Genomic DNA, 114086 nt, shown 5'->3' on the forward strand with positions numbered 1-114086 from the left:
AGCAGGCGCAGGGTGCCGATGGCGTCGGCGTTGGCCGTGTACTCGGGGGTCTCGAAGGAGACGGCCACGTGGCTCTGGGCGGCGAGGTTGTAGATCTCGTCGGGCTGGACCTGCTGGACGATCCGGATCAGGTTGGTCGAGTCCGTCAGGTCGCCGTAGTGCAGGTGGAACCGGCGCTCGGTCTCGTGGGGGTCCTGGTACAGGTGGTCGATTCTCTGGGTGTTGAAGGACGAGGCGCGGCGCTTGATGCCGTGGACTTCGTAGCCCTTGGAAAGCAGAAGCCCGGCCAGGTACGAGCCATCTTGTCCGGTAATGCCAGTAATGAGTGCTCGCTTCATTCTTGGGTTTCTGTTCCTCTTCAAACCGTCATATTGACTGGATTAAGCGTACCGCTCCCATTATGGCATTTAACGTGATGAGCGGGGGTTACTTCCATCTTGAAGGGCAGGCCTCTTCCGAGGCCTGCCCTTCCGAAAGTATCGCCAGGCCTACTTGGACTGGGAAGTGCTGCCGCCGTTGCCGGTGCTGCTGTTCTCGCCCGAGGTACCAGTAGCGGGGCAACCTGCCAGGCTCACAACCACGAGCGAAAGAGCAGCGATCGCCAGAAGAACCTTCTTCATTTTGAAACAGTTTCCTTTCTGTAAAACACAGAGGCAAACAAGCCGCCTCCACTGTACCACGCCCCGAAAGGCCTGAAACCAAAGGGTATTAGCCTAACAGGCCCCTTCCATGCGCAGGATCACCTTCACTGTCTTTAACAAGATCAAAATATCCTGCCGTAGGGACCATCCCCTGATGTACTGGAGATCGAGAGCCAACATTGAGCGGAACGAGGAAAGCTCGCTCCGACCGCTGACCTGCCAGAGCCCCGTGGCCCCCGGCATGACCGAGAGGCGCTGCCACTGCTCGGGGGTGTAGCGGGCGACTTCTTCCGGCACAGGGGGGCGAGGGCCGACCAAGCTCATCTGACCGAGCAGGACATTCACGAACTGCGGAAACTCATCCAAGCTGGTACGGCGGATGAAACGGCCAACCCGCGTGACCCGGGGATCGTGCTTCATCTTGAAGATGGGGCCGTCCTTGACCTCGTTCAAGGCCATCAACTCGGCCTTGCGCGCCTCGGCGTCCCGCGCCATGGACCGGAACTTGTACATGTCGAACTCGCGACCGTTCAGACCCACCCGACGCTGGCGGAAGATCACAGGCCCCGACGAGTCCAGCTTGATGGCGATCGCGACCAGCAGCAGTACAGGGGCAAGCAGTACAAGCGCACAGAGGGCTCCGACCACGTCAATGGCCCGCTTGAAAAAGCGAGCGCGGCCCTGCAAAGACGCATGCAGGGGCGGCGCGAGCACAATGATCGGCGCGGGAGCGACGGACGGCAGATTTTGCAGCGTGTTGGTTGACACGTCGACGCCCCCTCAATCAATCAGCCCCGCGTGGCCGGTGCCTCGCAGTTCTTTCCCGCGTCCGGGGAGAAGGATTCATCCAAGCGCGCTTCCTCACGGACTCATCACGAAACCACGACGCTTCGCTCAGCCTAAAGTCATTGCAGCAAGCGCTTTCCAGGAATATTTCATTATATAATATCATTCAAAATAAATAATATCGGCAATTACCACTACCTCCCCCTAAGCAAGGGAGCGCATAGGATAGCGGTCCGGATGGGTATCGATCCTTTGCACCCACCGGCCAAGGATCCCTAACCGATGAACTCCCTGCTAAAGGAAGACATCCGCCACCCCACCTCGACCAAACTGCCGAGGCGGTTCTCAGGCACTCTTTATCGCAGGCTTCGCGCCGCGATCCTGATCCTCCTCGACATGGGGCTGCTCGCCGCCTCGGTCGCCATCGCCCATGCGGTGCGATCCACGCTCCTCGTCGCCTGGTTCGGACCGCCGAGCCTCGATCTCGCGCAGCGCCTCCGGCTCTTCCCCATCTTCTGGGTCATCCAGGCCCTGCTCTTTTCGCAGGTCGGGCTTTACGGAGCGGGTGATCGGCGGCGGAACCTCCGCGCCATCTTGAAGGGGGTCTCGCTGGCCGCACTGACCCTGTACGTGGGCAGCCGCATCTACCCGCCCCACGCCCACCCCAGCTTCCTCGTGCTGCTCTGGGCCTTCAGCTTCGTCCTGGTCGCCCTCGGCCGGATCGGCATCGATCACCTGCTGAACGCGCTGCGCATGGGTGGCTTCGCCCTGAGCCACAGCCTGGTCATCGGGAAAGACGCGCAAGCCGTCACGCTCTTCCAGCGCCTCAAGCGCCCCTCCTACCACCTGCTGGGACAGATCTACCCGGGCCACCTCCCCGCCCCCATGCACAACGGCTACATGGGAGGCCTCAACCACCTGGAGGCCCTCCTCGAGCGCCATCACGTACACGAGGTCCTCTTGGTCGAGGACATCCCCATCAAGGAGCGCGAGGCCGTCCTCGAAACCTGTATGAAGTTCGGCGTGCCCATGCGGGTCGCCCTCTCGGGCTTCACGACCACCGCCAACCCCATCGCCCTTCAGACGCACAACGGCCACGGAGTGCTCGAAGTGGTCCAGCCGCGCCTGCGCATCTCGCAGTTCGCGCTCAAGCGCTTCTTCGACGTCACGGCGACCACCCTCGGCCTCATCCTGCTCAGCCCGTTCCTGCTCCTCGTCGCCCTTGCGATCAAGCTCGACTCGCCCGGCCCCATCCTGTTCAAGCAGCAACGCGTGACCGTCAAGGGCCGGACCTTCTGGATGTACAAGTTCCGCAGCATGCGGGTGAACGCCGAAGCCGAGCTCGAGAAGATCATCCACCTCAACGAGCGCAAGGACACCCTCATGTTCAAGCTGGACCGCGATCCGCGGGTGACCCGCCTGGGCCGCCTCCTGCGCCGCACCAGCCTGGACGAACTACCCCAGCTCATCAACGTCTTGCGCGGCGAGATGAGCCTGGTCGGGCCGCGCCCGCCCCTGCCCCGCGAGGTCGAACAATACAGCCCCCACCATCGCCAAAGGCTTGAGGTCCTGCCGGGCCTCACCGGCATGTGGCAGGTCTCTGGCCGCAGCGACATCACCGACTTCGAAGAGGTGGTCCGCCTCGATCTCTCCTACATCCGGGAGTGGTCCCTCTGGCTCGACTTCAAGATCCTCTTCAAGACCATCCCCGCTGTCCTCCAATCCAAAGGGGCCCGCTAGCGCCAGGCCCCCAGGTGACGTCGGATGTAATCGGGCGTCAGGCGATACCATCCCGCTCCCGCCTCAGGCTCGGGCCAGAGAATGGTCGCTCCGCGCGGCGCCGTCGCCCGGTAATCCACCTCGAACCAGCCGGGGGCCTCAACCCGGAAGGGACGCGGATCGGGACGCCGCCCTGGCCCCAGGTAAGTGGAGAGACTCGCCCTCAACTGGTTGCCGAAATCACTGCGGTAGTAACCCAGCTCGACCGCCGAGCGCGGGAACAGGCGTCCGAAGACAAAGGACACCGCCCGGTCCCCGGCCGGATAGACTCCGCCGTCCCCTCGCACGTAGGTATCCGCCCATGGCAAGCGGTACTCCAGGCCCGCCACGGCCGACGGCGCCTGCGAGGTGACGAGCGTCGTGCGCAGGTTCCAGCGCCAGGCACCGGTGCCCAGCAAGCCCGCAAGCTCGCCTTGGGCCCCGTAACGCTCGGCGTCCCAGCGCCCAATGGACCACGCGGCAGCAAGCCCAGGGGCCAAGGGACGATGGCCGCCCAGCAGCATGAAGGTCGGGTAGGCGTCCCAGGTGGGATAGAACTGCACCTGCAAGCGCCCCAATGCGTGCCAGCCAGGAGCGATCTGGGTGCGGAAGGTGTTGTTGATGAACCCCTTCAGGTGATCGGAAAAGAAGTAACCAGGCGTGATGGCCAACTCCGGACGCCAGGTGGATGAGTTCTCCAGCGCAGCGGGCGGAGAGGGCGGCGCCCAATCGTAGGCGAGTTGCGAGCCGAAGCTCTCTTCGGAAGCTTGCCGGCTGATGAAGGCACGATAGCCGTCCACTGGAAAGGAAACCCCGAGGATCGGCAGCCGCTCTCTCAGGGGCACGAGCTGTACCGTTCCGCCAGTCGGAGCCACCTCGGCCGCCATCCGGGCGACCTGCGCAAGCCCGTCGTTGGCATCGAGCGATCGCCGATCCTCGAAGAACACGACGGTGCGATCGTCCTTGGTCTCGACAGCCACGTTCTCATAGCCATCGGCAACCAGGCGCGCAGCCAGATCCGGCAGAGCCGGAGCGATCGATGCGGTAGCAGCAACAAGCAGAATAGGCAACATCCCTGCATCATACCCCTTCGCCTCCCTGCGGCTCAAGACAAGCGCGACATCTGGTCTTTCAGGTTGATTTTGCCATAAAAACGAAATATATTATCCATATTAAACAAGAAACGAAGGAGGCTCAAATGCGCACATACTGGCTGCATTATCTCCTCAACCTCGTCGTGCCCCTCGCCCTGATCTTCTTCGCCTGGGGCTGCGGTGGTGTTGCCCTCCAGGTCGATGCCCCTCGCAAGACCCCGCCCCCGGCCAAGACCCGGAAGCCTCTCCCGACGCCGATCCCCACCGCGAAACCGGTGAAGGCCGGTGCCCCGCGAGGGAGCCGCCTGATGCTCGATCCCTATAGCCACACGGCGCTGGTTTGAACCGACCTATCCCCCTCTAACCTGCTCCCTTTGTAAAATTTCACACCCGTGCGCGGCGCCACAGCCCTAGGCGCGATAAAATGGTATATTCGCGCCGCCGAAATCCTGCCAAGGGGCGGGATTGAAGCGATCCCGAGGCCGGCATGCGCATCAAAGAAATCGAGATCGACAACTTCAAGAGCTTCGGCAAGCCCACCAAGATCCCGTTCTTGGCGGGCTTCACGGCCATCAGCGGCCCCAACGGCTCAGGCAAGAGCAACATCATCGACTCGGTCCTGTTCTGCCTGGGTCTCTCCAACTCGCGCACCATGCGCGCCGAGAAGCTCACCGACCTCATCAACATCAACAACAGCCGCCGCGAGGCCAAGGTCACCATCCGCTTCGGCGGCGAGACCGAAGCCGAGGTGATCGAGGTCGCCCGCCGCCTGCGCGAGAGCGACAACGGCTACCAGAGCACCTACTACCTCAACGGCAAGGCCTGCACCCTCACCGAGCTGCACGACACGCTCGCCATGCACAACGTCAGCCCCAACGGCTACAACGTCGTCATGCAGGGGGACGTCACCCGCATCGTGACCATGACCCCCACCGAGCGCCGCAAGATCATCGACGAGATCGCGGGCGTGGCCGAGTTCGATAACCGCGTCAACCTCGCCACCAAGGAGCTCGACAAGGTCAACGAGCAAGAGGACAAGAGCGCCCTCATCCTGGGCGAGATCGCCGAGCGCCTGGTCCAGCTCCAGAGCGAGCGCGACCACGCCCTCAAGTACCAGACCATCCGCGCCGAGCGCGATCGCCTCGAAGCCCTCACCAAGCTCTCGATCGCCTGGGACATGCGCCAGAAGATCGCGGGCCTGCTCGACGTGGTCTCCGCCGCCGACGAGCGCCAGGGCACCATCCAGGCCACCATCGACGAGGCCAAGGCCGTGGTCGCCGCCCGCCAGGCCGAATACGCCGAGCTCTCCTCCCAGATCCAGCAGAAGGGCGAAGACGAGCTGCTCAGCCTGCAGGCCCAGCTCGAAGAGACCAAGGGCCAGATCGAGCGCGAGCGCAGCGGCCGCGAGTACCTCCACCAGCAGAAGTTCGAGCAGGAGCGCCTCAACCTCCGCGACCTCGAAAATGTCGAGCGCCACCGCGCCAAGCTCGAGGATCTCGCCCACCGGCAGACCGAAGCCAACGAGCGCAAGCAGCGCCACCAGGAGGACCTGAGCGGCGCCCAGAAGACCTGGCAAGAGGCCCACGAAGAGCTCTCCGCCCTCTACGCGACCAACGAGGACACCGCCAAGAAGGGCACCGAGCTGCGCCGCGAGCTCAACGAGGTCAAGGACAAGTACAACGAGCTGTGGCGCGAGAAGGTCCGCATCGAGGACACCAGCCACCGCTCGGGCGATAAGCTTGAAGCCTGGAAGACCGAGCTCGAGACCCACCGCGAGGCGATCAAGGGCCTCGAAAAGGAAGCCGGCGAGCTTACTGCCGAGGTCGCCGACTACCAAGAGAGCATCCAGGACTACGAGAAGGAGCGCGCCCACATCGCGAGCCGCTACGCCCAGGCCCAGGCCTCGGTCGAGCAGCTGAGCCATGCCACCGACAAGGCCCGTGATGCCTACTTCCGCGCCGATGCCACCTTCAAGGCGGCGGGCGAGGGCTCCTTCGGCCGGGCCGTCGAGGCGGTCCTCTCGGCCGGCCTGCGCGGCGTGCACGGCACCCTGGCGCAGCTGGGCGAGGTGGATCCCCAGTACACCCAGGCCCTCGAGATCGCGGCCGGCGCCAAGCTGCGCAACGTCGTGGTGGACGACGACAGCGTCGCCTCCCGAGGGATCGAGATCCTCAAGAGCAACCGGGCGGGCCGCGCCACCTTCCTGCCCCTCAACAAGCTCAATCCGCCCCGGCGCCTGGTGCCCACCGGCGAGCCCGGCTTCATCGGGTACGCGGTCAACCTGGTCAAGTTCGACGCCAAGTACGCCGCCGCCTTCCACTTCGCCTTCGGCGAGACCCTGGTGGTCCGCGACATGGCGAGCGCTCGTCCACACATCGGACGCTTCCGCATGGTCACCCTCGAAGGCGACCTGCTGGAGCGCTCGGGCGCCATGACCGGCGGCTCGGACGGCAAGGGCTCGGGCCTGCGCTTCACCGCGAGCCTCGCCAAGGACCTCGAAGAGGCCAAGCGCGCCTTCGATGCGGCCGTCTCCAAGCTCGCCCACCAGAAGGCCGTCATGGAGGCCATCGCCCAGGACGCCGAGAAGGCCAAAGAGCAGCAGCGCCACTGGCAGGACCAGATCCGCGGCAAGCAGTTCGAGCTCCAGGACCGCACCCGCCGGCTCCAGACCCTGCGCGACCAGATCCTCGCCCTCGAAAGCCAGATCACCATCGAGGAATCCGAGTCCGAGGGCATCGAGGAGCGCCTCGAAAAGCTCCAGGAACAGTTGTTCGTCATCGAGGACCGGCAGAACCAGCTGGAGCTCGAGATCTCGGACATCGACGAGCTGCTCGACAACGAGCGGGTCGCCGAGCTCTCGAGCCTGGTCAACAGCCACGACTTCAACGTCAAGCGGCTGGAAGGCCTGATCAACAACTGCGAGCACGAACTCAAGGGCATCCAGCTCGAGGTCACGAGCAGCACCGAGGCGATCCAGCAAGTCCAGGCCGAGGTGGACCGCCGCAAGGAAGAGTTCGTCACCATCGACCAGAAGATCGCGAACAGCGAGGAGACCCTCAAGGCCTGCCAGGACAAGCTCAGCGCCCTGGAGCGCCAGCGCGACGCCCTGCGCGATCGCATCGGCAGCCTCCAGCTCGAGCGCGAGCGCAAGGCCGAAGAGGTCCGCGTCGCCGAGCGCAAGGTCAGCGATCGCGAGCGCGAGCTGGAGCGCCTTCTCGAAGGGGTGGCGGCCACCCGCGAGCAGATCGCGACCCTCCAGCCCCAGCTCCAGGCCATGGAGGACGACCTCTGGCTCAACGGCATCGAGCCGCCCAAGGAGCCGCCCGCCGAGCAGTCCACCGAAGAGCTCAAGCGCCAGATCGTCCGCCTCGAAGGCCGCATGCGCGACATGGAGCCCGTCAACATGCTCGCCATCGAGTCCTTCGACCGCGAGGCCGCGCGCCAGGCCGACCTCCAGGAGAAGGTCGCCAAGCTCCGCGAGGAGCGCCTGACCATCCTCACCCGCATCGAAGAGATCGCCGCCCAGAAGAAGGCCAGCTTCATGAAGGCCTACGACCAGATGGCGACCAACTTCTCCGAGATCTTCGCCGAGCTCGCCGCGGGCACGGGCCACCTGCACCTCGAAAACCCGGAGGACCCCTTCGACGGGGGCCTCATCATCCGCGCGCAGCCCAAGGACAAGAAGATGCAGCGCCTGGAGGCCATGAGCGGCGGCGAGAAGTCGCTGACGGCCCTCGCCTTCCTCTTCTCGTTCCAGCGCTACATGCCCGCCCCCTTCTACGCCTTCGACGAGGTGGACGCGGCCCTGGACGGGGTCAACGCCGAGCGCCTCGCCATCATGATCCAGAAGCAGACGACGCACGCCCAGTGCATCGTCATCTCGCACCGGCGCCCCATGCTGGAGCGCTCGGACCAGACCATCGGCATCTCGGCGCGTACCGACGGCGCCACGCGCGTCCTGGGGGTCAAATGGAGCTAGAGGATACGAATCAGCCCGAGGTCACTCCCTTTGACATCGTCACGTCGAACAACAAGGGGATCGAGATCCTGGTCGATCTCGCCAAGTCCGGCCAGATCGACCCCTGGCACATCGACGTGGTCGACGTGACCGACAAGTACCTCAAGACCCTCGACGTGACCAAGGAGACGGACCTGCGCCTCTCGGGCCGGGCCCTCTTCTACGCGGCGGTCCTCCTGCGCCTCAAGAGCGAAGCCCTAGAGGAGGAAGAGGAGGTCGAGGACCTCTTCGGCGACGATACGGTGGACTACGAGGACGACGGCGACCAGCTGGTCGTCCGGGCTCCGATCAACATCCTGGACCGGGCGATCGCCCGCCGCAACAGCGCCAAGCAGCCCCGCAAGCGCGCCACCACCCTGGTCGAGCTGATCGCCGAGCTGCAGCGCCTGGAAGCCCTGGAGCGCGAGGGCGCCCTCCAGAACGACAACGCCATGCGGCGCAGCCGGGCGACCCCCGAGGAGCACCGCCAGAACGTCATCAACATGACCCACGAAGAGGACGTGGAGGGCGACATCGAGCACCTCACGACCCTCCTGAGCGAGTGGCTCGCCGACAGCGGCATCCTCACCCTCGCGGGCGTGCTCGATCAATGCCCCGATCCGCGTGGTGCCTTCTTGGCGCTGCTCTTCCTCGATTCGCGTGGTAAGATCACGCTCCACCAAGACGATTTCTATCAGGAAGTCACGATCCATCCGGAGGAGACAGTCTCCCATGGCCAAGACCGCGCGGCGTAAAGGCTACGCCGAGCTCACCGCTCAAGACCTCAAGCCCCACGTCGAAGCCGCCCTCTTCGCGACCAACAAGCCCCTCTCGCTGGACGAGCTGGTGGAGCTGACGGGCGAGGGCAAGCGCAAGCTGCAGAACGCGGTGAACTTCCTGATCGCCGACTACGAGAGCCGCGAGGACTCCGCCCTCGAGATCGACCAGTCCGAAGCCGGCTGGATGCTCGCGGTCAAGGCGCGCTACTCCAAGGTGGTCGAGCAGATCGTGCCCATGGAGCTCAGCCAGGGCGCGCTCAGGACCCTGTCCCTGGTCGCCGCCAAGCAGCCGATCCTCCAGACGGACCTGATCCAGCTGCGAGGCTCCAGTGCCTACGACCACCTCAAGGAGCTGCTGGAGCAGGGCCTGATCGAGAAGATCCCCCAGGGCCGCTCCTTCAACCTCAAGACCACCCCACGCTTCGCCGAGTACTTCAAGCTCGACAAGGAGCTCGTGGCCAATCACCTGACCAACCTGAAGCCCGAAGACCTCGGACTCGAAAGCTAAACAGGCGCCGGTCGGCGACGACACGGCGCCAAAGGCGGAATCAGCGGTCACATCACATCGACAGATTATGCGGCCCAGCGCAGCAACCACAGCGGCATCGGCGCCACCTCGGCATCGGGCGCAAGCTCCTTCAGGCGCTGGTAGAACGGCTCGACCGGCGCCATGGTCAGAGTCTCGCTCCCGAGTACCGTCAGCTCCTCGATGAAGCCCGGGCCGAATGTCTGGCAGATCAGCATGGTCGGTTGCTTGGCAAGGGTCACCCCGAAGCTTCCATAGGCACGGCAGACCACCGGCCTCACCTCGTACACCCCGCACCTGCCCTCCCCGTCGAGGAAGGCACAGCGTACCGGTAGCCCCTCGTGCGGAGCACCCTGCTCGCCGAAATCCGAATCGGCCCAGAAGGCGGCCAATGCCTCCAGCTGGGCGCGATGAGGCTCGTACGCGACGCGGACCTGCTCCTGGACAGCGACCCGGGCCTCGGGGGTCAGGGTCGCATCCAGGTGGCGCGCGATCGCCTGCCACTCCGGCGCCGACACCCGAAAAAGGATCTCCTCGCAGCAATGGCTGCAGCCCGCCTTGCAGGGCAGGGTCGGGTACGCCTGGGAGAAGGCGAAGGAGAGGTAGTCTAGAACCGTGTAAAGGTCGTCCCACTGGCCGCTCTCGCCCACGTTGTTGACCTGGGCGAGCAGTTGCCGGCTCTGGCGGATGACGGTTGTCAGGTTCGCGGCGTCCATCCCGTCAGTCTGGCAGCCATGGGGCGAGGCGTCAACGCGGGCCGCCATGCCCTTTACGACAATTTACGTCAGCCTTTACGGCGTCTTGACGATAGCATGCCTAACCACGCGATCCTTCGCCCGATCCCATGGAGGCCTGCCCATGTCCCGTCGCAAAGTGCTCAGCCTGATCCTCGTCACCTTGACCCTCAGCGGTCTGACCGTCGGTTGCGGTCGCGTGCCGACCTCCAGCGACGACGACACGAGCAACAAACCCAGGCCCATGCGGCCCCGCGTCGCGGATACCGCTCGCTAGAGCGTTGCATCGCCCCTGCTCCGTCCTATAATCGGAGCATGAACGCGCAGACGATCGAGAAGGGATTCAATCCTTATCGGTGGCTCGCCACGACGCTAGCTAGCACGTTCCACTACGACCTGGATCCCACACGCCGCCTCGTCACCCCAGGACCCGACGACCCTCACACCACCGAGCACCTCGTCCTCACGCCTGGCGACTGCCGAATCCCTGGCATGGTCTTCCGCCCCAAGGCGGCGAGCGGCCAGGCAGTCTTGTTCGGCCATGGGACGGGGGCGGATCTGCTGCTTCCCAACTATCGCCTGATCGAGACCCTGCTCTCGCGTGGCATCACCGTCATGACCTTCGAGCTGGACGGCCACGGCGACAACCCCAGGCCGCTCGGCTACCCCTCGTGTCTCGGCTGCGTCCCCTGCGTCCTCGCCCACCTTCGAAAGCTCGATGGGGTCGATCCCGACCGGATCGGCTACCTGGGCATGAGCCTGGGCAGCGTCATGGGGCTGAACGCGGCGGTCGAAGCCCCCTGGCTCAAGGCCATGGTCCTCATGGCCACCCCGCTGCGGGTCGACTTCTCCGAGCGATCGCGCCTCCAGGAGGCCCTGGGCCTGCTGCATCCGACCGTCATGCCGACGCTCACCGAGGCCTCGGTCGATCACCTGCTCGGCGTCCTGATGAACCCGGTGCGCTTCAGCGAGGAAGAGACGTATTCCCTGCTGGATCGAGAGTGCTACGAATCGGTAGGCAAGCTGATCGAGGCACTCGACCCGCTCGGCAAGGCCGCGCAGCTCACCCCCATCCCGACGCGCCTGATCCACGGCGAGTGGGACAACGTGGTGCCCATGGAGACCGCGTACCAGTTGCTCAACGCCCTGCCCGGGCCGGCGGACCTGGTCACCATCCCGCGCAAGAACCACCTGACCCTGCTCTTCCACCAGCCGACCGCAACCGCCGCCTGCGAGTGGTTCGAAGAGCACCTCTAAAGGGGTAGGCTCAAACCGCCTGGGCGATCGCCTCGATCAAGCCCGGCAGGCCCGGCTCCTGGGCTTCGCAGCCGACGTCGTACCCGCTCTCGCGGATCGCCTTCGCCGTCGAGGGCCCGATCGCCGCGAGCCGCACCTTCGAGGGCACCTGCTCGGGCGCGATCGCCGCGAGCAACTCGACCCAGGTCGAAGGGCTGGTCAGGGCGATCCAATCGGGCGCGTCCTTGGCGAGGAGCTCGCGCAGGGCCTCGATCGAGGCCCCATCCATCCCAGCGAGCGTCCGGTACACGACCGGATCCTCCACCTGGGCCCCAGCCTCGCGCAACAGGACCGTGAGCGTCTCCCGGGCGCGATCGCCCCGCGGGAAGAGCACTCGCTTGCCGTGCAGGTCCTCCTCGGCGCGCATGGCCGCCGCGAGGCCCACGGCGGTCGCCACCTTCGCCACCAGGTGCGCCGGATGGCCCTCGGCCGCCATGGCCTCGGCCGTGCGATCGCCCACCGCCGCCAGGCGCAGCGACGCGGGCAAGGCCTCCTTGCCGCGTTCGCGCAAGCGCCCGAAGAAAGCCTGCGCCGTGTTCACGCTGGTGAAGGTCGCCCAGTCGTAGGTCTCAAGCCGTTCGAGCGCCGCATCGAGCGCGCTCCAGTCCTCGGGCGGGGCGATCGCGATGGTCGGCATCACCCGCACCTCGGCCCCCAGGGCCTCGAGGCCCACGACGAGCTCGTCCGCCTGCTCTCGGGGCCGGGTCACCAGGACCCGGCGACCAGCAAGGGGTTTCACTTAGAGCGAGCGCATGGCGAGCAACTCGCGCCCGCCAAGCTCCATCAGCTCCCGGCCCAGGGCTTCGCCCAGCGCCTCGGCCTTGGCCATGGGGCCTTCCATGGTGCGGCGGATGAGGCGCGAGCCGTCCGGAGCCGCCACCACGCCCTCCAGCTGTAGATGATCCCCAAAGAGACGGCCATGGGCCCCGATGGGAGCCTGGCAGCCACCCTGCATGGTGCGGAGCAGAGCGCGCTCGGCCACCACCGCCGCGCGGGTGGACGCATCGTCCAGGCGAGCGACCAGTGCGGCGAGCTCGGCGTCATCCGCGCGCAGCTCGACGGCTACCGCCCCCTGCGAGACCGCCGGCAAGCAGACACCCATGGGGATACGGGCGGTGATGCGCTCCTCCCAGCCGAGGCGGATCAAGCCCGCCGCCGCCAGCACGATCGCATCCAAGTCCTGGTGCTCCAGCTTGGCGAGTCGGGTGTCCAGGTTGCCCCGCAGGTCCTCGAAGCGCCAGGTGGGATTGTGGTGCTTGAGCTGGGACACGCGCCGGATGCTGCCCGTGCCGATGCGGGCGCCATCGGGCAGGTCGTGGATCGAGCCGTGTTTCAAGGACACGATCACGTCGTGGGCATCCTCGCGGGGCATGAAGGCCCCGAGCATGAGGTGGTCGGGCACCGAGCTCGGCATGTCCTTGCCCGAGTGGACGGCGATGTCGACCTTGCCCTCGGAAAGAGCCGCTTCCAGCTCCGCCACGAAGACCCCCTGCAAGCCCACGGCCGCGAGCGGCACGTCCTGGCGGCGATCGCCCTCGGTGCGGATGATCTCGATATCGCACGAGACCTCCGGAGCCACCTCGCAGAGGCGACGGATGACCCAGTTCGCTTGCCAGAGCGCGAGCGCGCTCCCCCGGGTCCCTACCTTGATTCGACGACCTTGCATGACGATTCCTCGCTGGAAAAGGGGTGCTACATCCAGTCTAGCAAGGGCAACCGGGGCTGTAAAACGCCCCGCTCGCTCCGTTTCGCCCCACAGGCCGGGGGTATGGATCGCCCAGGAGGACATGAATGCCAGCGATGCGCACCGCGAAGGTCGAGCCGATCCCCTGTGGAGGGCGCTCCAGCGCTTCACTCCCGAGAAAGGCCGACAAGGCCAAGATCCTGTTGAGGATGGACCCCACCGCCTGGGGCCGCGCCACCCGGCTCGACTTGGAGCAGCAGGGCTACGCCGTCACCAGCGTGCGCACCCTGGACGCCGAGGCGATCGCCCGCCATGCCCCCGATGCGATCCTCTACTTCCGACACGCCGAAGAGAGCCCCGAGGCGCTGATGCACCTGCCCGAAGGGCTGAGCGTGATCGTGGCGAACGTAGGGGGTGCCATGCCGGCCCCCATCGGGGCCCTCGCCGAGACGCGGGGCTACCGAATGCTACAGAGCAACTGCGGTCCCTGTCTGCACCAGGTCATGCGGGTGCTGCCGAGCTAATCCCCGAGCACTTTCAGCACACCGCGCGCGCGGGCATGACGGGGACGGGCGCTGATCATCTGGATCGCCCAGGAAACGCAGTACTCCACATCCGCTCGCAAGGAGGCCGTGGTGGCCTCGAGATAGCCCCCCAGGGCCCCCGACTCGTCCACGACGTAGCGCGGGGGCAAATTGTTGAGGGCGAAGGCCATCATGTCGATGCGGCAGCGATCGCAAGCACAGGCACTCGGTGACCGAAGAAGCAGCTCGCTCAGGACGGCTTCGACCTGGTCTTCCATGAGGTTGCGTAACATCACGGTATGAACTCCCTAGCGATAGGTTCCTCGGGAGATCATACCAGAGATCGTCGCCTGCGGCTCCTGTTAGGAATGCGGGACTCCGGCTCCCTGGAGCAACTCGCCCGCCCGGGCCACGTCCGCGCGGATCTGGGCAACCAGCGCGTCGATCGACTTGAAAGCCTGCTCGGGGCGCAGCCGATGGGTCAGCTCCAGGGTCATGGTCCGATCGTAGAGGTCGCCCGCGTAGTCGAGCAGGTGCGCCTCGATGCGCAGCTGGGGCGGATCGAAGGTGGGGCGCATCCCCAGGTTGACCACGCAGGGGTTCGAGTGGCCGTCCCAGCGGGCATGCCCCGCGTAGACGCCGTAGGCGGGCAGAAGCTTCTGCGGATCGGCCGCCACGTTGGCGGTCGGGAAGCCCAGGAGGCGCCCGCGCTGATCCCCCTTCACCACGAGGCCCGAGAGGGTGTAGGCGCGGCCCAAGAGCCGGTTCGCCTCCTCCACGTGGCCAGTGGCGAGCAGCTTGCGGATCCGCGAGCTGGAGACGGGGGCGCCGTCGTCGGTGCAGGGCGGCACGACCGTCACGGCGAAGCCGTGGTCGGGGCCGAGGGCCTGCAGGGTATCGACATTGCCCGACTGCTGATGCCCGAAGGCGAAGTTGTAGCCGACCACCACGTGGCGCGCCGCGAGCTGCTCGGCCAGGATGCGGCGGATGAACTCGCGGGCGTCGATCGCCGAGAAGGCCGGGGTGAAGTGGGCGCCGATCACGAGGTCCACGCCGAGCTCGGCCAGGAGGGCCTGCTTCTCTTCCCAGGTCGTGAGCAGCGGCACCGGGTAATCGGGGCGCAGCACCGCGCGGGGGTGGCCGACGAAGGTGAAGACGACGCAGGGCAGGCCCTCGCGCGCGGCGATCGCCTTGGCTTGGGCGATGACGGCCCGGTGCCCCTGATGGATCCCATCGAACATCCCGATCGCGACGACCGAGGGGGTGGCGGGGCGTCCGAGCGCGAGCTCGGGGTAGTGAAGGAAGATGGTTTCCACGGAATATCCCTTGGATTGGGTCATGAACGGCTCCCCATTATACTCCGATTCACCAAAGCAGCGCTTTCTAGGCCTCCGAGGAGGCGCTATCCAGCGCCCCTTCCCAGACCGGCAGGGGAACGCGCTCGCCGGTCCAGCGCTCGAAAGCCTCCGCCGCCTGGGCCATGAGCATGACCAGGCCGTTGCGCGCCGTGAGGCCCCGGGCATGGGCCTCCGCCAGTAGACGCGTCGTCGCGGGGCGATAGATCAGATCGACCACCGCCGCGTGCGCGGGCAGGAGCGCGACCTGCTCGGCGCTCAGGGGGCTGCGATCGCCCTCGGGGTGCATGCCCACGGGGGTGGTGTTGACCAAGAGCGAAGCCTCGCGCAGAGGCTCGGCGACAGCCTCCCAGGCGCACTCGCGGTAGCGGGTCTTTGGAAAGGCCTTCCCGAAGCTCTCCACCAGCTCGCCTGCAGCTCCTGCTCGGCGGACCACAAAGCAGACCTCAGCCGCGCCCTGCGCGCCGAGGACGTCCGCGACCGCGCGGGCCGAGCCCCCCGCCCCCAGCACCAGCACCTGCCGGTCCTCGACGGGGATCCCTTCGATCAGGGCCGCGAAGCCCGCCGTGTCGGTGTTGTCGCCCACGAGGCGATCCCCCTCCCAGAAGAGGGTGTTGACCGCCCCCACCCGCGAAGCGCGCGGGGTGAGGCCGTCGAGGAAGGGAATCACCGCCTCCTTGTGGGGGATGGTGACGTTGAGCCCCCGGATCCGCCATGCCCGCATGGCCTTCACGGCATCGGCCACGTGCTCGCTCGTCGTCGGCAGGGGCAGGTAGACCCCATCGAGCCCCGCATGGGCGAGGGCCGCCCGGTGCAGGCGCGGCGAGAGGGTGTGGCCCAGAGGGTGGCCGATCAGACCCAGCAGGAAGGGATGGGGATCAGGCATGGAGGGCGATGAAGTAGAGGAACATGCCGCAGGCACAGGCCGAGATCGTCACGTAGGGCAGACGCTTCTCGGGCTTGATGAGCGGCGCGTCGAAGAGCATGCGGTAGAGGGCGGGGCCTGCGAGCAGCATCGTCGTCAAGCCGATGAGGGCCGTCTCGGCGAGGCCGAGCTCGGGCCGGACCAGACCGATCAGGGCGCGCACCACGAGCGAGACCAGCATGATCGACGCCAGGTAAGCGTTGGCGCGGGCCTTCTCGCTCAAGAACAGGTTCATAAGGTGGGCTGCTCCTTCCTTCGGACGGGGGGACACGGGCTATGTACCCGTCCCATTCGCCCGGGAAGCCAAATAAATCTAAACGTCCGGACCCTCGGCTTTAGATGCTCTTAGGGCTGGGCCTTCACCACCGCCGCCGAGTCTCGGAACACGCCGCCCACCTCGCGGACCTTGGCGATCGCGCCCGACGCCGCCTCGCCCACGTCCTTGGCCGTCTCGACCGGATGCAGCACCGCGCGCTCCAGGAGCTCGGCCGCGCCGTAGACCTTGTTCGAGACGTAGAGCATGCCCTCGCCGAGGGCGTTGCCCGCGGCCCGAGCCGTCTGGACCGGGTGCAGGACGGTGTTGACCGCGGCCGAGCCCACCTTCTTCAGGGTGGGGCCCATCGAGTGGCCGAAATCGTAGGCCGCAAGGCCCAGCTGGAGGAAGGAAGCACCGATGTAGGCCGTGCGCAGGGCGGCGGTACCGGGGATGAGCCAGGTGGCGAGCTTGAGGCCGTCGAGGCCCACGTTCAGGATCGCCCGGGCCTTGTCCCAGCCGGTCGCGTTCGCATCCGAGAAGACGTGCTTGAGCTTGACCCCGTCAGCGATCAACATCCCCACGTCCGCCACCGGCGAGAGCACGCGCATGAAGCGGGTGAACCACGAGCCCGCCTTGGCGAGGGCGCCCACGCCCTGCAAGCGGCCCATGACCCCGCCGAAGAGACGGCTGTTTGCGGCGAGCTCGCCCAGGCTCGTCAGCGAGAGGCGCACGCCCTCCACGCCCTGGATGGTGCCGGCGGTCGCGCGCGACAGGTCCGCGATCGCATCGATCTTCTGGTCCCGGGTGGCGTTGTCGTCCGCCAGGGTGTCCCGGAGGCGGTCGTAGGTGGTGCCGACGCTCTTGACCATCGTGGGGACGGCGACGACGCCGAGCACGAGGCCCGCGCTGGTACCGGCCACCTGGGCGGCCTTCAGCACGCCGGGGCTCAGCACCTCGTCGACCTTGCCCAGGAAGCGCATCATGCCCGAATCGCGCATCTCGGCGGTCATGCGCTGGTAGGTCGGGTTCGAGAGGTAGTGAGCATCCGCCGCCTTGATGGCGTTGATGGCGCCCTGCTGGTGGCGGACGTAGGTCGAGGCGCTCTGGGTGGCGCGGGCGGTGGCAGCGAGCTTGAGGGCGCTGGTCGCGTTGGGATCGGCGAGCACCCGCTGCAACTCGGCGAGATCGCGGGCGGCGGCGGCCTGCGAGCGCGAGAGGTCGGCGAAGGCGCCCGCGGTGTCGGTCACCGTCGTGATGCCGACGAAAGCCTTACCCGTAGCGGCCTGGTTGCTGCGGCCCAGGACGACGTTCATCTCCTTGCCCAGCTTGTCGACGGTCTTGAGGGTGTTGCCCAGATCCCGTGAGGCGTCCGCCAAGGAAACGGGTCGGGTGGCCGCGTTCGAGACGGCGCTGTCGAGGTTGGAGACGGCCGACGAGCTGCGCACGAAGGTATCGCGAAGCATGTTGCTCGAGTTGAGAAGCGCCTCGCCCTGCGAACCCGCCAGCCAGTTGGCGGGCTGCGCGCCGCCGCCCGCCGCGACGCGGCGGGGCTGCTGGTTGATCGAGGAGAGCGAGACGGCCATGGGATCCTCCGCAAGAAGGGCGCCATGGCCGTTATCGGTCAAATTGCCGTTAATTCGGTAAGGATCAGCCTAATGCCATCCTAAATTTAGGTGAAAACCCAGAAGGCCGCTCGCGTTGCGGCCCTCGGACACCTCAATCGCGCAGGCAGTCGCTCACGAACTCCCAGCTCAGGGGATGGAGCTCGTCGCAGGCGTCCAGCAGCTCGTCGTGGACCGAGCCGGGCTCGAAGTAGAGGCCGACGCTGACGCCGGCGTCCTTGACGTGGTTGATGGCGGGCACCAGGTCGCTGTCGCCCGCCACCAGGTACGCCTCCTGGATCTGCCCCAGGGAAGCAAGCCGCACCAGATCGACCGCGAGCATGATGTCCACGCGCTTCTGGACGAACTCGGTGCCCCGCTTGGCGAGGCGGCCCTGGCGCAGCTCCAGGCGAGGCAGGCGCGAGAGGAAGCGGATGAAGGATTGCTTGCCCTGGAACATGGCCCGCTCGCTATCGGTCGGCACCTGGGACTGGTAGGGCATGCAGTAGTAGTAGTAAGCCCTGAGCAGGGGCAGATCACCCTTGATGGCCTGGATGAAGCGCCCGTAGTCCAGCTTGGGACGCCCCAGGTTATCGAGCGCCTTGTTGAGATATCCCTCGTCGATGAAGACCGCCACGCGATCCATTACGGAACCTCCAATACGGTGAAATACCCGTCAACAGGGCAACAGAGGCCTCATGGTGAGCCTTCGTGCGGGGGATTGTCAATCGGCGCCCGCTGCGGTATACCAAGGGGCATGTCAAACCAGCTTCCCAAGCCGGTCCTTGCAATCGGCCTCGCCCTGGTCGTCCTGGCGGGCGCCTACGGCTTCACTCGCCTGCCCGAACCCGTGATCAAGACGGTGATGGGCCTCTTCTCGCCGCTCTCGCCCGAGGCGGACCCCGCGCTCGATGCGCCGCGGATCTCGGTCGAGGAGGCCCAAAAGCTCGAAGGGGCGCTGCTGGTGGACGTGCGAGGCGCGGGCCCCTACGAGCAGGAGCACATCGCCGGCGCGATCAGCGCCCCCAACCACGAGCTTGAAAAGTACCTCGACAAGCTGCCCAAGGATCGCGCGATCATCTGCTATTGCAGCTGCCCCAACGATCACCTGAGCCTGGTGGCGGCGGCCAAGCTGATCAAGCAGCACGGCTACCCCAAGGCCTACGCCCTGGCGGGTGGCCTGCCCCGGTGGAAGCAGCTGGGCTATCCGCTCATCGTGATCTCATCAAAATAACGTCCCCGCCCCAATGGGGCGGGGACTAGCGTCTGTTAGCCGCGCAGCTCCAAGAGCAGCTTCTCGCTCGCGGCGATCCCGATCTCCGCGAGCCGCTCGGCATAGCCGGTGTAGCCCTCGGGGGTCATGGCCTTGAGGCGCGCGCGGGTCGCCTCATCCATCTCGAGCCGATCGAGCAGTTCGTGCAGCACCGCCATGGTCACCGCCTCGCCACGGGTCGTCTCCTTGAGGGCCTCGTAGGGAGCCGGGTGACCCTGGGCGCGCAGGACGGTCTGGATGGCCTCGGCGAGTACCTCGGGGTGGTTCGAGAGCTCGTTCGCCACCTTCTCGGTATCCACCGCCAGGCGCTTGAGACCCTTGACGGTGCTCTGGTAGGCCAAGAGGGCGTACCCCCACGCCACGCCCATGTTCCGCAGCACCGTCGAATCGGAGAGGTCGCGCTGCAGGCGGCTCTTGGGCAGCTTCTCGGCCATGAAGACCAAGAGGGCATTGGCGAGGCCCAGGTTGCCCTCGCTGTTCTCGAAATCGATCGGGTTGACCTTGTGGGGCATGGTGCTCGAGCCGACCTCGGCGGCCACCGGCTTCTGGCGGAAGTAGCCGTCCGAGATGTAGCGCCACATGTCCTGGTCCAGGTCGAGCAGGATGTTGTGGATCCGGCGCAGCTGGTCGAAAAGCGCGGCGATCCGGTCGTGGGACTCGATCTGGGTGGTGATCAGGTTGGGCACCAGGTCCAGCTGCGAGACGAAGTGACCGGCGAAGGCGAGCCAGTCGAACTTCGGATAGGCCGCCACCAGCGCCCCGAAGGTCCCGGTGGCGCCGTTGAGCTTGCCGTACAGGCGGAAGTCCTTGAGAGCCGCGATCTCCCCTTCGAGGCGCGACAGGAAGACCGCGAGCTCCTTGCCCACGGTGGTGGGGCTCGCCGGCTGCCCGTGGGTGCGCGCGAGCATGGGGACGGACTTGGTTTTCTTCGCCAGGCCGATCAGGGCCGCGAGTACCTCGCCGAGCGCCGGGAGCATGACGTCCTGGAGGGCGTCGCGCAGCATGCAGGCATACGCCAGGTTGTTGGTGTCCTCCGAGGTCAGGCCGAAGTGGACCTTCTCGATCTCGTTCTCGAAGCCCGGGATCTCCCGGAGCCGGTCCTTGACGAAGTACTCGACCGCCTTGACGTCGTGGTTGATTTTGCGCTCGATGGCCTTGATGGCCTGGGCATCCGCCTCCGAGAAGCCGGCATAGATCCCGCGCAGGCGATCGAAGGCATCCACGGGGAAGACCCGCCCCACGTCCGTGCCGTAGATGGCACCCAGCAGCGCGATCAGGTACTCGACCTCGACCATGACCCGGTAGCGGTTGAGGGCGAACTCCGAGAAGTAATCCGAGAGGGCGCCGACCTTGGCGGCATAGCGCCCGTCAAGCGGCGAGAGAGCCTTTAGGGCATCCATCAAATTGGTTCCTTCTTTCCGCGGGCTGAGCGCGCGATCCGGCCCAGGCCATAGCCGACCAAGCCTACCATCTCTCCTAGCAGCCACAGGGCGGCCACCCCGCCGATCATCCGGCCGCGCTCCATCCCCGCCACCCAGGCGAAGTAGGTCCCCGCGATGAGGGCCACCGGCAGGGCCGAGAGGGCGATCGCCCGGAAACGTCCCGGCCGCTCGCTCAGCCCGATCACGAAGCCCCCGAGCATCCAGGGCACGCCGATCGCGCGGAAGCAGCCGTAAGCGTAGGCGACCAGCCACGCGACAAGCGGCTGGTGCGTCTTCTCGAGCGCCGCCGAGAAGTCCGAGATGCCGAAAGGGGCGCCCACGAGCAGTTGCACCAGCAAAGCGCGGGCAAAAAGCATAAGAGAAGCCATCGCCTGATAAAACTCCAATTCCAATCGATGATCGCAAGGGACAAGAGACCATGTCAAGGCGAGGACTCGCCTTGTTTCCCTGGATCGGACCCGATAGAATCAGGCGGAAAGGGAGAAGCCCGCATGGATCACCTGATATCCCCCCGCTCCGTCTCCTCGCCCGACGCCGCCCCCTCGGCTCTCGAACGCGAGGTCAAGCTGCGCCAGCGCGCCGAGATCCTGCTCAAGGTCGCCAAGGCCATGCGCTCGGATCTGGACCTGCCGACGGTCCTCCAGGACGCGGTGGACGTAACCTGGCAATTCTTGCAGCCCGACTTCGCGGGGCTCTTCCTGGTGGACGGGGCGCGGCACTTCACCCTCTCGGCGAGCGTCGAGCTCAAGCCCATCCATGCCGAGACCCGCTGGCCCATGGTCCAGGGCGAGAGCTTCCTAACGCGCACCCTCGTCCAAGGCAGCCCGGTCTCGCTGCTGCGCTTCGACCAGGAGGCCATGACCCCGCCCGAGGCCGCCTTCTTCCAGCCCGACGCCACCACTTACTGCTCGGCCATCCCGATCATGCACCAGGGCACCCCTAGCGGCGTGCTGGTGCTGCTCTGGCGCCACCCCCAGCACGAGCACCAGGAGGACGACCACGAGCTCCTGATCGGGATCGCGGAGCTCGTCGCGCTGGCCATCGAGAACCAGCGCCTCATCCAGCGCGAGGCCGCCATCTACTCCGAGAAGATCCTCGCCGAGCAGATCGCCAAGGAGCGCGAGGCCTTGATCCGGCAGATCGTCCATGATCTCCGGAACGCGACCCAGGCGATCAGCCTCGTCAACGAGGAGATCGCCCTGGCGGCCCCCGACAACCCCACCATCCTGCACGGGGTCTCGGCCATCGACCGCCAGATCACCTTCATCTCGAACTTCCTCAAGGAGAAGATCCACCGCATCAAGAGCCCCCAGGGCGAAGCCCGCGGCGGCCTGACGGCGATCGCCCCCATGCTCGATGCCCTGGGCGAACGCTTCACCCCTCGCTTTGCCGCCCGAAACCAGCGCTTCGAGTGGGTGCAGGCCGAAGAGGGGGTCCAGGTCCCCATGGCCGAAGCGCTGTTCGAGCAAACGCTCGCGAACCTCTTGGACAACGCCAACAAGTACGCCCCCGAGGGGGCGCACATCAAGCTATGGTGCGCCCTCTCGGACGGCTGGGCGACCCTCTACGTCTCGAACACCGGCCCGGGCATCCCCATCGAGCACCAGGCCCGCATCGAGGAGCCCGGCTTCCGCGGGCAGCACGACGCGGCGGGCGCAGGGATGGGGCTCGCCGAGGTGAAGCAGCTCGTCACCTCCCACAGCGGCCTCTTCGGGCTCACCAGCCGCCCGGGAGCGGGCAGCACCTTCTACGTCACCCTGCCCACCACCCAGTGGGGACGGGCCTAGCTCCCGCGATAGATCGCATACGAGAAAGGCGTCACCAGGATCGGCACGTGGTAATGCTCGTCGGTGCGATCGATCCCGAAGCGCACCGGCACCTCCTCCAAAAAGGGCACGCGCGACGCCGTGGCGGCCCCCGGCATGGCGCGGAAGTAGCGCCCGATGTCGAAGACCAGCTCATACCGACCGGGCTTCATTTCCTTCTCGGTGAGGACCTCGCGGATTCGCCCGGCCGCATCCGTCTCAAGGCGCTTGAGCAGCTTGCGTCCCCCGTCGAGGGAGTAGACCTCGACCCTCACCCCCGCTCCCGACTTGCCAACGGTCGTGTCCAGCACGTGGGTCGAGAGCCCCCCGGCCGCCAAAGCCGGCAAAGCGACCAGCATCGCCGACGCCGCCAGGCCCGACGCCGCAAACCATCCGCGCATCTCCCTCTCCTTTTCCGTGGGCGAAGCCGCCCCAAAAAGGCCAAGGGCCCCGCTTCCGGGGAAGCGGGGCCCTTGGCATGGCAATCGAGGAAAAACCCCTCTCGCCGTTCAGGACTTTCATGCTAACCCATCTTAAAGAGCGAAGTAAAGGTCATCGAACACATCCGAAAAAACTCGCGCTCGGGGTAGCCTTCGGCCAGCGACGCCAGCTCGAAGAAGGGGGCGGATAGGCGTGCTAATCGCCTCCCTGGTCGTACTGCGCGAAGCCGTAGGAGTCCAGCGAGTGCCGATCGATCTTGGTGAAGACCAGGGCCGTGACCGAGGTGACGCTGCCCTTGCGCAGGGCGCGAGAAGCAGCCTCGAGGGTGCTGCCCGAGCAGTAGATCCCGTCGATCAGGAGGATTCGCTTCTCCTTGACCGCGTCGGGGCTGATCACGTTCATGCCCCCGCGCGAGCCGTCCACCGAGCGCTCCGAGTACTCGGAGATGAGGCCGTAGCGGTTGAGGATGCCGATGGCCCGCGGGATGTTGGTCAGCTGGCTGATCCAGTCCACCAGGAGCGACGAGGGATCGTAATCGGAGAGCACCCGGCTCGAAGGCACCGGCACCAGGAGGTCGATGTCCTTGATCTCGGGGGTCGCCAGGATGAAGGCCTGCGCCCAGCGCGCCAGGCTATCGACCAGGTACCACTGCTTACGGTACTGGTAGCGATAGATCGCCTCGCCTAGAAGGGTCCGGGCACCGTCGGGCTGGTTGTAGGTATGGATGGCGTAGCCCGCGTCCCAGTCACCCTGCAATGCGATCATGGCACACCCCCTCCTCGCTCCTGCAAGCCTATCGACTCTAGATCGGAAGCAAGCGAGCCAGTAGGAAGGGATCGCCGAAAAGTTTCGTCAGGGGCGCTAAAACGCCTTTACGAAAGGCTTCACCACCCCGCGATGGACCGAGAAGATGGCGGCCTCGTCGATCCAGGCGGCGGTGAAGTCGCTGAGGTGGGTGCTGGTGACGAAGGTCTGGACGTCGGGGCCGATCGCCGCCAAGAGCGCGTTCTGGCGCCGGATGTCGAGCTCGGCGAGCACGTCGTCGAGCAGCAAGAGGGGCGGCTCGTCCAGATCCTGCCGGAACACGTCCAGCTCCGAGAGCTTGAGCGCGAGCACCACCGTACGCTGCTGGCCCTGGGAGGCGTAGGCTCGCGCGTCGTACCCGTCGATGCTCAGCGCCAGATCGTCCCGGTGCGGGCCGCTCAGGGTCTGGCCGCGGGCAATCTCCTTGGCGCGGTTTTCTCGCAGCTCCGAGAGGAAGGCCGTCTCGTAGTCGCGGCCCTGCAAGTCCACCGAGGGGACCAGCCGAATGCCCAGCTCCTCGTTGCCCTTCGCGATCTCGCGGTGCCAGTGGACCGCGCGCGGCGTCAGCTTCTCGATGAGCTCCTCGCGCTTGTGCCACAAGAGGACGGCGTAGTGGGCGAGTTGCTCGTCCCAGATGGAGAGCTGATCGGCCGAGCCGCCTTCCGCGATCTGGCGCAGGACGTTGTTGCGCTGGGTCAGGACCCGGTTGTAGTGGTGCAGGGCCTGGTAGTAGGTGGGCGCCAGCTGCATGAGGATGCCGTCCAGGTAGCGACGGCGATCGGCGGGAGCACCCTTGACCAGTTGCAGGTCGTTGGCCGCGAACAATACGACCATGACCCGGCCCAGCAGGTCCGAGACCCGACGCTGGTAAGCGCCGTCCACCCGCACGGCGCGGCGGCCGTTGGCCTTGAAGAGAATGTCGATGGCGGTGGGGCCCACCTCGCGCTCGGAAACCGAGCGGATGATCGCGGCGTCCTGGTGCCAGCGGATCAGCTCCTGATCCTTGCTGGTGAAAGGCGAGCTGCCCGTGGCCAGGATGGCGATCGCCTCGAGCAAGTTGGTCTTGCCCTGGGCGTTGTCCCCGAGAAAGATGGTCTTGTGCCGATCGAAGACCAGCTCCAGCTCGGAGTAGTTGCGGAAATTCTCTAGGCACAAGGATTTGAGGAACATGGCTCCATTATAGCGCCCGCGGCTATTGCGTTAAGAAAGCGCGGGGCCCCTGTCGGGACCCCGCGCTGCGGTTGAAATCAGCGGCTTAGCTGCGGATGGGCATCAGGATGCACGAGTAGGTCGGATCCTCGGTGCTCTGGACCAGGGCCGGGGCCAGGGGACCGTTGAGCGAGAGCTTGACGGTCTCGCCTTCGAGGACCTTGAGCGAGTCGAGCATGTAAGTCGCGTTGAAGGCGATCTTCACGTCCTCGCCGTCGAACTCGACGGGCAGGTGCTCGTCGCCCTCGCCCAGATCCGCCGCGTTGGCCTGGAGGTGCAGATCCCCCGCCTTGAAGTTGAGGTTGACGACCTTGGCCTCGCGCTCCGAGGCCATGATGCTGACGCGCTCGACCGCGCTCTGGAGCAGGTGACGGTCGATCAGGATCTCGTAGGCGAAGGAAGTGGGGATGATCTGGCCGTAGGGGGGGAACTGACCGTCGATCAGGCGCGAGGTCAGGTAGCGATCGCCCACCGAGAAGAGGATCTGGTTCTGGACGACGGCCACGTTCACCGCCTCGGCGTCGGCGCCGCTCAGAAGGCGCGCGAGCTCCGCCATGGCGCGGGCCGGCACGATGACCTTGAGCTCGCCCTGGGTCCCCACGTCCCACTTGCGCCAGGCCAGACGGTAGCCGTCGGTTGCGACCACCTCGAGCGCGCCGTTGGCGAGCTGCAGGTAGAGGCCGCTGATCACGCTCTTGTCGTCCTTGGCCGCGGCGAACGAGGTCTGACGGATGCCCTTGGCGAGCTGATCACCCGCCAGCTGGACCATGGTGGCCGCGGGGCTGATCTCGGGCAGCTTGGGGAACTCGTCGGCGGGCAGGCTGGGCAGGACGAAGCGCGAGCGGGCGCACTGCACGGTGGCGCGGACGTCGTCGCTGCCGACCGAGAAGGCCACGTCGCTGTTGGGCAGCTTGTTGATGATCTCGGAGAGCTGGCGGGCCGCCAGCGTGATGGCGCCCGAGGTCTGGACCTGAGCGGGCACGCGGGCCTCGATCCCGACTTCCAGGTCGGTCGCGGTGATCTTGAGGCTGTCGCCCTCGGTCGCGATCAGGATGTTGCTCAGAATGGGGAGGGGCCCGCGGCTCGCCACGGCACGCTGCACCGCTTGAATGCCCTTGGAAAAGTCGTCACGCGTACAAGTGAACTCCATTGCCTCTCCTGAATCTCCCGTCTTGCGATCGATCGTGCGAACCAAAATTCTACCCGATTTTTCCGTGCTTGGTAAGGGCGAATGCCCATCTCAAGGGGTTTTTCGGGCTTGCTTGATCGATCGTTTAAGGGATCCCTGAGAGATCAATAAATAGATCCCGTAATAGTAAGGGGAGTGGAACATGTGGATAACTCCCGGATCCCGGGCAGGCACAGGGATCCGAGGAGTGGACGGAGGAGCGGAGAAGTCGCTGAGTTGTCCCCAGTGGATAACTCAGCGCAAGCAGGGGCCGATCATGTTCACTCCTTGTCCACAGGCATGAAGCGGCTTATCCCATGGCTTTCAACAGGGCGCAAACCCCCGTGACAACTCCGTTTCGGAGAGATATCAACATGTTCTCCACAGGCGAGTTATCCCCATGGCCCCGAAAACGAAGCGGTAGCGGCGGATCATGCCGGATCGGCCCCATGAGTTCTCCACAGCCTCTGGGGATAAGATCGAACCTCTTCCCCTCCTCTTCCGCACTTTATCCCCAGGGTTCTACACAGGCGTCCCCAGGTTATCCACAATTCCCTCCCTCGCTTATCCACACCATGGGGACAAGTTGTCCACATAACACCCGAACGGAGCGGATAACCCCCGATCAATCTTCAAGAAAGATCACGATCGCCTCAAAGCCAGTTGTGACGCCCCTCACGCCGATTTTTCGAACAGTGGTTTCAATTTGCCCCAGACCCCAAAAACCCTTGACAGCTTGAAATTCCCCACCACATCCCCAAGTTTTCCACAAAGTTATCCACAGCCCGCCTGTTGAAAACTCCCACAGGACGGGGAGATCACGGCTCCAAACATGTTGATCGATCCTTAATCGCGTGATAAACTCGCGGAGACTGACGAGGCCTCTGGCCCCGGTCATTGAGGAGTTTGAACGCCCCGCGAGACCCGCTCGTCCAGGGGTTGTCTGCAAAAGGGGATCACAAAAGATGGCTCAACAAGCACTGACCTTCCGTCACGGTGGCAAGAAGCGCAAGCGCGCGAAGACTCACGGCTTCCTGGTGCGCATGAGCACCAAGAACGGCCGCCGCGTCATCAAGGCGCGCCGCGCCAAGGGCCGCGCTCGCCTCGCGGGCTAAATCCCGACGCCGTATCGCCTCGTGCTTCCCTCGGGTGCCCGCCTCCGTCGTGCCGGTGAATTCCGTGCCACATACGAGGGAGGACGTGCTTATCCCGACGCCCTGGCGGTGCTACACGTCCAAGCGCTTTCGGACCGGCCTGACACTTGTCAGGTCGGTTTCTCGGTAGGGAAGAAAGTCGGCAACGCCGTCGTGCGCAACCGGGTCAAGCGCCGCTTGCGGGCGATCATCGCCACCCTCCTGCCCGAGATCGTACCGGGCCACCGTCTCATCCTCAGGGCTCGCAGCCGCGCGGCTGAGGCCGACTTCGAGACCCTCGAGAAGGCAGTCAAGCGCCTGCTCGATCGGGCTTCGCTGCGTCCTCGCTCGGTTGTGGACACGCCGGAGGCGACCCCCTAGACTTTCTGAGGGTTGTGAGACGATGGAGGCGGCAAAGGCGATGAGAGCCCTGTTGATTGGCACAATGACTGCGCTGATCCGGGTGTACCAGCTCTTCTCGCGGATGACGCCCCGGCGTTGCCGGTACCACCCCACCTGTTCGCAGTACGCGCTGGAGGCCATCACCGGGCACGGCCCGCTCAAAGGTCTCTTGCTCGCAACCTGGCGCCTCTTGCGGTGCCACCCCTGGACCCCAGGGGGTTACGACCCGGTGCCTCCGGCACCGCTTAGGAGACCTGAGTGAACCCGATCGACTTTCTAAGCCACCAGATGATGATCCCCATCCTCAACGCCTTCTACGCGTTCACGCACTCGTACGGCCTGGCGATCATCCTTCTGACGGTGACCATCAAGGCGGCGCTCTTCCCCTTGACCGCCAAGCAGTTCAAGGCCAGCCGCCAGATGCAGGCCCTCCAGCCCAAGCTGGTGGAGCTCCAGGCCAAGTACAAGGACAAGCCCGAAGAGCTCCAGGCCAAGATGATGGAGTTCTACAAGGACCACAACGCGAACCCCTTCAGCAGCTGCCTGCCCATGCTGATCCAGCTGCCCTTCCTGTTCGCGCTCTACTCCTCGCTCGGCAACAAGGAGTTCCAGGCCCAGATCGCCCACAAGAGCTTCCTGTTCATCCAGAACCTCGCGGCGGTGGGCGTCCTGCCCGGCAAGGATCACGCCGGGGTGCCCCACGGTCTGCTCTGGGACAACCTGCTCCTGGTGCTCTTCTTCGGCCTCTCGACCTACGTGATGCAGAAGACCATGACCACCAACCCCGACGACCCCATGCAGAAGCAGATGCTCACCATGATGCCCATCATGATGACCGTCATGTTCCTCTTCTTCCCCCTGCCGTCGGGCATCCTCCTCTACATCGCCGTCTCCAACATCATCACCTTGGGCCAGAACCTCGTCCTGATGCGGGCGAATCCCCTCCCCGCGGGCGCTCCTTCGGTCCCGGCTTCCAAGGCCGTGATCGACACCACCCCGACGGTCATCAAGGACGATTCTTCCAAGTCCGATAAGAAGTAAGCAGCAGGAAAGAGAGGCTCCACCGGTGGAACAGATCGAGCACGTCGGAAAGACTTATCAGCAGGCCCTCGATGAGGCCCTCGACATCCTTCAGCGCGAACCCGAGGAGGTCGAGATCGAGGTCCTCGAAGAGGGCCCGAAGGGGACCAAGCTGCGCCTGGTGGTGCGGCCCGAGTTCGACGAGGCGCAGGACTGGCTGCTCGACATCCTCGATGAGATGGAGCTCGACTGCTCGGTGGGGCTGATCTTCGACGAGGAGTCGATCACCTTCCACATCGAGACCGAGGACGACGCGGGGATGCTGATCGGCCGCAAGGGCCAGACCCTGGATGCCCTCCAGTACCTTCTCAACGTTGCCTACGGCCCCAAGATCGGCAAGCGCCTGATCGTGGACGTCCACGACTACCGCAAGCGCCACCACGAGAAGCTGGTGGAGCAGGCCCTCGACGCGGTCGATCGGGTCCGCGAGACGGGCCGCTCGCTGCGCCTGCCGCCCATGGGCGCCGCCGACCGCAAGGTCGTCCACAACGAGATCCTGGCCTTCCCCGACATGGAGACGGGCAGCCAGGGCGAGGAGCCCAACCGCTACGTGGTGGTCCACCTCAAGCGCGCGGGGGCCCCGCGACGCGCCTTCTAGGACCTCGATGATCCTCTTCGACACCATCGCCGCCATCGCGACCCCGCCGGGCACCGGCGGGGTCGGCATCGTTCGGCTCAGCGGGCCCGAGAGCCTTTCGATCGCCCAGGCCCTCTTCCGCACTACGACGGACCGCCCGCTCGATCCTCCCCTGGAGGCACGCGAGGGCAAGTCCCTCCACGTGGGCCGGGTCGTGTCTCCCCAGACGGGCGAGACCCTCGACGAGATCGTCATGCTCGTCTTCCGGGCGCCGCGCTCCTACACCACCGAGGACGTGGTCGAGCTCCAGTGCCATGCGGGACCGGCCGTCATGCAGCGGATCCTGGCCGCGGTTCTCTCCCGGGGCGTGCGCCTCGCGGCGCCGGGCGAGTTCACCAAGAGGGCCTTCCTCGGCGGGCGGATCGATTTGACCCAGGCCGAGGCCATCGCGGACGTGTCGAGCGCGCGCACCGAGCGCGCCCTGGCAACAGCCCTCGGCCAGCTCGAAGGACGCCTCGCCCAGGCCACCCGCTCCCTGAGGGATCCCATCAAGCTCCTGCTGGCCGAGCTGGAGGCCTCCATCGACTTCCCCGACGAGATCGATCCGCCGCCAGACGCCCGGATGCGCGAGACCCTCGGGGCCCTCATCGCCCAGGCCGAGCACCTGCTTGCGACCGCCGACGGCGGACGCCTCTTGCGCGAGGGGGCGTCGCTCGCCATCGTGGGGCGCCCCAACGTGGGCAAGTCGAGCCTGCTGAACGCGCTCCTGCAAGCCGAGCGGGCTATCGTGACCGACATCGCGGGCACCACCCGCGACGTGCTGGAGGCGGGGCTCGCCATCAAGGGGGTCCCCTTCCGCGTCCTGGACACGGCGGGGATCCGGGACGAGGGGGCCGACGTGGTGGAGCGCCTCGGCATCGAACGCTCGAAGGAGGCCCTCGCGGAGGCCGACGTGCGGCTGGTGGTGCTGGATGCGGGCGCGGGGCTCACCCCCCACGACGAAGAGATCCTGGAGGCTTCCCGCTCGGCGGGGCCGACCGTGGTGACCTTGAACAAGATCGATCGTTACCCGGAGGTGGAGATCGCGCTTCCCGAGGGCGTTTTGGCCCTGCGGATCTCGGCGGCGACGGGGTCGGGGCTGGCGGATCTGGAACAGGCGATATATGATTTGACCTTGGGAGCGGCGTTATCGCCGATTGCCTCGGTCGCAATCAACGCGCGGCACCAGTCCGCGCTCGCGCGCGCCCGAGAGAGCCTGGAGAGGGCCCTCGAGAGCGTTTCGCGCCAGATGCCGGCCGACTTCGTCGCGATCGATCTGAGGGCTGCAATGGAAGCCCTGGGTGAGATCACCGGCGAGGACCTCAAAGAGGAGGTAATCGATCACATCTTCGCACGCTTTTGCGTGGGAAAATAAATAGCAAGCAGGGGTTATCCCTCGCTTACTTAATTGTGACGATAACGATAGGGTTTTACCCCGTTCATGGCGGAAGTTGCTGATAATTTCGGGTCTTTTACAAAACGTAAAAAGGCTCGCGGCATAAACTCGAAATCATTCTGTTATACTTTTTGAGGAATTCAGTCAAAAAACTCAAGGCTGATGCACCTTGTACCCAACTCAGCAACGTCGGCCCGATCTAGCAAGCGATCCGTCATCCGCTATCGGCATCCTTGAGCGACCGGAGGTTATGCGTGGAAAGTACTCGTAAGTGGTCGTTGACCCCGCAGGAACGTGAAAAGCTCGTCCACGAGTTTATCCCCCTGGTGAAGAAGATTGCGCGCGGTCTCGCCCGCCGCAGCACGGATCCCGTCGAGGATCTGATCCAGGTCGGTTCCATCGGCCTCCTGGAGGCCATCGATCGCTACGAGCTGGGTCACAACACCGAGTTCAAGACCTACGCCGTCCACTACATCACCGGCCACATCCGCCACTACCTGCGCGATCGTCAGAACCTCCTGCGCGGCCCCCGCGCCCTCCAGGAGCTCTCGTACCGCCTGAGCGTCGTGACCGCGAACCTCTCGCACGAGCTCGGCCGCGAGCCGACCAACCAGGAGCTCGCCGACCAGCTCGAGATCACCGTCCACCAGATCGACGAGGTCAAGCAGTACGACAACCGCGTCTCGGTCTACTGGCTCGATCAGGAAGGCCGCAGCGACGACGACGACACCCGTACCCTGCTGGACACCCTGATGGATCCGCGCTCGCAGCGCGACGGTCAGGGGGATCTGGACGAGCGCCTGCTTCTCAAGGAGGCCATGGGCCGCCTTTCCAAGCAGCAGCAGGAGCTGCTCGAGATGCGCTACTTCCAGGACATGACCCAGGCCGAGGTCGCCCGCCGGCTCGGCGTCTCCCAGATGGAGATCTGCCGCCGCCTCAAGCGCGCCGTCAAGCAGCTGCAGAACATCCTCTGCCCCCCGACCGCCGCGCAGGCCTAGCTGGTAACCAAAACGCCGAAGGCCCCCTCCGACGAGGGGGGCCTTTCCCATGGGCTGGACTTCTTGGGTGAACGTTAGCGCAAGCTTAATGGTTGAATAACCGACTTCAGGCGGTGATCGGGCGATAACTCCGGTAGTAGGAGGAACGCCCATGTCAGTTGCGAGGCTTGGATCTTACAACCAGATTCTCCAGTCGCTGCGCCAACTGCTGGCGGGTGCTCCGAGTCAGCAGCCTTCGAGCGCGCCGGCGGCTCCCAAGCCTCCTGTTTCGACCCTCGGGCGCGACGTCTTCATCTCCTCGCTCTCCGTGCCGGCCGCGCCCAAGGCGCCCCTCTCGGCCGATCCCAACACCTTCTTCTTCAGCCAGGTCCTCGATTCGCGCTGGAACCCCAACGCCACCGACGGCAACACCAACTGCGGTCCCGCGAGCCTCGCCATGGCCCTCAAGGCCCTGGGCCTCAAGCCGCCCGGCCTGATCGACGCCAAGAACCCCGAGGCCTGGATCGACCGGACCCGCATGGCGATGGAAGGGGACATGGACGACTTCAAGTTGACGTCGGACGACGACGTGCTGCGCGGGGCCGTCGCGAGCGGCGCCAAGGCCGAGAAGGTCTACGGCCTGGCAGGAGTCGAGGCAGCGATCGCCCAGGGCAAGCCCGTGGTGCTCGCCGGCAACCCGATCGCCTACGAAGGACGCTTCACCGATAGCCAGTACGCCAAGTTCGACGGCGGTCACTTCATCCTGGTGACGGGCATCCAGGGGGACAAGGTCAGCATCAACGATCCCCAGTCCCGCGTCGGCAGCCTCACCATCTCGCGCGCCGAGCTCGCCCAGTACATGGGTTTCCAGGGCTGGAACGTGGGGGTTGCGGTCTCGAAGTAGGGGCTCGCTTTAGAGCCCGCTGCGGCTCTTGATGGCTTCGCGGTCGAAGGCGTACTTGGTCCGGCGTCGCCACTCGCTTGCGATCGACCATTGCTGGAGGGGGGCGGTCTTCATCAGGACTCGCAAGCGGATGCTGTTCTCTTCGAACGCCTGAATTCCCGCGATCTCCGGGAGCGCGAGCACGTCGTTCGGGCGTTCTTCCCAGAGCTTGCGCCCTTCCTCCATCATCAAGCTCAGCGCATGATCCACGTCGGCGTCGTAGGCGACCCCGAGTTCGAGGACGGCACGGGCCCACTCCTTGGAGCGGTTCGAGACGATCTTGATGCTGCCGTTGGGGATGGTGATGAGCTCGCCGGCGGTGTTGCGCAGCTGGGTGATGCGCAGGTTCATGCGCTCGACCAGGCCGCTCTTGCCGTCGATGTCCACCACGTCGCCCACCCCGTACTGGTCCTCGAACAGGATGAAGAAGCCCGAGATCACGTCCTTGACGAGGCTCTGGGCGCCGAAACCGACCGCGAGGCCGACGACCCCGGCGCTCGCCAGGATCGGTGTGATGTTGATGCCGACGGCCGCGAGCACCGAGAGGGTGGTCGCGAAGAGGACCACGGCCCTGAGGGTGCTGCGCAGGATGGTGGTCAGCGTCAGGCTGCGCTGGGCGCGGCGCGGGCTCTGATCGGCGCGCGAGGAATCCTGGAGGGCGCCCTGAATTCGGTCGATCAGGGCGGTGCCGAGGCGTAGCGCCACGAAGGCGAGCCCGATGGTGACGAGGATGCCGATGCCGCGCGTGGTGGCCCAGGTGAGGGCGGCCTCGTCGAGGCGATCGATGGCTCGGGGCAGGGTAGCGAGGGTGGAGGGTGAGATCGTTCCTAGCATGACCTCTTTGTACCCGGAGTCCACTCGTTGGACGCGCCGGGTTCGCAGGAGGGCTAGAACGAGAGCGAGAGGCGGCCGCCGATCTCGGTCAGGGTGCTCGCGTAGGGCGTGCCGGGAGGCTGGTTGAGGCCGTAGACGGGGCCTTGGGCCACGTGGAGGTCCAATTGGGCCAGCCCCAGGTCGAGGGCGACGCCCGCCTGCGGCATGTAGCCGTAGGGATTGCCCGTGACGTAGCTCGGCTGCTGGAAGGGGAAGGCGTAGTGGCCGACGATCCCCGCGTAGGGGGTGAGGGGGCCCAGGGGCAGCTCGAAGTTCGCGCTCGCTTGCCCGACGCCGTAAGTGTAGGTCTCGCCCCGGCCGTCCTTGAGGTAGGCGCCGCCCGCCTCGAAGTTCAGCCTCAAGAAGCGCGTGGGGCCTCCGAACCAGATGAGCGGTACGAAGGCGCCGCGCGCTTCGAGGGTGTCGTTTCCCGCCTTGAGGGCGAGCGTGCGGTAGCCGATGGGCAGGGTGTACTGCAGCTCGGCCTGGGCGGGCGCGGCAAGCGCGCTCACCAGGGCGATCGCTGCGGCTACCGCGGCGGGACGCGACATGGCTATTAGAACCGCTCGAGGTGGTAGACGACGACGGTGGGCTCGTTGGGCGTCTCGGTGACGTCCTTCTTGATGATGCGGTACTTGCCGGCGGGCTTGGTCGTCATGTCCAGGTCTTCCAGGTTGACGAGGTTGCCGACCTTGCCGTCGAAGTCGAGCTCGAGCTCGTACTTGCCCTCATCCCCCTTGAACATGATGATGGCGCGGGTGTCCTTGAGCTGAGGCATGAAGTCCGTCCTGTATGAGTGGTAGGGCGCTAACGGCCTCTATCATAGCAAAGGGGCGCGATCCCGGCGAGATCGGGTGACTGGACTCACGGATCGGCTTGCTTCACCGGGCTAAGGTGGCCTCGACGCCCTTCTTCATGCACCTGCGAGGATCCTTCATGTCTCGTCATCTGCTTTCGATGGTTCTCGTCGTCACCGCCCTCGCGGTCTCGCCGGCCGTGGCCGTCGCCGCCGAGCAACCGACCCTCTCGAACCCCAACGGCCTGGGCCTGAGCGTCTCGACCCTGGCGGGCTCGGGCATCACTTACCGGCGCTGGTTGGACAACGGCGTGGGCTTCCAGGTGGCGGGGGTCCCCTTCATGGGCCTGAAGGACGACGGATCTCTCGGTGGCTTCTACAACATCGGGGCCCAGGTCATGTACGCGCCGCTTCGCTTTGACAGCGTGGCCTTCTACGGCTTGCTGGGGGCCGGGGTGGGCAACAACCTCTACGCCGGGCGCAGCGACGCAGGGATCGCGCCGGGCGTCGGCATGGACTGGTCCCTTTCGCCGAACTTTGCCCTGGTCGCAGCCCTCGGCTATACGGTCTCCATGACCCAGACCCTGAGCCCGCGCCGGACGACCTACGGCCTCTCGCCCGGCTTCACGGTCGGCGGCCTGGTCTGCTTCTAATCGGACGGGCCTTCTCGAACATCGGCTGAAGAATCACGTTTCGCGCATCAGACCGCCTCGCCCTGCCGAGGCGGTCTGGCTTTTGTGAGGATGTCGTGTGTTTCTTGGTGGGTTTGTTTTTATTGTATAGTTATAAGACACTAAAAAAATCATACTTCGTTTCATTGCACGCTTGGAGGCCCCATGAAAGCCGTCTTTACTCGATCCTCCTTGCTCTTGGCGTTGGCCATGGTTGGCTGTGTCACCCCCACCCCTCTCTGGGATACACCGGCCGGCCATGTCGCCGAGCAGGAAACCGGGGCTCTCAAGGTCGAGCTCGGGGCGTTTCGCCCCAAGATCACGGTCAGCTCCTTCCAGGCCCAGGCGCTTCCCGTCGCGACGATCACCCAGGCGCGTCTTACGGTGCGCGGGCATGGGATCGCGACGCCCCTGGTCATGACCGTGCCGGTGAGCAACGGCATCGCGAGCGCCGAGATCCAGAACATTCCCGTTGGCCCCAACCGTCTCATCACGGCCGAAGGGCTCGATACGAACGGTAGTGTGGTGCCCGGGGCGCTGATCCGGGCGATCGCCACCGTGCAGCGAGGGGCGGGCATCGTTTCGCTCACCTGGCATTCGACCCCGGCCGGGAGCGTCGTGGAGCGCCTCCTGGAAAGCGATCTCGCAGCGGGCACGACGCTCGCAAGCTCGGTTTCCGCCAACGACTTGCAAGCGCTGGTCTTGCAGTTGTTGAGTTTGCAGCCGCCCCAGGTGGCGGGTGAGTGGCATCCGAGCTTGATCAAGGCGGAGGCGATCGCCGCCCGGATCCGCGCGAGCAACGGGGCCATCCCTGCCGCCGAGCAGGCATTCATCGCGCAACCGGCCACCCTGCACCTCCAGATCAAGGGCCTCGCCGTGGGCCGCACCCTCAAGGCGCGGGTCAACGACCCGGCCTCGCGGATCCTGGTCGATCTCGGAAACGGCTCCTACCAGTTGCCGTCCATCACGCCGGGGACCTGGACGATGGTCTTCGAGTCCCCCGACTTCGGGGTGGAGAGCGCCGAGGCGATCTTCGGCGAGGGGGCCTCGCGCAGCGTGGTCGTGGACTACTCGGGTAGCGAGCTGGCGACGGTGGACTTCGGTCCGGAGGCGACCGCCTCGGGTGGCGTTTCTTGGCCCACCCCCGCTCCTTCGCCTTGGCCTACCTCCACGCCCAGCCCCACACCTGCACCAACTTCGACCCCCGCCCCCACGCCTCTTGGCGACGCCTTCTACAACCTCCTCATCCGGTTTGATCAGTAGTCTTTAAGGAGCACGAGAAATGACCATGATGCGATACAAGTCCTGGGCGGGGATTGCCCTGAGCATGGCCCTGCTGACCGGATGCGTGGCGGCTCCGGCGCTGATCAAGACCCAGATGCCCACGGTCGTGGGCGAGACCTACGCCTACAACCCGAACCAGCCGGAATACCAGGAGATCATCCCGGTCGGCAAGGACGTGAGCATTCCCCAGGGCAAGGCGGCCATGACCCTGTTCGTCGTGATCCCGCAGAAGCAGCCCCCCAAGGACGAGCGCAACTCGCAGTACATCGAGTTCAGCAACATCCGCCGGGTGGACGTGACCATCACGGGTGAGAACATCGTCCATCCGGTGACGACCTCGATCAACGTCTCGAGTGGCGTCTCGGCGGCGGGCACCGTGGTGCTCCCGGCGGGCCGCAACCAGATCATCACGGCGGTGGGCAGGGATGGCAACGGCAATGTCATCTCGACGGTCAAGGGCGTGGCGACGAGCATAGCCGGTCAGGTCGTGAACGCTGAGGCCAAGTTTGGTACCACTCCGTTGGCTGAGGTGATGGGGGCCCTGAGTCCCTCGGTAGCACCCACCGTCAACATGGCGGCCATCAGCGGGGTGATCAACCCCATCCTGAACCCCACCACCAACAACGGGGTGGTGACCTACGCGACCCACCCGACCTTCGTGAACCCGACGCCCATCGTGAACGCGATCAACGCCCTCATCACGAACGGGGTCCAGCCGGGCGCCATCACGACGGGCACCATCCTGGACCAACTCGGTGGTGCGCAGCCCATCTACACGCCGAGCATGGTGACGGTGCGCTTGCTGGATCCGCAGGGGCAGGTCTACCCCCTGCCCAGCACGAATGCCATTAATGCGAATGCGGAAGATCGGGACGGGGATGGGCTCGCGGACGGCTCGAATTTTTCGTCGGGCCGTTACTATGGCTACATCGGTAGCATCACGCTCTCAGATCCCCTCTCTTCGGAGAATCGATATTTTGACAGCGGCCAGTCCCAGACCAGCATCGGCAACATCGCTCCAGGAACCTATCAGTTGACCTATTATAGTGACAGGGTGTCGTCGAAGCCGTGGATCGTCCTGCCTTACCAGAAAACGGCCACCGTGAGCGTGGCGGCGGGCAGTAACCAGACGGTCGATATCCGCCTGGTGGACGTCTCGAAGCCGGTCTCGGTCGAGGCGACAGGGAGCTTCAGCAGCCGAGCTGATTATGGGGCCTATGAGTGGCATCGCTTCTCGACAGCGCCAAACCTGGTCTACCGCATCAGCTACGACGCCACACAGTCGGGATGGTATGGCAGCCCGAAGACCATGATGATCTTCGATCAGAGCGGGGCTCAGCTGTTCCAGAGCCCCGGTGACGCGACGGGCTCCTATACCTTCGCCTCGGCTGCGAGCAACAGCCTCTACGTCTACACTTTCTTCGGTGACACCCGGGTGGATGTGACGACCGAAACCCTGGGGGCCAGCCAGTCCCTTTACAACACGACTATCCAATACGGTCAGTAATCACTTTAAGCAAGGCAAGGGCGGATCCTCAAACGGGGATCCGCCCTTGCCTTGCTCCTTATCACCCCATGAAAAACGAGCGGGCGGTCCGATTCGGACCGCCCGCTCGTTAGACGTTGATGCTTACTTCGAGACGGCCTGGAAGGCGTCGATGCGGCCGTTGCCGAAGTACTTGTCGTAGCCCTTGTCGCCGAGATCGGCGGTGCTGGCTTCGACGATCTTCTTGACCTCGGCGGGCGCCATGCCGGGGTGCTGGCTGCGGATCAGGCCGCAGAGACCGGCGACCAGGGGAGCCGCCATCGAGGTGCCCGAGAGGCTCGCGTAGCCGTCCTTGCCGCCGCCGATGGTGACGGGGTAGCTGGGGAAGGTCGAGAGGATGTCGCTGCCGGGGGCCGAGACGCTCATCCAGTTGCCGAAGTTCGAGAAGTTGGAACGGGCATCGCCCTTGGCGGTCGAGCCCACGGCGATGACGCCGGGGAAAGCAGCGGGGAAGCGCTTGCGCTCGATGTTGTTGTTGCCCATGGTGGCCACGACGACGACCTTCTTCTCGAGGGCATAGGCGACGGCCTTGCCGAGGGTCTCGTTCTCGTCGTAGAAGCCGAGGCTCATGTTGATGACGTCGGCGCCGTGGTCGACGGCCCAGATGATGCCGTCAGCGACCGAGCCGGCCGAGCCGGTGCCGTCACCCAGCACCTTGACGGGCATGATCTTGCTGTTGGCAGCGAGGCCCGCGATGCCGAGGCCGTTGTTGGTCGAGGCGGCGGCGATGCCCGCCACGTGGGTGCCGTGGCCCACGTCATCCTTGGGAGCCTGGCCGGGGGTCACCGAGTTGTAGCCGGGGACCAGCTTGCCCTTGAGGTCGGGGTGATCGAGGTCGAGACCCGAGTCGACGATGGCGATGGTGACCTTCTCGCTGCCCATGGTCTTATCCCAGGCGGCGTTCGCGTTCACGGTGTCGAGGGCGTACTGCTGGCCGCGCGAGGGGTCGTTGACCTTGACCTCGTCCATCATCAGAGCGCGGTCGAGCTCGGCGTGAGCGACCGATGCGTCACGGCGAAGCTTCGCGACGAAGGCCTCGGGATCCCCCGAGATGGTGACGACGGCCGAGCCGATCGACGAGAGCGAGCGCTTGACCTTGACGCCGTTGCGGCGCTCGAAAGCCGAGAAGTCGGCCGTGCGGGTCTTGAAGGAGACGAGGACCTGCTTCTTGGAGACGCCGTCGGCCCGGAATTCCTCGGGGTTGAGGCGCATGGGGTTCTGGACGGTCGAGGTCTTGGTGATCGCGTCACCGCCGAAGCCGCAGCCCGTCAGGCCCATGGTGACCGAGGTGATGCCGAGCAGGGCGATGAGAAGCTTCTTTTGCACGTCGACTCCTTCACGAGATAACAAGCGAGAGCGGGTGGGGCGGGCTACGCCCTGGTTGGTTAAGTTATAGGGTTAAGGTGATTTAATCTTGCGTTAAATTTCAAATAATTTCCAGCGATCGCGCCAGGGGCCGCACGGCAGCTCTCGCCTTGCTGTGAATGCCGTGCGATCGTACAATGGCCCTGCTTTCCTAACATGTGAGGTGCCCTTTCATGTCGACCGCCACGCCGACCCAGTCCCCCGAGCTCGCCGATCTGCTCGCGGGCAAGACGCGCATCCCCCTCCGCGCCCCGCGCGGCACCCAGCTCAACTGCAAGGGCTGGGTCCAGGAGGCCGCCCTGCGGATGATGCTCAACAACCTCGATCCCGAGGTGGCCGAGCATCCCGATGAGCTGGTGGTCTACGGCGGATCCGGCAAGGCGGCCCGCAACTGGGAGAGCCTGCGTGCCATCGCCCGCACCCTCATGACCCTCGAGAACGACGAGACCCTCTTGGTCCAGTCCGGCAAGCCGGTCGGCGTCTTCCGCTCCCACGCGGACGCTCCCCGGGTGCTGCTCGCCAACTCCAACCTGGTGCCCGCCTGGGGCAACTGGGAGCACTTCCGCAAGCTCGAGGCCGAGGGCCTCATGATGTTCGGGCAGATGACCGCGGGCAGCTGGATCTACATCGGCACCCAGGGCATCCTCCAGGGCACCTACGAGACCTTCGCGGCCTTGGCGCGCAAGCACTTCGGCGGCACCCTCAAGGGCAAGCTGACCGTCACTGCGGGCCTCGGCGGCATGGGCGGCGCCCAGCCTCTTTCGGTCACCATGAACGAAGGCGTGGTCATCGCCGTCGAGATCGATCCCACCCGCATCCAGCGCCGCATCGAGAAGGGCTACTGCGAGATGGTCGCCGAGTCCGTCGAGGAGGCGCTCGACCAGGCCCGCGGCGCCATGGAGGCGGGCATCCCCCGCTCCATCGCCCTCCTCGGCAACATCGCCGAGGTCCTTCCCAAGCTCCTCAAGCTGGGCGTCGTCCCCGACGTGGTGACCGACCAGACCTCGGCCCACGACCCGCTCACCGGCTACATCCCCGTCGGCCACACGTTGGAGACCGCAGCCGCCCTGCGCGCCAAGGACCCCGAGGCCTACATGGAGCAGGCCCGCGAGTCCATGGCGATCCACGTGCGCGCGATCCTCGAACTCCAGAAGAAGGGCGCCATCGCCTTCGACTACGGCAACAACCTGCGTCAGGTAGCCAAGGACCGCGGCGTCTCGAACGCCTTCGACTACCCCGGCTTCGTGCCCGCCTACATCCGTCCCCTGTTCTGCGAGGGCAAGGGCCCCTTCCGCTGGGCGGCGCTTTCGGGCGATCCCGCGGACATCGCGCGGATCGACGCGCTCATCCTCGAGGAGTTCGCCGACAACGAGGCGCTCTGCCGCTGGATCAAGCTCGCCGGCGAACAGGTGCAGTTCCAGGGCCTGCCCGCCCGCATCTGCTGGCTGGGCTACGGCGATCGCGCCCGCCTCGGCCGTCGCATCAACGACCTGGTCGCCGCGGGCGAGGTCTCGGCCCCCATCGTCATCGGCCGTGACCACCTGGACTGCGGCTCGGTGGCGAGCCCCAACCGCGAGACCGAGGCCATGCTGGACGGCACCGACGCCGTGTCGGACTGGGTCTTCCTCAACGCCATGATCAACTCGGTGGGCGGCGCCAGCTGGGTCAGCCTGCACCACGGCGGCGGGGTCGGCATCGGCTACTCGCAGCACGCGGGCATGGTCATCGTCGCCGACGGCACCCCCGAGGCCGACGCGCGTCTCAGCCGCGTTCTGACCTCGGATCCCGGCATGGGCGTCATCCGCCATGCGGATGCGGGCTATCCTGAAGCGATCGCCTGCGCCGAAGCCAAGGGCGTGCGCCTGCCCATGCGGGAGGCCTAAGGTGAGAGACGCTTCCACCTTCCACGCGGACCTGGTCGTCCGCAACGCGGCTCAGCTGGTCACCATCTCGGGCAGCGGCCGTCCCCGCAGCGGCCATCAGCAGGGCCACCTCGCGATCATCCCCGACGGGGCGGTTGCGATCGCTGACGGTGAGATCATCGCCGTCGGCACCACCGACGAGGTCATGACCAGCGGCGCGGTCGACGCGGACACCGCCGAGATGGACGCCCGCGGCTGCGTCGTCACCCCCGGTTTGATCGACTCGCATACCCACCTGGTCTTCGGCGGCAGCCGCGAGCGCGAGTTCGAGCTGCGCGCCCGGGGCGCCACCTACGCCGAGATCATGGCGGCGGGCGGCGGCATCTACTCGACGGTGAAGAAGACCCGCGAGGCCTCCGCCGATACCCTCTACCGCAAGGCCGAGCGTCACCTCGCGACCATGCTCGCTTACGGCACGACCACCGTCGAGGCCAAGAGCGGCTACGGCCTCGACTTCGACACCGAGCTCAAGCAGCTCGAGGTGCTCGAGAAGCTCAACCGCCACCAGCCCATCGACGTGGTGCCGACCTTCATGGGGGCCCACGCGGTGCCCGAGGGCGAGGACGCCGACGCCTACGTCGACTGGCTCTGCACCGAGGCCATCCCCCGCATCGCCATCCGCGGCCTGGCGCGCTTCTGCGACGTGTTCTGCGAGAAGGGGGTCTTCACCCCCGAGCAGACCGCCAAGATCCTGCGCGCCGCCCAGCGCCAGAACCTCGGGGCCAAGCTGCACGCCGACGAGCTGTGCGACACCGGCGGGGCCATGCTCGCCGCCGAGCTGGGCGCCGTCTCGGCCGACCACCTCCACTGCGCCAACGAGGAAGGCCTCGCCGCCATGGCCAAGAAGGGGGTCGTTGCGACCCTCCTGCCCGGCACGGCGGTCTTCCTCGGCATGCGCGAGCACGCCAAGGCCCGCCGCATGGTCGAGCTGGGCGTGCCCGTGGCGCTCGCGACCGACTTCAACCCCGGCTCGTGCTACAGCGAGTCCATGAGCCTGATGATGTCGTTCGCTTGCACCCAGCTCAAGCTGACCCCCGCCGAGGCCCTGGTCGCTGCGACCATCAACGCGGCCCACGCCGTTTCGCGCGGCCACCACGTCGGCAGCCTGGAAGTCGGCAAGCTGGGCGACCTGGTCCTCTGGGACGCCGACGACTACCGGATGATCCCCTACCACATGGGCGTGAACCTCGTGAAGACGGTCGTCAAGCGCGGCAAGGTCGTCCACCGCGCCGGCGGCATGCCCTCCAAGACTGTTGCGCAGGAAGTCTAGAAAGAAAGGTTGCCAGTTTCAATGTCGAAGCTGATCGAATGCGTCCCCAACTTCAGCGAAGGCCGTCGCCCCGAGGTGATCGAGGCCGTCTGCCAGTCGGTCTCGAACGTGCCCGGCGTGATCCTGCTCGACAAGTCGAGCGACTACGACCACAACCGCACGGTGCTGACCCTGGTCGGCTCCCCTGACGGCCTCAAGACCGCTGTCCTCGCCCTCTACGAAGCGGCGCTCAAGCACATCGACCTGCGCGAGCACCAGGGCGAGCACCCCCGCATGGGCGCGGTGGACGTGGTGCCCTTCATTCCCATCCGCAACGCCTCGATGGAGGACTGCGTGGCCCTCTCCAAGGAGGTCGCCGCCCTGGTCGCCGAGCGCTTCGACGTGCCCGTCTTCCTCTACGCCGAGGCCGCCTCGGATCCCGGTCGCAAGGTGCTCGCCGCCATCCGCAAGGGTGAGTTCGAGGGCATGGCCGAGAAGATGCAGGATCCGGCCTGGAAGCCCGACTTCGGTCCCCACGCGCCCCACGCCAGCGCCGGCGTTTCGGCCATCGGGGCTCGCTTCTTCCTGGTCGCCTACAACCTCCAGCTCGACACGCCCGACCTCAAGGTCGCCCAGGCGATCGCCAAGGCCGTGCGCGCCAGCTCCGGCGGCCTGATGAACGTCCAGGGCATGGGCGTCTTCCTCGCGGACCGCAACCAGGCCCAGGTCTCCATGAACCTCCTCAACTACGAGAAGACCCCGATCCACCGCGTGCAGGAGCTGGTCAAGGCCGAGGCCGCCCGCTACGGCGCCCGGGTCATGAGCGCCGAGATCGTCGGTCTCATCCCCCAGGCCGCCCTCCTGGAAGCCGCCGCCTACTACTTGCAGGTGGAGAACTGGAACCCCAACCTCGTGCTGGAGAATGCCATGCTCGACAAGGCCAGCCAGCAGTCGAACGGAGCGATCGCCCATGTCTAACGCCCTCAGCGCCAAGCCCCTCGTCGAGCTTCCCGTCAACGACTTCCTGCGCCGCCTCGCCGGCTCGGATCCCACCCCCGGCGGCGGCAGCGCCTCGGCCCTGGCGGGTGCGGTCGCGGCCTCGCTGGTCACCATGGTCGGCGGCCTGACCACCGGCCGCGCGGGCTTCGAAGAAGTCGCCGAGACCATCGAGATCATGGTCGAGCAGGGTCACCAGATCGCCACGGTCCTGACCGCGGCGGTGGACCGCGACGCGGCCGCCTACGACCAGGTGACGGCGGCCTTCAAGCTCCCCAAGGCCACCGACGAGGAAAAGGCCGCTCGCTCGGCCGCCATTCAGGCGGCCATGACCCATGCGGCCGACGTGCCCTTCGAAGTGGCCGAGGAGTGCCTGGCCGCTGCGGAGCTCGCCATGATCGCCCTCGAGAAGGGCAACCCCAACGCCACCTCCGACGCGTCGGTGGCCCTCCTGCAGGCCCTGACCGGCCTCGAGGGCGCGGTCCTCAACGTCGCCATCAACCTGGACTCGATCAAGGACGCGACCTACGTGACCGAGAAGAAGGCCGAGCTCAAGCGCCTCATGACGCGCGCCGACGAGCTTCGCGCCGCCAACTGGCAGATCGTCCGCGGCCGTTTCCAGGCCCTGTCCTAAGAATCAGAGGATCCCATGGCGACCATCACCGACCAGCTGCCCCTGACCCTCGACGGTGAGAGCCTCTCCGTCGAGGACGTCGTCCGTGTTGCCCGTGAGCGGGCCACCGTCTCCTTGGACGAGGCCTCCATGGCCCGGGTCGAGGCGTCCCGTGCCTACGTGGACACCTTGATCGCCGAGGACCGCGTGGTCTACGGCATCACGACGGGCTTCGGCTACTTCAAGGAGCGCAAGATCAGCCCTGAGGCGGTCGAGCAGCTCCAGCACAACCTGATCGTGAGCCACTCGGCCGGCGTGGGCGAGCCCCTGAGCGTCGAGACCGTGCGCGCCATGCTCCTCTTGCGCGCGAACGCCCTCGCCAAGGGCTACTCGGGGATTCGCCCCGAGACCCTGCGGCTTCTTGTCGAGATGCTCAACCGCGGCGTCCACCCCCGGATCCCCTCGCAGGGTTCGGTGGGGGCGAGCGGCGACCTGTCGCCCCTGAGCCACCTCGCGCTCGTCATGATTGGCGAGGGCGAGGCCGAGGTCGGTGGTAAGGTGCTGCCCGGGGCCGAGGCGCTCGCCTCGGTGGGCCTCAGCCCCATCAAGCTCGGCGCCAAGGAGGGCCTCGCCCTCATCAACGGCACCCAGGCCATGACGGCCCTGGGGGCCTTGACCCTCTCGCGCGCCCAGCGGCTCGCCAAGCTCGCCGACGTGGCCTGCGGCATGACCCTCGAAGCGACCCTCGGTTCGCCTCGCGCCTATCTGCCCCACTTCCACGCCCTGCGGCCCCACCCGGGCCAGCAGGCGAGCGCTCGGAACATGACCCGCCTGACGGCTGATAGCGAGCTGGTCGCCTCTCATGAGGGCTGCGACCAGGTCCAGGATGCCTACTCACTGCGCTGCGCGCCCCAGGTCCACGGCGCGAGCCGCGACGCCATCGACTACGGCGCCAAGGTCGTCGGCATCGAGCTCAACTCGGCCACCGACAACCCGCTGATCTTCGCCGACCGCGACGAAGTGCTGACGGGCGGTCACTTCCACGGTCAGCCGGTGGCGCTCGCCATGGACTTCCTGGCGATCGCCCTGTCCGAGCTCGCCAACATCTCGGAGCGCCGCGTCGAGCGCCTGGTCAACGCCACCTACTCGAACGGCCTGCCCATGTTCCTCTCGGAGGAAGGCGGCCTCAACTCGGGTTACATGGTTGCCCAGTACACCGCGGCGTCGCTGGTGAGCGAGAACAAGGTCCTCGCCCACCCCTCTTCGGTCGACTCCATCCCGACCTCGGCCGGTCAGGAGGACCACGTCAGCATGGGCACCACCGCGGCGCGCAAGGCGGTCAACGTCTGCGACAACGTCGAGCGGGTGCTCGCGATCGAGTTCCTGTGCGCCGCTCAGGCCCACGACTTCCGCAAGATCCCGGCGGGCACCGGCAGCGCCGCCGCTTTCGCTGCGATCCGCAAGGTGGTCCCCTACCTCGCCGCCGATCGGGTCGTCGCCAAGGACATCGAGGCGATGGTGTCGATCATGCGGGACGGCTCGCTGCTCGCGGCGGTCGAGGCCGCCTGCGGGGAGCTGGAGTAGGCGGTGGAGCTGCGCGATCGCCTCAAGGGAGGCCTGATCGTCTCGTGCCAGGCCGGTCATGACGAGCCGCTACACGGCTCGGCCATCATGGCCGCCATGGCGCGGGCCGCTGCTCAGAGCGGGGCCGTGGCCATCCGGGCTGAGGGCCCCTCGGACATCCGCGCCATCCGCGCGGCGGTGGATCTTCCCATCGTGGGCCTCTACAAGATCCGCAAGCCCGAGTGGGAGATCTACATCACCCCGACCCTCGAGTCGGCCCGCGAGGTCGCCGAGGCGGGCGCCGATTTCATCGCGATCGACGCCACCACCGAGCGGCGTCCCGACGGCCTCACCCTCGAAGAGACCATCCGGCGCATCAAGGAAGAGCTGGGGCGTCCCGTCTTCGCCGACGTCTCGACCCTCGAAGAGGGCCTGCGCGCCGAAGCCCTGGGGGCATCGCTCGTAGGCACCACCCTTTCCGGGTACACTCCCCAGAGCCCCAAGCAGGAAGGGCCTGATTGGCGCCTTCTTGAGGACCTCACGCGTCGTCTTACGATCCCCGTGATCATGGAAGGCCGCATCTGGGAGCCCGCCGAGGCCCGCCAGGCCCTCGAACGGGGTGCCTGGGCCGTGGTGGTGGGATCCGCCATCACCCGCCCGCAACTGATCACCGAACGCTTCTTGAAGGAGATGCGCCGCCATGGCCACGAACCTCGCTGACGCCTACGCCCTCGGCCTCGACCTGGGGGGGACCAAGATCCTCGCCGGCCTGGTGGATGGTGAAGGCCGCGTGCACGCCGAGTGGCGCCTGCCGACTCCGACCGAGGGCGGCGGCCCTGCCATCCTGGCGGCCCTGGTCGAAGGGGTGGGCACCCTCAAGGCCGAGCTGAGCGCCGAGCAGCGCGCGCGGCTCGTCGGCGTGGGCGTGAGCAGCGCCGGTCACGTCAACCATGCGACCGGCGTGGTCGAGTACTGCACCCCCAACCTGCCCGGCTGGTCGGGCACCCACGTGACCGAGGCCTTGGAGCGGGCGCACGGCATTCCGGCGTGCGCGGACAACGACGCCAACTGTGCCGCCTTCGGCGAGTACTGGGTGGGTGCTGGCAAGGGGGTTCGGAACCTCGTGGCCCTCACCATCGGCACGGGCCTGGGCGGCGGGATCATCGCCAACGGCGAGATGGTGCGCGGGGCGCGTGGCGGCGGGGCCGAGATCGGTCACTTCATCCTGGTCCCGGACGGCCTGCCCTGCAATTGCGGCCAGAACGGCTGCATCGAGTCCTACGTCTCCGGCACGGCGCTCACCAAGGCCGCGGCGCGCGCGGGGCACTGGAGCCCCTCGCCTTCGAGCCACCAGGTCTTTGAGATGGCCCGCGCGGGCGACGAGAAGGCGCTCGGCCTGGTGCGCGACATGGTCCGAAACTTCGCCCTCGGGCTCGTGACCGTCATCGCCTTCCTCGACCCCGAGCGGATCGTGGTGGGCGGCGGCGTCAGCGAGCAGGCCGATCTCTTCCTGCCCCTGGTGCGCGAGCAGCTCCCCGCCCTGTACGGTGAGCGCGGCTGGGACGCATCGGCCCTGGTGCCGGCGACCCTCGGCGCGCGCGCGGGCATGATCGGGGCGGCTGGCCAAGCTTTCGCCCGCTTCGGCGCCCAAGCGACGGTGGTGCGCTAACTTGAAGCGCCTCCTGCTGGCGCTGGCGCTCGCCATCGCCACGCCCCTTCCCGTCTACGCCGCGGCCTCCTACGTGGGGGCCGTGCGCTACGACGATGCCAAGCGCACCTTCACCATCGAGACCACCGGCACGCCCCTGGTCCAGACCAAGCGCCTGATCAACCCCGATCGGCTGGTCATCGACGTGCGCGACGCGGCCCTCGCCGTGAACGCCCAGCAGGGCCAGGCGGTTACCAGCCGCCGGATCCGGGGTTTCTCGGTCTCGCAGGTGGCGGGCAATCCCGAGATCGTGCGCGTAGTCGTCGAGTTGCAGCCCAAGGTGGAGCCCCTGATCGCGGTGCGGCAGTCGCCGGGCCGTATCACCATCACCCTGGAGCAGCCGCCGGTCCCCAAGGGCGAGCGCGAGCTCGAAACCCTTCCCCCCATGGCGGACAACCTGCGCCTGCCGGAGCCCGAATCGATCGTGCTACCGAGTGCGACGCCCGCTCCCGGTAAGCAAGCTGGGGGTGCCCAGGCGAGCGATCTTCCGGCCCCTTCGGCGCCGACGGGCGAGGTCATCAAGGTGGCGGCCCCGCCCCCTGTGGAGCGGCCGATCGTTCCTGTCGTCCGGACCGAAAAGCCCGCCCCGTCGCCATCTCCGAGCTGGCAGCGCCCCACCCTGGAGCCCATCACGGTGGAGCCGCCCGAGGAGGAAGAGGCGCCGGCCGAAAAGGTGGAGTGGGGTTTCGGTTCGACCGTCATGCTGCGCTGGCAGCAGCTCGAAGCCCTGGACGACTACGGCGCTTCGACGGGGCCCGTCTTCGCCTACCCTGCGGGGATCAACGGCGTCGAGCTGCGCCACTGGGTCACGCCCTGGGTCGGCTTCGGCCTCGACTCGCGCCTCTTGACCTACGACATGGCCGCCGAGGGCGTGAGCCTCAACCGCACCGACCTGATGCTCCTGCCGGCTCTGGTCGCGCGCTATCCACTGCTCGACGGCCGCATCGAGCCCACCCTGCACCTGGGCTACATGGCGCGTCAGATCACCGCCTACTCCCACACGCTGGGCGCGACCCTGCCCTTTTCACCCACCCAGTTCCACCACGGCTACGCCTTGGGCCTGGGGGGGCGTTTCCGCCTGCTCCCCGCCCTCTCCCTGCAACTGGACTACCTGCTTCTGCCCAGCGTCAACGGGAACCTCTTCCAGGGCTTCGGGAACGTCTTCCCGCTCTCTCAGAGCCGCTACACCGCCGAGCTCATGCTCGACGTGGGGCCCGGCTACCTCTCGATGGGCTACACGGGAGACGCCGCCAGGGGGAGCGCCTATTCCCAGTTCCTCAACGGGATTCTCATCGGAGCGGGTTGGAATTACTGACCCGACGCGTGCCCCTACTTCTATTTACGCGATGCGGGCCGCCCTACACGGGCGGCCCGCATCGCTTTGAGGCTGCTCAAGAAGATTTGCTGCGGGCCTCGACCGGGGCTTCGGGGGCCATGGTGACGCGGAGCTGCTGGACCTTCTCCTGGGCGCCCGCCTTGGCCTTGTCGAGCTGCTCGCCGAGCCGGTTGAGCTCGCCTGCCGCCAGGTGCTCGCGCGCCTCGGGGAACATCTCGCCCTCCTCCTCGCGCACGTGGTGCTGCACCAGCTCCTTGAGCTTGGTCACCCTGTTGGCGAGACCCTGATCGCTCGCCTGCATCTGGATCAGGTCGCTCAGGAGCTGCTTCACCTGGCGGTGCTCCTCGAGGGCCTCGTCGACCTTCTCTTGGTCCTTGGTCGCTTTGCCGAAGGCCGGGTAGAAGATCGTCTCCTCGATCTGCGCGTGGACGTTGAGCTCGTCGTACAGCTGCTGCACGATCGCTTTCTTGGCGATCTGCTCCTTGAGGGTTTCGAACTTCTCGAACAGCGCGTCGACGCGTCGGTGATCGTCGGTCAGCAGACGGATGGCATCCATGGCTTCCCCCTCGTCATGTCGGCGGCGCAAGCGCTCGCCGGGATGGGCTCCGATGGCCGCAACCCTATCATGGGGGCCGTCGGAGCGCGTACAGGAGAGCGAACCGTTTGGGGGGTTAGACCGCAGGCAGGTAGTGGCGCTGCTTGACCAGCTCCTGCAGGGCCGAGAGGACCTGCGGATGCTTGCTGCCGATGCTGCGGATGTCCTGGGGCGAGAGCTTGAGCAGGGTGCAGGGCTCGAGGGTGCGCACCGTGGCCGAGCGCTTGGGGGTGAAGCCGCCCGCGACCCCTTCGCCGAAGAGGTCGTTCTCGCGCAGCACCGGCGCCTCGGCCAGATCCGGGGCCTCGACCCGCAGGCTTCCGCTCACGACCAGGTAGCACGCGTCGTCGGCGGCCCCTTCGGTGATGACCACCTGCTCGGGCCCCATCTGCACCTGCTGGAGGCGCAGGGAGAAGGCGTTGAGGGTGTAGGCGTCCAGCCCGGAGAAGACCGTGCTACGCGCCATGGCCGCGCGGTTCTCCCACAGGCGGCGCAGGCGATCGCTCAAGAGCTCGCGGCCCTCGCGAAGGGCGATGGCGTCCTCGCTGGCGAGCATGGCCTTGAAGGAGGTCCCCGGGATCGCGAGCAACCGTCCCGGCGTGGTGGCGAGCACCGTGGCGGCACGCTTGCCGGCCGCATCGAGCAGGGCCTGCTCGCCGAAGAAGTCACCGGCGCGCAGCTGCGCGACGATCGAACCGTTCATGTGGACGTCGAAGAAGCCGTGGGTGACCAGGTAGAAGCAGCCGTCCTCGGCTACGCTCCCCTGCTGGATGACCACCTCGCCGGCGGCGGGCTCGCGCACGAGGGCCTCGCGGGCGAAGCGCTCTGCCCACTCACCGGGGGCGCTCAGGTGCCAGGCTTCGAGGGTGCGACCGATCTTTCCGGCGTTACGAGCGGCCGCGCCGAGGTTTCCCAGTTCGAACAGCTGTAGCGGCTGCGCCAGGGCGAAGCGCTCTTCGTACTGCGGCGGCAGGGTGTGGCGGTGCGCCAGCACCAGGTTGTCGTGGTCTTCCAGGTGCAGGAAGTCCTCGATGTAGCCGTGGATGGTGGCCTCGCCCGCGTCCACGATGACCTTTTGGCCCTTGAGGAGGGCTTCGAGGGAATCGAAGCGCGCCTGGTCGATGATCCCCTTGTCGCGCATGTCGATGAGCTGGCGGTGACCGGCGGTGTCGCTCGTGATCACGAGCTCCTCGTCGCCGACCGTGATGGTGACCCCGACGCAGGGCACCGAGTGGCAGGCGTCATGGAAGTCGAGGCGGGCGCCGTCGAGCAAAAGCGGGGTGCCGGGGACGATCTCGCGGAAGCGGAAGTAGCCCTCGACCGCCTTCTCGTCGATGTTCAGGATGGCCGCGAGCTTGATCGAGAGACAGGCCCAGACCTCGCGGGTGGTGTAGAGGTCGATGGGCTCGCCCTCCCGGGCGAAGGTCATCAGGTCGCCGGTGTGGTCGTCGTGGATGTGGGAGATGAAGAGGGCTCGGATCTGGTCGACTCCCACCCCGAAGTGCGCGAGGGTGCGGTGGACGTAAGGCGAGCAGTCGATCAGGTAGTGGGCGCCGTCGAGGGTCATCAGGTAGCTGGTGCTGGGGGCCACGTGCTGAAAAGCACCCGCCGCTCCCAGGATCCGCACCGAGAAGGGCTCGGACGAAGCGAGCTCCGAAACCTCGGGGATGCTCCAGGCCGGTCCTTGCAGGCCGGTGTCGGCCGACAGGTCGAGGATGACTTCCTCGCCGCCCTCGCGGACCACGTAGCGCAGGCCGTCCAGGCGCTCGATCTCCGTCTCGCCGAACGTTACCTTGCCCGCAGCATCCCAGGTGCGCTGGTCGAGGAAGCGGTCGGTCGGGATGATCTCGCCTTGCTTGTCCCGCAGGGCGAAGTAGTCGCATTCGCGCTTGAGCATGGCCGCGCGCGCCGGGTCCAGGTCGCGTGCGAGGACCTCGGGGGTCATGCCCAAGAGGGAGATGTCCATCAGGCGCGAAGCGCGCGAGACTTGGCTCTCGGTGCCCACGAAGGCCAGGGGCTCCTTGACCGAGAGGGTGGCGAAGTCGAAGTTACGGTTGAAGAAGACATGCCCGAAGAACAGGAACTCGGGCACCATCTGGGGGAGGCGATCGCGCAGCACCGCGTCGGTGAAGATCACGACGTTCGGCCATGCGAGCCCGCGCTGCATGAGGTGCTGGTGGATCTCGGGAAACGTGCCCAGGAGAATCCGATGCGTTTGGGTCGCGACGTAGGCGGCGCCAGGGAATCGAACGACATGCATGGGGCGCGGGCTCCTTTCCCGAGACTATTCTACCCAGCTTGGTTGAAAGAATGCTGAGAGTCGTTCACATGTCGATGAACGCCGCGCATCAAGCATCCGCCAGGTGCAGGCAGAGCACGTCGCCGCCCTTCATGTGCCCCGAGAGGTGCCCGTCCCAGGTCGCCTTCGAGCCCAGGTACGAGAACTGCTGGGTGATGCGGTCCGCTTGCCAGCCCTCGGGCAGGCTCATGGTGAAGTCCCGGCTCTCGCCGCGGTTGATGAGTGCCAGGAGGGTGCCCCCGGGCGTCTTGCGGATGACGGGCTCCAGGCCGAGCAAGGGCCGGGTCAGGGGCTTCACGCCGAGCTGCACCAAGAGGCTCGAGACGAAGCTCACCACCGACTGCTTGCGCGCCGGGTCGTCCAGGTAGTAGCCGGGGCTGTCCATGATGGGGCCGAGCAGGGTCCCGATGAAGGACGAGGTGCCGGCGCCCACCGGGGCCATGTAGCCGATGGGGGCCTTCATGTAGTTGAGGAGCTCGGTACCGCCGGGCGGCACCGTCACGTAGCTCACCATGCGGGTGCACCAGACCTTGCCGCCGTAGAGGCTGTCGGTGAGCCACACCCCCGCGCGGGTCGCGTGCTTGATCATGCCCATGACCGGCTGCAGCTTCTCGAGGGTGAAGCGCACGATCGGGTGCGCGATCTTGTGGCGCTCGCGCAGGTGGAACCAGGTCAAGTCGGTCACGGTGCCGGTGACGACCGCGAGCGCCCGGGGCCGCCAGGTGCGCTTGAGGCGGCCGGGGAAGAGCCGGTGGTCGCCCTCCACGAAGGGGGTGCCCATGGTCACGAGCGAGCCGCCCGCTTCCACGTAGGCTTCGAGCTTCTCGACCAGCTCGGGGGAAAGGTGGCCCGTGCAGTTGAAGAAGAGCACCTTGCAGGCCGAGAGCTCCTCGAGGCTCGCCGTGGAGAGCTCAAGCACCTGGGGCTGGTAGCCGCCCTCGACCAGGGCCCCGTACAGCCCGGCGTTCGCGGGGAAGTGGGTGACCCCCCGGTCGATGGCGTCGTCCAGGTTCTCCTTGGCGATCTTGGCCGGGTCGCAGGTGAAGGCGAGGATGTCGTGGGTGGCGTCCTGGTAGTAGAGGATCCCCACCGGCGAGGAGACCTCCTCGCTGTCGGCGAGCAGGCGGCCCCAGTCCTTACGGAACTGGCCCAGGGCCTCGACCACCGCCATGCGCTCCGAGCGTTCGCCCTTGTGGTTGAAGGGCGAGCGGTAGAGGTACTTGGAGCCGTCGGGGTCCTGGCCTTCGTGCAGGGGGTAGAGGATGTTGCCCTGGCTGCCGCGCAGGTACGAGGCCATCATCTTCTGGAGGGTGGCGATGACGGGCACCTTGACGCCCACATCCATCCAGCCGGCGCCGATCTCGGGGGCCATCAGGGGGCCGCCCTGCAGCATGGAGCGGTACATCTTCGGCACGAAGCTGATGGCGTACGGCTGGTCCAGCGGGGTCGAGACCCGGATGAACTTGGGGTAGAGGTCGTAGCCCACCGGGGCGACCCGGTTCTTCTTGGCGAAGTGGTTGGGCCAGCTCGGGAACCACACGTCGTTGAGGTAGAAGTGGGTGTCGATCCCGAGGTCCTTCCAGTAGCCCTTGAGGGTATCCAGGTAAGAAACCACCGTGTCCTCGACGTAGTTCGCGAGGTCCACGAGCTGGGTGCGGGTCGAGGGGGCCTCGGTGGGGGGGGCGACGGCCTCGAAGTCGACGTAGCGCGTGCCCCAGGCGTCGTTGAGGGCCTGGACGTCGTCGTAGCGCGTGCGCAGGTACTGCCGCAGCTGGCGCTGGGACTCGGGGTTGAGATCCGTCAGGTAGGGGCCCGAGCCGTACTGGGGCATGCCCGTCTCGTTGTCGAGCTGGAGGGCCACGATCTCGCCGGCGGCGATCATGGGCGAGAGGAGGGGAGCCAGGGCCTCGAACCAGCGCCTGGTCAGATTCAGGAACTGGGGATGGTTGAGGAAGATCTCCTGGTAATCGGGAGCGGCGGGCGGCCGCATGCGGGTCTCGGGGTAGCGATCGCGCAGCCAGAAGGGGATGCCGAAGCCCTGGTACTCGGCGTAGATGTAAGGGCCGGGCTTGATGATGACCGGCAGCTCCAGCCGGCGGCACAGGTACAAGAAGCCGCGCAGGTCGCGCTCGGGGGCGGTGCGGCCGTCGAAGTCGAACTCTCCCTCGCTCACCTCGTGCCAGATCCAGGGCACGTAGGCGGAGATCAGGTTGACGCCCGCTTCCTTGAAGGAGGTGAGCACGCCTTCCCACTGATCCCGCTGGATGCGAAAATACTGGAACTCGCCGCCGAACACGAGATCGGGCCGGTCGTCGATGAGGATCCGGCGGGAGCTGATGCGCATGGTCAAAGGGAAAACCTCCTCGTAATCGCTCGCCTTATTATAGTTGGCGCGCGGGAACCCCGCCATGATGCCCCAGGCGCGAGCCCCTGGCGGTGATCCGGATCCGCTTTTTGACAAACCGCTACGCCGGGTGATACAAAAGGTGTTAGCACTCTGCTGCGGTGAGTGCTAACGGACCCACGAGAACCGACGAGTAAGCGAGCAGCGAAGCGCAAGCGGCCCCTCGAGTCTGATCTCAGGAATCTTAGGGCGTGATGTTTGGAAACGACTTTCGGCTGACGCCGAGAAAGCAGCACATCCTGCGCGCGGTAATCCGCGACTACATCCAGACCGCCGAGCCGGTCGGGTCCCGCACGCTCTCCAAGAAGTACGATCTGGGCCTGTCCCCTGCGACCATCCGCAACGAGCTCTCCGATCTCGAAGAGGAGGGCCTGCTCAAGCAGCCCCACACTTCTTCCGGCCGCGTGCCCTCGGATCACGGCTACCGCGTCTTCGTCGACAACCTGATGGAGCCGGGGGCGCTCAGTCCCGAGCAGCGCGAGCAGCTGGCGCGCAACCCCTTGGCCGCCCAGGAGCTCCCCGAGCTCATGGTACAGACGGCCAAGCTCACGGCGGTGCTCGCGGGCTGCACGGCGATCGTGCGCGCTCCGCGGCAGGCCGACAGCAAGATCAAGTTCATCCAGCTGATGCCCGTGGCCGAGCAGGAGGTCCTGCTCATCCTGCTCACCGACCGGGGGCAGGTCTCAAACCAGCTCATCCGCTTGCCTGAGCCCCTCTCGACCGAGGAGCTCATGATCGTCGCCAACTTCCTCAACGAGCAGTTGCGCGATCGCCCCCTGGATCAGCTCACCCAGGACGCGCTCACCTCGGTGAGTGCCAAGCTCTCGGCCTATCACGAGGTGCTCTCGGCTCTGTGGGATCGCATCCCCCGCACCAAGCCCAGCGAGCGCCTCTACCTGGGCCACCAGTCGTACCTGGCCCAGCAGCCCGAGTTCAACGAGATGGGCAAGGTGGGCCAGCTCTTGAGCCTGCTCGAGCACGACCGGGTCATGATCGATCTCATGGACACGCTCGCCTCGGGGGCCAAGGAAGGTGCTCGGATCGCCATCGGCTCCGAGAATCCACTCTCGGACTTCAGGGAGTGCTCGGTGATCGCCGCGCCCTACCGCCTCGGCGAGCAGGTCCTCGGCGAGATCGCCGTGATCGGCCCGACCCGGATGCACTACGCGATGGCGATCGCCGCCGTCGAGGCCATGGCCGAGCGCCTCAGCTCGGCGCTTACCGACCTCTATGGGCTGGAGCCGCCGCCCGGCCCTCGTCCCTAGTTTCGGCGCCCGCATCACACCCACAGGAGGGATATTTTGGCAGAAGAAGAACTCAAGGAGGCGACTGTTCCCGAGTCCGCCGCCGACGAGAAGGACCAGCGCCTCGCGGAGCTGGAAGGCCAGTACAAGCGCCTGGCGGCGGATTTCGAGAACTACCGCCGGCGCCAGACCCAGGAGCGCGAAGAGCTGGTCAAGTTCGCCGCCTCCCGCGTCTTCGAGAACCTGCTGCCGGTCGTCGACAACCTCGAGCGCGCGATCGCAAGCTCCCGGAAGGCTACCGACGTCCAGCAGGTGCTCACGGGAGTCGAGCTGATTCAGCGCCAGATGATGGACTTCCTCACCAAGTCGGGGGTCGTGCCCATGGAAGCCCAGGGCACGCCCTTCGACCCCAACCTGCACGAGGCGATCGCCCAGATCGAGACGAGCGAGGCTCCGGACCAGTCGGTGCTCGCCGAGGTCCTGCGGGGCTACTACCTCAACGGGAAGGTCCTGCGCCACGCGATGGTGCAGGTCGCCAACAACCCCAACGCCACACTCAACACCGAACCAAAGACCGAGATGGCGGCCAACGCCGCCGACTCGCATAAGGAGGACAACCATGGGTAAGGTCATCGGGATCGATTTGGGCACCACCAACTCGGTCGTCTGCGTGATGGAGGGCGGCAAGCCCGTCGTCATCGCCAACGCCGAGGGTGCGCGCCTCACCCCGTCGATCGTGGGCTTCAGCAAGACCGGCGAGCGCCTGGTCGGCCAGGTCGCCAAGCGTCAGGCCATCACCAACCCCGAGAACACCGTCTACTCGATCAAGCGCTTCATCGGCCACAACTTCGACGAGGACAAGATCCAAGAAGCCCGTTCCAAGATGCCTTACACGGTCAAGAAGGCGTCCACCGGGGCCGCGGCCGTCGAGATCATGGGCAAGGAGTACTCGCCCCAGGAGATCTCGGCCATGGTGCTCGGCAAGCTCAAGGCCGACGCCGAGGCTTACCTGGGCGAGAAGGTGACCCAGGCGGTCATCACCGTCCCCGCGTACTTCAACGACGCCCAGCGCCAGGCCACCAAGGACGCCGGCACCATCGCCGGCCTCGAGGTCCTGCGCATCATCAACGAGCCGACCGCTTCGGCGCTCGCCTACGGCGAGGACAAGTCCAACGACCACACCATCCTGGTCTACGACCTGGGCGGCGGTACCTTCGACGTGTCGATCCTCGAGCTCGGCGACGGCGTGTTCGAGGTCAAGGCCTCGGCCGGTGACGCCAACCTGGGCGGCGACAACTTCGACGAGCGGATCATCAACTGGCTGATCGACGAGTTCAAGAAGAGCGAAGGCATCGACCTCGGCAAGGACAAGATGGCCCTCCAGCGCCTCAAGGAGGCCGCCGAGAAGGCCAAGATCGAGCTGTCCTCGATGGTCACCACCAACATCAACCTGCCCTTCATCACCGCCGACCAGAGCGGCCCCAAGCACCTGGACCTGACGCTCAGCCGCGCCAAGTTCGAAGAGATGACCGCGGACCTGGTCGAGGCCACCATGGGGCCCACCCGCCAGGCCATGTCGGACGCCGGCCTCAAGCCCGCCGAGATCGACAAGATCATCCTGGTGGGCGGCTCGACCCGCATCCCCGCGGTGCAGGACGCCATCCGCAAGTACCTGGCCAAGGAGCCGGACAAGAGCGTCAACCCCGACGAGGCCGTTGCCCTGGGCGCCGCCATCCAGGCGGGCGTGCTCGGCGGCGAGGTCAAGGACGTGCTGCTGCTCGACGTCACCCCGCTCTCGCTGGGTATCGAGACCCTCGGCGGCGTGTTCACCAAGCTGATCGAGCGCAACACCACCATCCCCACCTCCAAGAGCCAGGTCTTCTCGACGGCGGCCGACGGCCAGACCTCGGTCGAGATCCACGTCCTGCAGGGCGAGCGTGAGATGGCGGGCGACAACAAGACGCTCGGCAAGTTCCAGCTCACTGGCATCCCCGCCATGCCCCGCGGCGTGCCCCAGATCGAAGTGACCTTCGACATCGACGCCAACGGCATCGTCAACGTCTCGGCCAAGGACAAGGCGACCGGCAACGAGCAGAAGATCGCCATCACCAACACCGGCGGCCTCTCCAAGGACGAGGTCGAGAAGATGCGCCGTGACGCCGAGGCCCACGCCGAGGATGACAAGAAGCGCAAGGAGCTGGTCGAGGCCCGTAACTCGGCCGACGCCGCGGTCTACACCGCCGAGAAGACCCTGCGCGAGTCGGCCGATAAGCTGAACGACGAGCAGAAGACCAAGCTCGAGGGCGCGGTCACCAAGCTCCGCGAGGCGAGCGGCAAGGACGACCTCCAGGCCATCACCCAGGCGACCAACGACCTGACCCAGGCGGTCTACGAGGTCAACGCGGCCGTCTTCGGTCAGGGCACCGGCGCGGCTGGCGCCGAGGGCGCTGCGGCGGGTGCTGCCTCCGGTTCGGGCGGCGACAACGTCGTCGACGCGGACTACGAAGAGGTCAAGTAGTCCATCCATCCCCACGAGGGGCCAGATCGTCTGGCCCCTCGTTAGTCCCAAGTTGAGGCCATGAGCACCAAACGCGATTACTACGAGGTCCTGGGCGTCGCCAAGAACGCCACGGACGACGAGCTCAAGAAGAGCTACCGCAAGCTAGCGCGCCAGTACCACCCGGACATCAACAAAGAGCCCGGGGCCGAGGAGAGCTTCAAGGAGGTCACCGAGGCCTACGAGGTCCTCTCGGACGCCCAGAAGCGCCAGCGCTACGACCAGTTCGGCCACGCCGCCTCGCAAGGGGGCTTCGGCGCGGGCGGGCCTGGTTTCGAGGGCTTCGAGGGGTTCGGCGGCTTCAGCGACATCTTCGAGGCCTTCTTCGGCGGCGGAGCGGCCGGCGGGCCCGGCGCGCGCCGCCGGCGGGGTCCCGAGCGGGGCGCCGACCTGCGCTTCGACCTGGAGCTGGCCTTCCGCGACGCGGTCTTCGGCAGCGAGCAGACCATCGACCTCTTCCACCTGGAAAAGTGCGACGACTGCTCGGGCTCGGGCGCCAAGGAAGGCAGCGCCGTCTCGACTTGCGGCCTCTGCCAGGGCACCGGTCAGATCACCCAGACCCAGCGCACCATCTTCGGCCAGTTCTCCCAGGTGGCGACCTGTCCCAAGTGCTCGGGCGAGGGCAAGGTCATCGAGACCCCCTGCGGCACCTGCAAGGGGGCCGGTCGCAACAAGAAGGCCAAGAAGCTCTCGGTCAAGGTGCCGGCGGGCGTCGACACCGGCGCGCGCCTGCGCGTGACCGGCGAGGGCGACGTGGGCCCCAAGGGTGGCCCTGCGGGCGACCTCTACATCGTCCTGCACGTCAAGGACGACGAGCACTTCGAGCGCCAGGACACCGAGCTCTTCTACACCGAGGCCATCACCTTCCCGCAGGCGGCCTTGGGCGACGAGGTCCAGGTGCCGACCCTCGAGGGCACCGAGAACATCAAGATCCCGGCGGGCACCCAGCACGGCACCACCTTCGTCCTCAAGGGCCAGGGCGTGCCTTTGCTCGGGGATCCCAAGGGCCGTCGTGGTGACCTGCACGTGGAGGTCAAGATCGCAGTGCCGACCAAGCTCTCCGACGAGGAGGCCGACCTGCTCCGTCGCTACGACGAGGTCGCCAAGAAGAAGGCCGAGCACCACGGCGTCAACTGGATGGACATGCTCAAGAGCGCCCTGGGCGGCAAGCACTAGCCCAAAGCGAAAGCCCCCCGACTCGGGGGGCTTTCTTCGTTAAATACCCTTGTCCAGGCGCTTGAGGCGCTGCTCCTCGACCATCTTGAGGGCCTGGTAGGTGAGGAAGTCGTTGTAGTCGGGATCGCCCGGGTTGGGGGTGTGATCCCGGAACCGGTCTTCCAGTGCATTCTTCTGCAGGATCTGGGTGGCCTTGACCGGGTTATTCGAACGCTGTTCGTCTGACATGACATATCTCCAGAGAGACGGGGGAGCTAGCTAGGGTTTTTGTACCCAGCCAGACCCCACCTCTCACGATTTCCTCATACCGAACCTCTTCGCTTGCTGTGCCCCTCGGTGGGCGGTAAAATAAGTGTTTACGCCCCCTCGCAAGAAAGAGCAGGTCCATGCTACGCGTACACAACGATCGGACCCACCAGCTGGAGGCCTTCGCGCCGCAGCACGCCCCGGACGTGACCATGTACGTCTGCGGCCCGACGGTGTACAACTTCATCCACCTGGGCAACCTGCGCTGCTTCATCGCCTGGGACGTGGTGCGCCGCTACCTCGAGCATGCGGGCTACCGGGTCAAGCACGCCCAGAACTTCACCGACGTGGACGACAAGATCATCCGCGACGCGGCGATCGCGGGCGAGCCCTGGGATGCCTTTGCCGAGCGCTTCATCCGCGAGTTCTTCCTCGACGCGGACGCCTTCAACATCCGCCGGGCCCACGTCTACCCCAAGGCCACCGAGCACATCCACGACATGGTCGCCCACATCGAGGGGCTGATCGCCAAGGGCAACGCCTACGCGGTGGATGGCGACGTGTACTTCGCCGTCGAAACCTTCGAGACCTACGGCTGCCTCTCGGGTCGGTCCCTGGAGCAGATGCAGGCGGGCGCGCGGGTCGAGGTGGACGAGCGCAAGCGCAACCCCATGGACTTCGCCCTCTGGAAGGCCGCGAAGCCCGGTGAGCCCGCCTGGGACAGCCCCTGGGGCCCCGGCCGCCCCGGCTGGCACATCGAGTGCTCGGCCATGGTCCGCAAGCACCTGGGCGACACCATCGACCTGCACACGGGCGGGCTGGACCTCACCTTCCCCCACCACGAGAACGAGATCGCCCAGAGCGAGGCTCTCACGGGCCACACGTTCGCTCGCTACTGGCTCCACAACGGCTTCTTGACCATCGACGCCGAGAAGATGTCCAAGAGCCTGGGCAACTTCGCCACCGCCCGTGACGTGCGGAACCTCTACGATCCGCAGGACGTGCGCTTCTTCATGCTGGGCACCCACTACCGCCAGGAGCTCGATTTCTCGGACGAGGCCATCCGGGCGGCGGGCACGGGCCTTGCGCGCCTGCGCAAGAGCCTCGCGCGCCACAAGGACCACCTGGTCGTGCCCACCGAGGCGGTGAAGGCCCTCCAGGACCACCTGACGGAGGCCTTCCGGGCGGCCATGGACGAGGACTTCAACACCTCCAAGGCCCTGGCGGTCCTGTTCGAGGGGGCCAAGGCCATCGGCGAGCTCAAGGGCACCGACGAGGCGGCCGCGGGCCACGTGGTCAAGACCCTCTTCGACCTGGCTGACGATGTGCTCGGCATCGACCTTGCGACCCTGCCGGCCGAGAACCGGGACCTGTCGGATCTCGCCGACGCCCTTTCGGCGCTCGCGACCGAGTTCGGCGTCGACGGCGAGACCTCCGAGGCGCGCCTGGAGGCCCTCATCGCCCGCCGGGCCTCGGCCAAGGCCGCCAAGGAGTGGGCCGTGGCCGACGGCATCCGCAATCGCCTCAAGGACCTGGGCGTCACCCTGATGGATCGCCCCGGCGGCGAGACCGCCTGGGAGCGCGCCGAGGCCCTGGGCATCGGGAGGTAGGCCGATTTTTCCGCCCCTTCCGAAAGAGGTCGACTGGCGCCTGCTCAGCCCCCGGCTTCTCGCCTACATGGGTGATGCGGTCTACGAGCTGCACGTGCGCAGCCGGCTGATGACCGCCGATGTGCCGGTCGAGCGCCTGCATGCCGCCAAGGTTTCCCGCGTGCGCGCCTCGGCCCAGGCCGAGGCCCTGCGCTCGTTGATGCCCTCCCTCTCCGAGGCTGAGGCCGACGTGGTGCGCCGGGCGCGTAATCTGAAAAGCAACGTGCCCAAGAACGCCTCGGTCGCCGATTATCGCCACAGCACCGCCTTCGAGGCGCTCTTGGGGATGCTCTACCTGCGAGGAGAGGGTGAGCGCCTCTCCGAGATCCTGCTTGCCACTGACTCGATTCTGGAGGCCCCTCGCCATGACCAAGCCTAAGCCCCATCACGCCTCCAAGCGTCCTTCGCGCGACGCCCGCCCTGTGCGCGAGGAGCGCCCCGTCCGTGAAGAGCGCCCCATCCGTGAGGAGCGGCCCGCGCCGCAGGCCGAAGCGCCCGCCGAGGCCGTCCAGGGCGACATGATCTACGGGCGGCATGCGGTCCTCTCGATGCTGGAGGGCGATCGCCCCGTCAACAAGATCTGGATGCTGCGATCGCTCGAGAAGGAAGCCCTCTTCCCGAAGGTGCGCCAGCTCGCCAAGGCCAAGGGCGCGAGCGTCCAGCTCACCGAGCGCGGCAAGCTGGACCAGCTGACCTCGGGTGCTGCTCACCAGGGGATCGTCGCCTCGGTGGCGACCCAGGCCTACGCCGACCTGGACGAGGTGATCGAGAAGGCCAAGGCTCATCCTCAGCCCTTGGTGGTCCTCTTGGACGGGGTGGAGGATCCGCACAACCTCGGCGCCATCATCCGCAGCGCCGAGTGCGCCGGCGCCCACGGGGTGGTCATCCCCCAGCGCCGCTCGGCTTCGCTCACCGGGGTGGTCGAGAAGACGGCCGCCGGTGCCCTTGCCCACATGCCGGTGGCGCGGGTGGTGAACCTGCCCCGGGCCATCGAGGAACTCAAAGAAGCGGGCTTCTGGGTCGTAGGGGCCGAGGCCTCGGGCGATCGCTGGCTCTACGACGTGGACCTCACCGGCCCGATCGCGCTGGTGATCGGCAGCGAGGGCGAGGGGATGCACCGTCTGGTCACCGAGAAGTGCGACTTCGTCGCCAAGCTCCCCTTGCTGGGCAAGACGACCTCGCTCAACGCCTCGGTGGCTGCTGGGGTCATGCTCTACGAAGCGGTACGCCAGCGGATTGCCAAGGATCCGGGCTTGCTGAAGGCCTGAGTGGCCGGCGCTTGAAGCAGATGGATGCTTGTCGGGTATAACGGAAGAGGCGATCGCCCGATCCAGACGAAAGGCTTCCCTCTCTCATGCGCACTCTCCCGGCAACCTTGGCCGTCGTAGCGCTCCTTGCGGGGCTCATCGGCTGCACCAGCTACCCGCCGCTTCCCGTGGATGATCAGAAGGGCACATCGGGAAGCGATACTTCGGGTCGCAAGATCGAGGCCGTCACCATCACGCCCGAAGAGGCGACCCTCAGCGTCCCGCCGCAGAACCCCAATCTGGCCTCGGCAGGCTTCGCGACCTCGCTCCAGCTCGATGCCCGCGTGGTGCTCGAGGGTGGCGATCTCCTCGACGGGGATCTGGTCTGGACCTCCTCCAATCCCGAGCTGGTCCAGGTCGACGCCCGCGGCTACGTCAGCACCGTGCGCACCACGGGCGGCGCCAAGCCCTCGCTCGAGCCCGTGATCCTCAAGGCCACCTCCCGCCGCGCCCCTGAGAAGTCGGCCACGGTCACCATCACGGTGGTGGACGAGGGCACGACCGTCGTCCAGCTCCAGTAGGTCCGCGATGAAGAAGCAAACGACCTTCGCGGCCCTCCTCACCTTCGCGCTGCTCGCCGGCTGCACCGCCTCCCTCGCGCCGATCTCGGATCGCGCCGCCGCCCCGCAGGCGCCTGCCTCTCAGCGACCCGCGACGAGCAACGAAGGCGAGCTGCGCATCGGCATCCGCTGGCCTGATCGCAACGTGCAGGCGATCCCCCTGAGCGCCAACTCTGCCACCGTCTGGCTCTACGACTCGGCCGGGCGCCTCATGACTCAAGCCAGCGTCCAGCGTCCCACCGAGGGGAATCTCTCCTCCCAGGTCTTCTTCCGGGTCAAGGCGACCATGGGGGTGCGCGTCGTCGCCAAGCTGTACGAGCAGACGACGCCCAGCGCCAACGACGTCCCAGTCGCCATGGGCACGGGCAACGTGGACATCTACGCCAATAACGTCAACTTCGTCGCCATCACCATGGACCCGCTCATCGAGCCCACCCTCGCGGTGCTCACCCCCTCTTACGGCGGGGTGGGCAAGGAGATCGTCATCTCGGGAGCCTTCCTCGGCGAGAGCCAGGATTGGCCCGTCACCGTCAAGTTCACCGGGATCCCCGCGACCTCGGTGACCCGCGTCAGCGACGAGGAGATCCGGGCCACCGTGCCTGCGGGCGCCGTCTCGGGCGACGTGGAGGTGGCGGTGGACGGCATCCGCAAGACCCTCCCCTTCGAGGTGCTCGTTGATCTGGCCTTCGAGAATCTGAATGGCCAGCAGCAGGCCTACCGGATCGTGCCGCTCACCTGCATCGGGACCTTCACCAACGGCAGCAGGCGCCAGGTGGATGCCCTGACCTGGAGCTCCTCGAATCATGGGGTCGCCACGGTGGATCAGAACGGCCTCTTGCGCCCCGTCGCGCCGGGGACGGCGAAAATCACCGCCGCCTCGGGCGGTGTGAACAAAGAGGGCACGGTCACGGTGAGCACCACCGGTGCCGTCGTGTTCGTGGCCGTCAAGGTGCCCCAATCCGGCATGGGCACAGTGGGTGTCCCCATCAACCTTCCTTCGGCCGCACCCGGTAACCTGCCCGTCATCTCGGACCCCTAACTCTTCGTCTCCCTGCCCCCTGGCGGGGCGGGGTCGGGGGTGGGGGGATCTCATCAAGTTCCTTATTTCAGGGAGAACGTTCGGAATGAATCGGAAGCAATCGGTACGCCTGGCAGCGGGCACGCTCTTGGCCCTCACCCTCACCGGCACGCTCGCCTGCGCGCCGCGCGCGGGCCTCGCGCCGAACACTCCGGACGCGCCCGGCGTGACGGCTGCCGGCAGCCTCGCGGTGCCCGTGACCCTTCCGAAGCTTCAGGACCGGGGCGTCCAGTACCAGTACAGCAGCGGGTACATCAACGCCCTCGAGGTCCTGCTGGTCGATAGCCTCGGCCGTCACCAGGCCTACGTGGTCTGCCGGAACCCCGAGAAGGGGGCCGCGGGCGGCTCGACCAACGTCCTCTTCCAGAACGTCGCCCCCGGCACCGCCTGGATCACCGTGCGCACCACCTACCGCCAGCTCATCGGCGAGAACGAGCGCCTCGTGCCCGTCGAGGGCAAGCCCAGTACCTTCGATCTGGACGGCGGCCCCACCCGGGTGACGGCTGTCAGCGGCACGCTCAGTGGGCCTGATGCGACCAGCGTCCTGGTCTTCAAAAGCACGGATCTTGGCGGCACCGCGAACGCCCCCGCGGTCCTCTCCTTCTACGAGAACAACGACGGAGGATCCGAGCTCAACGACGCCTCTGACGTTCACGCGGGGTACGGAGTCGGAGCGGCGAGCGGCAGCGTCGTTGCCGGCAACGTGACGAGCCTGCCGGTGCAGGTCTCCCAACCTCCGACCTTCGATTCGGCCCTGCTCAACACCACGCGTCACACGGATGCGGGAACGAACATCACCCTCCCAGTGAAGGATGTTCAAGCTGGCGACCGCGTCGTGGTGGTCCGGACCTCCAACCCCTCGGCGACCAGCGACTTCCTCGACCTGACCAAGGTCGCAAACTATGACTTCTATCCTCTGACCATCAATAGCAGCACGAGCGTGACCTTCACCCCCACTCGCTCAACGGGCGGGATGGTCAACTACTACCTCTCGCGCGGCGAGATGGTGAGCAAGATTGGCGCCAGCAACGGGAGCGTCTCGCTGGCCAAGGTCCATGTTCATCCGAAGGTCGTGAGCTCTGCGACGGTGCGCATCGGGTCTGATGATGGGACCTCGCGCCTGCCGCGCCGAACGGGCGAGACCGATACCGTCTACATTACCTTGCGTGATCAGTACGGCAACCTCGTCACGGGTGCCGATTTCGGCACCCGCCTGATGGACGGCTTCGTGTGGAGGCCCCTGATGGAGCCTGTCCAGACCCAACTGCTTCCGAATCCTGATGCCTCGACGCATACTCCTGTGGCCTTCATTCCTGGTTCGACCATCGGGCGTCTCACGACGCCCACAGACGCCAACAACGACGGTATTTGGGAATCTACCTTTACCCAGGGGGCGGTCACGCCTACGGCTGGCGGGACTGCGGCTTCATTCACGCTCTTCAACAACACCCGGATCCGAGCGCTCTCGTATCTCCATGACACCTCAAACTTGGCGGCGACAACGGCATTTGCCCTTGGAGTGACGGCTGATCCTGTGACTGTCGGGGCTCTCTGGCTCACGCTGTACCGGGGGGCCAATGTGGCGGGTGGCACCTTCGTCGCGTCTCGTAGCTACCAGCCGGATCTCAGCGCGCCGGACGATGCTGCGACCTTCAGCATCTCACCCACTAGCAATACGACTTACCCTGGATCCATCGCCCCTGAGGGATTGCCCTTGATCATGCGGATGGGACGGAACCTGGGAGCCAACATCACGACAGCGGACAATGACACGCGGATCGCGGTCACGGTTGGTGCTCGGGCAGAGCTCGATATCGATCGCCCTGTCTTCCGCATCTATCATCAGAATGCGGACGGCTTCTTGACCCTGAAGAACACGATTAACGGTAGTGTGAGCTACTCCTGGAAGCGATAGGCGATCGCACGGATCGATGGCGAGTTGATGTGATCTGCCTCCAACCATAGGCTGCTCGTTTTGTGAGTCCAGCGGGCGGGGGTAGCGTATTTCAGGCGATGGGCCGGTCCTCCAAACCGACCTGAGCAGCGAAGCGTTCGGGTGTTTCGCCGCCGAGTGAACTGTGGGGTCGAACCCGGTTGTAGTCGAGCCGCCAAAGCTCGATGCGATGCCGGGCCTCGAAGAGGCTGGTGAACAGGTTTTCGTTGAGACACTCGTCCCGGAACTTCCCGTTGAAGCTCTCGATGTAAGCATTCTCCACGGGCTTACCAGGCCGGATAAAGTGGAGCGTCACTCCTCGAGCGTCTGCCCAGGCGTCCAGTGTCCGTCCTGCGAACTCCGGGCCGTTGTCCACGGTGATGACCTTGGGCAGTCCGCGCATCTCGGCCAAGCACTCTAGAACGCGTACGACGCGAAGCCCGGGCAACGAAGTGTCGACTTCGATGGCCAAGCATTCGCGGGTGTAGTCGTCTACGATGTTCAACGTGCGGAAACGCTGCCCGGACCAGAGCGCGTCGAGCGTGAAGTCCATGCTCCAGCGTTCATTGGCCCGCTGCGGGGCGTCCGGGATGACCCGCGCGCCAGCCACTAGCTTCTTCCTGCGCTTTCGCCTGACGGCAAGCCCTTCCTCTCGGTAGATCCTGAGCACGCGCTTGTGGTTGAGGATGAAGCCCTCGCGCTTGAGCAGAGTGTGAAGGCGCCGATAGCCGAAGCGTGGGCGTTGCGCCACAAACTCCTTGAGCTTTTCACGCACGGCGCCATCGTCGCGCTTTTTTGCGCGCTGATAGAACACCGAGCGGGCCAACCCAACCAGGCCGCAAGCCTTGCTTTTGCTGAGACGGTGGGCGCGTGCTATATGCTTGACCATCTCTCGCTTGGTTTGCGCCCTACCACTTTTTTCCAAGCACGTCCTTAAGGGCCACAATATCCAGGGCTTGGTCCGCAACGATCCGCTTGAGATGGCGGTTTTCCTCTTCGAGGGCTCGCAACCGCTGTGCCTCACCGATTTCCATACCGCCGTATTTCGCCTTCCAACGGTAGAAGGTCTGCTCGGTAATGCCCTGCTGGCGGCAGATGTCGGCTGTCTTGATGCCACGTTCGACCTCTTTGAGGAGGCCAATGATTTGCTCTTCTGTGAAACGACTTTTCCGCATGGGGTGTCCTCCTCGGATCACGTACCCGTGCAGACTCACTTTTCAAGTTGTCCATTCTCGTGGGAGCAGGTCAAGGCGACAACAAGCTGAACATGGCCCCTTGCTGAAGATCGTACCCTTTCATCCCACCCTCACGAGCAGATCCGCTGCCGTTTCTGCTTCATGCCACCGCGTAGCAAGCGTCCAGGCCATGGTCTGAGTTTTTCAGCACCTGTTAAGGAGACACGCATGGGGGGCGGGCTGGTTATTAGTAAAATCAGCCTGCCCCCTTATTCATTTATTTTTTCGAGCTATCTGGGAACTATTTTGAATAAATGGTTCTTTGTAGTGAAATATGGGGTATCTGTTTTATCAACTGCAACTGCTAATGTGCTATGTAGAGTAACGGGACTACTTCCCCAATTCTGGTCATAAATGCCATTTCCTCTTCCTGCTATCGTGCTTACGAATCCATCCGGATAAATCTTTCTAATAGTTGCATCCCAATCCGTAGTTATTGCATTGTCTGCCACATACAGGTTTCCAATGCTGTCAGCTGCTATTGAAACCGGCTTAGTAAAACTTGCCTGGAAACCATTAGCTTTTCCTACTAGCCCAGTCCCAGCTACAGTTGATACTTCACCAGAAGGTGTGATGACTCGAATGTATAATCCTTCTTCTGCAATGAATATATTTCCATTCTTGTCAATAGTAAGTGATGTGGGTCTGTCAAATTTAGCAATTTCTTTTTTGCCGTCTAGATGGCCCCTGGTTCCGTCTCCTGCAAATGTTGAAACGGCTAAATTAGGCGCGATTTTTCTGATTCTGTTGTTATCTGTATCGGCAACATAGATGTTTCCACTATTGTCAATTGCAATTCCTTTTGGGTTATTGAATCTCGCACTTGTTCCATTTCCATCTAAGAATCCACCTTGATACGACGAAGGTCCATAGTTGCCCCAGGTCAATGGATTGCCTCCGCCAGCAATTGTGGTAACTGTCCCATCAGGGAATACTTTCCGAATTCGCTGGTTGTTTGAATCAGCAACATATATATTTTCGGAATTATCAAGTGCGATAGCATATGGCATGCTGTAAAGCGCAGAAGATCCAACGCCATCCTTGTATCCCCAATATGAAGAACCAGTAGTATAGATATTTTGAGATAGATTTTGACTCCATCTTTTAACATACTGATGGAAGTCCATATCTGCAGAAGAATGGTTAACCTCTGATGTATATATTTCGCCACTTTCGGAAATTGTTAATCCAGTTGGACTCCAGAAAATTGACGTTGCATTATTTGGGGTTTTTATGTCATTTAAGTATTTTCCAACGTATTCAACGGTTGGTTGGCTTGCCGTATTGTGACTATAGTCGACATTTATTTTGCTAATGCTGTTACTAAGATAGTTTGCAATCAAGATGTTTCCATCTCTGCCGCAAGTTATGCTTACTGGCTCTGAACCCGTCGGGTAGGTTCCTATGATCAATCCATTTCGGGATAGTCTTGTGACATTGGCATTGTATTTGTTCAACACCCATGCACAGCCACTGCGGTCAATAGTGATTCCAAATGACGAATTTCCTGCTTTATATGTGTATATTTTTCCGTCAGGTGATATTTTTGTAACTGATGAATACCTCTCGGCTCCAATTTTGCTATATGCTGAAACCCATGCGTTTCCATAATCATCGACGATAATAGCATTTGCTATTGGCGTTGAGTAGCTGTCTCTACTTTGAGACAGGATTGATTCGAGAGGGTATTTGGTTACGGTTTGTTCATTATTTGTTAGTTTATATATCCCTGAATTTGATGTGCTGCTATATAGCCAAACATTGTTACTTTTATCGATATATACCCTGTTCAGGCTTGGGTTTGGTTTTGTTATTGTGCTTAATAGCTGCTTTAAATTTGAATATTTATATAGATAATTGTTCCCAGATTCGCTAATAAAATAAATCATGCCATTTGATTGTCGAATGTCGAAGCTAGAGCCGACGGCTGGTAGCGTAATACCTGAGCCGTTCGCAAGACCTGGGGCGCCTAAATTTCTAAGTACGTTGGAGTCTTGCTCTAGCGCCCAAATATTTCCGCTGGGATCAAACTTGAAGTAACCATTAGTAACGCCTCGTGCAACCTTAGTTAAATACGGATAACGTCCATCAGGGTTTAGCCTTATAATGGACATTCCTATATCAGTTTTGCATGAGATATATATATAGCCATTATCGCTTCTTTGTGTAATATATTGCGGATATTCGCTAGTATTATAAGTCTCTGTATTGTCTCCTGTAGTGTCTCCTATGGCTAAGGTTGCATATTGCTTGTTATTTTCTGGCTTGCTAGTTTGAATAGTTTCAATGGTATTTGCTTGATAACAAGATGTTGTAATAATGGTAATAATTGACATTAATAATAATTTATTCATTTTTTCCTCTCTGTTGATTTAGTTGCAATTTCCAATACAATTATATTGTACTATGCCATCCTAAAAAACAAAAACCATAATCATAATATTTCAAGAGTTACGCAGGGTAGGTTGAACGCAGCCACCTTAGCGAGGTCAGGTGGCGGGGAGCATGAAAGTGACTTGCCGGCGAGAGAGCGGACGCCCCTCTGCAGGATGATCTTGCGCTTCCTGCCCACCCCTGCCGCGATCTGGGAGTAGTCACTTTGGCGCCGAAGGCACCATGCGATCGCCCCGAAGGCTCGATGAACCAAGGATGGCCGGCCCATTGCCTTGCGATCGCCTGGATCGAAGGCGCCTTGGTGGATGACCACCTCTATCAGCGCGTTCGCTCCCCGCATAAGTCGCTTTCCGCAATAATGGACTGATCGTCCGCTTGTCCTGTGGGTATAACCTCTCATGACGCTGGCTTGACCGTTTAGCCCGCCCAGGGAGGTTCCCATGAAGCTCATGCGCGAAGGAATGGAGCGGCTGCAGTCGCTCGTGCGCCAAAAGGCCGAGAACCTGACCACCAAGGTCGCCCGTGAGGGGGCCGAGAAGGTGGGCAAGGAAGGCGCCGAGAAAGTAGCCAAGGGCTTCGCCGACGAGGTCCTCTCGGTCTCGAACACCGCGCGCAAGCTCGCCCAGGTCAAGGCCGATCCCGAGATCGCCAACCTGGCCTTCAAGGTCGCCGCCGAGCAGGGTGGCCTCAAGGGCGGACACCTTTCCAAGCAGGTCATGGAGGATGCGGCCGGCCAGCGCTGGATGTTCAAGGCCGTGCCCAAGGGCGAAGAGTACCGGGCGCTCGGGGATAAGGCCGGTGGCGACATCCTGCGTGCGGTCGGCATCTCCACTCCGCAGGTCCACCTGACGACCCAGGTGATGGATGGTCGTCCCCAGTTCGGAACCATCCAGAAGCTGGTCGACCACTCGGGCCAGAAGCTGCCGAGTGATGCCACCAAGCTCTCGCGCCAGCAGCTCGACGAGCTGACCGAGTCGCACGTGGGCCGCTGGCTCATCTCGGACCACGACGGCAAGGTCGAGAACTTCCTGGTCCGCAAGGGCGGCGGGGTCGAGACCATCGATCTCGGCCAGATGTACCGCTTCTTCCCCGAGGACTCCCTCGATCGCCTTTACCAGCCGAACGCCAAGAAGCCCATCTTCAACGAGATGTGGGACGGCTACGTCTCGGGCAAGATCGACCTGAACTTCCAGAAGGGCCTGGACCAGGTCGCCAAGGTCGAGGCCCTGGCGGATGACGAGTTCGTGAAGCTGCTTCGCCCCTACGCCGAGACGCGCTACGCTCAGGCGGGGCCGATCCCCACCATGAAGACCGTCGACGAGTTCATGCAGTCGGCCCTGAATCGCAAGCAGAACCTCCGCGACGACATGCTCGGCTTCTACGATTCGCTCGCCAAGGAGCGCGGCCTCTCGGGCGTGGAAGAAGCCCTCGGCTCCTACGCCTCCCAGCACGCCGACGACATCCGTCGCGTAGGCCTCCAGCCTGTCCAGAAGCTCCATCCTCGGGTCGCGGAAGCCTTCGCCACGAGCCGTGCCAACGCCGCCCGCTACAAGGAGGAGACCATCCAGGTCCTCACCGAGAAGTTCGGGAACCGCACGGTGGCCGAGCAGAAGTACAAGGCGATCTACGAGAAGGTCCGCAAGGACATGTTCATCGCCGCTAACTACCCCAACAGCGCCCTGACGACCGCCATCAAGGAAGGCCGCATTCGCTCGCTCTACGACTTCCCGATCAAGGAGCAGATCGAGAGCAAGGGCGTCGGCTACGTCGCCGGGCGCCACTTCGCGGACCTGCGTCTCGGCCTTCACGGCGACAACCCCCTCTACGTCACGGTGGGCGGCAACAAGAAGTACGCCAAGGACATCGCCAAGTACGGCGACACCATGGTCCGCTACAAGGAGGCCGAGCTCGCGGGCAAGGTCCTCTATTCGGATGGCAACCACAACTTCTATGCCAAGAACATGCTGAACGCCAAGTCGAAGTTCGAGAGCCAGCGCTTCACCTACTTCGACGTGCCGCACCTGACGGTCAACCGCATCGTGAAGGAGGGCCTGGATCCCAAGGAGGCCAGCCACCTGATCGAGGGCATCGTCTACGGAGGGATCGATCCACGCACCGCGGCGGAGGCCATCAAGCCCCTGCGCGCGGAGGCCTCGAAGGAGGCGCTCCTCGAAATGGCGAAGGACGCCAACATCTCCATCTTGCCGTGAGGTTCCATGCGAAAGGCCGCACCCCCAAGGGGTGCGGCCTTTCTGCTGGGTGGATGGCTTACGCCAGCGCGGGTTCGGGCTCGTTCGACGAGCCGCCGGTGAAGAGGGACTCGAACTGCTCGGAGTCCAGGGTCTCCTTCTTGATGAGCTCCTTGGCGATGAGCACCATCTTGTCGTGGTTCTCGCTCAAGAGGCGCTTGGCCTTCATGAACGCGTCCTCGACGATGCGCTTGACCTCCTGGTCGATGAGGCTCGCCACCTGGTCCGAGTAGTCCTTGTCGCCGCCGAAGTCGCGGCCCAGGAAGACATGCTCGTTGTGCTTGCCGAAGGCCAGAGGCCCGACCACGTCGCTCATGCCCCACTCGGTGACCATCTTGCGGGCGAGGCCCGTGGCGCGCTCGATGTCGTTGCCGGCGCCGGTGGTCACATCGCCGAAGACCAGCGCCTCGGCGGCACGGCCGCCCAAGAGGCCCGTGATCATCGCCTCGATCTTGGACTGGCTCAGGAGCACCCGGTCCTCGGGGAGGTGCCAGGTCAGGCCCAGGGCCCGGCCGCGGCTGACGATGGTGATCTTGTGAACCGTGTCCGACTCGGGGATGAGGCGCGCGACCAGGGCGTGGCCGACCTCGTGGTACGCGATGATTTCCTTCTCCTCGTCGGAGATGATCCGGCTCTTGCGCTCGGGACCCGCGTAGACCTTGTCGATGGCCTCGTCGAAGTCGGCCATGGCAATCTCTTTGCGGTTGTGGCGGGCGGCGATGAGGGCCGCCTCGTTGCACATGTTCATGATGTCCGCGCCCGAGAAGCCGGGGATGCGCTTGGCCAGCGTTCCCAGGTTGATGTCCTCGGCCAGGGGCTTGTTCTTGACGTGGACCTTGAGGATCTGCTCGCGGCCGTTGACGTCCGGGGTGTCGACGATGACCTGGCGGTCGAAGCGACCGGGACGGGTCAGCGCGGTGTCCAGGATGTCGGGACGGTTGGTCGCGGCGATGACGATGACGCTCTGGTTGGGCTCGAAGCCGTCCATCTCGACCAGCAACTGGTTGAGGGTCTGCTCGCGCTCGTCGTGGCCGCCGCCGAGGCCCGCGCCGCGCTGGCGGCCGACCGCGTCGATTTCGTCCACGAAGACGATGCAGGGGGAGTGCTTCTTGGCCTGCTCGAAGAGGTCGCGGACGCGGCTCGCGCCGACGCCGACGAACATCTCGACGAAGTCCGAACCCGAGATGGAGAAGAAGGGAGTGCCGGCCTCGCCTGCGATCGCCTTGGCGAGCAGGGTCTTACCGGTACCCGGCGAGCCGACCAAGAGCACGCCCTTGGGGATCCGGGCGCCGAGGGCCTGGAACTTCTCGGGGCTCTTGAGGAAGTCGACGATCTCCTGGAGCTCGGACTTGGCCTCGTCGATACCCGCCACGTCCGCGAAGGTGACGCGGGGCTTGTTCTCGACCATCATCTTGGCGCGGCTCTTGCCGAAGCTCATGGCCTGGTTGGATCCGCTCTGCGCCTGGCGCAGCATGAAGATCCAGAGGCCGACGATGATCAGCACCGGCACCAGGATGGTCGAGAGCAGCGACACCCACCAGCTGGACTGGTCGGGGGCCTTGACCTCGTACTCGACACCCTGCTTGCTCAGCAGGTCGTAGAGTCGGGGATCGTTCTCGGGCGCCACGGTCCGGGCGAGGCGATCGCCCTCCTTGGGCTCGGCGTCGATGACCCCGCTCGATTTCGAGATGGTGACCTTCTTGATCTCGCCCTTCTCGACCTGCGTCAGGAAGGTCGAGTAAGAAACCTTGTCGACCTTGCTGGGTGGTTTATTCCAGAGCGAGGTGAAAAAGGCGATGGCGACGAGCACCAACAGGATGTAAATACCGCTGCTTTTCCAAACTTTGTTCAAAGTGAGCGCTGCCTCCTCATAAGTCCGCTTCATGGTATGGGTCGCCCCAGGCATTGTCAAACCACGCTTGCCTCTCGCGAATCGCCTTCACGACCTGCTGCGTCGCCGGACCGATCGGAGCCTGGGCCCCTCGCCTCACTCCCACGATCCAGAGCACGTCGTTACCGGTGGCGAGTACGAGTTGGCGCTCCATGAGCGGACGTGCCACCCGCTGCTTGGAGAGAAACTGAGCGAGGGGACGCGAGGTCCCACGGCCCCAGGGGGTGAAGCGATCGGTGTCGGGTCGTGCGAGGCGCCATACCAGGTCGGTGGGCAGGCGATCAGCATCGAAGGCCTCTTCCGGGCCGAGGGACTGGGGGCTCTCGGCGGCCAGCTTCAAGCTGAGCAGGGCGCCCGCAAGCTCGATCGTTTCACCCGGGCGCGCCGGCACCGGGGCGGGCGCTTCGATCGCCCGGTACAGGAGCAGTAGCCCGTGTCGCGCCTCGGCGCGCAGCCCGTCGCCCACGTCTACCCCTTCGCCCGCCTCGCGGATCCGCTCCAGGCGCAGGGCGCTCAGGCCGCGGTGGGTGCCCTGCACGTGGGCGTAGGCCTGGGCCAGGATGCGGCGCTGGAGCGCCGGGTGCAGGGCCGTAAGGCCGGCTTCCTCCAGGCCGATCAGGCCGGGGGCCTGGTGCCGCAAGAGCGGCCGGATCGCTTCGCGGGCCTGATGTCGTAAATAGTCGTCCTCGTCGGCGAGCACGGCGAGGTTCGCCCCCAGGGTGCGGTGAATGGAGGGGTTGAGCGTCCGCAGCGCCGGGGTTACCTCGTGACGCAGCCGGTTGCGAGGGATGGCGGCGTCACGGTTGCTCTCGTCCTCGAACCACGCGAGCCCGTGGCTTTCGAGATAGGCCTCGATGGTGGCGCGCGCGACGCCCAGCAAGGGGCGTACGATCCGGGGCCCCTCGTGCTGTGGGCGTGTCGCCGGAATGCCCAGCAAGCCCGGCAGGGCAGAGCCCTTGGTCAGGCGCATGAGGACGGTTTCGAGCTGGTCGTCGGCGTGATGCCCCAGCGCCAAGTGGGTCGCGTTGCTCGTCTCGGCCAGCGCATTGAGCGCGGCGTAGCGGGCGTCGCGGGCGGCCTCTTCGGGGCTCTGACCCGGGCTTGGACGGGCTTCGACTCGCGCGATCCGGAATTGGAGGCCCCAGCGGGCCATGAGGTGGGTCAGCTGCTCGGCCTCGGCGTCCGCCGCCGCGCGCAGGCCGTGGTGGATGTAGGCGGCCTCGATGTGCCAGCCTCGCTCCGGCGCCAGGCTCCACAGGGCGTGGGTGAGGGCGAGCGAGTCGGCTCCGCCCGAGCAGCCGACGAGGATGCGCGCGGCGGGCGGGAAGAAGCCGTGGCGGGCGCTCATGGAGAGGATACTGGAAAGAAGCGACTCGGGGGGCGTCATGGGCTTTCTCGAACCATCGGAAGGGCGAATCCACCGGGAAGGCGAGCGCCGTGCGGCTTTAGTTCGGTTTCAGGTCGGCTTTATTCTCGCACTAAATCGCCAGCGGTGCCTCCCCTGGATTGTTTCAAGGCAATAAACCGTTTGTTTTCCTTGCGAGGGGCGACCAGGAGCCAAATAGCATCCGATTGATTGACGAAAATAAGTCCATGAAGCAATTTTATTCATGAATTAATATGTAGTTCTTCATGAATTAATGTAAAAAACTCGGTTGTTTCGGGAACTTTTGAGATAGCATCCAGACATCGCGATGTTTTTATCTCAATCACCAACAGATGAATTTAGTTGCATGTGCTGGGTGGCGTCATAGCCAACCGTTACAGCTACTTTAGGAGGTGTCATGAAACTACGAATCGGGGCGAAGCTGCTGCTTGGCTTCGGGGCGGTCCTCTTGCTCATGGGGATCGTCGGCCTCTTCTCGCTCGCGAAGCTGGGGGCGGTCAACGGCCTCTTAGAGGACATGTACGAGAAAGAGGTGCATGGCATCTCCGTTATCAAGGAGGCGAACCTCAACCTCATCTACCGTGGTCGCGCCGAGAAGAACGCCATTCTGTACACCGATCCGGCCGAGGTCGAGCATCATCTCGCCAACATGCAGAAGTACTACACCAAGGTGCAGGATTACCTGACGCAGTACGAGGGCCTCGTTCGGCTGGAGGATTCCAAGCGGCGCATCGCGGGCATTCGTGACGACCTCCGCGAGCTTGCACCTTACCAGGATCAGATCGCGACCTTCGCGCGCCAAAACGAGAAGACCAAGGCCCTCGAGGTCGGTCGCAAGGCGCGGGCGATCGCCGATCGGATCGATCATGCGATGACCGAGCTGGCGCATCAGAAGGAAGGGATCGCCAAGGGCGCCAGCGAGACGGGCCGGCAGAGCTACGAGCAAGCCCGCGTCATGGTCCTCGCGCTGCTGCTCGTCGCCATCGCCCTCGGGGTGGCGATCGCCCTCTACCTCTCCCGGGGCATCTCCCAGGGCCTCCAGACGGTCGCGACGGCCGCCGAGGGGATCGCCAAGGGCGAGCTGGATCAGGTCGTCGAGGTCAAGAGCCAGGACGAGCTCGGCGACATGGCCCGGAGCTTCCGCCAGATGCTCGTCTACCTCAAGGAGGTGGCGGGGGTGGCCGAGGCCATGAGCCGGGGGGATCTGGCCCGGGCCGTGACGCCCAAGAGCGAGCGCGACCAGTTCGGCAACGCGATCGCCCACATGATCGCGAGCCTCCGCCAGGTGGTGGGCCAGGTGCGCGCCGCGGCCGACTCGGTCGGGGCGGGGGCCGAGCAGGTCGGCAGCTCGAGTGCCGAGCTCTCGAAGACGACGGCGATCCAGGCGTCGAGCGCCGAGGAGACCTCGGCGGCCATGGAAGAGATGGCCGCGAACCTCCAGTCCGTGGATGCGAGCGTCCAGACCCTCGGCAACAAGGTGGGCCTCATCCGGGGCCAATCGGACGAGCTGGCGGCCGCGGTCACCCAGACCTCGAGCTCGGTCGCCGAGATGGCGGCGAGCATCCAGCAGGTGGCGGGCAACGTGGCGCACGCCAGCCAGGTCTCCGAGCAGGCGGCCCAGGCCGCAAACGCCGGCGAAGCGGCGGTCGTCAAGACGATTGCGGGGATGCAGGCCATCTCGGAGACCATGGGGGGGATCCTCTCGACGATCCAGGTGCTCGATCAGCGCTCGGGCGAGATCGGGGCGATCATCGAGGTGATCGACGACATCGCCGAGCAGACCAACCTCCTCGCGCTCAACGCCGCCATCGAGGCCGCCCGCGCGGGCGAGGCCGGTCGAGGCTTCGCGGTGGTCGCCGACGAGGTCCGCAAGCTCGCCGAGCGCTCGGCCAAGGCGACCGGCGAGATCGGGGCCTTGATCAAGGGCATCCAGCAGGAGACCGCCCAGGCCGTCGGGGTCACCCAGCAGGGCTCGGCCAAGGTGGCGGAAGGGGCCCAGCTCGCCAACCACACCGGCGAGGCCCTTTCCCGGATCAAGGAGGCCTCCGAGCAGGTCACGGTCCTCTTGAGCGAGGTCTCGGCCGCAACCAGCGAGCAGGCGCGCGCCAGCCAGCAGATCGTGGCCGCTGCCGAGCAGATGGCAGGCATCAACCACCAGGTGACCGGGGCGGTCGGCGAGATGGATCAGCTGACCAAGACCGTCACCTACGCGACCAGCGAGCAGCGCCAGGGGGCGGGTCAGGTGGTCATCGCCGTGGACAGCCTGAGCAAGAGCTCGCAGGAGGCGGCGATCGCCACCGAGCAGGTGGCGCGGGCCGCGGATGATCTCAATAGCCAAGCACAAAGCCTGCAGGAGGCCGTGGCCTTTTTCAAGCTGGGCGAGCAGGAGCAGCGCCTCGAACGCCGCATCGGGGCCCTCTCGCTACCCAGCGCAGGGCGATGAATCGAAAGGGGCTGCCCCACTGGGGCAGCCCCTTTTTTGAATTGGGGCGACCCCGCCAACGAAAAACCGCCCGGATTGCTCCGGGCGGTGAAGAGTGGCACTGGCTGGATTTGAACCAGCGGATGAGCGGGTATGAACCGCTTGCCTTAACCACTTGGCGACAGTGCCGCTGTCGATGATCCTTACTTTATCGTATCTGGCGGGCGACGTCAAGATAGGTTGGTGGCAGGGTTAAGAGCTTTTTCGCTAGGCGTGGGCCCTCGCCTCTGCTACCCTGAGGGCGGATGGTTGAAGGAGAGCTCCATGCGCCTGTTGATGATCGACCAGCTCGTGGCCGGATCGCGGCTCGGCAAGACCCTTTACGCCGAGGACGGGCGGGTCCTGCTGCACCGCGGCACCGAGTTGACCGGCGCTTACCTGGAGGCCCTCTCGAAGATGGGCTATCGAGCCCTCTACGTGCTCGATCCCCACTCGGATGATCTGCAGGCCCGCGATCCCATCAGCGAGCGCACCCGCCAGGAGGCCATCACGGCCGTCCGTGACGTCTTCCGGCAAGTCCGCGAGCCCAATCGCAGCCTCGACCAGGAGTGGACCAGCCGTCGCATCCTCTACAACACGGCCGTCGGCATCCTCCACGACCTGCAGGCCAACCGGGACCTCAACCTCCAGGTGGCCGAGCTGCGGACGCTGAGCTCCTACACCTTCGACCACTCAGTCAACGTCTGCGTGCTGGGCCTCGCGCTCGGCGAGCGCATCGGCCTGCCCTACGGCAAGCTCGCCGATCTGGCCATGGGCCTCTTGCTGCATGACATCGGCAAGACCGCCATGCCGGGCGAGTGCGCCGAGCTGCACGAAGGGGCCGAACAACTCGTCGACGAGACCTATCGCCAGCATCCCCGCATCGGCTTCGACATCGTGCAGCAGTTGGGCAAGACCCTCTCAAGCCCGTCGCGGATCGTCGTCCTGCAGCATCACGAGCGCTGGGACGGCTCGGGCTTTCCCAAGGCCCTCAAGGGCGATGAGATCCACCTCTTCGGCCAGATCGCGGCGATCGCCAACACCTACGACAACCTGATCCACGACCTGAGCGCGGGTCGCCCCACCCCGCCGCACCAGGCGATGGAGTACCTGATGGCCGCGGGGGGCTCCCACTTCAACCACGCCCTGGTCGTCGAGTTCCTCAAGCTGCTCGTTCCCTTCCCCCTCGAGGCTGCGGTCAAACTCAGTACCGCCGAGGAGGGCCTCGTGGTCTCCATCGACCGGGGGCTGCCCATGCGCCCGACCATCCGCGTCACCATGGACCCCGATGGCAAGGAGCGGCGCCGGCCCTACGAGCTGGATCTCAAGAAGCACCCAGACATCACCATCGTCCAGACCTTCTAGGCCTTCTAAGCCTTTCCCGCTTCTCGGATCGTCTTGCGGCCTGTGCTACGATGCCCGCGCACTGATCCTTTACAGGGGAGGCACCATATGAAGGGACCGACCAAGGCCTCGGGCATCGGCGGGACGCTGAGCACCCACGGGGGGCGCGACGCGCGGCGCAAGGTCGTCGGGCGCGCGATCGACCAGTTCCGCCCCGACGTGCCCCACCAGGCCAACGCCGCCCCGGACATCAAGGGGGACGTGGCCTACTGCGTCAGTTGCCATGCGATCTACCGGCCCAAGCAGTGGCACCTGGACGAGGCGGAGTACCATCGCCTCTCGATCAACCCGGAGGTCGAGGGCATCACCTGTCCGAGCTGCCGCGCCATCGAGCGCGGGGACTTCTACGGCGAGTTGCGCATGCGCATGGCGGGCCTCGAGCGCTACCGGGAGCAGATCCTCAACACCGTTTACAACGAGGAAGCCCGGGCCCGGGTCAAGAACCCCCACGAGCGCATCGGGCGCCTGATCGATCGCGGCGCCGAGATCCAGGTGGACACGGTCAACCCGTTCCTGGCGCACCGCATCGCGGGCAGCCTCAAGAAGGCCTTCCACGGCACCGAAGTGGAGACCGACTACACCCCCGGCCAGGTCTTCGCGCGGATCGCCTGGGGCAAGCCTCAAGCCAAGCACTGAAAACACGAAGCGGGCGGCCCGATGAGGGCCGCCCGCTTCGAAGTTGGAGTGTTAGAGCTTGGCGACGAGGTCGCGGACCAGCGCCTTGGCCTTGCCGGCGCTCTTGGCGACGACGTCGAGGACTTCCTGCTCGGTGGCGTGGTGGTCGCCGTCGGGCAGGGCCATGTCCGAGATCATGCCGAGGCCCAGGACCTTGAGGCCGCAGTGGACGGCGACGATCGTCTCGAAGACGGTCGACATGCCGATCGAATCGGCGCCGATTGTCACCAGGTGGCCGAGCTCGGCCGGGGTGAAGAAGGCGGGGCCCGTGATGCCCGCGTAGACGCCCTCGTGCAGGGTGATGCCCTGCTGCTTGGCGATATCGTGGGCGATCGCGCGCAGGTCGGGGCGGTAGGCGTCGAACATGACCGGGAAGCGGGGGCCGACCTCGGGGTCGTTGGGACCGATCAAGGGGTTGTTGCCCGTCAGGTTGAGGTGGTCCTTGATGAGCATCAGATCGCCGGCCTGGAACTGTTTGTTGAGGCCGCCGGTGGCGCAGGTGACGACCAGGGTCTCGACGCCCATGGCCTGCATGACCCGCACGGGGAAGGTCACCTGCTGGGGGGTGTAGCCCTCGTAGGTGTGGAAGCGACCCTGCATGGCCACCACGCTCTGGCCGCCCAGCATGCCGAAGACCAGGTTGCCGGCGTGGCCGGGCGCGGTCGAGGTCGGGAAGTGGGGGATCTCGGCGTAGGGGATGACCTCGGCGCCTTCGATCTCAGAGACCAGGGTGCCGAGCCCCGAGCCGAGGATCAGGCCGACCTTGGGCTGGATAGGCGTGCGAGAGCGCAGGTAGGCAGCCGCTTCCGCGATCTGGGCGCGGACTTCCAGGACCTGCGGGGGGAGGGTGGCCGTCTTGCTCATGAAGCCTCCGTGGATTCAGTTGGGTTGGATTATGGAGCGGGGAGAGGGGGATTCGAACCCCCGAGACCGCTTGACGCAGCCTACATTCTTTCCAGGAATGCCCTTTCAACCACTCAGGCATCTCCCCTCGGACAGGCCTTCCCGTTGTCGATCGGGAGCCTGTAAAAAAAAGAGTGCACCCTCTGGGGCTCGAACCCAGGACCCGCTGATTAAGAGTCAGCTGCTCTACCAACTGAGCTAAAGGTGCCAGTTTGAGACGGGGCGCGGTGCCGAAAGCGGCGCGCCGTCGCAACGTCTTTCACTATAGACGAAGCCTTGTGAGTTTGCAAGCGGTTATGGCGAAAATTTTAATCCCGATTTAAGACGGGAGCGCCCGATCGGGGCGAGGGCGAGATGTCGCGGTGTCTTGGATCACCGCCGTTTCGCCCCTCGCTTCGTAGGATGGCAAGTGAGCGGACCTTAACGAAGCTTAAACGTAGCGCATCCCGCAGGGCCGCTATAATGTCCGTATCGTCGCTATGTTGATAGTCGAACGACCGCAAGTCGTCCCCCCTCATCGCACGGGAGGCTCGTTGCCTTGGTTCGAAAGATCCATCTTGCCACCTTGCTGATCCCCTTGATCGCGACGATCGCAGCCGTTCCCGCCCAGGCGGCCGGCGTGCCCTCGGTCTCGGCCAAGGCGGCGATCGTCATCGACGGGGTCACGGGCCAGGTCCTCTACGCCAAGAACATCCACGATCGCTTGCCCCAGGCGAGCACCACCAAGATGATGGCCGGGATCGTGGCGCTCGAGCGCGGTACCCTCAGCGACGAGGTCCAGGTCAGCAAGCGCGCCGCCGACACCGAGGGCTCCAGCATGTACCTGGAGGCGGGCGAACGCCTGACCTTCGAGCAGCTCCTCTACGGCATGATGCTCAACTCGGGCAACGACGCGACCGAGGCGGTGGCCGAGTACATCTCGGGGGACGCCACCCACTTCGTCGGCCTCATGAACCAGAAGGCCTCGACCCTCGGCCTGAAGAACACCCACTTCGTCACCCCGCACGGCCTCCCGGACAGCAATCACTATTCCAGCGCCTACGACTTGGCCCAGATCGCCCGTTACGCCCTCTCCAACCCGGCCTTCGCCGAGATCGCGGCCACCAAGGCCTTCCCGGTGCCCGGCAACAAGCGCGCCCCCCACCGGACGCTCATCAACCACAACAAGCTGTTGCGCTACTTCCCCGGCGCCTGGGGCGGCAAGACCGGCTACACCATTGTGGCGGGCAAGTGCTTCGTCGGCTCGGCCAAGCGTGACGGTCGCTACGTGATCGAGGCCCTCCTCAGCGCGCCGGATTGCTGGGCGGACGCCGAGAAGCTGCTCAACTACGGCCTCGACTCCTTCACCTCGGAGCCCGTCGCGGCCGCAGGCCAGGCGATGGGCGACGTGAAGGTCCAGGGCGGCGCGCAGGGCTCGGTCAAGGCGGTCCTCACCGAGGCCGTCGCCCTCAGCGTCCCCAAGGGCGGCCAGAAGCCCGAGGTGACGACGCGCGTCAAGCTCGAGCCCGAGATCAAGGCGCCGGTGAAGGCCGGGCAGTCGCTCGGGACTTACGAGCTGCGCGAGGGCGATCGCCTGCTGGCCTCGGCGCCCCTGGTCGCGGCCCTCGACGTGCCGGTGGGCGGCCTGGAGCTCGGCGATCTTGGGGCGGTCTTCGGCTGGTTCCTCAAGGGCGGGGCGCTCTCGGTGGCCCTCTTCTCGGTCTTCCGCTGGCAAGGCATGCGCCGCCGGGGCCGTCGCAAGCGCGGGAAGAGCATCCTCGGCTCTTCCAACGCCATCCATCGCTAGGCCATGCCCGCCGTCGGATCCCTCGCGGTCGTGACCCTCGACGGTCAGGATGTGGTGGGCGAGGTCGTCGCCTGCGACCAGACCCACGCGACGGTGGCCGTCCGCATTCCCCACGACGTGGCGGAGGTCTTCCCCGCCGAGGGCACGGTGACCTGGGACGACGGCCGGATGCAGCCCTGGCGCCGCGCCCAGGCGAGTGCCACGACCGTCGTCGAGCTGCGGCTACCCCTTGCGGCGCTCGGCGCCCAGGAGCCCCGGGCCGAGATCAACCTCAAGCGCCGGGTGGCGGTGGACGTGCGGAGCCGTACCGGCGGCCACCTGCTCGCCTCCGGCCACACCCAGACCCTCTCGCGGGCAGGGGGCAAGCTCTCGCTCAAGCGGGCGCTCCAATCCGATGAGCGCTATCGCCTCTCCCTCTACCTGCCCGAAGGGCTGCTCAAGCTCGATGCGGTCATCATCCGCTCGGATGCCGACAAGACCCTCGTCGCCTTCCGGGACGTGAGCCCCGAGGCCGAGGCGCAGCTCGATCGCTTCTTGCGCGAGGGCCTCGTCGCCCTGCGCCGCCTGCGCCAGACTCCGTAAGCGCTCCCCGACCAGCCGCCTTGCTCGATGGGGGCTCCCCGGGCCCCGGACCGGTGCCGAGGGGGGCGAACCTTCGACGGGGTGTCGGTCCCCGCGATGCCTTGTGCTATCCTCCCGCCCAGCAAGACCCGACACGAGCGAAGGGGGAGCGCGATGAAAGGCAAGGAAGACGTCGCCAACGCCCTGCGGGAGGCGTTTGCCAAGGACCCGTTGATCAAGGCCGAGCGGATCCGCATCACCATGCTGGCGCCCGATTCCCTGGCCCTCCAGGGCGAGGTCTCGACCCTGGCCGAGAAGGACGAGGCCGCTTTTATCGCGCGCCAGATCGCACCCCAGTGCGAGATCGACAACGGCCTGGTCGTCTCGGTCAATCGGCTCATGGACGACGCGACCCTCGCGCGCCGGGCCGAGGAGGCCCTGGTCGCCGCCAATCTGCCACGCACCGTGGGCGTGCAGGTGCAGGGGGGGCTCGCGATGCTCAGGGGCAGCGTGGAGAGCAGAGATCTGGTGCGCAAGGCGCGGCTCGCCGTCGGGCACGTGCCCGGCATCAAGGACGTGCGCGAAGAGCATCTGAGCGTCGCGAGCCAGCAGACTTTCGAGCCCCTCGGCGCCGCGCGCACGGGGCGCTCGGATCTCACGGCACCCGGCGAGGATTTGTCCCTGGTCGATGCCATTTCTGGCCCGGACGTGGTCAACCGGATCGAGGAGCTCTTGGCCAACCGCATGGACCCGGCGCGCGCCGACGAGATCCGCGTGAGCGCCGATCAGGGGATCGTGCGGCTGACGGGCTTCGTGAAGACGGCCGAGGAGCTCGCCCAGGCCGAGAAGCTCGCGCGGTCGGTCTCGGGCGTGCGCGGGGTGCGCAACCTCCTGGTCTCTTTGGACGGCTCGTCGGGGTGCGACGAGGCGCTCGCCTCCGAGATCCGGCTGGGGCTCACCCCGCAGCGCGACCATGCGAGTCCCGTGGACATCAAGGTCTTCGTGGTCCAGGACACCGTCTACCTCCAGGGGGTGGTGGACTTTCCCGAGCAGATCGCCCAGGCGATCGCGATCGCGAAGCGAACCCCCGGCATCGCGCACGTCTACCCCTCGCTTCAGGTGAGCGAGCGTCACTTCCGATCCGGCGCGGGGCCGGGCCATGCGGCGGAGGACGCCCGTCGGCAGCTGATCGAGCAGGGCCTCGACTGGGACCCGAGCCGACCGGAGAGTTAAGGCCTGATAGGGCATCGTCCGGCAGGGTACAAGGCGCATGCGGCGCGATGGGAACCTGCCGGCACGATGAAGGGGCGATCGCCTCTCATCGTTTTCGCACCGCGGCTTTTGGCGTATAATACCCGCGTATGCAGCCGAGCGACGGTCGAAAGGGTGGGCGCGGCGGTCATGTTCGAGAACTTCTCGGCCAAGGCGATCGAGGCGCTCCAGCTGGCCCGCGAGGAGGCCCGTCGCCTCGAATTCGCCCAGGTGGACACCGACCACCTGCTCTTGGGCCTCTTGGCCGAGGGCAACGGCGTGGCGGCCCGAGCCCTGAAGCTCGAAGGGCTGGACCTGCGCAAGGCGCGGGTTGCCGCCGAGCAGCTCGGGGGGCGCGGCTACATGCGCTCCCAGCAGCTTTTCTTCTCGCCCGATTGCCAGGCGGTCTTCTTCGACGCCGCGGCCCTGGCCGCCCAGGTCGAGCCGGTCCTGGTCGATACCCAGGACCTGCTCTTCGCCCTTCTCAAGCATCCTCGGTGTCGGGCGATCGCCCTCTTGCGCCACCTGAACGCCGACCTGGAGGCCCTGTACCGCCAGGTGCGCTCGGTCCGTGCCCAGGACCTGGAATCGCCCACCCCCTTGCCCGACCCCGAGCGGGTGGTGCGGCCCAAGCACTTCAGCCCCCGCCTCTTGACCGAGAGCGCCCGCAAGGCCTATGACCAGGCCTTCGCCATGGCGCGGGCCTTCGGCCATACCCTGGTGGGGACCGAGCAGCTCCTGGTGGCCCTCGTGATCGCGGACGAGGGGCTCGCCGCGCAGGTGCTCGAGGCCAACGGCCTGAATCGGCTCGACGCCGAGGCCGTCCTCCACCGGGTCATGGGGCGAGGCTCGGGCACGGTCGAGTCCAAGCACGTGCTCAGCCGCCGGGCCCAGGAGGCTCTCGACGCCGCCTGGCGCGAGGCCTGCGCGCGCGGCCACGGCGCGATCGGTACCGGCCACGTCCTGCTCGGCCTGCTGGGGCTGGATGCCGGCGGGGCCCTCACCCTCATGGATCAGCTCAGGCTCAACCTCGGTGCGGTCCAGCTCGATACCGAGCAGGCCTTCGACGACTCCCCTCGCGACCCCGAGCCCCGCTGGGCCGGGGACGCCGTGTCCACGACCGGTGACGAATGCCTACTTCCATGAACGTGCTGGCGGCCTTCCTCGGCTTCGAGCCGCAAGCCCCTGACGCCGTCGCGGAGTTCGCCGCGCGTGCGCAGCGCTTGCTGGGGGCCGAGAGCGCGACCTTCTGGCGCATGGCGGGCACCACCCTCCACCTGGAGGAGGCCTGGGGAGTCTCGGCGGCCGAGGCGATGGCGGCGCTGATGGGCCTCGGCCAGCGTGACGACGCGCCGCAGGCCTTCCCTGATGCGGGCGGGGCCCTGCTCTACCTTCCCCTCATCGCTCAGCGCCAGTGCCTGGGGGCCTTCCTGTTCAGGGTCGCCGCCATGCCCGAGGGGGCGTGGCATCTCCCCCTGGCCCTGCCGGCCGCTGCCCTCGCCCTGGCCTTCTCCCACGAGCGGCTCGCTTTTCGCGAGGCGGCGCTCGGTGCGCGCTTCGAGCGCATGATCGACGCCCTCCACCTGCCGATGATCTTCCTGGACGCGGCCCTGCGGCCGGTCTCCTTCAACAAGGCCTACCGCGATCTGCACGATCTGGCCGAGAACGAGACCTTCGATAGCCTGGGGGCCATGTGGGCGCGGATCAGCCATCGCTACCTCGATCCGACCGTCGTGCAGCGCCTCTTCGGGGCCTGGCCTCACGCGCCCCTCTCCCCGCCGAGCGTCGAGGTCGAGTTCCGCGAGCCGCGCGAGGGGTATTATCGCCTGGTCCTGACCCCGTTCGTCGACGGCCAGGGGGTCTTCTCCGGCGCGGTCGCGAGCTTCTACGACGTCACCCAGGAGCGCCGCCTGATGCGCCTGCAGGCCGACTTCATCGAGAGCCTGGAGGAGCGGGTCAACGAGCGCACCCACGAGCTGCTCCGCGCCAACCAGGCTCTCACCCTCGCCAACCAGCAGCTGCGCGAGCTGGACCGCATGAAGAGCGACTTCATCTCCACGGTGAGCCACGAGCTGCGGACCCCGCTCAACTTGATCGTGGGCTTCGCCTCGCTTTTGGACGAAGGGGTGAGCGGCGATCTGAACCCCGACCACCGCGAGTGGGTGCGAGGGGTGATCATGGGCTCCATGCGCCTCAAGGGCCTGATCGACAACATCCTCGACCTCTCGCACCTGGCGGCGGGACGCTTCGAGCTCCACTGCGCCTGGGTCGAACCGCGGGCCATGCTGTTGCAGGCCGTCGAGGAGCTGCAGGTCCACCCGGACGCGCAGGGCAAGCGGATCACCCTCGAGCTGCCTCCCGAGCTGCCCACCCTCTGGGCCTCGCCCGAGACCCTCTACCAGCAGGTTCTGATGAACCTCGCGGTCAACGCGCTCAAGTTCACCGAGCCGGGCGGCGAGATCCGCTTTACCGCCTGGGTCGAGGATGGCAAGTTTGCGCTGGAGGTCACCGATACAGGGATTGGGATTCCGCAAGAGGCGTTCGGCAAGATCTTCGACCGCTTCGTCCAAGTCGACTCCAGCTCGACGCGCCGGCACGGCGGCTCGGGCTTGGGACTTGCGATCGCCCGGGAGATCGTCGAACTGCACGGCGGCACCATCGAGGTGAAGTCCGAGCTCGGCGTCGGCTCCAGGTTCTGCGTTCGCCTGCCGCTTTCGGCCCCCACGCCCGATCCGAAGGAAGAGGATCCATGCACCAGCTAGGCCTGAGCGCCGCCGACGTGGCGGCCCTGCTGCACCGCGAGGTCCAGGGCGCGACGGAGCGCCTTGAAACCTTCGACGCGGCGAACCGGCATGCGGGCCTTGCCCCCGAGGCGGCCCGCGAGCTCGCCTTGATCCAGTACCTGCACGAGTTCTCCACGACCCTACTTGAGGCGAACAACCGTAAGATCGCCGTCGACCTCGTCCGGCTGGGGGTGCTGACCGGCACCATCACCCGCGACGGGGAGGCGGCCTTCTGATTCTTACACTACGAAGGAGTAGTTTCCCCCGCCCATGAACAAACTGATCAGTTTCGTCGGGATTGCCGCGATCCTCGGGATTGCCTACCTGCTCTCCACCAACCGCAAGGCCATCAGCCTGAGGGTCGTGGGCTGGGGCCTCGGGATGCAGGCGGCGCTCGCCGTCTTCGTCCTCAAGACGCCCATCGGCCGCATGATCTTCGAGAAGCTGGGGGCGGGCGTCACCAAGCTCCTCGACTTCTCCAAGGTCGGCGCCGGCTTCATCTTCGGCGATCTGGTCAACAAGATGGACACCTTCGGCTTCATCTTCGCCTTCCAGGTCCTGCCCGCCATCGTCTTCGTGGGCAGCCTGATGGGGGTCGCCTACTACCTGGGCATCATGCAGTTCATCGTGAGCATGGTCGCCAAGCTGATGGTCAAGACCATGGGCACCTCGGGGGCCGAGAGCCTCTCGGCGGTGGGTACCGTGTTCGTCGGCCAGTCCGAGGCGCCCCTGCTCATCAAGCCCTACGTCCCCGAGATGACCAAGTCCGAGCTGATGGCGGTCATGACCGGCGGCATGGCGACCATCGCGGGCTCGGTCATGGCGGGCTACCTCGGCATGCTCGGCAGCGAGTGGGCCCCTCACCTCCTGGCCGCCTCGATCATGGGCGCGCCCGCGGGCCTGGTCATGGCCAAGATCATCGTCCCCGAGACCGAGGAGCCCAAGACCAAGGGCGGCGCCAAGCTCGAGATCGAGAAGACCGAGTCCTCGATCATCGAGGCGGCGGCCAAGGGCGCCGGTGACGGCATGCACCTGGCCTTCATCGTGGGTGCCATGCTCCTCGCCTTCATCTCCTTGATCGCCATGATCAACGCGGGCCTGGGGCTCTTCCACACCTCCATGGAGACGGTGCTCGGCTACCTCTTCATGCCCCTGGCCTTCCTGATGGGCGTGCCCTGGCACGAGGCCTCCACGGTGGGCAGCCTCATCGGCCAGAAGATCGTCCTCAACGAGTTCGTCGCCTACTCCAGCCTCTCGTCGATCATCAAGGGCCAGACGGCCGGCGTGGCCCTCAGCCCCCATGCGACCCTGATCGCGACCTTCGCCCTGTGCGGCTTCGCCAACTTCAGCTCCATCGCCATCAACATCGGCTGCCTGGGCGGTATCGCCCCCAGCCGCCGCGGCGAGCTCGCCCAGCTGGGCCTGCGGGCCATGGTCGGCGGCGCGCTGGCCTCCTGCCTCACCGCGACCGTCGCGGGCCTCTTGAGCTAAGGGGGGCGCGATGCAGAATCTGATCAGCCTCGCCGGCATCGTCGCGATCCTTGCGATCGCGGCCCTCTTCTCGACCAACCGCAAGGCGATCCGCTGGCGGGTCGTCCTCTGGGGGCTTGGCTTCCAGCTCGCTCTTGCCCTCTTCATCCTCAAGACCCAGCCGGGCAAGGTCCTCTTCCATGTTCTGGGCGACGGGGTCTCGCGCCTGCTCGACTTCTCCAAGGTCGGCTCCAGCTTCCTCTTCGGGGGGCTGGTGACCAAGGTGCCCTCGTTCGGCTTCATCTTCGCCTTCCAGGTCCTGCCGACCATCGTCTTCATGGCGTCCCTGATCTCGGTGTTCTACTATCTGGGCATCGTGCAGCGGGTCGTCAGCTTCCTGGCGATGCTCATGACCAAGACGATGGGCATCTCGGGCGCCGAGAGCCTCTCGAGCGCGGCCTGCGTCTTCGTCGGTCAGGTGGAGGGGCCGCTGCTGGTCCGCCCCTACATCCCCGACATGACCAAGTCCGAGCTGATGGCCCTGATGACGGGCGGCATGGCGACCTTGGCGGGCGGCGTGCTCGCGGCTTACCTCGGCATGCTCGGCAAGGACTGGGCCCCGGCCCTGCTCGCCGCCTCCTTCATGGGGGCGCCCGCGGGCATCGTGATGGCCAAGATCATCGTCCCCGAGACCGAGGAGCCCAAGACCATGGGCGGGGCCAAGATCGAGATCGAGCGCACCGAGTCCTCGGTCATCGAGGCGGCGGCCAAGGGGGCGGGCGACGGCATGCACCTGGCGTTCAACGTGGGCGCCATGCTGCTGGCCTTCATCTCGCTGGTGGCCATGCTCAACGCAGGGCTCGGCCTCTTCCACACCTCCATGGAGCAGATCCTGGGGTGGGTCTTTTCGCCTCTGGCCTTCCTGATCGGCGTGCCCTGGAACGAGGCCTCGATCGTCGGCAACCTGATTGGCCAGAAGCTCGTGCTCAACGAGTTCGTCGCCTACTCGCAGCTCTCGGGCATGATCCAGGACCACAAGCTCAGCGAGCGCGCGATCATGCTCGCGACCTTTGCCCTGTGCGGCTTCGCCAACTTCAGCTCGATCGCGCAGAACGTCGGCGGCATCGGGGCCATGGCCCCCAGCCGCCGCGGGGATCTCGCGAAGCTCGGCCTGCGGGCCATGCTCGCGGGTGCTCTGGCGTCGTGCATGAGCGCGGCGATGGCGGGGTTGTTGAGCTAACCCCACTGCCTCAAGACCGAGGGCCCCGGCGATTCGCCGGGGCCCTCTTGCTTACTGGTCGTGGTCGAAGAACTGAGGGGTCTCTGGTGCGCCGAAGGCGTCACGGTAGCCACTGACCGCGTTTGCGGATCGATCGATGTCGTTGAGCTCCCGCATCAGGGTGTGCCGCTTGCGCTGGAAGACCGCCTGGTTTTGCAGATCCAGCGCCTGGATCTCGGCAAGCTTGGTCCTTAGCTCCGAGCGATTGGCCGGAAGCGTCGGTCCCTCCAGCAGGCGCTCTGCCTCGGTGATGCAGGCCTCGCGGTCATCGAGCAACTGCACGAACGTGTCCCACTCGTCCTGGGCGATGGCGTCGGCCTGGAGCCGGGTCAGCTCCATTGCCTCGTCATAGAGGCGGACGAGCTCGGCTTCTCGCTCCATGGGGCTAGGCGATGGCCTGCGAGGTCTTGAGGGCGCCCACGTTCTTGGCGGCCTGCATCCAGGCCTCGCGCAGCTCCTTGAAGATCTCGATGACCCCTTCAAGGCGCCGAGCATTCTTGGAAATGTTCGCCTCGACGGTCTCGCGGGTCATGAAGTCGTAGAGATCGAACAGGTTCTGGGCGATCTCGCCGCCCACCTTCATGTCGAGGGTGATCATGAGCTCGTTGAGGATGCTCTGGACCTTGATGCAGTGGGTGCTGGCCGTGTGGTAGTCCTTGTCCTCGATGGCCTTCTTCGCCACGTTCGCGAAGCGAATGGCCCCATCGTAGAGCATCAGGAGGAGGCGCTCAGGCGAAGCCGTCTCGACTTGGGTCTGCTGGTACTGGGCATAGGGGTTATTGGCCAGCATCTGATTCGTCACGATGGATCCTCCTGTTAGCCTTGGCCGAGGGATGAAATCTGGGAGAGGAAGGCGCTCTGCTGTGTCTTGAGGCGTGAAACCGCTTTTTCCATCGCGGTGAACTGCTGCACCATCGCTTGACGCGTCGAGGCGAGGCGCTTGGTGACACCGGCGATCTGGTCGTCGTAGCCGCGCAGCTGGCGCTGGACCGAGCGATCGCGGTTCTTGAAGACCCCGTCGGTGCTGCCGACGTTGGTGAGGTAGGTCTTGATCTGGGCGGCGATGCCGCGATCGATCTTCTTCTTCGAGTCCGAAGGGTCGGTTTCGGTGAGCTGGAAGATCTGGGCGACCCGCTCCGGGTTCTCGTCCATGGCCTTCTTGAACTTGGTCTCGTCCAGCGACAGGTGGATGCGGTCGTCCTTGGAGGTGGCGATGCCGATGTCCACCAGGCTCTTGGGCGAGTCCGAGAGGCCCGTCACGCTCCGGGCGAGCATGGTGCGGATCCGGTCGGTGATCTGGCGCAGGTCGCTGTCGAAGGCGTTGGGCTGGCCCTTGGCGGTGGTGGAGGCAATGCTGTCCACCAGCTGGTTGTACTGGTCGACGAAGGCTTTGACCTTGCCCAGGGTCGCGTCGGGGTCGGCGGCGACGGTGATGGTGATGTTGCTGTCGGCCGGCGCCTGGGCCTTGAGGGCGGTGAAGATCACGCCGGGGATCGCGGACTTGAACTCGTTGGTCGACGAGCTGATGTAGGCGGAGTCCGGATCGGTGCCGTCGCCCTTGAAGCCGTTGACGCCGATGATGCCGATCATGGCGTTCTTGCCTGCCGAGACCGAGCCGTTCGTGAGGCCGAGGGAGGCCATGAGGGTGCCGGTGCCGTCCTCGACCGAGATGGCGCTCGAGCCCGTGGTGCGGGCAGTCAGGGTGATCTTGTCCTCCAGGGCGTTGTAGTTGGCGGTCACGCCGGCTTTGGAGGCGTTGATCTTGGAAATGACGTCGTTGAGCGACTCGGTGGCGGCGTTGTAGCTGAGTTCGACCCCGTTGATCTTGAAGGTGCCGGAGGCGGCGGGGGCGGTCGCGAGGTTCGCGCTCTGGATCGGGCCGCCCATCTGGGTCACGCCCACCCCGTTGGCCGACATGACGTCGCGACCGACAGCCCCTTCGCTCAGGGTCTGGGTGCGCAGGCTCAGCGCCGACAGGAAGTTCGAGGTGTCGCTGCCCGCGCCCATGATGACGCTCTTGGCGTTGGGGGCGCTGACGACGATCTTGTTGGCCGAGCCAGCCGGGCTGACGCCGTCCCCGATGGCGAAGGTGACGTCCGAGGTCGCGTCCGCCCCGTTGGTCGCCGCTCCGATCCGGGCGAAGACGTCGTCGAGGGTGTCCGCGTTGGCGTCGACGGTGATGGTCGCCGTGCGGGTGGTGTCGGCACCGTCCTTCCACTGGACGGTGAAGGTGCCGCTGGTGATGGGGGCGGTGCCCTTCACGTCCTTGAGCAGGGTGGCGCCGTCGGCGGGGGTGAGGCCCTTGCCCACCCCGCCCGAGGAGCTGAGGGTCGTGGCGGTGGCGAGCTGCTTGACGCGGATCTGGTAGGAGCTCGCGGCGGCGCCCGCGCCGGCCTTGGCCGTCACGACGTTGGTGTCGCTCGAGGTGGTCTTCCTGGCCTTGAGGTTGAGATCGAGCGTCAGCTCGGAGGCGGCCCCCTTCAGCGCCAGGATGCGGGTGTTGACCGTCTGGAACATCTGGTTCTTGGTGTTGAGCGCCGACTTCTTCTGCTGGAGCAGGTTGAGCGGCTGTTGCTCGATCGCCATCAGCTGTTCGATGAGGGCCTTGGTATCAAGGCCGGAGACCAGGCCTCCGAGGGACATTCCACCCATGACTCATTCTCCTTTAGCGGTTCTCGTCCACCAGCAGCCCCGAGAGCTGCTTCTGGAACATGGCCACCAGGTCCAGGAACTTCTCGGAGGGGATCTCGCGGAGCACCTCGCCGGTATCCTGGTTCACCACCGTGATGATGGTGCGGTTGGTGTCCTCGTGGACCTTGAAGCGCAGCGACTCGTTGACGGTCGCCATCAGCTGCTCGACCTGGCCGACGGCCTGGGCCAACATATGCTTGCCGACGGGGCGAGCGTCGTCGCCCTGCTCGGCGCTCTGCTGCGCGGCGAGTGGGAGGTTCCCCGCTTGCGCGCGATCGCGTTGGGCCTGCTGGTCGACGGGGGTGTTGCCGAGGTGAGAGACCGCGTTGGCGGCGACGATGGCTCCTTCGATACGCATAGGGATCCTCTCCTGAACTCGTGGGGGGCGACGTGACGCAAGGCCCCCGTCATGGTATCGGTCTGGCTGACACGATCCTTAAGGGGTTGCGGGCCCAAATTGAAGAAAAGAGCCGGCCCGAAGGCCGGCTCTTTCTGGGGACTGGCTTACCGGAGCAGGCCGAGCACGCCCTGCGACGACTGGTTGGCCTGCGAGAGCATCGCGGTCGAGGACTGGCTGAGGATCTGAGCCTTCGACATGTTGACGACTTCGCGAGCCATGTCCAGGTCCTTGATACGGCTGTTGGCCGCGTTCAGGTTCTCGGACTGGACGCCCAGGTTGGTGATGGTGTGCTGGAGGCGGTTGATCAGCGCGCCGAGCTTGGAGCGCGAGTTGCTGACGTCACGGATGGCCGCGTCGAGCGAGGCGATCGAGGTCGAGGCAGCAGCGGCGTCGGAGACGTCGACGCTGGAGACATCGAGGCTGCCCGCGGTAGCGGCGCCGATGGTGAAGCTGAGGGTCTGACCCGCGTTGGCGCCGACCTGGAAGGTCAGGCCGCTGGTGGCCACCGACTTGCCGTCGAGCAGCTTCTTGGTGTTGAACTCGGTGTTGTTGGCGATGCGGTTGATCTCGGACGAGAGCTGGTCGAGCTCGTCCTTGATGTTCGCGCGGTCGCTGGCGGTCAGGGTGTCGTTGGCGCCCTGGACGGCGAGCTCACGCATACGCTGGAGGATCGCCTGGGTCTCGTTGAGGGCGCCTTCCGCCGTCTGGATCAGCGAGATGCCGTCCTGAGCGTTCTTCTGGGCCTGGTCGAGACCGTTGGTCTGCGCCATCATCTTCTGGCTGATGGCGAGGCCGGCGGCGTCGTCCGCAGCACCGTTGATGCGAAGACCCGACGACAGACGCTCGAGGCTCTTGTTGAGCATGTTGTCGTTGGCGCCCAGCACGCGGTGAGCGTTCAGCGCAGCGATGTTGGTGTTGATACGAAGGGCCATGAGTTACCTCCTTGTGGTGATCGAGGAACCATCCGTGGTCCTCTGCTACTGCCGATCAGTATACCCGGCAAACCGGGGTTCTATCGAGTGATCCGCGCGACCGGGACGTGAAGTTTTTGATCGCGTCGGATCCGAGGCGCCCCCTCTCCTAGGAGGCGCCAAGCGTGGCGAGTCGGCGGGTGAGCACCCCCGACGCAATGAGTTCGTCGGCGCGGGCGAACATGACTTCGGCGTCCTCGTGGTTGCCTTGCGCAAGACACGCCTCGCCGAGCGCCCGGTAGACGTCGGGGTCTTCGGGGGTTCGCCGCTGCGCCCGCAGCAGGGCTCCCACTGCCAGATCCGCCAGGCCCCGCTTCATGAAGACCTGGGCGAGGCCCGCCTCGAAACCGGGCACCTGCTCGCCGATCTCGTCGATCCGATCCAGCAAGGCTTGAATCAGCGCGAGTTGTTCGCTTGCGATGGCCAGGTCGGTGACGACCCCCCAGGCGCGCACCGTTTCTTCCGCGACGGGAAGATCCGCGGGAATGGGCGCGCCGTCGAGAATGGCGAACAGGGCCGGGAAGGCCCGGTTCTCGCCGTCGGCGGGAATGTGGCCCCAGGCGGCCCGAGCCCCCGAGGTGTCCCCGCCGCAGAGGCGTGCGAGGCCAAGGTTGAGCCAACCGGCCTGAGAGTCGGGCGCCTGCTCGAGTTCGGCCTCCAGGAGGGCGATCGCCTCTTGAGGCTGGCCGAGCTTCAAGTGGGCTTCGGCCATCAGGGTGCGCAGCTGGGGCAGATTCGCGTCGAGCTCGAGGGCCTTGGACCAGGCCTGGATGGCCTCGGCGTACTGGCCGCAGCGGTAGCTGACATTGGCGAGGTTGACCCAGGAGCGCAGGTCGTCCGGGTTCTTCTCGAGGGCCGCGACGAATTGCACGATGGCTTCGCCTGCCTCGCCATCCTCCATGTGAAGGATGCCCAGGTTGTTGTGCAGCTCGGCCTCGCTCGCCGAGTGGAAGCTGAGGGCCTCCTTGAGATGGTGCTTGGCCTTGGGGCGATCGCCGAGCTTCGCATAGCAGACGCCCAGCGCGTTGTGGGCCTTGTAGCCCGTTACGTCGCGATCGGTGCCGCCGGCGTGAATGGTATTGCGCAGCGAGATGCAGCGCTCGAAGTGCGGCATGGCCTCTGCGTAGCGCTCTTTCGCAAGGTAGGCCAGCCCCTTGGTGAAGTGCAGATCGGGGAAGGTTTCGTAATGCTCCAGGCCCTCGTCCAGCAGGCGATGGACCTCGTCGTAGCGCTTCTGCTTGCGGTAGAGGTCCGCAAGGCTGAAGTAGAGGGTCGAGTAGTAGGGGATGCCGTGCTCGCTCTTGGTGGCCTTGAGCTTGTCGAGCGCCAGGAGGAAGTTCGCCTCGGCCTCTTCCTCGCGGTCCATCATCTTGTAGGTCTGCCCGAGATTGAAGTAGACGTAGGGGAAGTCGGGCTGGAGCTCGGCCTGGCGTTGCAGCAAGGTCAGGTTGCGTTCGAGCTTGTTTCGGCCCGTCATGACCTCGTTCATGTAGCCCAGGTGGATGATCTTGGCGGGACAAAAGAGCGTGGGAAGCCCCGTTCGCTGGGCCGAGAGGCTTGCCTGCTCGTGGACGATCCCTTCGAAGCGGATATCCGAGCGTCGTGGAAAGAGGCGGAAGATGACCGCCTGGTTGATCGTCAGGTCGTCGTCGGTCCCAAGGCGGTTCTCGATGGCCAGGGCGTAGCCGGCCACATCTTTGCGGCGCAGGGCCGACTTGAGCTGAACGACCGTTTCGGGGTCGAGGCGCTCATCGGCATCCAGCACCAGGACCCAGTCGCCGGTGGCGTGCTCGATCGAAACGTTGCGCGCCGTGGCGAAGTCACCATCCCAGGCGTGCTGATGGATCTTGGCTCCATAGCGCTCGGCGATCGCCACCGTCTGATCGGTCGATCCGGTATCGACCAGCACGATCTCGTCCACGACCCCCCGGACGCTCTGCAGGCAGCCTTCGAGGAAACGTTCCTCGTTCTTGACGATCATGCAGAGGCTGAGGGTGGGCTCGGTCGGCCGGGTCAAAGCGACCAGATATTCCAGGTCGGGCACGACGGCATCCCCCGTTTCGCGCACCATGCGGATCGCCTCGACCAGGCTCTGGCGCGCTGCGGGGTGCGAGGGGTTCAGCTCGAGAACCCGCCGGAAGAAGACCTCGGCGGCGGCGTACCAGTCCAGCTTGAACATGGTGACCCCCAGGGCGTTCAGCGCATCGACCAGGTAAGGATCGATCACCAGCGCCTGGCGCAGGGCCACGACGGCCTTGTCGTACTTCCCCTGCTGCAAGAGCGCTACGCCGAGTTGGGTGAAAAGCGGTGCGTCCTGCTCACCTTGCTCAAGGGCCGCGAGGAAGTGTGTCGCCGCGGTTTCGAAGTCGCCTTGGGTGAAGGCCCGGGCCCCCATCTCGATGAGGTCTTCGCGCTTGGGAGCGATGGCGTTCGCTTTGACAATCTTGAGAGCCACGAGGTTTCCTTTCTCGTTGAGGAACCACTGCTATGATCCTGTTTCGGCCACCGGCTTGGTGACTTTAGAGGATTTTTAAAAACGGCGCCTGCGAAGTTGGCCTGCCATCGTCAATGGCAGGCCAACTTCGCGATGTGCGCGCCGATCGCCGGAGCTACAGGCGATGGGTCAGGGGATTCAGGAAGGAATCCCCCGGCACTGCGCAAGGTTCTCCCTGGCCTCAGCGTGCTCCGGATCCGCTGCCACCGCCTGCTCAAAGTAGGCGATGGCGCGGTCTTGCAGACCGAGCTGGTGTGAGATGACCCCCAGGTTGTTGAGCGGGGTCGCTAGCCGTGGGTTGTGCGCCACCACTTGCTCCAGGATGGTGGTAGCGGCAAGGACGTCCCCTTGCTCGTAGAGAGCTTCTGCCTGGCGGGTGTGGCGCATCAAGTGTGCCGGATCATCCGTGTAGTGACGCCGGACCAAGGTCCCTTGTTCAGCGGCCTGGCGGTAGGTGGCGAGGATGTCGCGGTTCTCCACGGCCTGGCGTTCGCGGTTTCGGTGCTCAACGCTGGTGGGCGACTTGAGGTAGAGCCCCAAAAACTCAGGGAGGTGATAGAAGGCGTTGGTCTGGGAGATGCGCAGCCAGAATTCGTAGTCGCCGGACGTGACGAGGTTGCCGTCGAACTCGCCGTACTCATCGTGCACGTCACGCCGCCACATGGGTTGCGGTCCCATGAAACAGCCGCGCTCGAGCAGGTCGCGGCGGCTCCAATCAAGCCAGCGATAGCTCCCGATGGGCGTGCATCGTTCGAAGGTTTCGTTCTCCTGCTCCGTGATCTGCACGTCGGCGTAGACCAGCGCAACCTCCGGTCGGCGTTCGAACTCGGCCACCATCCGCTCGAAGGCGTCGCGGCGATGGCGGTCGTCGGTGTTCGCGTTGGTCAGGTAGCGACCCGAAGCCGCTCGAACCCCCCGGTTCCAGGCCTCGTAAACCGTCTCGCGGGCGGCGGTGCGGATGTACTTGATGTTGTCGTAGCGCTTCTGGAACTCTTCGACGATGGCGCGCTCATTCTGATCAGAGGCGCTATCGATGACGATGATCTCCAGCCGATCGGCGATGGTCTGGGCTTCCAAGTCCTCGAGACAGCCTCTGATGAACCGCTCGGAGTTACAGGTCGAGACGATGGCCGTGACCAGGTACTCCGTGGGGGCGGCAGGCACCGAGGCCACGGTCGAGGTCACCGGTTCGAGGCTGTCCCGGAAAAGCGGCTCGCTGTTCCAGGGATCGAACGGGAGGAGCTTCTGGCTCGGGAGGTGCGGCCGGAAAAAGCCCTTTCCGTTCGTGTTGAGCATGGCGGCGAAGAAGGAGAACGAGCTGTTGGAGATGGCCGTCCAGTCGCACTGGCTCAGCAGGTGGAAATCCAGGTAGAAGTTCGCTTCGCCTAGATCGACCCCCAGGTCCCGGATGGTGACGGGGCGGTAGGCCGCGAAATCGGCGAGGACCTTCTCAGGCTCGTCGCTCGCGATGAAGAGCACCGGATCCTCGAGGGTTTCCCAGAAGCCCGCGAGCCAGTCCAGATACCACTGGTTGGGAGCGACGAAGAAGTGCTGGTAGCCGTAGTCCCCCCGCCGCAGATGAAGGCCGACCACCGTCTTGCCGAGGGCCCGCAGCCGGTCGATGGCCGGCTGCATGCGCTGAGCGAGCTCGGGCAGCGGCTGGAAGAGCGAGCGGATATAGGCTTGATGCTTGGCGTAGTAGCGCGTGTGGTACTGGAAGTAGCCCCAGACGTCCACGTTCTTGAGAGGGGCCGAGGCGTTGGGGATGAGGGCCTCGGCGAGACGGTTGCTGCGCTCCTTGACCTGCGGCAGCGACCGCGTGAGCTGCGGGTCTGCATGGCCAAAGAGCAACTGTCCGGCCCATGGCGGGGTCTGAACGGCGAGGTCGTGATCCTTGGCGTAGGTCTTCAGGAAGGCGTACTGGAAGAGCTGGTTGGCAAAGCGCCCATTGGTGCCCAAGGTGGACATGGTGATGACTGGGCGCTTGACGTAGAGCGCATCGCCCCAAGTCGGATGGTAGGGCGTGATAGTGGCGACCCGCTGAAAGCCGTGGGTGCCGAGGAAGGCGTCGAGATGCTCGATAAGGGCGCAGCCCTCGTAGAGCTCATCGAAGTTGACCTCGGTGTTGATTGCCTCGATGTGCCGGAGCAGCTCGCTGGCGCCCTGTAAGGCCAGCAGTTCGGCTCCCTGGATGTCCAGGTTGAGCAGGTTGAAGCCTGCCGGGTCCAGCTGCTGCTCCTCGAGCAGGCTATCCAGGGTCTTGGCCTCGACCGTGACGCGATGAGTCTCGTGGATCTCTGGATAGAGCGCTTGATGGTGCTTCAGGGGCAGAATCGAGCTGCTCTGATCCATGGAGGTAACGTGCAGCTGGACTTGGCCGTTCTCGTTGCTGGCCGCGCAGTTGACGGCTTGCATTTGCGGGAAGGGCTTCAGGTTTTCTTGCAGCCGTGCGAAGACGGCGGGATTGGCCTCGATGAAGAGAACCCGCTCGACGCCCATCGCGGCGTACTGCTTGGCCTCCTTCCCCTCGTGGGCCCCTACGTGAAGGACCCCTCGGGGGGTGATGCCGTGTTTGGCGCACTCTTGCGCCAGATCGAGCATCTGCGGCCGTTCGCCGAGCAGGCTGCCGCGCAGGCGCTCATTGACGGCTAGGAAGTTGGCATATTCGTAGTCCTCGTCGGCCGCCGTGATGCTCGGCTGGTGACGCAAGCCCTGTGGCGTCAGTTTGAAGATGGTGTAGCGATGCCGATGCAGCAGTTCGACGACTTGTACCAGGGTAATCCCCGCGTCCCGGTAGGTGCCGCCGTACTCGAACTGCAGGTAGTCGATGCGGCCCTGGGCGAGCAGATCCTGGGCGCCCGAGAGCACGTCGAGCTCGCCGCCCTCGGTGTCGACCTTGAGGAAATGGATGCGCGGGATGTTCCAGCGCGCGCAGTACTGGTCGAGGGTGGTGGCGAAGACCGGCAGCGGCTTGGGAGGGGCCATGCCCAGCTGTCGCTCCACGCCGTGCCGGCGATGGAAGGTGCTCCATGTCGGGGAGGCTTCGTAGTGGTAGAAGGTGCGAACACCCTCTTCGAGGCCGATCGCGAGGTGCTGAGGAACGAGGCGATCGGCCTTGATGTAATCGGCCAGACGTCGCATCAGCTGCGCGTGGACCTGGGGAAGCGGCTCGAAGGCATGGACGTGCGTATCGGGGTGGGCTGCGAGCACGGCCTCGGTCCAGTGGCCGACGTTCGCTCCCACGTCGAAGACCGTTTGGCCGGGCGTGATGAAGCGCCTGATGACATCGGCCTCGCTGTCTTGGACGGAGGCGCGCGCGGGCTGGATAGCCTTACGCCAGGCTTCGGGGGTGAGCTCGGACAAGACGCGAGAGCCGACGCTTTGCGCGCGCTCGGTCTGGACGAGATCGCCGTTAGGGACGATCACGTCCGCTGCGGCGTACAGCCGTGCTACATCCTGCGTGTCCAGGTCATCGGAGATCAGGAGGATGTCAGGGCTCTCGTCGGGCGAGAGGCCTGCGCGATTCAAGGCGGCAAGGATCTTGGCACCCGCCTCCTCTTCGCTCACCCCCTGGCTGGGGTCGAGCCACAGGGCCAGGGTGACGTCATCCGCCTCGCGGAAGGCGCGGGCGTAGGCGTGGATGACCTCTTGCCAGGCGTCGGCGTCCCAGGCGGGATGATGGAAGAAGCAGGCCTTGCGGCGACCGTCGAGCGGCAGCGGGTCCAGGCCCGGGCGGAAGGGGGAGGGGGACTGGGAGAAGCTCCAGTGCCCGGTGCGCGCGTCACGCACCGCCAGAGGGGTCACCCCGAGACGCGAGGCCAAGTCCACCTGCGTGCCATCCTGGACCCAGGGGAAGTGCTCGCGGAGCAACAGGGGGAAGTGCGTCTGGCGCTGCAGCAGGGACCACCGCGCGAGGGCGCCTGCGTAGCCGTAATAGGTCTCCTTGAAGGCCAGCTGCTGTTCGGTGGTGTAGGCGAAGTGCTGGAAGACCAGGCCGTTGCGCTCCGTTTCCGCATGGCGCAGCGGGGCGATCGCCGCGACGTCACGCGAGGCACCATGGGGCCCGGAGCGGCTCAGGACGGGAGGAGAGTGCGAGGCCCACCGATCCCCGGGCAGATAGCGCCAAGTCCGGAGCCACTCGTAGGCAGGGTTCTGGGAGTAGCAATTGCGGGTCGAGACGAGCAGATGCTCGCCCACGAAGAACCAGCACCAGTAGTAGGCGGCGGTCTTGGCCGGATCGTTCAGGAAGAGGGAGCGGGCCTGCGTGAGTTGTTCCGGCGTCCAGAGTTCGTCGGCGTCGATTTGCCAGAGCAGGCACTCTTCCTGGATTTCCTCCAGCGGGGCGTTGACCATCTCGAGCTTGCCGTCCCAGAAGGCCCCATCGGCTTTGCGGTAGACGGTGATCTGATCGGGATAGGCTTCGAGGAGCTCGTCGAGATACTCGGTCGTGCCGTCATGGCTGAGGCCCTGACGATGCAGGCCGTCGGTCACCTTGCCCCCGTATTTCAGCATCCAGGCAGAATCGTGCCGCTGGGCGGCGACGCCCTCCACGACATGCCAGTGCCACTTGAAAGGCAACTGCTTGAAGACGTCGAGGTGGTAGCGGATGAAGGGGTTCCCGTTCAGCACGATGGTGAAGAAGTGAACCGGCAGCTCCTCTGAGGAGCGCTCAAGTTCCCCGGTGACCTCGCGATAGTTGAGAGCGGCCTCTTCATGGTCGGGGGCGAGCTCTGTCGCCCGCTTCAAGTGGGCCGCTGCCTCTTGGGCTTTGCCCAGCTGCCAATACAGCACGCCCAGGTTGTTGTGGGCGTCGGCGCAGGCCGCATCCAGTTCGAGGGCTCGCTTGAAGGCGGCCTCCGCGCCGATCAGATCGCCATTGGTGTAACAGTGCTCGCCGCGAGCGTTGAGCCGGGGAGCCGTCGCCATCGCGAGCCCCTCGCCGATCAAGTGCTCCAGGTGAGCTGCGATGGTGGCGGCTGTCGTCCCCCAGCGGAATTTGGCCGCTTGCGCGAGGCCCGCTTGCTGCAGGCGCTCTCGCGTGTTCGGGTCCAGGGTCTGAGCCATGGCCTCGGCCAACTGGGTGGGGGCGTCCGGGTCGATGTAGAGGCAGGCGTCTCCCCCCACCTCCGGCAAGGAGGAGAGCGCCGTCGTGATGACCGGGCACCCGCAGGCCATGGCCTCGGCGACCGGTAGCCCGAAGCCCTCATAGCGCGAGGGGTAGACCAGGGCCGAGGCTGCCGAGTACGCGATGCGAAGCTCTGCATCGTCCATCGCGCCCAGGAGGCGCAAGCCGCTCTCCCCGGGGAGCAACTGCCCTTCGCCACCGACGGCGACCACCGTTGCCGGCAAGTGTTCGGGCATCCGCGACAAGCCGGCCAGGGCCGCTGCCCCGTTTTTGTAGCCGCCTCGCCGTCCGACCAGCAGGAAGAAGGGGGTGTTCAGGCCGTGCCGTTCCCTGAAGGCCGTGACCTGCGCATCGTCGGCGGGTGTGAAGTGAGGGGCCACCCCGAGGTGGGCCACCTGCACCGAGGTCGCCTCGAGGGCGTAGCGCGCCAGGATGTCGCGCTTGGTCGACTCGGAAACGGAGACAAAAGAGCTCGCGGTCGCAAAGGCGCGGCGCTTCCCTTGCCATTCCGGTTGGTCGAGATTGAGGCCCATCACTTCGGGGATCATGTCGTGGGCGAAAACCAAGGAATGAATGCCCTGTGCCCGCGTGTAGTAGGTGCTGATGAACAGAACAGCCCCTTCCGCCGCACAGATTCTCCCGAGCATCTCGTCGTCCGCGTCCATCGCCGACAGGGAGCCGTTGAGGTAGGGCGGGATCTCCCGCACGGGGAGGCTCGTGATGCCAGGCTCGCTCCCCCGGCGCTTGAGCAGCAAGAAATCGTAGCCGGGTAGCGCTTTGACCAACTCGGGTATCAGGCTGTGCCAGACGCGAGAGATGCCCCCATGGCCGCTTGGCTGGAGTTGGAAGATCACGCCGTCGATGACGATTTTGGGGCGATCCGAGTGGGTGGGGGAGTTGGTATTACGCATGCAGGGCTCTTTCAGCCTGAGAGGCTCGGGAAAGAAGGTGGACATGGCTTAGTTTACCGCTACTCCGCCGCACCGTAACAGTTCGAGCAGGGGTTCCGCCATGGGGGCAGCCTGCGCCTCGGCAAAGGCGCTTAGAGATACCATCGCTGGGTATCTTGAATGAGGTGAGGAATAGGTTTCAGGCGTGATGAGGTGAGGCGGTTGCAAGGGGTTGGCTTGAGCTTGTGCTTGATCGTACGGGATGAGGCGGCGCTTATCGCACGTTGTCTCGAGAGCGTGCGAGGCATCGTCGACGAGATCGTCGTGGTCGACACGGGATCCGAGGATGAGACCGTGGCCATCGCCGAGCGGTTTGGCGCCAACGTGCATCACTTCGCGTGGTGTGACGATTTCGCTGCGGCACGCAACGCGGGTCTCGAGCGGGCGCAAGGCGAGTGGATCCTGGTGCTGGATGCCGATGAGGTGCTCATGCCGGGCTCCGAGCTGGCGCTCAGGAATGCCATGACGCAAGCGCATGGCGGTTTCCTGCTGCCCCTCGAGAACGACCTGGGTGACGGCCGGCTTCACGCGACCCGGCTCTTGCGCCTCTTCCGACGTCACCCCGGCATTCGCTTCAGAGGGCGTGTGCATGAGCAGGTGAGCGATAGCATCATCGCGCGCGGCTTTTCCATTGGCGATTGCGACGCTCGGATCCGGCACGACGGCTACCTGCCCCAGCGCATCGTCGAGCGTGGCAAGCATGAGCGTAACCTTGAGTTGCTGGTCGTGATGCGTCGAGAAAGCCCCTCGGATCCCTATGCCGCCTATCAGCAGGGCAAGACCTTGTTGGCGGCGGGGCGTGCCGCAGACGCTGCTGGGCCTTTGCGCGAGGCGCTCGATTTGCTGTCGGCGGTGCCGGATCCCGAGACCTACGCCTTCTATCCGAAGGTCTTCCTGCACCTGGCCAGCGCCCTCGAGGCCAGCGGGGAGGCGGATGAGGCGCTCGCGGTCGTCCGCAGCGGATTGGAGCGATTGCCGACCGAGCTGACGCTCTGGCTGAGGTTCGGCCTCTACGCGCGTGCGGGGGGGCTGGAGCAGGAGGCCTTCGATGCGTTCGAGCGATGCCTCTCGCTCGAAGGGGATGGGAAGGTGATGGGGCGGGCGGCTACCCTCAGCGGCGACATGCTGTGGGAGGACGGCCAGCGCCATGAGGCGCTGGTGCGCTATCGCTTCGCGGCCCACGCGGCTCCGCCGGATGCTTTCGAGCCCTGGCTGAAGCTTGCGACCCAGGCCCTGCAGATGGGTGAGACCACCGAGGCCAAGGCTGCCTACGAGGTGGTTATTCGTCTTCAGCCTGAGCATCTGCCTTCACACCTAGCGCTTGCGACGCTCTCCTTCGAGCGTGGCGATTTCGAGGCCGCGCGCTTCTCTCTCGAGATCTCCGAACGCCTCGAACCCGGGCGATCGGATGTGCGTTTCTTGCTGGATGCGTGTCACAAGCGCGGGATGTAACGCCCCGTATCGCGTCCTTGAGATTATGTAACCCTCTCTTGTTTCTGGTGAGGCGTAAGCCCTGCTCTCTTGGGGAATAAGGAGGAGCGGCACTGCTTGGCTGCTTGAGAGGGTTTCAAGGATGAAGTTGAACCGTTATGCATGGATGCTCGGAGCATTGCTCGCAACGAGTTGCGCGCTGCGTCCGCCAGGCCTCAACACCTCCTTGCCTGCCAATAACCATGAAGCCGGCGGCTTGGGGCTCGCCGCCGACGGCACGCCCGATTTTGAGCAACAGGGCCTTTCTGAGCGCAACGAGGTCATCGTGCGCTTCAAGCCTGGGTTCGAGGGTAAGGACATCGGCGTCCCCCTGGTGCGCGAGCTGTTGTTGCCACGTACCAAGCTCTTCAAGGTGGACTCGCTCGAGGCTCAGGCCGCTCTTCTGCGCCGGCTGCGTGAGGACCCCGAGGTGGAGTACGCCGAGCCGGACTACACGGTCCACGCGGCAGCCCTGCCCGCGGATCCTAAGCTCGGTGAACTCTGGGGCTTTTCAAAGGTGAACATGGCCGGCGCCTGGGCCAAGACCCTCGGCTCGGCGGCCGTCAAGGTCGCCGTCATCGACACCGGGGTCAACTACAAGCATCCCGACCTCGCGGACAATTGCCTGGTCGATGAGGGCTTCGACTTCCAGAACTACGACTCGGACCCCATGGACGACGAGGGGCACGGCACCCACGTGGCCGGCACCATCGCAGCTATCGCCAACGCGCAGGGCGTGGTGGGGGCTGCTCCCGGCTGCAAGATCATTCCCATCAAGGCGCTGGGTCTCAAGGGCGGGGCCTCCTCGGCGGTCGCGAGCGCCATCGTGCACGCCGTCCAGAAGGGCGCCAAGGTCATCAACCTGAGCCTGGGCTCGACCACGGCGACGCAGACCGAGCGCAACGCCGTCGATTACGCGGTCGGCAAGGGCGTCATCGTGGTGGCCGCTGCGGGCAACAGCAATACGAGCCGCCCCTCCTATCCGGCGGGCTATCCGGGCGTCATCTCGGTCGGGGCTACCGACCGCGACGACAAGCGCGCCTCGTTCTCCAACTATGGCCCCTGGGTGAACCTGGCCGCGCCGGGCACCGAGATCCTCTCGACCGACTACCTCTCGTCGAGCACCAGCGGCAACTACTCGATCAAGCAGGGGACCAGCATGGCGAGCCCCCTGGTGGCCGGGGTGGCGGCCCTGATGCGCAGCCAGCACGCGGGCTGGACCGTGCAGGAGATCCAGCAGGCCCTCGTGACGACGGGCGCTGCCTTGCCGACCCCCTTCTACACGGACAAGAGCGGCGCCTCGAGCATCAAGCGCCTCGACGCGAATGCCGCGCTCGCTCTCATGAGCCCCCCGGCGGATCCGGCGCCCACGATCAAGCTGTTGCAGGCAGTGCCCGGCCTCAGCGGTGCGACTTTGCGCCTGGAGGCCAGCGAGCCCGTCGTCGTCGAGGTGGAGGTCTCGGAGAACGCCGATTTCACCGGTTCCCGGAAGTTCCAGGGGCCGAGCAGCATGGCCAGCTTGCCTGTCGTGACCTTGGACGACCTGAAGGCGGGGACCACCTACTACTATCGGGTGACGGCGACCGATCCCAAGGGCCAGGCGGGTACCGAGACTGGCCTCAGCGTCCCCCGCACCTTCAAGACCCTGCCCATCACCTTCTCGGGTAACAGCGTCACCGGGGTTCCCGTTTCGTCGGACAGCAAGGTCGCGGACGTCTACAAGATGCTCCTGCGCTGGAAGAGCAGCCGCCCGACGACGAGCAAGGTCGAACTCAGCCTCTATCCGAACCTCGCTTCGAGCAGCGTCCTCACGGACTCGGAGCTTGTCAGTGACCATTCGCTGACCCTGGGGAGTTCGACGCCCCTCTACCCGGGCAAGAAGTACTACTACCGCGTGAGCGGGAACGACTCGCTTGGCAACGCCGTGGTGTCGCCCACGGTGGGCAATTTCACGACCTACCCGGTGTCGTACGCGGTCCAGGCCAGTTACACCCGCACCTCGATCAAGCTGGACTGGACCTCGGGGGTCGCGCTGAACACGTGGGCCGCCACCGCCTCCACGGCGGCAGGCCTGACCGAGCCAGAGGACGGCTCTGATCGCAAGACGACCCACACCAAGACCTTTGAGGGCTTGGCTCCCGGCAAGGTTTACTACGTCAAGATCGGCGGCTACGACGCCAATGGCTATCCCATCACCCTGCGCGTCTTCACCGTGCCCACGGCACGCTAGCGTGGCGAGCGTTCCCGGCGGCCTCGGGCGATCGCTCCTCATCCTGGCGATCGCCCTCGCGCTCGGGGCCTGCGAGTCCGACCTCCCTGCGGGGGTGCAGAAGACGCAGGAGCCGCTTTCTGAGGGGAGCGGCGTCTCGCCCACTCCGACTCCCGCTCCGCCCGTCTCGGCCGGCTCGCGCCTCGGGGCCTTCCAGCTCGTGCCGGGGGTATCCCTCGGCACGGCGCGCTCGGAGCACACGAGCAATGTGGTGGGCTCGTATCTGTACGTGCTCGGCGGGCTTACGGGCGAAGAGACGTCGCCGAACCTGGTTGAGCGTGTCGCGCTCGACGGGGTGGAGCGCTCGGCGATCGCGAGCGATGGGACGTTAGGCCCCTTCTCGACCGTCGAGCACTCGCGCCTGACGACCCCGCGCTTCGGTCACTGCAGCGTGGTAGTGGGCAGCTACCTGTACGTGCTGGGGGGGCTGGACGGGGATCTCGTCAGCCTCAATACGGTGGAGCGAGCGGTGATCAACACCAACGGCGTGCTCGGTTCCTTCGCCCCCGACCCGGAGGCGGCCCTCGCCCTGCCCCGCTACGGCGCCACCTGTCAGGTGGTCGGGAAGTACCTGTACGTGATGGGGGGAGGCGGGGAGCGCCAGAACGCCACCGAGCGAGCGCTCATCCGGGAGGATGGTACTCTCGGTCCCTTCGAGCTTGTGCCGGAGGCGCAGGCTGCTTCGGGCCGGGTCTTCTCGAGCATTCAGTTGCTGGGCGGTTTTGTCTACCTCCTGGGCGGCGATGAGGAAGAGAAGACCGAGCGGGCTTCGTTCATGACGGGCGGTACGCTCGGGAGCTTCACCCCTCAGGCGAGCGCAAGCCTCACTGTGCAGCGGGGCTCGGCGACGAGCCATGTGATCGGGAGTGCCCTCTACGTGCTCGGAGGCTGGAGTGGCATGGTCGAGAAGACCTTGGAGCGTGCGCCTCTAAGTGCTGGTCAACTCCTGGGCTCGTTTTCGCCCGTCGTCGAGACGGCCCTGACTGGGGCGAGCATGCGCCACACCAGCCAGGTCCTCGGGCGCTACCTCTACGTGATCGGTGGTAGCGACGGTCAACTGCCCCTGAAGCGGGTGGAGCGCGCCCGAATCGAGTGAGCGGGTGTGTTCATGCGACTTAACAGATTCTTGCCAACCCCTGCCAACCTGTGATATGGTGACCGCAACTTCGTCGGGCATGAGACGGTCCAGTTTTTGGGCTACAATCTCAAACAACGGGCGCCCGGAGCTCTGGTGGCTGAAGTAGACCGTCCGCGCAGACGGAAACGGATGCTTGTCAGGAGGGCACCCACCTGCTGTTAAGCAGGTCTAAAAACTCCCGTCCACGGCCCGACGGAGCCCTATTTTCTTCCCCTTCGGCCTCTTCGGAGGCCTTTTTGCATGGCGCACGATGGCATCACTTCCGCTCCGGATCCCCCTCTCAGACCTCTCGGCGACCCAGCGCTTGGGCGAGGCCGTCGGGCGCACCGCGCAGGCGGGTGATATAATCCTGCTCTCGGGCGACCTCGGGGCGGGCAAGACCAGCTTGACCCAGGGGATCGCGCGGGGCTTGGGGATCGAGGATCGGGTGACGAGTCCGACCTTCAACCTCCTCCACGAGTACCACGAGGGGCGCGTGCCGCTGTACCACTTCGACCTCTACCGCCTCGACGCCCACGGCGTCATGGCCCAAGGCTTCGACGACTACTGGGAGCGCGGCGACGGCCTTTGCGCCCTCGAGTGGGCCGAGCGCCTGGAGGGTGCCCCCTTGCCCGATCACCTCGTCCTCTCGCTGGAGCACGCCGGCGAGGGCCGCCTCGCCACCCTCACGGCCCACGGCCCCTACGCCGAGGCCTGGCTCGAACGGATCCGCGCCCATGCCCCGGCCTAGCCCGTCTCCCGACGCCCCCTGGGTGCTCGGCCTCAACACCGCCTCCGAGACCCTCGGCGTCGCCCTGGCCTCGGGGCTCGACCTCAGAGCCGAGCTCTTCGTCGCCCCTTCCCCCGGCGCGCGGGGCCATCACGCCGAGCGCCTGATGGTCGCCGTCGACGCTCTGTGCCGCCTGGCGGGCATCCAGCCTGCGGCCCTCTCGGCCCTCGCCGTCGCCGTCGGGCCCGGTGGCTTCACCGGGGTGCGCACGGCCCTCGCGGCCGCCAAGACCATCGCGCAGGCCCTCGATAAGCCCTTGATCGGCGTCTCGACCCTGGAGGCCCTCGCCCAGCAGGCGAGCGCCGTGGGCCTGGTGGCCGCGCTGGTCGACGCCCGGCGCGGCGACGCCTTCGGCGCCCTCTACCGCAAGGGGCCGGAAGGCCTCGAATGCCTCATCCCCCCCGAGCTGGCCTCGGTGGCCGAGTGGACGGAGCGCCTTGCGCCCTACGCCGCGGCCGAGGCCTTGGTCTTTGTCGGCGACGGGGCGGCCAATCACCCCGAGGCGGTCTCCGGCCGCTGGCCGGGCGGCGCCTTCGTGCCGACCGACCACCTCCTGCGGGCGGGCGCGGTCGCCCAGCTCGGCGCCCGGGCGCTCGCCGAGGGTCGCTACGAGGACGCGGTGGCCCTGATGCCCGAGTACCTCCGCGCCCCGAGCGCGGTCCCCAACTGGCAGCCCCTGTACGCCCCCAAGGTAGAGGAAGGCCGATGATCACGATTCGCCCCATGACCCACGACGACCTGATCGACGCGGTGGCGATCGAGCGCCTCAGCTTCGGTGAGCGCTGGAGCGTCCAGACCTTCGCCAGCGAGCTCGATAACCCTTCGAGCAACTACTTCGTGGCCCTCGACGGCGATCGCATCGTCGGGTACGCGGGCTACTGGCTGATCCTCGACGAGGCGCACATCACCACCATCGCCGTGCATCCGGCCGAGCGCCGGCGCTCCATCGGCGAGATCATGCTCCAGTTCCTGATCGAGCACGCCGCCAAGGCTGACGCCAAGTGGCTCACCCTCGAGGTGCGCGTCTCCAACGACGGGGCGCGGAAGCTCTACGAGAAGTACGGCTTCACCGCCCTGGGCCGCCGCAAGGGCTACTACCAGGACGACGGCGAGGATGCGCTGGTCATGTGGACCGAGAACATCTGGCAGAGCGAGTATCGCGAGCGCTTCGAGCACCTCAAGGCGGCCCTCGCTGCGCGCCTGGGGGCGGCGAACGAGGCCTAGGCTTAGTGCCGGGTGGTCAGGGCCATGACCACCTCGAAGGCGATCAGCAGGATGATGATGAGCTCGAGGGCGACCGAGCGCCGGGTGTTCACCTGATCGGTGAGCATCTGGTACACCTCTTGCGCCGTGCGGATCTTGCCATCGATAGAGGCCTCCCATTCGCTGAGGCGCAGGCGCTCGGCGATCGCTCGATAGATGCGGGCCGAGTACAGGTCCCCGATGAACTTGAGGGCGTTCTCGATCTGCTCGGTCAGCTCGATCACGTCCACCGTGACGGCCATCAGGCGCTGTTGGGTGCGCTGGTAATCGTTGCGCAGCCAGGACTTCCACCGCGGCAGCGCCTGGCCCCGCTCGATCTCGTGGTAGATGGCGTCGAGCTGCTCGTCCAAAAGCCGGTCGTAGAAGCGCAGCTCCAGGAGCTCGGCGTTGGCGAACTCAAGGGCATCCATGTGCTCGGTGGCGCCCTCCGGGTCGTAGATGAAGGCGGTGTTCCAGTCGATGACGGCCAGGTCGTCGGCGAAGTAGCTGATGCGCTTGCCGAGCACCTCGGCTTGCTCGGCGGCCGAGAGGGCCTTGGCCTCGCCGCGCATGAGCTGGGCGAGGCTCGGGCCGCGGGTGGTGAGCAGGTGCTCGGCGTCGAGGGTCTCGGCGAAGCCCTGCACGTAGAAGATGGTGTAGTCCTCGAAGAGCGCCTCGCGCGGCGGGTTCTTGAGGAAGGGGGCGAGCCGCGGCTGCAGGTCGTGCAGGATCTGGCGGCTCAGCACCTCGATGGCGGGGTTGTCGATGTAGCGGCCGGCGACCTGCACCAGTCCGTCCCAGGTGGCCGGGCACGGCACCTCCCACCGCAGGGCCAACACCCCGAAGTCGAAGATCTTGGCGCTGACCCGAGCGGGAAGGGCCTCCTCGGGGCGCGGGTGCAGGGTGTGGGTGCCCAGCGAGAAGGTGAGGGGCGGGTTGCGGTACTGGAGGTACTCGGGGGTGGGGCGGCGCGGGGTGAAGCGCGCGATCACCGCGTCCGCGCCGAGCGCGCGGCCGAGCCTGTCCAGGTCGACGGTGTCCGCCACCGTGAAGAGGTGGTAGACGAGAATCTGCCCCGAGGCGATCGCAAGCGGCGTCTCCATGCCAGGATGCTAACAGATTTGCTGCTTGCCGTCTTCACCAAACGTGACGCCGAAATCATCCGCCTCTTCGCTGCGCCCGGGCACGCCCTTTGGCATCATGAGCCCGTCCTTCCTTCAGCGAGGCCTTGATGAACACTCACTCCCACGCCTTCTTCACCTTCGCCGCGCTCCACCAGGTCGACGGAGCCGGCCTTGCGGTCGCAGGCTCGGTTTTGCCTGATGCGCTCTACTACCTGGCGGTCCCCTTCCTCGCCGCCCGGCGAGGGATCTCGTACCGCGCCGCCCAGACCGAGGTCTACCGCATCCCCGCCCTGCGTCGTGCGGTCGACGCGTTGCACGCGGTGCCGGTGCTCGCGGCCGTGAGCCTTCTTGCCTTCTTCTGCTGCCCGCCGCTCTTGATGCTGTGCCTGGGCTGGGCCAGCCACCTTGCGATCGACTTCTTGACCCACGGCGAAGGCAGCCATCCGCACTTCTGGCCCCTCGTCCCCTGGAAGTTCAAGAGCCCCATCTCGTTCTACGAGGAGGAGCGCTTCGGCCGTCAGTTCATGCTCGCCGAGCACGCCCTGATGCTCGGGATCCTCCTGTACTGGCTCAAGACGGGCTTTCTCGGGCCCCACTCGCTCGCCTTCCTGATGGGCCATGCGGGCTTCATGCTGCTCGCGGCCTTCTCGCTCGCGACCCTGGTGGCCTACGTGGTCCACCTGCGCCAGCGGCGCGCCGGGGTGGCGCGTCGGGGCGGCGGCTGGGTCGTGGCCCTCGGGATCGAATAGGCTTTTCGGAACTTCGACGCGGCCTCTCTCGTCATGGGATCGGTCCGGATCCCCCTCAAATTGCGAATCGACCTCGCACCCCCTATAATGTCCGCTGGACCGGAGCTTCCGGTAGTCATGACACGAGAGAGGCGCCCAATTGATTTCGAAGACGAACCTCGCCGGGGGGCGGGGCTTGCGCGCGGCCTTGGCGGCCCTGCTGGTCCTCACGGGGATCGGCGCGGTCTCGCCCGAGCCCGCCCTGTCCGCACCGGCTGCGAAGCAGCCCCCGGCCTCGCAGCAACAACCCAAGAAGGCCCCCCCGGCCAAGCCGGTCGCTGAGCCCACGGCTCCCGCGGCGACGCCGAGCGCCACCCCCGGGGCGACTCCCTCGCTGACTCCCCAGGTCGACGAAGGCCCCAAGATCCACCTGGTGGACATCCAGATCCGCGGTAACAAGACCGTTTCCGAGGAAACGATCCTGCTGTCGATCCCCATCCACGCGGGGCAAGACGTGACGCGGGCCCAGGTCGAGGAGGCCCTCCAGCGAATCTACGGCCTTGGCTACTTCCACCCGCCGACCGCCTCGACCCAGCCGGTCCTGGGCGGCGAGCGCCTCATCATCCACGTGGTCGAGTACCCCGTCCTCAAGGGCGTCACCCTCGACGGGGCGACCCTCTTCCCGGCCAGCGAGCTCGAGAAGCCCTTCGACGCCATGAAGGGCCGCGTGATCAACCTCAAGGACGTCCAGGAGGCGATCAAGAACCTCGAGAAGCGCTACGCCGACAAGGGTTACGTGCTCGCGCGGATCGTGGACCTGCAGGTCAGCCCGGACGGCCAGCTCATGCTCAAGATCGCCGAGGGAACGATCAATGAGATCCAGATCACGGGCAACGACGAGACCCAGGACTACGTCATCCGCCGCGAGATCACCCTCAAGCCAGGCGACATCTACAACTTCAGCCGGATGCAGGACGACCTGCGCCGGGTCTACAACCTCAACTACTTCGAGGACATCGGCATCAAGTACGAGCCGGCCTCGAGCGACCCGACCAAGGTCAACGTGATCGTCACCGTCAAGGAGAAGCAGACCGGCACCTTCAACCTCTCGGCCGGTTGGAGCAACCGTGACGGCCCGCTCGGCATCCTGAGCCTGCGCAAGGACAACCTCCTCGGGCGCAGCCAGTCGGTGAGCGCGGATTTGACCATCTCGAAGAACTGGGCCGCCGAGCTCAACTACTTCAACCCCTGGATCGACGACAACCACACCTCGTTCGGCGCGAGCCTCTACGCGCGGCGCTTCTTCAACTACTACGCCTCGTTCCTCGAGGAGCGCCAGGGTACGGCCCTGTCCTTCGGTCAGCCCCTCTTCGGTCAGGACCCCGTCACGGCTCAGTGGCGCGGCGCCTGGCGCCTGAAGCTGGAACGGATCAGCCTGAAGGGTGGCGCGGAGTACACGCAACCTCTGAACACCATCACGGGCCAGCCCCACGCCCCGGGCGTCGGGCGTGATGCGGATCTGTCCACCAGCGTCGGCTACACCGTGACCTTCGACAGCCGGGACTACATCCTCAACCCCAACACCGGCTGGTTCAACACCGCCATGGTGGACCAGTACGTGCCGGGGCTGGGCGATCTCAAGATGACCCGCCTGCAGCTGGACCTCAATCGCTACTTCCCGCTGTGGCTGGGGCACACCCTCGCCGTGGGCTGGAAGCTGGGCACCATGCAGACGCCCTTCGGCGGCAACATCCCGCCCTACGAGCGCTTCTATTCGATCGGCAACTACATGGTCCGCGGCTGGCCCGAAGGCCTCAACCTGACCAACGCGGCCAACCAGGGTGCCGCCCCCGGTCAGGCGTTCGCCGGCGATTCGTTCACCCTGGGCTCGATCGAGTACCGCTTCCCCATCGTCAACATCCTCTCGGGGGTGGTCTTCGGCGACACGGGTCTCTTCTGGGATCAGGCCCAGCAGAACTTCGGCTGGGAGCGCGCCCGCTCGGGCTACGGCGTGGGCGTTCGCCTCAACACGCCGCTCGGCCCCCTGCGCCTCGACTACGGCCTCAAGAAGTGGGGCGAAGCCGGCCAGATCCACTTCTCGATCGGTCAAAAATTCTAGCTTTCGCTCACGCACAAGGAGAACGACATGTTTAAACGGATGGTTTCAGCCTTCGCGGGTCTCGCCCTCGCCGCGGGCCTCATGGTCTCGGCCCCCGCGATGGCGCAGGCGGCGGCCCCCGGCGCCATCGCCTACGTGGACACCCAGAAGGTCTTCCAGAGCTACAAGGGCGCCCAGTCCGCCCAGGACCGCTTCCGCAAGGAAGCGCAGGACTACCAGGAGGAGCTGGTCGACGCGCAGCGCAAGCTCGAAGAGGCCCGCAAGGCCGGCAAGAGCGCCGACGAAGTCGCCAAGATGCAGAAGAAGTACGAGGACGAGCTGAAGCCCAAGAAGGCGAAGGTCGAGGCCCTCGACCGCGAGCTGTCGGGCAAGATCAAGAAGCAGATCGAGGCGGCCATCGCCCAGGTCGCCAAGGCCAAGGGCTTCGGCACCGTCCTCGACAAGGCCGTGATCCTCTACGGCGGGACGGACCTGACCAGCGACGTCCTCAAGAACCTCAACAAGTAACATGGCGGGCTTGACGCTTCAGGACCTCGCCGAGCACCTCGGCGGCACGGTCAGCGAGACGGATGCCTCCTTTGCGATCGCCGGGGTGGCGAACCCCGAGGACGCGCAGCCGCAGGATCTCGTCTTTCTGGTCGAGGACAAGTACCTGGAGGCCATCGAGGCCTGCGCGGCCGGGGCCGTGGTGGCTCGTTCGCCCGTTACGGGCAAGGCCACCCTGGTCGTGAAGGCCCCGCGCGAGGCCATGGCCCGCACCCTGGCCCTCTTCGCCCCCGAGCAGCCCGCACCGCAGTGCTCCGAGCGCGCGGTGGTCGATCCGAGCGCCACGCTCGGCTCCGGGGTGAGCGTCGGGCCCAACGTGACGGTCGGCGCCCGCGCCCGGGTCGGACGAGGGACCGTCCTGCACCCGGGGGTGGTCCTCGGCGAGGACGTCCATGTGGGCGAGGACTGCGTGCTCTACCCCAACGTGGTGGTCCGCGAGGGCTGCCGCCTGGGAGACCGGGTGATCGTCCAGCCGGGGGCCGTCATCGGGTCCGACGGCTTCGGTTTCGTCACCCTGCCGGACCGGACGCACCTCAAGATGCCCCAGATCGGCATCGTCGAGGTCCAGGACGACGCGGAGATCGGGGCCAACGTGACCATCGATCGCGCGACCATCGGCATGACGGTAATCGGCCAAGGAACCAAAATTGACAACCTTGTGCACGTCGGCCATAATGTCCGCATCGGGGAAAATGCCCTTCTGGTC

The 114086-nt window shown here is 65.6% G+C and carries 100 protein-coding genes, 3 tRNA genes and 1 other RNA gene (1 of these 104 running past the window's edge); 62 read left to right on the forward strand and 42 right to left on the reverse strand.

Annotation, left to right across the window (positions count from 1 at the left end; translation table 11 throughout):
- Positions 1–338: GDP-mannose 4,6-dehydratase (locus tag J7643_17345; protein ID MBO9542359.1), on the reverse strand; the 338-nt coding region annotated here is incomplete at its 3' end.
- Between the two features lie 375 nt (positions 339–713).
- The gene (locus J7643_17350) at positions 714–1409 is read right to left on the reverse strand and encodes an exopolysaccharide biosynthesis polyprenyl glycosylphosphotransferase (protein ID MBO9542360.1); all 696 of its coding nucleotides are present in this window, start codon (positions 1407–1409) and stop codon (positions 714–716) included.
- Between the two features lie 300 nt (positions 1410–1709).
- Here J7643_17350 and J7643_17355 point away from each other — a divergent pair, with 300 nt between their 5' ends.
- Positions 1710–3167 (forward strand): sugar transferase, encoded by a 1458-nt coding sequence (locus tag J7643_17355; GenBank protein ID MBO9542361.1) that lies wholly within the window; start codon positions 1710–1712, stop codon positions 3165–3167.
- Here J7643_17355 and J7643_17360 read toward each other — a convergent pair.
- Positions 3164–4258, reverse strand: coding sequence for a hypothetical protein (locus J7643_17360; protein MBO9542362.1), 1095 nt, complete (start codon positions 4256–4258; stop codon positions 3164–3166). The genes J7643_17355 and J7643_17360 overlap by 4 nt on opposite strands.
- A 125-nt stretch (positions 4259–4383) precedes the next feature.
- On the opposite strand from J7643_17360, the gene J7643_17365 reads away from it, so the two are divergent.
- The 4 genes from J7643_17365 (at position 4384) to scpB (ending at position 9563) form a co-directional block, all read left to right on the forward strand.
- On the forward strand, positions 4384–4623 hold the full coding sequence (locus J7643_17365) for a hypothetical protein (GenBank protein MBO9542363.1): 240 nt from the start codon (positions 4384–4386) through the stop codon (positions 4621–4623).
- Positions 4624–4766: 143 nt separating this feature from the next.
- Positions 4767–8258 carry a chromosome segregation protein SMC gene (smc, locus tag J7643_17370; GenBank protein ID MBO9542364.1) on the forward strand — a complete coding sequence of 1164 codons (3492 nt, stop codon included), beginning with the start codon at positions 4767–4769 and terminating at the stop codon, positions 8256–8258.
- On the forward strand, positions 8249–9031 hold the full coding sequence (locus tag J7643_17375) for a segregation/condensation protein A (GenBank protein MBO9542365.1): 783 nt from the start codon (positions 8249–8251) through the stop codon (positions 9029–9031). Before smc ends, J7643_17375 begins: the two co-directional genes overlap by 10 nt.
- A complete protein-coding gene (gene scpB, locus J7643_17380; protein ID MBO9542366.1) occupies positions 9009–9563 on the forward strand; it encodes an SMC-Scp complex subunit ScpB in 555 nt (184 codons plus the stop codon). The genes J7643_17375 and scpB overlap by 23 nt, the downstream gene beginning before the upstream one ends.
- Positions 9564–9628: 65 nt before the next feature.
- Here the strand turns inward: scpB and J7643_17385 are convergent, their stop codons facing one another.
- Positions 9629–10345, reverse strand: a complete 717-nt coding sequence (locus J7643_17385) for a YkgJ family cysteine cluster protein (protein MBO9542367.1) — start codon at positions 10343–10345, stop codon at positions 9629–9631.
- A gap of 94 nt (positions 10346–10439) precedes the next feature.
- Here J7643_17385 and J7643_17390 point away from each other — a divergent pair, with 94 nt between their 5' ends.
- Together J7643_17390 and J7643_17395 are read left to right on the forward strand one after the other, a co-directional pair.
- The gene (locus tag J7643_17390; protein ID MBO9542368.1) at positions 10440–10592 is read left to right on the forward strand and encodes a hypothetical protein; all 153 of its coding nucleotides are present in this window, start codon (positions 10440–10442) and stop codon (positions 10590–10592) included.
- Positions 10593–10630: 38 nt separating this feature from the next.
- Positions 10631–11572, forward strand: coding sequence for an alpha/beta hydrolase (locus J7643_17395; protein MBO9542369.1), 942 nt, complete (start codon positions 10631–10633; stop codon positions 11570–11572).
- 10 nt (positions 11573–11582) lie between these two features.
- On the opposite strand, the gene J7643_17400 is transcribed toward J7643_17395, so the two are convergent.
- Positions 11583–12350 carry a uroporphyrinogen-III synthase gene (locus tag J7643_17400; GenBank protein MBO9542370.1) on the reverse strand — a complete coding sequence of 256 codons (768 nt, stop codon included), beginning with the start codon at positions 12348–12350 and terminating at the stop codon, positions 11583–11585.
- Positions 12351–13277: a hydroxymethylbilane synthase gene (gene hemC / locus J7643_17405; GenBank protein ID MBO9542371.1), complete on the reverse strand. Its 927-nt coding sequence runs from the start codon at positions 13275–13277 to the stop codon at positions 12351–12353.
- Positions 13278–13402: 125 nt separating this feature from the next.
- Here hemC and J7643_17410 point away from each other — a divergent pair, with 125 nt between their 5' ends.
- The gene (locus J7643_17410; protein ID MBO9542372.1) at positions 13403–13819 is read left to right on the forward strand and encodes a hypothetical protein; all 417 of its coding nucleotides are present in this window, start codon (positions 13403–13405) and stop codon (positions 13817–13819) included.
- Here the strand turns inward: J7643_17410 and J7643_17415 are convergent.
- The 6 genes from J7643_17415 to J7643_17440 form a co-directional block, all read right to left on the reverse strand.
- Positions 13816–14112 (reverse strand): late competence development ComFB family protein, encoded by a 297-nt coding sequence (locus J7643_17415; GenBank protein MBO9542373.1) that lies wholly within the window; start codon positions 14110–14112, stop codon positions 13816–13818. The genes J7643_17410 and J7643_17415 overlap by 4 nt on opposite strands.
- Positions 14113–14181: 69 nt before the next feature.
- A complete protein-coding gene (locus tag J7643_17420; GenBank protein ID MBO9542374.1) occupies positions 14182–15159 on the reverse strand; it encodes a bifunctional riboflavin kinase/FAD synthetase in 978 nt (325 codons plus the stop codon).
- A 43-nt stretch (positions 15160–15202) separates the two neighbouring features.
- On the reverse strand, positions 15203–16060 hold the full coding sequence (gene aroE / locus J7643_17425) for a shikimate dehydrogenase (GenBank protein MBO9542375.1): 858 nt from the start codon (positions 16058–16060) through the stop codon (positions 15203–15205).
- Positions 16053–16334, reverse strand: coding sequence for a hypothetical protein (locus tag J7643_17430; GenBank protein MBO9542376.1), 282 nt, complete (start codon positions 16332–16334; stop codon positions 16053–16055). Before J7643_17430 ends, aroE begins: the two co-directional genes overlap by 8 nt.
- 110 nt (positions 16335–16444) lie before the next feature.
- Complete coding sequence (locus J7643_17435) at positions 16445–17938, reverse strand: hypothetical protein (GenBank protein ID MBO9542377.1); 1494 nt, start codon at positions 17936–17938, stop codon at positions 16445–16447.
- A gap of 133 nt (positions 17939–18071) precedes the next feature.
- On the reverse strand, positions 18072–18602 hold the full coding sequence (locus J7643_17440; GenBank protein MBO9542378.1) for an NYN domain-containing protein: 531 nt from the start codon (positions 18600–18602) through the stop codon (positions 18072–18074).
- 111 nt (positions 18603–18713) lie between these two features.
- On the opposite strand from J7643_17440, the gene J7643_17445 reads away from it, so the two are divergent.
- A complete protein-coding gene (locus J7643_17445; protein ID MBO9542379.1) occupies positions 18714–19190 on the forward strand; it encodes a rhodanese-like domain-containing protein in 477 nt (158 codons plus the stop codon).
- A 35-nt stretch (positions 19191–19225) separates the two neighbouring features.
- Here J7643_17445 and purB read toward each other — a convergent pair whose 3' ends face one another.
- Positions 19226–20629 (reverse strand): adenylosuccinate lyase, encoded by a 1404-nt coding sequence (purB, locus tag J7643_17450; protein MBO9542380.1) that lies wholly within the window; start codon positions 20627–20629, stop codon positions 19226–19228.
- On the reverse strand, positions 20629–21027 hold the full coding sequence (locus J7643_17455; protein MBO9542381.1) for a hypothetical protein: 399 nt from the start codon (positions 21025–21027) through the stop codon (positions 20629–20631). Before J7643_17455 ends, purB begins: the two co-directional genes overlap by 1 nt.
- 135 nt (positions 21028–21162) lie before the next feature.
- Here J7643_17455 and J7643_17460 point away from each other — a divergent pair, with 135 nt between their 5' ends.
- A complete protein-coding gene (locus J7643_17460; GenBank protein MBO9542382.1) occupies positions 21163–22458 on the forward strand; it encodes a HAMP domain-containing histidine kinase in 1296 nt (431 codons plus the stop codon).
- On the opposite strand, the gene uraH is transcribed toward J7643_17460, so the two are convergent.
- The 4 genes from uraH to dnaN all read right to left on the reverse strand — a co-directional run bounded on the left by uraH (position 22455) and on the right by dnaN (position 26080).
- A complete protein-coding gene (gene uraH, locus J7643_17465; protein MBO9542383.1) occupies positions 22455–22835 on the reverse strand; it encodes a hydroxyisourate hydrolase in 381 nt (126 codons plus the stop codon). The genes J7643_17460 and uraH overlap by 4 nt on opposite strands.
- Positions 22836–23112: 277 nt before the next feature.
- A complete protein-coding gene (locus J7643_17470) occupies positions 23113–23682 on the reverse strand; it encodes a ComF family protein (protein ID MBO9542384.1) in 570 nt (189 codons plus the stop codon).
- Between the two features lie 96 nt (positions 23683–23778).
- A complete protein-coding gene (gene recF, locus J7643_17475; GenBank protein MBO9542385.1) occupies positions 23779–24891 on the reverse strand; it encodes a DNA replication/repair protein RecF in 1113 nt (370 codons plus the stop codon).
- 85 nt (positions 24892–24976) lie between these two features.
- Entirely contained in the window at positions 24977–26080 is a 1104-nt protein-coding gene (gene dnaN, locus J7643_17480; GenBank protein ID MBO9542386.1) for a DNA polymerase III subunit beta, read from the reverse strand.
- 983 nt (positions 26081–27063) lie between these two features.
- On the opposite strand from dnaN, the gene rpmH reads away from it, so the two are divergent.
- The 8 genes from rpmH to J7643_17520 all read left to right on the forward strand — a co-directional run bounded on the left by rpmH (position 27064) and on the right by J7643_17520 (position 32606).
- Complete coding sequence (gene rpmH / locus J7643_17485) at positions 27064–27213, forward strand: 50S ribosomal protein L34 (GenBank protein MBO9542387.1); 150 nt, start codon at positions 27064–27066, stop codon at positions 27211–27213.
- 21 nt (positions 27214–27234) lie between these two features.
- Positions 27235–27612, forward strand: a complete 378-nt coding sequence (rnpA, locus tag J7643_17490) for a ribonuclease P protein component (GenBank protein ID MBO9542388.1) — start codon at positions 27235–27237, stop codon at positions 27610–27612.
- A 40-nt stretch (positions 27613–27652) separates the two neighbouring features.
- On the forward strand, positions 27653–27895 hold the full coding sequence (yidD, locus tag J7643_17495; protein MBO9542389.1) for a membrane protein insertion efficiency factor YidD: 243 nt from the start codon (positions 27653–27655) through the stop codon (positions 27893–27895).
- On the forward strand, positions 27892–28674 hold the full coding sequence (gene yidC, locus J7643_17500; protein ID MBO9542390.1) for a membrane protein insertase YidC: 783 nt from the start codon (positions 27892–27894) through the stop codon (positions 28672–28674). The genes yidD and yidC overlap by 4 nt, the downstream gene beginning before the upstream one ends.
- A 25-nt stretch (positions 28675–28699) precedes the next feature.
- Positions 28700–29311, forward strand: a complete 612-nt coding sequence (locus J7643_17505; GenBank protein ID MBO9542391.1) for a KH domain-containing protein — start codon at positions 28700–28702, stop codon at positions 29309–29311.
- A gap of 10 nt (positions 29312–29321) precedes the next feature.
- A complete protein-coding gene (mnmE, locus tag J7643_17510) occupies positions 29322–30704 on the forward strand; it encodes a tRNA uridine-5-carboxymethylaminomethyl(34) synthesis GTPase MnmE (GenBank protein MBO9542392.1) in 1383 nt (460 codons plus the stop codon).
- 275 nt (positions 30705–30979) lie between these two features.
- Positions 30980–31723, forward strand: a complete 744-nt coding sequence (locus J7643_17515) for a sigma-70 family RNA polymerase sigma factor (GenBank protein ID MBO9542393.1) — start codon at positions 30980–30982, stop codon at positions 31721–31723.
- A gap of 151 nt (positions 31724–31874) precedes the next feature.
- The gene (locus tag J7643_17520) at positions 31875–32606 is read left to right on the forward strand and encodes a C39 family peptidase (GenBank protein ID MBO9542394.1); all 732 of its coding nucleotides are present in this window, start codon (positions 31875–31877) and stop codon (positions 32604–32606) included.
- A 9-nt stretch (positions 32607–32615) separates the two neighbouring features.
- Here J7643_17520 and J7643_17525 read toward each other — a convergent pair whose 3' ends face one another.
- The 3 genes from J7643_17525 to J7643_17535 are packed head-to-tail and all read right to left on the reverse strand — an operon-like array spanning position 32616 to position 34296.
- Complete coding sequence (locus J7643_17525; GenBank protein MBO9542395.1) at positions 32616–33479, reverse strand: mechanosensitive ion channel family protein; 864 nt, start codon at positions 33477–33479, stop codon at positions 32616–32618.
- A 53-nt stretch (positions 33480–33532) separates the two neighbouring features.
- The gene (locus J7643_17530; GenBank protein MBO9542396.1) at positions 33533–34069 is read right to left on the reverse strand and encodes a hypothetical protein; all 537 of its coding nucleotides are present in this window, start codon (positions 34067–34069) and stop codon (positions 33533–33535) included.
- A gap of 5 nt (positions 34070–34074) precedes the next feature.
- Entirely contained in the window at positions 34075–34296 is a 222-nt protein-coding gene (locus tag J7643_17535; protein MBO9542397.1) for a hypothetical protein, read from the reverse strand.
- Between the two features lie 158 nt (positions 34297–34454).
- Here J7643_17535 and J7643_17540 point away from each other — a divergent pair, with 158 nt between their 5' ends.
- The 3 genes from J7643_17540 to J7643_17550 all read left to right on the forward strand — a co-directional run bounded on the left by J7643_17540 (position 34455) and on the right by J7643_17550 (position 37776).
- Entirely contained in the window at positions 34455–34967 is a 513-nt protein-coding gene (locus tag J7643_17540) for a hypothetical protein (protein ID MBO9542398.1), read from the forward strand.
- A gap of 183 nt (positions 34968–35150) precedes the next feature.
- The gene (locus tag J7643_17545; GenBank protein MBO9542399.1) at positions 35151–36248 is read left to right on the forward strand and encodes a hypothetical protein; all 1098 of its coding nucleotides are present in this window, start codon (positions 35151–35153) and stop codon (positions 36246–36248) included.
- Between the two features lie 19 nt (positions 36249–36267).
- The gene (locus tag J7643_17550) at positions 36268–37776 is read left to right on the forward strand and encodes a hypothetical protein (protein ID MBO9542400.1); all 1509 of its coding nucleotides are present in this window, start codon (positions 36268–36270) and stop codon (positions 37774–37776) included.
- 123 nt (positions 37777–37899) lie between these two features.
- On the opposite strand, the gene J7643_17555 is transcribed toward J7643_17550, so the two are convergent.
- Positions 37900–39141: a peptidase S8 gene (locus tag J7643_17555; protein MBO9542401.1), complete on the reverse strand. Its 1242-nt coding sequence runs from the start codon at positions 39139–39141 to the stop codon at positions 37900–37902.
- A gap of 212 nt (positions 39142–39353) precedes the next feature.
- Here J7643_17555 and hutU point away from each other — a divergent pair, with 212 nt between their 5' ends.
- The 8 genes from hutU to J7643_17595 are packed head-to-tail and all read left to right on the forward strand — an operon-like array spanning position 39354 to position 48546.
- Complete coding sequence (gene hutU, locus J7643_17560; GenBank protein ID MBO9542402.1) at positions 39354–41063, forward strand: urocanate hydratase; 1710 nt, start codon at positions 39354–39356, stop codon at positions 41061–41063.
- Positions 40993–42372 (forward strand): imidazolonepropionase, encoded by a 1380-nt coding sequence (locus tag J7643_17565; protein ID MBO9542403.1) that lies wholly within the window; start codon positions 40993–40995, stop codon positions 42370–42372. Before hutU ends, J7643_17565 begins: the two co-directional genes overlap by 71 nt.
- Before the next feature lie 21 nt (positions 42373–42393).
- Positions 42394–43329, forward strand: a complete 936-nt coding sequence (ftcD, locus tag J7643_17570) for a glutamate formimidoyltransferase (GenBank protein MBO9542404.1) — start codon at positions 42394–42396, stop codon at positions 43327–43329.
- A complete protein-coding gene (locus J7643_17575; GenBank protein ID MBO9542405.1) occupies positions 43322–43981 on the forward strand; it encodes a cyclodeaminase/cyclohydrolase family protein in 660 nt (219 codons plus the stop codon). Before ftcD ends, J7643_17575 begins: the two co-directional genes overlap by 8 nt.
- A gap of 15 nt (positions 43982–43996) precedes the next feature.
- Positions 43997–45544, forward strand: a complete 1548-nt coding sequence (gene hutH, locus J7643_17580; protein MBO9542406.1) for a histidine ammonia-lyase — start codon at positions 43997–43999, stop codon at positions 45542–45544.
- A gap of 9 nt (positions 45545–45553) precedes the next feature.
- Entirely contained in the window at positions 45554–46243 is a 690-nt protein-coding gene (locus tag J7643_17585; protein MBO9542407.1) for an N-acetylmannosamine-6-phosphate 2-epimerase, read from the forward strand.
- Positions 46224–47192: an ROK family protein gene (locus tag J7643_17590; GenBank protein ID MBO9542408.1), complete on the forward strand. Its 969-nt coding sequence runs from the start codon at positions 46224–46226 to the stop codon at positions 47190–47192. Before J7643_17585 ends, J7643_17590 begins: the two co-directional genes overlap by 20 nt.
- Position 47193: 1 nt before the next feature.
- Complete coding sequence (locus tag J7643_17595; GenBank protein ID MBO9542409.1) at positions 47194–48546, forward strand: AMIN domain-containing protein; 1353 nt, start codon at positions 47194–47196, stop codon at positions 48544–48546.
- A 76-nt stretch (positions 48547–48622) separates the two neighbouring features.
- Here J7643_17595 and J7643_17600 read toward each other — a convergent pair whose 3' ends face one another.
- The 3 genes from J7643_17600 to J7643_17610 form a co-directional block, all read right to left on the reverse strand.
- Complete coding sequence (locus tag J7643_17600) at positions 48623–49123, reverse strand: hemerythrin domain-containing protein (GenBank protein MBO9542410.1); 501 nt, start codon at positions 49121–49123, stop codon at positions 48623–48625.
- 115 nt (positions 49124–49238) lie between these two features.
- Positions 49239–51422 carry a cyclic nucleotide-binding domain-containing protein gene (locus J7643_17605; protein MBO9542411.1) on the reverse strand — a complete coding sequence of 728 codons (2184 nt, stop codon included), beginning with the start codon at positions 51420–51422 and terminating at the stop codon, positions 49239–49241.
- Positions 51423–51510: 88 nt separating this feature from the next.
- Complete coding sequence (locus J7643_17610; protein ID MBO9542412.1) at positions 51511–53805, reverse strand: beta-galactosidase; 2295 nt, start codon at positions 53803–53805, stop codon at positions 51511–51513.
- Positions 53806–54056: 251 nt separating this feature from the next.
- Here J7643_17610 and hrcA point away from each other — a divergent pair, with 251 nt between their 5' ends.
- The 4 genes from hrcA to dnaJ are packed head-to-tail and all read left to right on the forward strand — an operon-like array spanning position 54057 to position 58842.
- Positions 54057–55130, forward strand: a complete 1074-nt coding sequence (gene hrcA, locus J7643_17615; protein ID MBO9542413.1) for a heat-inducible transcription repressor HrcA — start codon at positions 54057–54059, stop codon at positions 55128–55130.
- Positions 55131–55166: 36 nt separating this feature from the next.
- Complete coding sequence (grpE, locus tag J7643_17620) at positions 55167–55736, forward strand: nucleotide exchange factor GrpE (GenBank protein ID MBO9542414.1); 570 nt, start codon at positions 55167–55169, stop codon at positions 55734–55736.
- Entirely contained in the window at positions 55729–57627 is a 1899-nt protein-coding gene (gene dnaK, locus J7643_17625) for a molecular chaperone DnaK (GenBank protein MBO9542415.1), read from the forward strand. The genes grpE and dnaK overlap by 8 nt, the downstream gene beginning before the upstream one ends.
- 60 nt (positions 57628–57687) lie before the next feature.
- A complete protein-coding gene (dnaJ, locus tag J7643_17630; GenBank protein ID MBO9542416.1) occupies positions 57688–58842 on the forward strand; it encodes a molecular chaperone DnaJ in 1155 nt (384 codons plus the stop codon).
- A gap of 39 nt (positions 58843–58881) precedes the next feature.
- Here dnaJ and J7643_17635 read toward each other — a convergent pair whose 3' ends face one another.
- Entirely contained in the window at positions 58882–59070 is a 189-nt protein-coding gene (locus J7643_17635) for a hypothetical protein (protein ID MBO9542417.1), read from the reverse strand.
- Between the two features lie 158 nt (positions 59071–59228).
- On the opposite strand from J7643_17635, the gene cysS reads away from it, so the two are divergent.
- The 6 genes from cysS (at position 59229) to J7643_17665 (ending at position 65597) form a co-directional block, all read left to right on the forward strand.
- Positions 59229–60698, forward strand: coding sequence for a cysteine--tRNA ligase (gene cysS, locus J7643_17640; GenBank protein MBO9542418.1), 1470 nt, complete (start codon positions 59229–59231; stop codon positions 60696–60698).
- A gap of 67 nt (positions 60699–60765) precedes the next feature.
- Positions 60766–61116, forward strand: a complete 351-nt coding sequence (locus J7643_17645) for a Mini-ribonuclease 3 (GenBank protein ID MBO9542419.1) — start codon at positions 60766–60768, stop codon at positions 61114–61116.
- Positions 61117–61255: 139 nt separating this feature from the next.
- A complete protein-coding gene (gene rlmB, locus J7643_17650) occupies positions 61256–62005 on the forward strand; it encodes a 23S rRNA (guanosine(2251)-2'-O)-methyltransferase RlmB (protein ID MBO9542420.1) in 750 nt (249 codons plus the stop codon).
- A gap of 86 nt (positions 62006–62091) precedes the next feature.
- Positions 62092–62565 (forward strand): hypothetical protein, encoded by a 474-nt coding sequence (locus tag J7643_17655; protein MBO9542421.1) that lies wholly within the window; start codon positions 62092–62094, stop codon positions 62563–62565.
- A gap of 7 nt (positions 62566–62572) precedes the next feature.
- A complete protein-coding gene (locus J7643_17660) occupies positions 62573–63643 on the forward strand; it encodes an Ig-like domain-containing protein (protein ID MBO9542422.1) in 1071 nt (356 codons plus the stop codon).
- An 85-nt stretch (positions 63644–63728) separates the two neighbouring features.
- The gene (locus J7643_17665) at positions 63729–65597 is read left to right on the forward strand and encodes a hypothetical protein (GenBank protein ID MBO9542423.1); all 1869 of its coding nucleotides are present in this window, start codon (positions 63729–63731) and stop codon (positions 65595–65597) included.
- Positions 65598–65688: 91 nt separating this feature from the next.
- Here the strand turns inward: J7643_17665 and J7643_17670 are convergent.
- Both J7643_17670 and J7643_17675 read right to left on the reverse strand, forming a co-directional pair.
- Positions 65689–66790 (reverse strand): IS3 family transposase gene (locus tag J7643_17670; GenBank protein MBO9542424.1). Its coding sequence is split into 2 segments (ribosomal slippage): positions 65689–66526 and positions 66525–66790, totalling 1104 coding nucleotides; the frame shifts between segments, so codons are not numbered across the junction.
- Positions 66791–67080: 290 nt separating this feature from the next.
- Positions 67081–69204, reverse strand: a complete 2124-nt coding sequence (locus J7643_17675) for a hypothetical protein (GenBank protein MBO9542425.1) — start codon at positions 69202–69204, stop codon at positions 67081–67083.
- Positions 69205–69684: 480 nt separating this feature from the next.
- Between J7643_17675 and J7643_17680 the strand changes: the two genes are divergently transcribed.
- Positions 69685–71454, forward strand: coding sequence for a hypothetical protein (locus J7643_17680; GenBank protein MBO9542426.1), 1770 nt, complete (start codon positions 69685–69687; stop codon positions 71452–71454).
- A gap of 58 nt (positions 71455–71512) precedes the next feature.
- On the opposite strand, the gene ftsH is transcribed toward J7643_17680, so the two are convergent.
- Entirely contained in the window at positions 71513–73378 is a 1866-nt protein-coding gene (gene ftsH, locus J7643_17685; protein ID MBO9542427.1) for an ATP-dependent zinc metalloprotease FtsH, read from the reverse strand.
- Positions 73362–74771, reverse strand: coding sequence for a tRNA lysidine(34) synthetase TilS (gene tilS / locus J7643_17690; protein MBO9542428.1), 1410 nt, complete (start codon positions 74769–74771; stop codon positions 73362–73364). The genes ftsH and tilS overlap by 17 nt, the downstream gene beginning before the upstream one ends.
- Before the next feature lie 397 nt (positions 74772–75168).
- Between tilS and J7643_17695 the strand changes: the two genes are divergently transcribed.
- Positions 75169–77214 (forward strand): MCP four helix bundle domain-containing protein, encoded by a 2046-nt coding sequence (locus J7643_17695; protein MBO9542429.1) that lies wholly within the window; start codon positions 75169–75171, stop codon positions 77212–77214.
- Positions 77215–77309: 95 nt separating this feature from the next.
- On the opposite strand, the gene J7643_17700 is transcribed toward J7643_17695, so the two are convergent.
- A tRNA-Ile gene (locus J7643_17700) sits at positions 77310–77382 on the reverse strand.
- A gap of 135 nt (positions 77383–77517) precedes the next feature.
- On the opposite strand from J7643_17700, the gene J7643_17705 reads away from it, so the two are divergent.
- Positions 77518–78597: an HD domain-containing protein gene (locus J7643_17705; protein ID MBO9542430.1), complete on the forward strand. Its 1080-nt coding sequence runs from the start codon at positions 77518–77520 to the stop codon at positions 78595–78597.
- Positions 78598–78684: 87 nt separating this feature from the next.
- Entirely contained in the window at positions 78685–79272 is a 588-nt protein-coding gene (locus tag J7643_17710) for a hypothetical protein (GenBank protein MBO9542431.1), read from the forward strand.
- 51 nt (positions 79273–79323) lie between these two features.
- Here J7643_17710 and J7643_17715 read toward each other — a convergent pair whose 3' ends face one another.
- The 3 genes from J7643_17715 to J7643_17725 all read right to left on the reverse strand — a co-directional run bounded on the left by J7643_17715 (position 79324) and on the right by J7643_17725 (position 80422).
- Positions 79324–80175 carry a purine-nucleoside phosphorylase gene (locus J7643_17715; GenBank protein ID MBO9542432.1) on the reverse strand — a complete coding sequence of 284 codons (852 nt, stop codon included), beginning with the start codon at positions 80173–80175 and terminating at the stop codon, positions 79324–79326.
- A gap of 37 nt (positions 80176–80212) precedes the next feature.
- Positions 80213–80302: transfer RNA gene (locus J7643_17720), tRNA-Ser, on the reverse strand.
- Positions 80303–80349: 47 nt separating this feature from the next.
- Positions 80350–80422: transfer RNA gene (locus tag J7643_17725), tRNA-Lys, on the reverse strand.
- A gap of 330 nt (positions 80423–80752) precedes the next feature.
- Between J7643_17725 and J7643_17730 the strand changes: the two genes are divergently transcribed.
- From J7643_17730 to J7643_17765, 8 genes are all read left to right on the forward strand, one after another.
- Positions 80753–82000, forward strand: coding sequence for a D-alanyl-D-alanine carboxypeptidase (locus tag J7643_17730; protein MBO9542433.1), 1248 nt, complete (start codon positions 80753–80755; stop codon positions 81998–82000).
- A gap of 3 nt (positions 82001–82003) precedes the next feature.
- Positions 82004–82582 (forward strand): PilZ domain-containing protein, encoded by a 579-nt coding sequence (locus J7643_17735; protein ID MBO9542434.1) that lies wholly within the window; start codon positions 82004–82006, stop codon positions 82580–82582.
- Positions 82583–82735: 153 nt separating this feature from the next.
- Positions 82736–83794 (forward strand): BON domain-containing protein, encoded by a 1059-nt coding sequence (locus tag J7643_17740; GenBank protein ID MBO9542435.1) that lies wholly within the window; start codon positions 82736–82738, stop codon positions 83792–83794.
- Between the two features lie 168 nt (positions 83795–83962).
- Complete coding sequence (locus J7643_17745) at positions 83963–84958, forward strand: hypothetical protein (GenBank protein MBO9542436.1); 996 nt, start codon at positions 83963–83965, stop codon at positions 84956–84958.
- Positions 84943–86574, forward strand: a complete 1632-nt coding sequence (locus J7643_17750) for a PAS domain-containing sensor histidine kinase (GenBank protein MBO9542437.1) — start codon at positions 84943–84945, stop codon at positions 86572–86574. The genes J7643_17745 and J7643_17750 overlap by 16 nt, the downstream gene beginning before the upstream one ends.
- Positions 86562–86831 carry a hypothetical protein gene (locus J7643_17755; protein MBO9542438.1) on the forward strand — a complete coding sequence of 90 codons (270 nt, stop codon included), beginning with the start codon at positions 86562–86564 and terminating at the stop codon, positions 86829–86831. The genes J7643_17750 and J7643_17755 overlap by 13 nt, the downstream gene beginning before the upstream one ends.
- A 34-nt stretch (positions 86832–86865) precedes the next feature.
- Positions 86866–88086: a NupC/NupG family nucleoside CNT transporter gene (locus J7643_17760; GenBank protein ID MBO9542439.1), complete on the forward strand. Its 1221-nt coding sequence runs from the start codon at positions 86866–86868 to the stop codon at positions 88084–88086.
- Between the two features lie 10 nt (positions 88087–88096).
- Positions 88097–89305 (forward strand): NupC/NupG family nucleoside CNT transporter, encoded by a 1209-nt coding sequence (locus tag J7643_17765; GenBank protein MBO9542440.1) that lies wholly within the window; start codon positions 88097–88099, stop codon positions 89303–89305.
- A 51-nt stretch (positions 89306–89356) separates the two neighbouring features.
- Here J7643_17765 and J7643_17770 read toward each other — a convergent pair whose 3' ends face one another.
- From J7643_17770 to J7643_17800, 7 genes are all read right to left on the reverse strand, one after another.
- Positions 89357–89725: a flagellar protein FliT gene (locus J7643_17770; GenBank protein ID MBO9542441.1), complete on the reverse strand. Its 369-nt coding sequence runs from the start codon at positions 89723–89725 to the stop codon at positions 89357–89359.
- A 4-nt stretch (positions 89726–89729) separates the two neighbouring features.
- A complete protein-coding gene (gene fliS, locus J7643_17775; protein ID MBO9542442.1) occupies positions 89730–90131 on the reverse strand; it encodes a flagellar export chaperone FliS in 402 nt (133 codons plus the stop codon).
- A 29-nt stretch (positions 90132–90160) separates the two neighbouring features.
- A complete protein-coding gene (fliD, locus tag J7643_17780; protein ID MBO9542443.1) occupies positions 90161–91996 on the reverse strand; it encodes a flagellar filament capping protein FliD in 1836 nt (611 codons plus the stop codon).
- A 13-nt stretch (positions 91997–92009) separates the two neighbouring features.
- Positions 92010–92393, reverse strand: coding sequence for a flagellar protein FlaG (locus tag J7643_17785; protein ID MBO9542444.1), 384 nt, complete (start codon positions 92391–92393; stop codon positions 92010–92012).
- 146 nt (positions 92394–92539) lie between these two features.
- Positions 92540–93367, reverse strand: a complete 828-nt coding sequence (locus J7643_17790) for a flagellin (GenBank protein ID MBO9542445.1) — start codon at positions 93365–93367, stop codon at positions 92540–92542.
- A gap of 148 nt (positions 93368–93515) precedes the next feature.
- Positions 93516–95861, reverse strand: a complete 2346-nt coding sequence (locus tag J7643_17795; protein MBO9542446.1) for a tetratricopeptide repeat protein — start codon at positions 95859–95861, stop codon at positions 93516–93518.
- 177 nt (positions 95862–96038) lie between these two features.
- Positions 96039–101936 carry an FkbM family methyltransferase gene (locus tag J7643_17800; protein ID MBO9542447.1) on the reverse strand — a complete coding sequence of 1966 codons (5898 nt, stop codon included), beginning with the start codon at positions 101934–101936 and terminating at the stop codon, positions 96039–96041.
- A 228-nt stretch (positions 101937–102164) separates the two neighbouring features.
- Here J7643_17800 and J7643_17805 point away from each other — a divergent pair, with 228 nt between their 5' ends.
- From J7643_17805 to rimI, 7 genes are all read left to right on the forward strand, one after another.
- A complete protein-coding gene (locus J7643_17805; GenBank protein ID MBO9542448.1) occupies positions 102165–103427 on the forward strand; it encodes a glycosyltransferase in 1263 nt (420 codons plus the stop codon).
- 121 nt (positions 103428–103548) lie between these two features.
- Positions 103549–105675 carry a S8 family serine peptidase gene (locus tag J7643_17810; protein MBO9542449.1) on the forward strand — a complete coding sequence of 709 codons (2127 nt, stop codon included), beginning with the start codon at positions 103549–103551 and terminating at the stop codon, positions 105673–105675.
- 1 nt (position 105676) lies between these two features.
- Positions 105677–106810, forward strand: coding sequence for a hypothetical protein (locus J7643_17815; GenBank protein ID MBO9542450.1), 1134 nt, complete (start codon positions 105677–105679; stop codon positions 106808–106810).
- A 64-nt stretch (positions 106811–106874) separates the two neighbouring features.
- Positions 106875–107055, forward strand: a non-coding RNA gene (ssrS, locus tag J7643_17820) — 6S RNA.
- 47 nt (positions 107056–107102) lie between these two features.
- Positions 107103–107582, forward strand: coding sequence for a tRNA (adenosine(37)-N6)-threonylcarbamoyltransferase complex ATPase subunit type 1 TsaE (tsaE, locus tag J7643_17825; GenBank protein ID MBO9542451.1), 480 nt, complete (start codon positions 107103–107105; stop codon positions 107580–107582).
- Entirely contained in the window at positions 107569–108330 is a 762-nt protein-coding gene (gene tsaB, locus J7643_17830) for a tRNA (adenosine(37)-N6)-threonylcarbamoyltransferase complex dimerization subunit type 1 TsaB (protein ID MBO9542452.1), read from the forward strand. Before tsaE ends, tsaB begins: the two co-directional genes overlap by 14 nt.
- Positions 108327–108845 carry a ribosomal protein S18-alanine N-acetyltransferase gene (rimI, locus tag J7643_17835; protein ID MBO9542453.1) on the forward strand — a complete coding sequence of 173 codons (519 nt, stop codon included), beginning with the start codon at positions 108327–108329 and terminating at the stop codon, positions 108843–108845. Before tsaB ends, rimI begins: the two co-directional genes overlap by 4 nt.
- Before the next feature lie 2 nt (positions 108846–108847).
- Here the strand turns inward: rimI and J7643_17840 are convergent, their stop codons facing one another.
- Complete coding sequence (locus tag J7643_17840; protein MBO9542454.1) at positions 108848–109966, reverse strand: hypothetical protein; 1119 nt, start codon at positions 109964–109966, stop codon at positions 108848–108850.
- 128 nt (positions 109967–110094) lie between these two features.
- Between J7643_17840 and J7643_17845 the strand changes: the two genes are divergently transcribed.
- The 4 genes from J7643_17845 to lpxD form a co-directional block, all read left to right on the forward strand.
- Positions 110095–110736, forward strand: a complete 642-nt coding sequence (locus J7643_17845) for a hypothetical protein (protein ID MBO9542455.1) — start codon at positions 110095–110097, stop codon at positions 110734–110736.
- Positions 110737–110875: 139 nt separating this feature from the next.
- Complete coding sequence (locus J7643_17850) at positions 110876–112834, forward strand: BamA/TamA family outer membrane protein (protein ID MBO9542456.1); 1959 nt, start codon at positions 110876–110878, stop codon at positions 112832–112834.
- 27 nt (positions 112835–112861) lie between these two features.
- Positions 112862–113341 carry an OmpH family outer membrane protein gene (locus J7643_17855; protein MBO9542457.1) on the forward strand — a complete coding sequence of 160 codons (480 nt, stop codon included), beginning with the start codon at positions 112862–112864 and terminating at the stop codon, positions 113339–113341.
- A 1-nt stretch (position 113342) separates the two neighbouring features.
- Positions 113343–114086, forward strand: partial view of a UDP-3-O-(3-hydroxymyristoyl)glucosamine N-acyltransferase gene (gene lpxD / locus J7643_17860; protein ID MBO9542458.1) — the 5' portion only. 288 nt of this gene lie beyond the right edge of the window; the window shows 744 of its 1032 coding nt (coding positions 1–744); it begins with the start codon at positions 113343–113345; the stop codon falls past the right edge of the window.

Source organism: bacterium, from assembly GCA_017744355.1.
Classification (GTDB): Bacteria; Cyanobacteriota; Sericytochromatia; order S15B-MN24; family UBA4093; genus JAGIBK01.

What these genes read in the sequence shown, in the direction of transcription:
- J7643_17645 (MBO9542419.1), top strand. Translation starts at nt 60,766, where the DNA reads ATGGGTGATGCGGTCTACGAGCTGCACGTGCGCAGCCGGCTGATGACC.
- J7643_17455 (MBO9542381.1), bottom strand. Translation starts at nt 21,027, where the DNA reads ATGCTTTTTGCCCGCGCTTTGCTGGTGCAACTGCTCGTGGGCGCCCCT.
- J7643_17540 (MBO9542398.1), top strand. Translation starts at nt 34,455, where the DNA reads ATGTCTCGTCATCTGCTTTCGATGGTTCTCGTCGTCACCGCCCTCGCG.
- J7643_17415 (MBO9542373.1), bottom strand. Translation starts at nt 14,112, where the DNA reads ATGTTACGCAACCTCATGGAAGACCAGGTCGAAGCCGTCCTGAGCGAG.
- J7643_17420 (MBO9542374.1), bottom strand. Translation starts at nt 15,159, where the DNA reads ATGACCCAATCCAAGGGATATTCCGTGGAAACCATCTTCCTTCACTAC.
- J7643_17375 (MBO9542365.1), top strand. Translation starts at nt 8,249, where the DNA reads ATGGAGCTAGAGGATACGAATCAGCCCGAGGTCACTCCCTTTGACATC.
- J7643_17750 (MBO9542437.1), top strand. Translation starts at nt 84,943, where the DNA reads ATGCCTACTTCCATGAACGTGCTGGCGGCCTTCCTCGGCTTCGAGCCG.
- rlmB (MBO9542420.1), top strand. Translation starts at nt 61,256, where the DNA reads ATGATCTACGGGCGGCATGCGGTCCTCTCGATGCTGGAGGGCGATCGC.
- J7643_17675 (MBO9542425.1), bottom strand. Translation starts at nt 69,204, where the DNA reads ATGAATAAATTATTATTAATGTCAATTATTACCATTATTACAACATCT.
- J7643_17535 (MBO9542397.1), bottom strand. Translation starts at nt 34,296, where the DNA reads ATGCCTCAGCTCAAGGACACCCGCGCCATCATCATGTTCAAGGGGGAT.
- J7643_17715 (MBO9542432.1), bottom strand. Translation starts at nt 80,175, where the DNA reads ATGAGCAAGACGGCCACCCTCCCCCCGCAGGTCCTGGAAGTCCGCGCC.
- rimI (MBO9542453.1), top strand. Translation starts at nt 108,327, where the DNA reads ATGATCACGATTCGCCCCATGACCCACGACGACCTGATCGACGCGGTG.
- J7643_17565 (MBO9542403.1), top strand. Translation starts at nt 40,993, where the DNA reads ATGCGGGCTATCCTGAAGCGATCGCCTGCGCCGAAGCCAAGGGCGTGC.
- J7643_17360 (MBO9542362.1), bottom strand. Translation starts at nt 4,258, where the DNA reads ATGTTGCCTATTCTGCTTGTTGCTGCTACCGCATCGATCGCTCCGGCT.
- J7643_17470 (MBO9542384.1), bottom strand. Translation starts at nt 23,682, where the DNA reads ATGATCGCATTGCAGGGTGACTGGGACGCGGGCTACGCCATCCATACC.
- purB (MBO9542380.1), bottom strand. Translation starts at nt 20,629, where the DNA reads ATGGATGCCCTAAAGGCTCTCTCGCCGCTTGACGGGCGCTATGCCGCC.
- J7643_17855 (MBO9542457.1), top strand. Translation starts at nt 112,862, where the DNA reads ATGTTTAAACGGATGGTTTCAGCCTTCGCGGGTCTCGCCCTCGCCGCG.
- ftcD (MBO9542404.1), top strand. Translation starts at nt 42,394, where the DNA reads ATGTCGAAGCTGATCGAATGCGTCCCCAACTTCAGCGAAGGCCGTCGC.
- hutU (MBO9542402.1), top strand. Translation starts at nt 39,354, where the DNA reads ATGTCGACCGCCACGCCGACCCAGTCCCCCGAGCTCGCCGATCTGCTC.
- yidD (MBO9542389.1), top strand. Translation starts at nt 27,653, where the DNA reads ATGAGAGCCCTGTTGATTGGCACAATGACTGCGCTGATCCGGGTGTAC.
- ftsH (MBO9542427.1), bottom strand. Translation starts at nt 73,378, where the DNA reads ATGAAGCGGACTTATGAGGAGGCAGCGCTCACTTTGAACAAAGTTTGG.
- J7643_17810 (MBO9542449.1), top strand. Translation starts at nt 103,549, where the DNA reads ATGAAGTTGAACCGTTATGCATGGATGCTCGGAGCATTGCTCGCAACG.
- J7643_17735 (MBO9542434.1), top strand. Translation starts at nt 82,004, where the DNA reads ATGCCCGCCGTCGGATCCCTCGCGGTCGTGACCCTCGACGGTCAGGAT.
- J7643_17440 (MBO9542378.1), bottom strand. Translation starts at nt 18,602, where the DNA reads ATGGATCGCGTGGCGGTCTTCATCGACGAGGGATATCTCAACAAGGCG.
- J7643_17460 (MBO9542382.1), top strand. Translation starts at nt 21,163, where the DNA reads ATGGATCACCTGATATCCCCCCGCTCCGTCTCCTCGCCCGACGCCGCC.
- hemC (MBO9542371.1), bottom strand. Translation starts at nt 13,277, where the DNA reads ATGCAAGGTCGTCGAATCAAGGTAGGGACCCGGGGGAGCGCGCTCGCG.
- J7643_17765 (MBO9542440.1), top strand. Translation starts at nt 88,097, where the DNA reads ATGCAGAATCTGATCAGCCTCGCCGGCATCGTCGCGATCCTTGCGATC.
- J7643_17695 (MBO9542429.1), top strand. Translation starts at nt 75,169, where the DNA reads ATGAAACTACGAATCGGGGCGAAGCTGCTGCTTGGCTTCGGGGCGGTC.
- fliD (MBO9542443.1), bottom strand. Translation starts at nt 91,996, where the DNA reads ATGGGTGGAATGTCCCTCGGAGGCCTGGTCTCCGGCCTTGATACCAAG.
- J7643_17520 (MBO9542394.1), top strand. Translation starts at nt 31,875, where the DNA reads ATGTCAGTTGCGAGGCTTGGATCTTACAACCAGATTCTCCAGTCGCTG.
- J7643_17800 (MBO9542447.1), bottom strand. Translation starts at nt 101,936, where the DNA reads ATGCGTAATACCAACTCCCCCACCCACTCGGATCGCCCCAAAATCGTC.
- dnaN (MBO9542386.1), bottom strand. Translation starts at nt 26,080, where the DNA reads ATGGAGTTCACTTGTACGCGTGACGACTTTTCCAAGGGCATTCAAGCG.
- J7643_17355 (MBO9542361.1), top strand. Translation starts at nt 1,710, where the DNA reads ATGAACTCCCTGCTAAAGGAAGACATCCGCCACCCCACCTCGACCAAA.
- dnaK (MBO9542415.1), top strand. Translation starts at nt 55,729, where the DNA reads ATGGGTAAGGTCATCGGGATCGATTTGGGCACCACCAACTCGGTCGTC.
- J7643_17525 (MBO9542395.1), bottom strand. Translation starts at nt 33,479, where the DNA reads ATGCTAGGAACGATCTCACCCTCCACCCTCGCTACCCTGCCCCGAGCC.
- cysS (MBO9542418.1), top strand. Translation starts at nt 59,229, where the DNA reads ATGCTACGCGTACACAACGATCGGACCCACCAGCTGGAGGCCTTCGCG.
- J7643_17790 (MBO9542445.1), bottom strand. Translation starts at nt 93,367, where the DNA reads ATGGCCCTTCGTATCAACACCAACATCGCTGCGCTGAACGCTCACCGC.
- recF (MBO9542385.1), bottom strand. Translation starts at nt 24,891, where the DNA reads ATGTTCCTCAAATCCTTGTGCCTAGAGAATTTCCGCAACTACTCCGAG.
- J7643_17530 (MBO9542396.1), bottom strand. Translation starts at nt 34,069, where the DNA reads ATGTCGCGTCCCGCCGCGGTAGCCGCAGCGATCGCCCTGGTGAGCGCG.
- J7643_17410 (MBO9542372.1), top strand. Translation starts at nt 13,403, where the DNA reads ATGCCAGCGATGCGCACCGCGAAGGTCGAGCCGATCCCCTGTGGAGGG.
- J7643_17390 (MBO9542368.1), top strand. Translation starts at nt 10,440, where the DNA reads ATGTCCCGTCGCAAAGTGCTCAGCCTGATCCTCGTCACCTTGACCCTC.
- rpmH (MBO9542387.1), top strand. Translation starts at nt 27,064, where the DNA reads ATGGCTCAACAAGCACTGACCTTCCGTCACGGTGGCAAGAAGCGCAAG.
- J7643_17845 (MBO9542455.1), top strand. Translation starts at nt 110,095, where the DNA reads ATGAACACTCACTCCCACGCCTTCTTCACCTTCGCCGCGCTCCACCAG.
- J7643_17745 (MBO9542436.1), top strand. Translation starts at nt 83,963, where the DNA reads ATGTTCGAGAACTTCTCGGCCAAGGCGATCGAGGCGCTCCAGCTGGCC.
- J7643_17705 (MBO9542430.1), top strand. Translation starts at nt 77,518, where the DNA reads ATGCGCCTGTTGATGATCGACCAGCTCGTGGCCGGATCGCGGCTCGGC.
- J7643_17605 (MBO9542411.1), bottom strand. Translation starts at nt 51,422, where the DNA reads ATGCATGTCGTTCGATTCCCTGGCGCCGCCTACGTCGCGACCCAAACG.
- scpB (MBO9542366.1), top strand. Translation starts at nt 9,009, where the DNA reads ATGGCCAAGACCGCGCGGCGTAAAGGCTACGCCGAGCTCACCGCTCAA.
- J7643_17445 (MBO9542379.1), top strand. Translation starts at nt 18,714, where the DNA reads ATGTCAAACCAGCTTCCCAAGCCGGTCCTTGCAATCGGCCTCGCCCTG.
- J7643_17665 (MBO9542423.1), top strand. Translation starts at nt 63,729, where the DNA reads ATGAATCGGAAGCAATCGGTACGCCTGGCAGCGGGCACGCTCTTGGCC.
- J7643_17590 (MBO9542408.1), top strand. Translation starts at nt 46,224, where the DNA reads ATGGCCACGAACCTCGCTGACGCCTACGCCCTCGGCCTCGACCTGGGG.
- J7643_17840 (MBO9542454.1), bottom strand. Translation starts at nt 109,966, where the DNA reads ATGGAGACGCCGCTTGCGATCGCCTCGGGGCAGATTCTCGTCTACCAC.
- tilS (MBO9542428.1), bottom strand. Translation starts at nt 74,771, where the DNA reads ATGACGCCCCCCGAGTCGCTTCTTTCCAGTATCCTCTCCATGAGCGCC.
- J7643_17435 (MBO9542377.1), bottom strand. Translation starts at nt 17,938, where the DNA reads ATGGCCGTCTCGCTCTCCTCGATCAACCAGCAGCCCCGCCGCGTCGCG.
- tsaB (MBO9542452.1), top strand. Translation starts at nt 107,569, where the DNA reads ATGCCCCGGCCTAGCCCGTCTCCCGACGCCCCCTGGGTGCTCGGCCTC.
- J7643_17740 (MBO9542435.1), top strand. Translation starts at nt 82,736, where the DNA reads ATGAAAGGCAAGGAAGACGTCGCCAACGCCCTGCGGGAGGCGTTTGCC.
- J7643_17550 (MBO9542400.1), top strand. Translation starts at nt 36,268, where the DNA reads ATGACCATGATGCGATACAAGTCCTGGGCGGGGATTGCCCTGAGCATG.
- J7643_17770 (MBO9542441.1), bottom strand. Translation starts at nt 89,725, where the DNA reads ATGGAGCGAGAAGCCGAGCTCGTCCGCCTCTATGACGAGGCAATGGAG.
- aroE (MBO9542375.1), bottom strand. Translation starts at nt 16,060, where the DNA reads ATGCCTGATCCCCATCCCTTCCTGCTGGGTCTGATCGGCCACCCTCTG.
- J7643_17760 (MBO9542439.1), top strand. Translation starts at nt 86,866, where the DNA reads ATGAACAAACTGATCAGTTTCGTCGGGATTGCCGCGATCCTCGGGATT.
- J7643_17680 (MBO9542426.1), top strand. Translation starts at nt 69,685, where the DNA reads ATGAAGCTCATGCGCGAAGGAATGGAGCGGCTGCAGTCGCTCGTGCGC.
- J7643_17430 (MBO9542376.1), bottom strand. Translation starts at nt 16,334, where the DNA reads ATGAACCTGTTCTTGAGCGAGAAGGCCCGCGCCAACGCTTACCTGGCG.
- J7643_17365 (MBO9542363.1), top strand. Translation starts at nt 4,384, where the DNA reads ATGCGCACATACTGGCTGCATTATCTCCTCAACCTCGTCGTGCCCCTC.
- J7643_17600 (MBO9542410.1), bottom strand. Translation starts at nt 49,123, where the DNA reads ATGGATGCCATCCGTCTGCTGACCGACGATCACCGACGCGTCGACGCG.
- smc (MBO9542364.1), top strand. Translation starts at nt 4,767, where the DNA reads ATGCGCATCAAAGAAATCGAGATCGACAACTTCAAGAGCTTCGGCAAG.
- hutH (MBO9542406.1), top strand. Translation starts at nt 43,997, where the DNA reads ATGGCGACCATCACCGACCAGCTGCCCCTGACCCTCGACGGTGAGAGC.
- J7643_17660 (MBO9542422.1), top strand. Translation starts at nt 62,573, where the DNA reads ATGAAGAAGCAAACGACCTTCGCGGCCCTCCTCACCTTCGCGCTGCTC.
- J7643_17575 (MBO9542405.1), top strand. Translation starts at nt 43,322, where the DNA reads ATGTCTAACGCCCTCAGCGCCAAGCCCCTCGTCGAGCTTCCCGTCAAC.
- tsaE (MBO9542451.1), top strand. Translation starts at nt 107,103, where the DNA reads ATGGCATCACTTCCGCTCCGGATCCCCCTCTCAGACCTCTCGGCGACC.
- J7643_17710 (MBO9542431.1), top strand. Translation starts at nt 78,685, where the DNA reads ATGAAGGGACCGACCAAGGCCTCGGGCATCGGCGGGACGCTGAGCACC.
- J7643_17395 (MBO9542369.1), top strand. Translation starts at nt 10,631, where the DNA reads ATGAACGCGCAGACGATCGAGAAGGGATTCAATCCTTATCGGTGGCTC.
- J7643_17385 (MBO9542367.1), bottom strand. Translation starts at nt 10,345, where the DNA reads ATGGCGGCCCGCGTTGACGCCTCGCCCCATGGCTGCCAGACTGACGGG.
- J7643_17545 (MBO9542399.1), top strand. Translation starts at nt 35,151, where the DNA reads ATGAAAGCCGTCTTTACTCGATCCTCCTTGCTCTTGGCGTTGGCCATG.
- J7643_17755 (MBO9542438.1), top strand. Translation starts at nt 86,562, where the DNA reads ATGCACCAGCTAGGCCTGAGCGCCGCCGACGTGGCGGCCCTGCTGCAC.
- J7643_17610 (MBO9542412.1), bottom strand. Translation starts at nt 53,805, where the DNA reads ATGCGCATCAGCTCCCGCCGGATCCTCATCGACGACCGGCCCGATCTC.
- uraH (MBO9542383.1), bottom strand. Translation starts at nt 22,835, where the DNA reads ATGCTGGTCGCTTTGCCGGCTTTGGCGGCCGGGGGGCTCTCGACCCAC.
- J7643_17785 (MBO9542444.1), bottom strand. Translation starts at nt 92,393, where the DNA reads ATGCGTATCGAAGGAGCCATCGTCGCCGCCAACGCGGTCTCTCACCTC.
- dnaJ (MBO9542416.1), top strand. Translation starts at nt 57,688, where the DNA reads ATGAGCACCAAACGCGATTACTACGAGGTCCTGGGCGTCGCCAAGAAC.
- J7643_17655 (MBO9542421.1), top strand. Translation starts at nt 62,092, where the DNA reads ATGCGCACTCTCCCGGCAACCTTGGCCGTCGTAGCGCTCCTTGCGGGG.
- J7643_17635 (MBO9542417.1), bottom strand. Translation starts at nt 59,070, where the DNA reads ATGTCAGACGAACAGCGTTCGAATAACCCGGTCAAGGCCACCCAGATC.